97 protein-coding genes, 10 tRNA genes, 1 other RNA gene and 3 pseudogenes (1 of these 111 only partly in view) are annotated in these 114,723 nt (G+C 66.0%); 85 read left to right on the top strand and 26 right to left on the bottom strand.

The genetic code is table 11. The annotated features are described in order from the left end of the window. Positions 1–119, bottom strand: partial view of a TonB-dependent receptor gene (locus LL972_RS02480; RefSeq protein WP_228326261.1) — the 5' end (the start) only. 2,227 nt of this gene lie to the left of the window's left edge; only the first 119 of its 2,346 coding nucleotides appear in the window; it begins with the start codon at positions 117–119; its stop codon lies off the left edge, out of view. A gap of 194 nt (positions 120–313) precedes the next feature. Here LL972_RS02480 and LL972_RS02475 point away from each other — a divergent pair, with 194 nt between their 5' ends. The 11 genes and pseudogenes from LL972_RS02475 (at position 314) to LL972_RS02425 (ending at position 12,041) form a co-directional block, all read left to right on the top strand. Beyond that, positions 314–2,395 carry a phosphocholine-specific phospholipase C gene (locus tag LL972_RS02475; protein WP_228326260.1) on the top strand — a complete coding sequence of 694 codons (2,082 nt, stop codon included), beginning with the start codon at positions 314–316 and terminating at the stop codon, positions 2,393–2,395. A gap of 11 nt (positions 2,396–2,406) precedes the next feature. After that, positions 2,407–2,600, top strand: a pseudogene (locus LL972_RS02470) (S46 family peptidase); the annotation flags it as partial. Positions 2,601–2,691: 91 nt separating this feature from the next. Continuing rightward, positions 2,692–3,336 (top strand): histidine phosphatase family protein, encoded by a 645-nt coding sequence (locus LL972_RS02465; protein ID WP_228326259.1) that lies wholly within the window; start codon positions 2,692–2,694, stop codon positions 3,334–3,336. A gap of 17 nt (positions 3,337–3,353) precedes the next feature. Continuing rightward, positions 3,354–3,935 (top strand): hypothetical protein, encoded by a 582-nt coding sequence (locus LL972_RS02460; protein WP_228326258.1) that lies wholly within the window; start codon positions 3,354–3,356, stop codon positions 3,933–3,935. Between the two features lie 149 nt (positions 3,936–4,084). Continuing rightward, on the top strand, positions 4,085–5,377 hold the full coding sequence (gene folC, locus LL972_RS02455) for a bifunctional tetrahydrofolate synthase/dihydrofolate synthase (protein ID WP_228326257.1): 1,293 nt from the start codon (positions 4,085–4,087) through the stop codon (positions 5,375–5,377). A gap of 59 nt (positions 5,378–5,436) precedes the next feature. Continuing rightward, positions 5,437–6,495, top strand: a complete 1,059-nt coding sequence (locus tag LL972_RS02450; RefSeq protein WP_228326256.1) for an SPOR domain-containing protein — start codon at positions 5,437–5,439, stop codon at positions 6,493–6,495. 224 nt (positions 6,496–6,719) lie between these two features. After that, positions 6,720–7,466, top strand: a complete 747-nt coding sequence (locus tag LL972_RS02445) for a CvpA family protein (protein ID WP_016902227.1) — start codon at positions 6,720–6,722, stop codon at positions 7,464–7,466. 30 nt (positions 7,467–7,496) lie between these two features. Continuing rightward, positions 7,497–8,963, top strand: coding sequence for an amidophosphoribosyltransferase (gene purF, locus LL972_RS02440; RefSeq protein ID WP_228326255.1), 1,467 nt, complete (start codon positions 7,497–7,499; stop codon positions 8,961–8,963). A gap of 277 nt (positions 8,964–9,240) precedes the next feature. Beyond that, positions 9,241–10,044 carry a ferritin-like domain-containing protein gene (locus tag LL972_RS02435; RefSeq protein ID WP_429002105.1) on the top strand — a complete coding sequence of 268 codons (804 nt, stop codon included), beginning with the start codon at positions 9,241–9,243 and terminating at the stop codon, positions 10,042–10,044. Positions 10,045–10,232: 188 nt separating this feature from the next. Beyond that, the gene (locus LL972_RS02430) at positions 10,233–11,486 is read left to right on the top strand and encodes a zinc-dependent metalloprotease (protein ID WP_104582293.1); all 1,254 of its coding nucleotides are present in this window, start codon (positions 10,233–10,235) and stop codon (positions 11,484–11,486) included. A gap of 135 nt (positions 11,487–11,621) precedes the next feature. Further along, entirely contained in the window at positions 11,622–12,041 is a 420-nt protein-coding gene (locus tag LL972_RS02425; protein WP_228326253.1) for a hypothetical protein, read from the top strand. Positions 12,042–12,291: 250 nt separating this feature from the next. Here LL972_RS02425 and lpxH read toward each other — a convergent pair whose 3' ends face one another. From lpxH to LL972_RS02385, 8 genes are all read right to left on the bottom strand, one after another. After that, positions 12,292–13,035, bottom strand: coding sequence for a UDP-2,3-diacylglucosamine diphosphatase (gene lpxH, locus LL972_RS02420; RefSeq protein ID WP_104582295.1), 744 nt, complete (start codon positions 13,033–13,035; stop codon positions 12,292–12,294). Positions 13,036–13,209: 174 nt separating this feature from the next. Continuing rightward, positions 13,210–13,752: a phosphatase PAP2 family protein gene (locus LL972_RS02415; protein ID WP_228326252.1), complete on the bottom strand. Its 543-nt coding sequence runs from the start codon at positions 13,750–13,752 to the stop codon at positions 13,210–13,212. Further along, complete coding sequence (locus tag LL972_RS02410; protein WP_228326251.1) at positions 13,733–14,869, bottom strand: glycosyltransferase family 4 protein; 1,137 nt, start codon at positions 14,867–14,869, stop codon at positions 13,733–13,735. The genes LL972_RS02415 and LL972_RS02410 overlap by 20 nt, the downstream gene beginning before the upstream one ends. Before the next feature lie 251 nt (positions 14,870–15,120). Further along, complete coding sequence (ppx, locus tag LL972_RS02405; RefSeq protein ID WP_228326315.1) at positions 15,121–16,641, bottom strand: exopolyphosphatase; 1,521 nt, start codon at positions 16,639–16,641, stop codon at positions 15,121–15,123. Between the two features lie 63 nt (positions 16,642–16,704). Next, the gene (gene ppk1 / locus LL972_RS02400; protein ID WP_228326314.1) at positions 16,705–18,807 is read right to left on the bottom strand and encodes a polyphosphate kinase 1; all 2,103 of its coding nucleotides are present in this window, start codon (positions 18,805–18,807) and stop codon (positions 16,705–16,707) included. 121 nt (positions 18,808–18,928) lie between these two features. Further along, positions 18,929–20,257 carry a phosphate regulon sensor histidine kinase PhoR gene (gene phoR / locus LL972_RS02395; RefSeq protein ID WP_228326250.1) on the bottom strand — a complete coding sequence of 443 codons (1,329 nt, stop codon included), beginning with the start codon at positions 20,255–20,257 and terminating at the stop codon, positions 18,929–18,931. Between the two features lie 77 nt (positions 20,258–20,334). Continuing rightward, complete coding sequence (gene phoB, locus LL972_RS02390) at positions 20,335–21,024, bottom strand: phosphate regulon transcriptional regulator PhoB (RefSeq protein WP_104582300.1); 690 nt, start codon at positions 21,022–21,024, stop codon at positions 20,335–20,337. A gap of 172 nt (positions 21,025–21,196) precedes the next feature. Beyond that, positions 21,197–22,903 carry a M48 family metalloprotease gene (locus tag LL972_RS02385; RefSeq protein WP_228326249.1) on the bottom strand — a complete coding sequence of 569 codons (1,707 nt, stop codon included), beginning with the start codon at positions 22,901–22,903 and terminating at the stop codon, positions 21,197–21,199. Positions 22,904–22,991: 88 nt separating this feature from the next. On the opposite strand from LL972_RS02385, the gene grxC reads away from it, so the two are divergent. The 3 genes from grxC to LL972_RS02370 all read left to right on the top strand — a co-directional run bounded on the left by grxC (position 22,992) and on the right by LL972_RS02370 (position 25,070). After that, positions 22,992–23,300, top strand: a complete 309-nt coding sequence (gene grxC / locus LL972_RS02380; protein WP_104582301.1) for a glutaredoxin 3 — start codon at positions 22,992–22,994, stop codon at positions 23,298–23,300. Further along, positions 23,297–23,692: a carboxymuconolactone decarboxylase family protein gene (locus tag LL972_RS02375; protein ID WP_228326248.1), complete on the top strand. Its 396-nt coding sequence runs from the start codon at positions 23,297–23,299 to the stop codon at positions 23,690–23,692. Before grxC ends, LL972_RS02375 begins: the two co-directional genes overlap by 4 nt. A gap of 370 nt (positions 23,693–24,062) precedes the next feature. Continuing rightward, a complete protein-coding gene (locus LL972_RS02370) occupies positions 24,063–25,070 on the top strand; it encodes an isocitrate dehydrogenase (protein ID WP_104532882.1) in 1,008 nt (335 codons plus the stop codon). A 134-nt stretch (positions 25,071–25,204) separates the two neighbouring features. Here the strand turns inward: LL972_RS02370 and LL972_RS02365 are convergent, their stop codons facing one another. Continuing rightward, positions 25,205–25,966: a Bax inhibitor-1/YccA family protein gene (locus LL972_RS02365; protein WP_104582303.1), complete on the bottom strand. Its 762-nt coding sequence runs from the start codon at positions 25,964–25,966 to the stop codon at positions 25,205–25,207. Positions 25,967–26,118: 152 nt separating this feature from the next. Here LL972_RS02365 and LL972_RS02360 point away from each other — a divergent pair. The 5 genes from LL972_RS02360 to LL972_RS02340 all read left to right on the top strand — a co-directional run bounded on the left by LL972_RS02360 (position 26,119) and on the right by LL972_RS02340 (position 27,248). Then, positions 26,119–26,195: transfer RNA gene (locus LL972_RS02360), tRNA-Pro, on the top strand. Between the two features lie 42 nt (positions 26,196–26,237). Then, positions 26,238–26,314: transfer RNA gene (locus LL972_RS02355), tRNA-Arg, on the top strand. Between the two features lie 31 nt (positions 26,315–26,345). After that, positions 26,346–26,422 (top strand) — tRNA-His (locus tag LL972_RS02350). Between the two features lie 84 nt (positions 26,423–26,506). Then, a tRNA-Lys gene (locus tag LL972_RS02345) sits at positions 26,507–26,582 on the top strand. 216 nt (positions 26,583–26,798) lie between these two features. Further along, positions 26,799–27,248, top strand: a complete 450-nt coding sequence (locus tag LL972_RS02340) for a hypothetical protein (RefSeq protein WP_228326247.1) — start codon at positions 26,799–26,801, stop codon at positions 27,246–27,248. A 130-nt stretch (positions 27,249–27,378) separates the two neighbouring features. Here the strand turns inward: LL972_RS02340 and LL972_RS02335 are convergent, their stop codons facing one another. Continuing rightward, complete coding sequence (locus LL972_RS02335; protein WP_228326246.1) at positions 27,379–28,674, bottom strand: PAS domain-containing sensor histidine kinase; 1,296 nt, start codon at positions 28,672–28,674, stop codon at positions 27,379–27,381. 274 nt (positions 28,675–28,948) lie between these two features. On the opposite strand from LL972_RS02335, the gene LL972_RS02330 reads away from it, so the two are divergent. From LL972_RS02330 to LL972_RS02290, 9 genes are all read left to right on the top strand, one after another. Continuing rightward, positions 28,949–29,033: transfer RNA gene (locus LL972_RS02330), tRNA-Leu, on the top strand. Positions 29,034–29,234: 201 nt separating this feature from the next. Beyond that, positions 29,235–30,527, top strand: a complete 1,293-nt coding sequence (tig, locus tag LL972_RS02325) for a trigger factor (RefSeq protein ID WP_228326245.1) — start codon at positions 29,235–29,237, stop codon at positions 30,525–30,527. 98 nt (positions 30,528–30,625) lie between these two features. Beyond that, positions 30,626–31,252, top strand: a complete 627-nt coding sequence (clpP, locus tag LL972_RS02320) for an ATP-dependent Clp endopeptidase proteolytic subunit ClpP (protein ID WP_002806026.1) — start codon at positions 30,626–30,628, stop codon at positions 31,250–31,252. Between the two features lie 124 nt (positions 31,253–31,376). Beyond that, positions 31,377–32,663, top strand: coding sequence for an ATP-dependent Clp protease ATP-binding subunit ClpX (gene clpX, locus LL972_RS02315; protein ID WP_104582306.1), 1,287 nt, complete (start codon positions 31,377–31,379; stop codon positions 32,661–32,663). Positions 32,664–32,808: 145 nt separating this feature from the next. After that, complete coding sequence (gene lon / locus LL972_RS02310) at positions 32,809–35,280, top strand: endopeptidase La (protein ID WP_228326244.1); 2,472 nt, start codon at positions 32,809–32,811, stop codon at positions 35,278–35,280. A gap of 214 nt (positions 35,281–35,494) precedes the next feature. Then, positions 35,495–35,767, top strand: a complete 273-nt coding sequence (locus LL972_RS02305; protein WP_024938423.1) for an HU family DNA-binding protein — start codon at positions 35,495–35,497, stop codon at positions 35,765–35,767. 11 nt (positions 35,768–35,778) lie between these two features. Further along, positions 35,779–35,853: transfer RNA gene (locus LL972_RS02300), tRNA-Val, on the top strand. A gap of 28 nt (positions 35,854–35,881) precedes the next feature. After that, positions 35,882–35,958, top strand: a tRNA-Asp gene (locus LL972_RS02295). Between the two features lie 164 nt (positions 35,959–36,122). After that, positions 36,123–38,093 carry a peptidylprolyl isomerase gene (locus LL972_RS02290; RefSeq protein ID WP_228326243.1) on the top strand — a complete coding sequence of 657 codons (1,971 nt, stop codon included), beginning with the start codon at positions 36,123–36,125 and terminating at the stop codon, positions 38,091–38,093. Between the two features lie 350 nt (positions 38,094–38,443). Here the strand turns inward: LL972_RS02290 and LL972_RS02285 are convergent, their stop codons facing one another. Both LL972_RS02285 and gloB read right to left on the bottom strand, forming a co-directional pair. Next, positions 38,444–39,628, bottom strand: a complete 1,185-nt coding sequence (locus LL972_RS02285) for a lytic transglycosylase domain-containing protein (RefSeq protein WP_228326242.1) — start codon at positions 39,626–39,628, stop codon at positions 38,444–38,446. Further along, positions 39,625–40,392 carry a hydroxyacylglutathione hydrolase gene (gene gloB / locus LL972_RS02280; protein ID WP_228326241.1) on the bottom strand — a complete coding sequence of 256 codons (768 nt, stop codon included), beginning with the start codon at positions 40,390–40,392 and terminating at the stop codon, positions 39,625–39,627. Before gloB ends, LL972_RS02285 begins: the two co-directional genes overlap by 4 nt. Positions 40,393–40,404: 12 nt before the next feature. Between gloB and LL972_RS02275 the strand changes: the two genes are divergently transcribed. Genes LL972_RS02275 through dnaQ form a run of 3 tightly spaced genes read left to right on the top strand, consistent with a single transcriptional unit; the run spans position 40,405 to position 42,292 of the window. Further along, on the top strand, positions 40,405–41,061 hold the full coding sequence (locus LL972_RS02275; protein WP_228326240.1) for a hypothetical protein: 657 nt from the start codon (positions 40,405–40,407) through the stop codon (positions 41,059–41,061). Between the two features lie 31 nt (positions 41,062–41,092). Then, on the top strand, positions 41,093–41,545 hold the full coding sequence (gene rnhA, locus LL972_RS02270; RefSeq protein WP_228326239.1) for a ribonuclease HI: 453 nt from the start codon (positions 41,093–41,095) through the stop codon (positions 41,543–41,545). Between the two features lie 12 nt (positions 41,546–41,557). Further along, positions 41,558–42,292 (top strand): DNA polymerase III subunit epsilon, encoded by a 735-nt coding sequence (gene dnaQ / locus LL972_RS02265; RefSeq protein ID WP_228326238.1) that lies wholly within the window; start codon positions 41,558–41,560, stop codon positions 42,290–42,292. Positions 42,293–42,458: 166 nt separating this feature from the next. Here dnaQ and LL972_RS02260 read toward each other — a convergent pair whose 3' ends face one another. After that, entirely contained in the window at positions 42,459–43,163 is a 705-nt protein-coding gene (locus LL972_RS02260; protein WP_024938430.1) for a PP2C family protein-serine/threonine phosphatase, read from the bottom strand. 197 nt (positions 43,164–43,360) lie between these two features. On the opposite strand from LL972_RS02260, the gene LL972_RS02255 reads away from it, so the two are divergent. Beyond that, positions 43,361–43,451, top strand: a tRNA-Ser gene (locus LL972_RS02255). Positions 43,452–43,550: 99 nt separating this feature from the next. Continuing rightward, positions 43,551–43,955: a DUF6165 family protein gene (locus LL972_RS02250; protein ID WP_228326237.1), complete on the top strand. Its 405-nt coding sequence runs from the start codon at positions 43,551–43,553 to the stop codon at positions 43,953–43,955. A 234-nt stretch (positions 43,956–44,189) separates the two neighbouring features. Here the strand turns inward: LL972_RS02250 and LL972_RS02245 are convergent, their stop codons facing one another. Next, the gene (locus LL972_RS02245; RefSeq protein WP_228326236.1) at positions 44,190–45,239 is read right to left on the bottom strand and encodes a glycosyltransferase family 9 protein; all 1,050 of its coding nucleotides are present in this window, start codon (positions 45,237–45,239) and stop codon (positions 44,190–44,192) included. A gap of 20 nt (positions 45,240–45,259) precedes the next feature. On the opposite strand from LL972_RS02245, the gene LL972_RS02240 reads away from it, so the two are divergent. From LL972_RS02240 to LL972_RS02215, 6 genes are all read left to right on the top strand, one after another. Further along, positions 45,260–46,009: a 3-deoxy-D-manno-octulosonic acid kinase gene (locus tag LL972_RS02240; protein WP_115676281.1), complete on the top strand. Its 750-nt coding sequence runs from the start codon at positions 45,260–45,262 to the stop codon at positions 46,007–46,009. Continuing rightward, on the top strand, positions 46,009–46,758 hold the full coding sequence (locus LL972_RS02235) for an MBL fold metallo-hydrolase (RefSeq protein ID WP_228326235.1): 750 nt from the start codon (positions 46,009–46,011) through the stop codon (positions 46,756–46,758). The genes LL972_RS02240 and LL972_RS02235 overlap by 1 nt, the downstream gene beginning before the upstream one ends. Continuing rightward, a complete protein-coding gene (gene moaA, locus LL972_RS02230) occupies positions 46,758–47,789 on the top strand; it encodes a GTP 3',8-cyclase MoaA (protein ID WP_228326234.1) in 1,032 nt (343 codons plus the stop codon). Before LL972_RS02235 ends, moaA begins: the two co-directional genes overlap by 1 nt. A 75-nt stretch (positions 47,790–47,864) precedes the next feature. Continuing rightward, positions 47,865–48,362, top strand: a complete 498-nt coding sequence (moaC, locus tag LL972_RS02225; RefSeq protein WP_228326233.1) for a cyclic pyranopterin monophosphate synthase MoaC — start codon at positions 47,865–47,867, stop codon at positions 48,360–48,362. Beyond that, the gene (locus LL972_RS02220) at positions 48,359–48,604 is read left to right on the top strand and encodes a MoaD/ThiS family protein (protein ID WP_228326232.1); all 246 of its coding nucleotides are present in this window, start codon (positions 48,359–48,361) and stop codon (positions 48,602–48,604) included. Before moaC ends, LL972_RS02220 begins: the two co-directional genes overlap by 4 nt. Beyond that, positions 48,601–49,050, top strand: a complete 450-nt coding sequence (locus tag LL972_RS02215) for a molybdenum cofactor biosynthesis protein MoaE (protein WP_228326231.1) — start codon at positions 48,601–48,603, stop codon at positions 49,048–49,050. Before LL972_RS02220 ends, LL972_RS02215 begins: the two co-directional genes overlap by 4 nt. Positions 49,051–49,109: 59 nt before the next feature. Here the strand turns inward: LL972_RS02215 and ffs are convergent. Together ffs and LL972_RS02205 are read right to left on the bottom strand one after the other, a co-directional pair. Continuing rightward, positions 49,110–49,206: signal recognition particle sRNA small type (ffs, locus tag LL972_RS02210), an RNA gene on the bottom strand. 69 nt (positions 49,207–49,275) lie between these two features. Next, positions 49,276–49,368, bottom strand: a tRNA-Ser gene (locus LL972_RS02205). A 237-nt stretch (positions 49,369–49,605) separates the two neighbouring features. Between LL972_RS02205 and dnaX the strand changes: the two genes are divergently transcribed. The 4 genes from dnaX to LL972_RS02185 all read left to right on the top strand — a co-directional run bounded on the left by dnaX (position 49,606) and on the right by LL972_RS02185 (position 53,099). Next, entirely contained in the window at positions 49,606–51,633 is a 2,028-nt protein-coding gene (dnaX, locus tag LL972_RS02200) for a DNA polymerase III subunit gamma/tau (RefSeq protein ID WP_228326230.1), read from the top strand. 6 nt (positions 51,634–51,639) lie between these two features. Continuing rightward, positions 51,640–51,960 (top strand): YbaB/EbfC family nucleoid-associated protein, encoded by a 321-nt coding sequence (locus LL972_RS02195; protein WP_005913896.1) that lies wholly within the window; start codon positions 51,640–51,642, stop codon positions 51,958–51,960. Positions 51,961–52,057: 97 nt separating this feature from the next. Continuing rightward, complete coding sequence (recR, locus tag LL972_RS02190; protein ID WP_228326229.1) at positions 52,058–52,651, top strand: recombination mediator RecR; 594 nt, start codon at positions 52,058–52,060, stop codon at positions 52,649–52,651. Between the two features lie 97 nt (positions 52,652–52,748). Then, on the top strand, positions 52,749–53,099 hold the full coding sequence (locus LL972_RS02185; RefSeq protein WP_228326228.1) for a histidine triad nucleotide-binding protein: 351 nt from the start codon (positions 52,749–52,751) through the stop codon (positions 53,097–53,099). A gap of 111 nt (positions 53,100–53,210) precedes the next feature. Here the strand turns inward: LL972_RS02185 and LL972_RS02180 are convergent, their stop codons facing one another. The 4 genes from LL972_RS02180 to LL972_RS02165 are packed head-to-tail and all read right to left on the bottom strand — an operon-like array spanning position 53,211 to position 57,601. After that, complete coding sequence (locus tag LL972_RS02180) at positions 53,211–53,744, bottom strand: Slp family lipoprotein (RefSeq protein WP_228326227.1); 534 nt, start codon at positions 53,742–53,744, stop codon at positions 53,211–53,213. Then, positions 53,741–55,693, bottom strand: coding sequence for a transglutaminaseTgpA domain-containing protein (locus LL972_RS02175; RefSeq protein ID WP_228326226.1), 1,953 nt, complete (start codon positions 55,691–55,693; stop codon positions 53,741–53,743). Before LL972_RS02175 ends, LL972_RS02180 begins: the two co-directional genes overlap by 4 nt. Continuing rightward, on the bottom strand, positions 55,686–56,642 hold the full coding sequence (locus tag LL972_RS02170; protein ID WP_228326225.1) for a DUF58 domain-containing protein: 957 nt from the start codon (positions 56,640–56,642) through the stop codon (positions 55,686–55,688). The genes LL972_RS02175 and LL972_RS02170 overlap by 8 nt, the downstream gene beginning before the upstream one ends. Positions 56,643–56,647: 5 nt before the next feature. Further along, on the bottom strand, positions 56,648–57,601 hold the full coding sequence (locus LL972_RS02165) for an AAA family ATPase (protein WP_228326224.1): 954 nt from the start codon (positions 57,599–57,601) through the stop codon (positions 56,648–56,650). Between the two features lie 36 nt (positions 57,602–57,637). Here LL972_RS02165 and LL972_RS02160 point away from each other — a divergent pair, with 36 nt between their 5' ends. The 3 genes from LL972_RS02160 (at position 57,638) to LL972_RS02150 (ending at position 62,315) form a co-directional block, all read left to right on the top strand. Then, entirely contained in the window at positions 57,638–59,479 is a 1,842-nt protein-coding gene (locus LL972_RS02160) for a glycosyltransferase family 39 protein (protein WP_228326223.1), read from the top strand. Between the two features lie 20 nt (positions 59,480–59,499). Beyond that, positions 59,500–60,462 carry a glycosyltransferase gene (locus tag LL972_RS02155; RefSeq protein ID WP_429002104.1) on the top strand — a complete coding sequence of 321 codons (963 nt, stop codon included), beginning with the start codon at positions 59,500–59,502 and terminating at the stop codon, positions 60,460–60,462. 266 nt (positions 60,463–60,728) lie between these two features. Next, a complete protein-coding gene (locus tag LL972_RS02150; protein ID WP_228326313.1) occupies positions 60,729–62,315 on the top strand; it encodes a glycosyltransferase 87 family protein in 1,587 nt (528 codons plus the stop codon). Between the two features lie 14 nt (positions 62,316–62,329). Here the strand turns inward: LL972_RS02150 and LL972_RS02145 are convergent, their stop codons facing one another. Then, positions 62,330–62,905 carry a Maf family protein gene (locus LL972_RS02145; protein WP_228326221.1) on the bottom strand — a complete coding sequence of 192 codons (576 nt, stop codon included), beginning with the start codon at positions 62,903–62,905 and terminating at the stop codon, positions 62,330–62,332. A gap of 110 nt (positions 62,906–63,015) precedes the next feature. Between LL972_RS02145 and LL972_RS02140 the strand changes: the two genes are divergently transcribed. The 14 genes from LL972_RS02140 (at position 63,016) to LL972_RS02075 (ending at position 74,284) form a co-directional block, all read left to right on the top strand. Next, complete coding sequence (locus LL972_RS02140) at positions 63,016–63,525, top strand: YceD family protein (protein ID WP_228326220.1); 510 nt, start codon at positions 63,016–63,018, stop codon at positions 63,523–63,525. Between the two features lie 97 nt (positions 63,526–63,622). Next, positions 63,623–63,817, top strand: coding sequence for a 50S ribosomal protein L32 (rpmF, locus tag LL972_RS02135; protein ID WP_003483870.1), 195 nt, complete (start codon positions 63,623–63,625; stop codon positions 63,815–63,817). A gap of 90 nt (positions 63,818–63,907) precedes the next feature. Next, on the top strand, positions 63,908–64,885 hold the full coding sequence (locus LL972_RS02130) for a beta-ketoacyl-ACP synthase III (protein WP_047130405.1): 978 nt from the start codon (positions 63,908–63,910) through the stop codon (positions 64,883–64,885). 60 nt (positions 64,886–64,945) lie between these two features. After that, complete coding sequence (locus LL972_RS02125) at positions 64,946–65,728, top strand: serine/threonine protein phosphatase (RefSeq protein WP_228326219.1); 783 nt, start codon at positions 64,946–64,948, stop codon at positions 65,726–65,728. A gap of 104 nt (positions 65,729–65,832) precedes the next feature. Then, positions 65,833–66,777 carry an ACP S-malonyltransferase gene (gene fabD / locus LL972_RS02120; protein WP_228326218.1) on the top strand — a complete coding sequence of 315 codons (945 nt, stop codon included), beginning with the start codon at positions 65,833–65,835 and terminating at the stop codon, positions 66,775–66,777. Between the two features lie 82 nt (positions 66,778–66,859). Further along, positions 66,860–67,603 carry a 3-oxoacyl-ACP reductase FabG gene (fabG, locus tag LL972_RS02115; RefSeq protein ID WP_228326217.1) on the top strand — a complete coding sequence of 248 codons (744 nt, stop codon included), beginning with the start codon at positions 66,860–66,862 and terminating at the stop codon, positions 67,601–67,603. A 156-nt stretch (positions 67,604–67,759) separates the two neighbouring features. Beyond that, positions 67,760–67,999 carry an acyl carrier protein gene (gene acpP, locus LL972_RS02110; protein ID WP_002814322.1) on the top strand — a complete coding sequence of 80 codons (240 nt, stop codon included), beginning with the start codon at positions 67,760–67,762 and terminating at the stop codon, positions 67,997–67,999. Between the two features lie 141 nt (positions 68,000–68,140). Continuing rightward, positions 68,141–69,376, top strand: coding sequence for a beta-ketoacyl-ACP synthase II (fabF, locus tag LL972_RS02105; protein WP_228326216.1), 1,236 nt, complete (start codon positions 68,141–68,143; stop codon positions 69,374–69,376). A 181-nt stretch (positions 69,377–69,557) separates the two neighbouring features. Further along, a complete protein-coding gene (locus LL972_RS02100) occupies positions 69,558–70,913 on the top strand; it encodes an aminodeoxychorismate synthase component I (RefSeq protein ID WP_228326215.1) in 1,356 nt (451 codons plus the stop codon). A 60-nt stretch (positions 70,914–70,973) separates the two neighbouring features. Beyond that, the gene (mltG, locus tag LL972_RS02095) at positions 70,974–72,038 is read left to right on the top strand and encodes an endolytic transglycosylase MltG (protein WP_228326214.1); all 1,065 of its coding nucleotides are present in this window, start codon (positions 70,974–70,976) and stop codon (positions 72,036–72,038) included. Further along, positions 72,035–72,994, top strand: a complete 960-nt coding sequence (locus LL972_RS02090; RefSeq protein ID WP_228326213.1) for a DNA polymerase III subunit delta' — start codon at positions 72,035–72,037, stop codon at positions 72,992–72,994. Before mltG ends, LL972_RS02090 begins: the two co-directional genes overlap by 4 nt. After that, entirely contained in the window at positions 72,991–73,344 is a 354-nt protein-coding gene (locus tag LL972_RS02085; protein WP_026064467.1) for a PilZ domain-containing protein, read from the top strand. Before LL972_RS02090 ends, LL972_RS02085 begins: the two co-directional genes overlap by 4 nt. A gap of 227 nt (positions 73,345–73,571) precedes the next feature. After that, positions 73,572–73,646, top strand: a tRNA-Val gene (locus LL972_RS02080). A 311-nt stretch (positions 73,647–73,957) separates the two neighbouring features. Continuing rightward, the gene (locus LL972_RS02075; protein ID WP_228326312.1) at positions 73,958–74,284 is read left to right on the top strand and encodes a hypothetical protein; all 327 of its coding nucleotides are present in this window, start codon (positions 73,958–73,960) and stop codon (positions 74,282–74,284) included. A gap of 206 nt (positions 74,285–74,490) precedes the next feature. Here LL972_RS02075 and prpR read toward each other — a convergent pair whose 3' ends face one another. After that, positions 74,491–76,095 (bottom strand): propionate catabolism operon regulatory protein PrpR, encoded by a 1,605-nt coding sequence (prpR, locus tag LL972_RS02070; RefSeq protein WP_429002103.1) that lies wholly within the window; start codon positions 76,093–76,095, stop codon positions 74,491–74,493. A gap of 143 nt (positions 76,096–76,238) precedes the next feature. Between prpR and prpB the strand changes: the two genes are divergently transcribed. The 14 genes and pseudogenes from prpB to pbpC all read left to right on the top strand — a co-directional run bounded on the left by prpB (position 76,239) and on the right by pbpC (position 100,672). Then, positions 76,239–77,135, top strand: a complete 897-nt coding sequence (gene prpB / locus LL972_RS02065; protein WP_228326211.1) for a methylisocitrate lyase — start codon at positions 76,239–76,241, stop codon at positions 77,133–77,135. A 75-nt stretch (positions 77,136–77,210) separates the two neighbouring features. Further along, positions 77,211–78,365 carry a bifunctional 2-methylcitrate synthase/citrate synthase gene (gene prpC / locus LL972_RS02060; protein WP_228326210.1) on the top strand — a complete coding sequence of 385 codons (1,155 nt, stop codon included), beginning with the start codon at positions 77,211–77,213 and terminating at the stop codon, positions 78,363–78,365. Between the two features lie 249 nt (positions 78,366–78,614). Continuing rightward, positions 78,615–81,206, top strand: a complete 2,592-nt coding sequence (gene acnD / locus LL972_RS02055; RefSeq protein ID WP_228326209.1) for a Fe/S-dependent 2-methylisocitrate dehydratase AcnD — start codon at positions 78,615–78,617, stop codon at positions 81,204–81,206. Between the two features lie 91 nt (positions 81,207–81,297). After that, complete coding sequence (locus tag LL972_RS02050; protein ID WP_029220676.1) at positions 81,298–81,540, top strand: type II toxin-antitoxin system ParD family antitoxin; 243 nt, start codon at positions 81,298–81,300, stop codon at positions 81,538–81,540. Positions 81,541–81,560: 20 nt separating this feature from the next. Further along, entirely contained in the window at positions 81,561–81,854 is a 294-nt protein-coding gene (locus LL972_RS02045; RefSeq protein ID WP_202397434.1) for a type II toxin-antitoxin system RelE/ParE family toxin, read from the top strand. Positions 81,855–81,947: 93 nt separating this feature from the next. Beyond that, positions 81,948–83,147 carry a 2-methylaconitate cis-trans isomerase PrpF gene (prpF, locus tag LL972_RS02040; protein ID WP_228326208.1) on the top strand — a complete coding sequence of 400 codons (1,200 nt, stop codon included), beginning with the start codon at positions 81,948–81,950 and terminating at the stop codon, positions 83,145–83,147. Positions 83,148–83,335: 188 nt separating this feature from the next. Beyond that, on the top strand, positions 83,336–85,552 hold the full coding sequence (locus tag LL972_RS02035; RefSeq protein ID WP_228326207.1) for a TonB-dependent receptor: 2,217 nt from the start codon (positions 83,336–83,338) through the stop codon (positions 85,550–85,552). Positions 85,553–85,659: 107 nt separating this feature from the next. Continuing rightward, the gene (locus LL972_RS02030) at positions 85,660–86,631 is read left to right on the top strand and encodes a nucleoside hydrolase (protein WP_228326311.1); all 972 of its coding nucleotides are present in this window, start codon (positions 85,660–85,662) and stop codon (positions 86,629–86,631) included. Positions 86,632–87,305: 674 nt separating this feature from the next. Then, positions 87,306–92,207: an alpha-2-macroglobulin family protein gene (locus LL972_RS02025; RefSeq protein ID WP_228326206.1), complete on the top strand. Its 4,902-nt coding sequence runs from the start codon at positions 87,306–87,308 to the stop codon at positions 92,205–92,207. Between the two features lie 150 nt (positions 92,208–92,357). Next, positions 92,358–92,823 (top strand): annotated as a pseudogene (locus LL972_RS21670) (REP-associated tyrosine transposase). 586 nt (positions 92,824–93,409) lie between these two features. Next, a complete protein-coding gene (locus LL972_RS02015) occupies positions 93,410–96,103 on the top strand; it encodes a TonB-dependent receptor (RefSeq protein WP_429002106.1) in 2,694 nt (897 codons plus the stop codon). Between the two features lie 173 nt (positions 96,104–96,276). Further along, positions 96,277–97,224, top strand: a complete 948-nt coding sequence (locus LL972_RS02010) for a glycerophosphodiester phosphodiesterase family protein (protein WP_228326203.1) — start codon at positions 96,277–96,279, stop codon at positions 97,222–97,224. A gap of 136 nt (positions 97,225–97,360) precedes the next feature. Next, positions 97,361–98,137, top strand: coding sequence for a CPBP family glutamic-type intramembrane protease (locus LL972_RS02005; RefSeq protein WP_228326202.1), 777 nt, complete (start codon positions 97,361–97,363; stop codon positions 98,135–98,137). A gap of 181 nt (positions 98,138–98,318) precedes the next feature. Next, positions 98,319–100,672 (top strand): annotated as a pseudogene (gene pbpC, locus LL972_RS02000) (penicillin-binding protein 1C). A gap of 275 nt (positions 100,673–100,947) precedes the next feature. On the opposite strand, the gene LL972_RS01995 reads toward pbpC, so the two are convergent. Both LL972_RS01995 and LL972_RS01990 read right to left on the bottom strand, forming a co-directional pair. Next, entirely contained in the window at positions 100,948–101,505 is a 558-nt protein-coding gene (locus LL972_RS01995) for a ferritin-like domain-containing protein (RefSeq protein ID WP_228326201.1), read from the bottom strand. Positions 101,506–101,548: 43 nt separating this feature from the next. After that, positions 101,549–102,031 (bottom strand): peroxiredoxin, encoded by a 483-nt coding sequence (locus LL972_RS01990; RefSeq protein ID WP_228326200.1) that lies wholly within the window; start codon positions 102,029–102,031, stop codon positions 101,549–101,551. A gap of 161 nt (positions 102,032–102,192) precedes the next feature. On the opposite strand from LL972_RS01990, the gene LL972_RS01985 reads away from it, so the two are divergent. The 10 genes from LL972_RS01985 (at position 102,193) to LL972_RS01940 (ending at position 112,963) form a co-directional block, all read left to right on the top strand. Continuing rightward, positions 102,193–102,669 (top strand): Hsp20/alpha crystallin family protein, encoded by a 477-nt coding sequence (locus tag LL972_RS01985; RefSeq protein WP_228326199.1) that lies wholly within the window; start codon positions 102,193–102,195, stop codon positions 102,667–102,669. A gap of 140 nt (positions 102,670–102,809) precedes the next feature. Further along, positions 102,810–103,706, top strand: coding sequence for a DnaJ C-terminal domain-containing protein (locus LL972_RS01980; protein WP_228326198.1), 897 nt, complete (start codon positions 102,810–102,812; stop codon positions 103,704–103,706). A gap of 388 nt (positions 103,707–104,094) precedes the next feature. After that, complete coding sequence (gene pilH / locus LL972_RS01975) at positions 104,095–104,481, top strand: twitching motility response regulator PilH (RefSeq protein WP_115676308.1); 387 nt, start codon at positions 104,095–104,097, stop codon at positions 104,479–104,481. Positions 104,482–105,069: 588 nt separating this feature from the next. Further along, on the top strand, positions 105,070–106,209 hold the full coding sequence (gene hflK, locus LL972_RS01970; protein ID WP_228326197.1) for an FtsH protease activity modulator HflK: 1,140 nt from the start codon (positions 105,070–105,072) through the stop codon (positions 106,207–106,209). Continuing rightward, a complete protein-coding gene (gene hflC, locus LL972_RS01965) occupies positions 106,209–107,072 on the top strand; it encodes a protease modulator HflC (RefSeq protein WP_039523939.1) in 864 nt (287 codons plus the stop codon). The genes hflK and hflC overlap by 1 nt, the downstream gene beginning before the upstream one ends. 219 nt (positions 107,073–107,291) lie before the next feature. Next, complete coding sequence (locus LL972_RS01960; protein WP_228326196.1) at positions 107,292–107,477, top strand: DUF2065 domain-containing protein; 186 nt, start codon at positions 107,292–107,294, stop codon at positions 107,475–107,477. 438 nt (positions 107,478–107,915) lie between these two features. Further along, positions 107,916–109,208 (top strand): adenylosuccinate synthase, encoded by a 1,293-nt coding sequence (locus LL972_RS01955; protein WP_024938603.1) that lies wholly within the window; start codon positions 107,916–107,918, stop codon positions 109,206–109,208. Between the two features lie 174 nt (positions 109,209–109,382). Further along, complete coding sequence (locus tag LL972_RS01950; RefSeq protein WP_228326195.1) at positions 109,383–112,046, top strand: M1 family metallopeptidase; 2,664 nt, start codon at positions 109,383–109,385, stop codon at positions 112,044–112,046. Between the two features lie 334 nt (positions 112,047–112,380). After that, entirely contained in the window at positions 112,381–112,665 is a 285-nt protein-coding gene (locus LL972_RS01945) for a CopG family transcriptional regulator (RefSeq protein ID WP_104627855.1), read from the top strand. A 1-nt stretch (position 112,666) separates the two neighbouring features. Then, positions 112,667–112,963: a type II toxin-antitoxin system RelE/ParE family toxin gene (locus LL972_RS01940; RefSeq protein WP_104627845.1), complete on the top strand. Its 297-nt coding sequence runs from the start codon at positions 112,667–112,669 to the stop codon at positions 112,961–112,963. 46 nt (positions 112,964–113,009) lie between these two features. On the opposite strand, the gene bdcA is transcribed toward LL972_RS01940, so the two are convergent. Next, complete coding sequence (gene bdcA, locus LL972_RS01935; protein ID WP_228326194.1) at positions 113,010–113,723, bottom strand: SDR family oxidoreductase; 714 nt, start codon at positions 113,721–113,723, stop codon at positions 113,010–113,012. 70 nt (positions 113,724–113,793) lie between these two features. Here bdcA and LL972_RS01930 point away from each other — a divergent pair, with 70 nt between their 5' ends. Beyond that, a complete protein-coding gene (locus LL972_RS01930) occupies positions 113,794–114,384 on the top strand; it encodes a TetR/AcrR family transcriptional regulator (RefSeq protein WP_228326193.1) in 591 nt (196 codons plus the stop codon). The last annotated feature ends 339 nt before the right edge of the window (positions 114,385–114,723 follow it).

Genomic DNA, 114,723 nt, shown 5'->3' with positions numbered 1-114,723 from the left:
GGCGCATCTGCAAGGGAAACCGGACCGGCAACCGGTGTGGCAGCAGAGGCGATGACCGGAAGCAGCGCGGCCAGGGCAAGCGCCAGCGGAGTGACATGAAAACGGCGAGCGGAAGTCATGGGGGAATCCTGTTCGAGCACGGCTGAGGGCAACGCACGGTGCAAGACCGGCGTTTCGCGACGCAGGGTGTCAACGACATATGAAACATTGATGACGGTGGCTGTCGCAAAACTGTCGTGCTTGCCCGCTATACGTGTCGTACCCAGCCGCATTGCGCGGCGATGTACACGTATTTCTCGCAGGTCCCGTAGCCATGACGTCCTCCCCCTCGCGCCGTGATTTCCTCAAGCGCGTCGCCGCGCTGACCGCCGCCGGCGCCCTGCCGTCCTCGATCGGCCGCGCACTCGCGCTGCCGGCCAACTCGCGCACCGGCACACTGCGCGACATTGAGCACGTGGTGATCCTGATGCAGGAAAACCGCTCCTTCGATCATTACTTCGGCGCGCTGCGTGGCGTGCGTGGTTTTGGCGACCCGCGTCCGTTGCAGCTGCGCGACGGCCACCCGGTCTGGAGCCAGCCGGCCGCGGATGGGCGCCGCCTGCTGCCGTTCGCCTTCGATTCGCAAAACACCTCCGCGCCGTTGATCAAAAGCCTGGATCACTCGTGGAAAGCCGGCCACGGGCAGGACCCGGCGCGCTGGGCCGAGTACGACGCCTGGGTGCCGTACAAGGGCGAGTTGACGATGGGATATTTCCAGCGTCACGACATCCCGTACTACCACGCACTCGCCGACGCCTTCACCATCTGCGATGGCTATTTCTGTTCGTTGCACGGGCCGACCAATCCCAATCGCATGTACCTGTTCACCGGCACCAGCGGCACCAGCGTGGGCAATCTCGGTGCGCAGGCGGTGACCAACGCCGACGACGGCAACTGGACCGCCGACATGGCGCGCGACAAACCCGGCTACGCGGCGATGGACTGGACTACCTATGCGCAGCGCCTGCAGGCAGCAGGCGTGGATTGGCGCGTGTACCAGGAGTACGACAACTTCGGCTGCAACTCGCTGGCGTATTTTTCGCACTACCGCGATCTGCACCCTAGCGACGAACGCTATCGACGCGCACGCGCCTGCGTGCCCGGTTCCACCGCCGACAACGCCGCCACCACGCAGGCAGAGCATCTGATCGCCGCAATCGCCGCCGATGTGCAGGCCGACCGCTTGCCGCAGGTGTCCTGGATCGTGCCGCCCACCGCGTACTGCGAACATCCGGAAGCGCCGCCGGCCTACGGCGAATCGCTGGTGGCGCGCCTGATCGATGCGCTCACCGCCAATCCGCAGGTGTGGACCAAGACCGCGTTGATCATCAACTACGACGAGAACGACGGCTTCTTCGATCACGTGCCCGCAGCGCTGCCGGCGCTGGATGCGCGTATGGGGCGCAGCAATGTCGATACGCGCGGGGAGGTCTACGCGGGCGTGCCGATGGGCTTGGGCATCCGCGTGCCGATGCTGGTGATCTCGCCCTGGACGCGCGGTGGCTGGGTCAATTCGCAGGTGTTCGATCACACCTCGGTGCTGCGCCTGCTGGAACGCCGCTTCGGTGTGGCCGAACCCAACATCAGCCCGTGGCGTCGCGCGGTCAGTGGCGATCTGACCAGCGTATTCGATTTCCGCAAGCCGGACGATTCGGCAGTGAGCGCACTGCCAGCGGTCGACGACTACCGCGCGCGCACCGCCGCGGTGCGCAACAAGCCGCTACCGGTGCCGCCGACCAAGGCCAGCATGCCGCGGCAGGAGCCGGGACAACGTCCGGCACGCGCATTGCCGTACGCCTTGCAGGTGCATGCGCGCGTGCAGGGCGAAGGTGGCGTGCAACTGCAGTTCGTCAACAGCGGCGCTGCGGCGGCCGCGTTCAATGTCTACACCAGCGCTGCAAGCGGCGGCCCGTGGTACTACACCGTGTTGCCCGGCACCCAGCTGGACGATGTGCCGGTCGGTGCTGCGCACAATGGTGCCTATGCGCTGAGCGTGCATGGGCCCAATGGCTTCCTGCGCGAATTCGCCGGCGACCTCGCTGCGGCCGGGACGCAATCGGCAGCGCCATGGTTGGAGGCGCGGCAGGACGGCGACATGCTGGTGCTGGAGATCGGCAACGCCGGGCGCCAACCCTGCACGCTGCAGCTGCGCGCGCTGGACTATGCAGACCCGTCCGTGCGGTCGATGCACCTGGCCGCAGGTCAGCGCCAGACCGTGCGTCTGGCGCTCGCTGCCAGTGATCATTGGTACGACGTCGTGCTGGAACAGCCCGGATCCGCATTCCGCCGCCGTCTGGCCGGGCATCTGGAAACCGGCAGGCCCAGCCGCAGCGATCCGGCATTCGGGCGCGCCTGAGCCTGCGCCGGGGTTCGCCGATGCTGGAGGCGCAGGGCAGGCGGGTTGGCCCGGCCTTCGATGGCAACTGGGAGTCGGTGCGCAGCAGCTGGATCTTCGATCCGGCGATGACCCGCTGATCGCCGTGGATCGCCGGTAGTTACGCTGGGTCATGACGGAAGTCGCCCCGGTGCCGCCGCTGTTGCAGGAACCCGGCGTGTGCTGACGCGGGCGGCCGGCACCGCTGCGGGAGGGGTTATCATGCGCTCCCGTTTCGCTGCGGCGAGCCGGCCCCTTCCCCAAGGAATCTCTCGCGCATGCGCATCCTGCTTGCCCGTCACGGCGAGACGCCGTGGAACGCCGAAGGCCGTTACCAGGGCCAGATCGATATCCCGCTGTCGCCGGTCGGCGAAGGCCAGGCGGCCGCGCTCGGCGCGCGTCTGCAGTCGTTGGAGATCACCCGCGCGGTGGCATCGCCGCTGTCGCGTGCGCAGGCCACCGCCAGGCTGGCGCTGGGCAGCAACCGCGAAGGCCTGCTGCAGACCGATGCAGACCTGCAGGAAATCGCCCACGGCGAATGGGAAGGCCTGCTGGCCAGCGAGATCAACGACAAGGATCCGGCGCGTCTGCGCGCCTGGCGCGACGAGCCCGATACGGTGCTGATGCCCGGCGGCGAATCCCTGCGTCAGGTGCTGGACCGCAGCTGGCGCGGCCTGGCGCGCGCGGCCGATGGCCTGGGCGCGGACGACACCTTGCTGGTGGTCGCCCACGATGCGGTCAACCGCGTAATCCTGTGCAAGATTCTTGGCCTGCCGCTGTCCCGGCTGTGGACCTTCCGCCAGGCACCGACCACGCTCAACCTGCTCGAAGGCGAGGACGTGGATCACCTGGAAGTGGTGCGACTCAACGACTGCGCGCACCACACCCCGTTTTTTGGTGAAGCCAAGCATCGGGCGCTGTAAGGCAACGCCCGGCTAAAATGCCGGAGCACACTGTGGCGCGTCATACCGGCACAATCGCCAAGTGGCCCAAGGCGCTTCGGTACGCTGCTGTTGGCAGTGTGTCCGGCCTGTTGGCGCTGGGGGCGTTCTCCGACTTCATTCCCGCACCCTTCCTGTCCGGTCCGGCCTGGATAGCGCCGATGCTGGTTCTGGGAAGCGGATTGACGGTGCTGATCGTTACGCCGGCCTATCGCATCGGCGGATGGAAGGCGGTCGTCGGCAAGCACCTTGTCAATACCGTGCTGGCGATCTGCCTGGCGCCGCCGCTCTTGGGATTCCTTTGCTGGCTGGTGTTGGCCAGGGGTGGGCCCTGGATCTACACCCGCCTGGCCGGCGTCGATTTCGAAGAAACGCATGTCATGCAGACCGCATCCATGCCCAGCGCGCGGGCGTGCAAATACCGGTTGAGTGGTGGGCCGCTCGCGCATCGTTTCCCGGGCCATCTCTGCATCGACCAAGCACAGTATCTGCGTCATCCCGAACAACGCGTCTCGGTGCTGTTGCGCGGTCAACGCTCCGTATTGGGCATGCGCATCGCGGCCATTTCCGATGTCCCTTGACTGCGGGCAACAGCGGACCTCCCGTTGCTGGCTGAGTTGCGCGCATCCATGTCGACCCATGCGAAGGCGCAATTTTTCGGCATGCCTTGTGATGTGCGTTGCGCGCCGGCAAACGGCGATAATACGGTTCTTCTCGTGCAGCGCTGACCGTGAACGCAACCGACTCCCTCTCCGACTGGCTCGCCTATATCGAGCAACAGCATCCGCAGAACATCGCCATGGGCCTGGAGCGCGTGCGCGAGGTCGCGGCACGTCTGCAGCTTGCAGCGCCTGCCAGGCACGTCATCGTGGTCGGTGGCACCAACGGCAAAGGGTCTACCGTGGCCTTCATCGAGGCGATCGGGCAAGCCGCCGGCTGGAAAGTGGGCAGCTACACCTCGCCGCATCTGCTGCGCTACAACGAGCGTGTGCGCATCGATGGCGTTGATGCGAGCGATGCCGCGCTGGTCGAGGCATTTGCGGCGGTTGAGGCAGTGCGCGGCGACACCACGCTGACCTATTTCGAATACGGCACGCTGGCGGCGCTGTGGCTGCTGCAGCGCTCCGGGCTGGACCTGGCGGTGCTGGAAATCGGCCTGGGCGGGCGCCTGGACGCGGTCAACATCATCGATTCGGATGTCGCGGTGATCACGACCGTGGATATCGACCACACCGATTGGCTGGGCGAAGACCGCGAAGCGATCGGCACCGAGAAGGCCGGTATCATCCGCGCCTGGAAGCCGGTGGTGCTGGGCGAAATCGACCCGCCGTCGAGCGTGTTGCGGCGTGCCTACCAGCTGGGCGCCAATGCGATCCGCGCCGGCAGCGATTATTTCTTCGAGCCGATAGAGGCGCAGCAGTCGGACGTGCCGCAATGGCGCTGGCGTGATGTCGCGGTGACGCTGGAGCTGCCGATGCCGGCCCTGCGCGCGCCGGTGCAACTGGCCAACGCCGCCGCGGCCATCGCCGCGCTGCAGGCCTTGCCGGAAGCGCTGCCCGATGCCGCCTGGGCGCAGGGAATTTCCAACGCGCAGGTGGTCGGGCGATTGCAGCGCTTTGATGTCGATGGCGTGCAGGTGCTGCTGGATGTCGGCCACAACCCGCAGGCCGCGCGCGCGCTGGCCAATGCGCTGGGCGCGCCGGCGCACGCCGGCAGCACCCATGCGATCTACGCCGCACTGGCGGACAAGGATGTGCTGGGCGTGGTGGAGGCGGTGGCCGCGCAGATCGACCATTGGACGCTGGCCGGGCTGGGTGGCCCACGTGGGCAGTCGGCGCAGGCCTTGCAGGCCCGTCTGCAGGGCAGTGCGGCAGCGCAGGTGGCGTGTCATGACAATGTGGCGGGCGCATTGGGAGCGGTGCTGGCGCAGGCCACCCCCGGTGATCGGGTGCTGGTGTTCGGCTCGTTTCAGACCGTTGCCGACGCGCTAAACGCACTTCGTTCAGTCCACCCGGGTCGGTAGCCCGGCTGCGGCCTTATAATCGCCGCGGCACCCCGCCACGCCGCCTCTCGTCTCTTTACGTGGATACTGCTCTGAAACAGCGACTGATTGGCGCCATCGTTCTGGTGGCGCTTGCCGTGATCTTCCTGCCGATGCTGGTCAAGGGCCCTGCGCCGTCGAGCGGCGTGGCCGACGTACCGCTGGAGGCGCCTGCCGCACCGGCCAATGGCGAGTTCGAAACCCGCGAATTGCCGCTGGTCACCCCGGGCGATGCGCCGGCTGGTGGCGCGCTGGGCATGCGCGGTGCCGCCACGGCGCCGGCCGCGGTGCAGGACAACCCGGATGCGGCCGATCTGGCCAACCCGTCCAGTGCGCCATCGGCGCCTGACGTGGCGGCCGGCAACTACGCGGTCAATTTCGGCGCCTACGCCACCAGCGCCGATGCCGAGGCGGTACTGGCGCGGCTCAAGCAGGCGCAGCTGCCTGGCTTCAGCGAAAAGACCCAGATCAACGGCCGCCCTGCCTGGCGCGTGCGCGTGGGGCCGTATGTCGATCAGGCCCAGGCCGAATCGGCACGCCTGCAGGCGGTGAAGGTGCGCAGCGATGTCAACGCCCAGGTGGTGACGCTGGATGCCAACGCCGGCGCGCCGGCGCCGGCAGCCAGCACGCCGGCGCCCGCGACGGCCGCCAAGCCGAACAGCAGCGTGGCCGCCGCCAGCACCGCCGCGCCGACCAAGACCGAAAGCCTGCCGCCGGAGCCGGCCAAGCCGGTGGCCGCCGCGCCCAAGCCGGCCGAAGCGCCCAAGCCTGCCCCGGCCAAGCCGGAGGTGGCGAAAACGGAACCGGCCAAGCCCGAGCCCGCCAAGCCGGTCGTCGCGGCGCCGGCAGCGCCTGCGGCCAGTTCGGTCGGTTTTGCGGTGCAGCTGGGCGCCTTCGGTCGCGCCGAAGACGCCGACGCCTTGCGCGACCGCGTGCGCGCCGCCGGCTTCAGCGCCTTCGTCGAACAGGTGCGCACCGACAAGGGCGCGCTCAACCGCGTGCGTGTCGGCCCGGTGGCCAACCGCGGCGATGCCGAACAGCTGCGCGCGCAGGTGGCGGCCAAGGTCGGCATTTCCGGCATGGTGCGTCCGCATCCGTAAGCCACTGCGCCGCCATCGGGCGGGCGCGGTTGATGCGGGAGGTCGGCATGACGGCTGGTCCGCTGCGCGCGGTGCGGCTTGGCCGCAGCACGTCTGATCGCCGCTTGCGTGGTATCGCCAGCGGCGAGTGGATTTCCTGATCGCCTCACACCCATGGAGGGGAGCGCAATGAACACCGAGCCAGGTTGGACCAGCGGCGCACGCGCCGCGCGGAGAAGTGGGCAATGATCGACATGGTGCTGGGCGTCATCATCCTGGTGTCGGCCCTGTTGGGCTTGCTGCGCGGGTTTGTCGCCATCGTGGTCGGCACGCTGTCGTGGTTGCTGGCCGGCTGGGCAACGTTCCAGTTCGGCGGCCCGGCCGCGCGCTGGATCGCCGATGGCAAGCATCCCTCTGCCACCGAGTCGTTCGGCGGCTATGCGATGGTGTTCGTCGGCGTGCTGATCACCGTAGCAGTGATTGGCATGGTGATCCGCGCCGGGGTGGACGCGGTGCGCCTGGGCGGGATGGACCGCATGCTCGGCTTCGGACTGGGCCTGGTGCGCGGCGGCTTTCTGGCCAGTGTGCTGGTGCTGCTGATGAGCTTCACGCCGCTGCCGCGCGAGCCGTCCTGGCGCCAGTCGATGCTGATGCCGATGCTGTCGCCGGGCGCGAGCTGGATGCGGGCGCAACTGCCGGCCTGGCGGATGCCATCGATGGACATGCCATCGATGGAACTCGGCAACTTGCCAACGGAGTTGGGGAAGTTGCCCTCGGCAGGCGATAATACGGATCTGGGCAAGGCGCTGTCCGGGTCCGGTCTGAGCGACACCATCACGCGTGCGCTCGGGCAACCCGGTAAAGCCGCCAGCGACGGACGCGATCCGGCGCAGGCGATGCCGGCCAATATCGATCCGGCGCAGGTTCGCGGCGGAGAAAGCGACCCGGCTCGGGTCGAGTCCCAAGGCCAGGCACGGCCCCCTTCACAGTAACGGCGCAAGCCGTAGCGGAGAACGCGCACCATGTGTGGCATCGTCGGTATTGTCGGCAACCAGAACGTCGCCGGGCAGCTCTATGACGGCCTGACCGTCCTGCAGCATCGTGGGCAGGACGCCGCAGGCATCGCCACCGCAGACGGCACGCGCCTGCGCGTGCAAAAGGCCAACGGGCTGGTGCGCGATGTCTTCGACGAAAAGAAGATGGCCGTGCTGGAAGGCCGTGTCGGCATCGCGCATTGCCGCTATCCGACCGCAGGCTCGGAAGGCATGGACGAGGCGCAGCCGTTCTACGTCAACTCGCCCTACGGCATCGCGCTGGCGCACAACGGCAACCTGATCAACACCGAGGCCTTGCGCCAGCAGGTGTTCGAAGCCGACCGCCGCAACATCAACACCGATTCGGACAGCGAAGTGCTGCTGAACGTGTTCGCCTACGAGCTGGACGCGCAGCGCATGCTCACCCCCGAGGCGGCGATCCGCGCGGTGGCCGGCGTGCACCGCCGCTGCAAGGGCGGCTATGCGGTGGTCAGCGTGGTGCTGGGCCTGGGCCTGGTGGCCTTCCGCGACCCGCACGGCATCCGTCCGCTGGTGCTGGGCAAGCGCGAGCATGCCGAAGGCACCGAATACATCGTGTCCTCCGAATCGGCTGCCCTGGACATCCTCGGCTACCAGCGCGTGCGCGACGTGCGCCCCGGCGAGGCGATGGTGATCACCGCGCGTGGCGAGCTGTTTTCGGAGGTCTGCGCCGCGCCGACCGTCAACGCGCCGTGCATCTTCGAGTATGTGTACTTCGCGCGCCCGGATTCGATGATCGACAACATCTCGGTGCACAAGGCGCGCATGCGCATGGGTCTGAAGCTGGGCGAGAAAATCCTGCGGCTGCGCCCGGATCACGATATCGACACCATCATCCCGATTCCGGATACCTCGCGCGATGTGGCGCTGGAGATGTCCAACGTGCTCGGGGTGAAGTACCGCGAGGGCTTCGTCAAGAATCGCTACGTGGGCCGCACCTTCATCATGCCGGGGCAGGGCGAGCGGCAGAAATCGGTGCGCCGCAAGCTCAATCCGATCCACCTGGAATTCCGCAACCGCGTGGTGCTGCTGGTCGACGATTCGATCGTGCGCGGCACCACCAGCCGGCAGATCGTGCAGATGGCGCGCGACGCCGGTGCGCGCAAGGTGTATCTGGCCTCGGCCGCGCCGCCGGTGCGTTACCCCAATATCTACGGCATCGACATGCCGGCGGCCGAAGAGCTGATCGCGCATGGCCGCAGCGAGCTGGAAATCCGGGAGTTCCTGGGCTGCGACTGGCTGATCTACCAGGATCTGGACGACCTGGAAGTGGCGGTGCGCGAAGGCAATCCGGACATCCAGCAGTTCGATTCCTCGTGCTTCAACGGCGAGTACATCACCGGCATCGAGCCGGGCTATTTCGAACGCATCCAGCAGCTGCGCTCGGACGATGCCAAGAAGCGTCGCCGCGCGTAAGGGTCTGCGCTAGCGCTGCAGGCCGGCGCTCCCCAGGCATGGCATGGCGTCCCTGTGCCATGCGGACCAGCTGCGTGGTGATCGCGTCAGCTGGCTGCAGCCGGGCGCGACATGGCGTGCGCTGGGGTGGTTCGGCAGTGTCGCCGGCCGCTGTAGATGTGCGCAGACCGAACATGCGATGGCGGCGTCGGGGTAGCGATCGCCGCTGCAGCGTGACGCGTCCGCTGCCGGTGTTGTCGGCCCTGCGGTTTATCGCAACGACGGAGTGATGGACACGATGGATCTTCTGCAAGCCGCACATGCCTGCCTGCAAGCGGCCGATCCGCTGGAGAAGGTCGCATTGACGCAGCGACATGCGGCCGCGTTCCGTGCCGGCACGCTGTCGTTGCCGTCGCCGCAGGCCGCGCCACCAGAGCCGATCCGCATGCCCGGCCGACCTGCAAGGCCGGTGCTGGTGCATCCGCGGCAGGTGCCGCGGCGTGGGCTGGGCAACCCGGAAGGCCGCGCCGCCTTTATCCACGCCATCGCGCATATCGAGCTCAACGCCATCGATCTGGCCTGGGATGCGGTGTATCGCTTCCGTGGGTTGCCGGCGGCGTTCTACGCCGACTGGGTGGGCGTGGCCGATGACGAATCGCGCCACTTCATGCTGCTGCGCGCGCGATTGCATGCACACGACCACGACTACGGCGATTTTGCCGCGCACAACGGCCTGTGGGAAATGTGCGAGAAAACCGCGCACGACGGGCTGGCACGCATGGCGCTGGTGCCGCGCGTGCTGGAAGCGCGCGGGCTGGATGTGACACCGGCGATGATCGTCAAGCTGCGCTCGCTCGGCGATACCGCCACTGCCGAGGTGCTGGACACCATCCTGCGCGAAGAGGTGGCGCATGTGGCGGCCGGCTCGCGCTGGTACCGCTGGTATTGCGCGCAGGCCGGCATCGAGCCGCGCGCGCGCTTCAAGGCGCTGCTGCACGAGTACGCCGGCGGTTACCTGCATGGGCCGTTCAATCTGCAGGCGCGGCTGCTTGCCGGCTTCGATGAGGACGAACTGGCCGATCTGGTGGAGCAGGCTGGCTGAAAAAATGTGCGCGGGTTCCCTCTGCGCAGCCGTCGGAATCGCATGCATTCAAGGCGAGCATCACAGAACTGTAATTTTCCTTTGCAACTACTTGCAATGTGTACTGCCACTCCGGCCTTAATGGCGTCCCGGGGGCAGGGGCCCGGTGTTTCACATCTGTTACTTCCATGTCTAAGGAGAGAGAGACGATGAAGTCGAAGTCGATGTGCACCACGGTGGGTCTGATTGCCATGTGCCTAGCCGGTTCGGCCGCCGCTGCCGGCAAGCCGCTGTATCAATCGGGCCCGGCGTTGAGCCGCAGCGCGGCCGCCACCGCCACTGCCGAACCCTCGTTGCAGCGCCTGCTCAGCGCACCGTCCACTGCCAACGCGCAGGTGGTCCAGCTCGACGCCGGTGCGGTCACCGCCTCGGAAAAGCTGCTGGAGCTGCAGTTGGACGGCCAGACCATCACCGCCACCCAGGCCAAGGTCGATGCCCTGGAAGGCGGCGATAGCGTGTGGTACGGCAACCTCGGCCCGCGCGCCGGGACCCGCGCACGCACGCTGTCGGGGGTGGATCCGCTGAACTCGGCCATCCTGGTGCGCAGCGGCGATACCGTCACCGGTACCATCCGCTACGCCGGCAAGCTGTATCGGCTGCGCCCGCTCGCCGATGGCCGCCACGTCCTGGTGCAGGTGGAGGAAAGCCGCTTGCCGCAGGAGCACCCGGCCGAATACAGCCTGTTGCCGAAGATCGACATGCCCAGCGACGGGCGCGTCACCGCGGCCGCCGCATCGTCGGGCAGCCCGGCGACCATCCGCGTGCTGGTGGTGGCGACCAATCAGGCGGTGACCGCCTATGGCGGCAACATGCAGTCGCTGGTGCAACTGGCAGTGGCCGAGGCCAACCAGGGCTACATCAACAGCAATGTCGGCATCACCTTGCAACTGGCGCGTTACGAGACCACCAGCTACAGCGAAACCGGCAATTTCACCACCGACCTGCAGCGCTTCCGCGTGACCAATGACGGTTACATGGACAGCATCCACACCAGCCGCAACACCTACACCGCCGATGTGGGCGTGATCGTGTTGAACAACAGCAGTTACTGCGGCCTGGCATCGGGAATCGGTTCTACCGCCGCGACCGCGTTCGCCTCGGTGTACTGGGATTGCGCCACCGGCTATTACAGCTTCGCGCATGAAATCGGCCATCTGCAGAGCGCCCGTCATGACGCCACCAACGACCCGAGCACCTCGCCGTACGCCTACGGGCACGGTTATCGCTACGGCAACAGCTGGCGCACCATCATGGCCTACGACTGCAGCAGCGGCTGCCCGCGCCTGAACTACTGGTCCAACCCCAACATCAGCTACAACGGCGTGCCGATGGGCAATGCCAGCACCGCCGACAATCAGCGCGTGCTGGTCAATACCAAGGCCACCATCGCCGGCTTCCGCTGAGGACCACGCGTCTCGTACCGCTGTCGGCCCGGCACCGCAGGTGCCGGGCCCTTGCCGCTACACGCAGGCGCAGTGATCGCGCAGACTAGAGGCACTGCCGGTTGTCGCCGGCGTGTCCTGCGGAGCGGAGCACCAATGTCCAAGTCCCTGCGTTACGCGGCGCTGTGCCTGGCCGCGCTGGCAGTTGCCGGCTGCAAACAGCAACCTGCCGACCCGGCCCCTGCGCCACCCAAACCGGTCGTGTCAGCGCCGGCCGCGCCGACCGGCAACGATGCCCGCGCCCGTGCGCTGGATGTGCTGGAAACCCGGCTGCAGGCTGACCATTTCTATCCGGACAACTGCATCAGCATCGTCGACGAAGACGACGCTGAGCCCGCAGCGGATGCGTTCGACTTCGCAGTGCGCGAGCGGCACGGCAACGAGTGCCCCGGCGACCCGCAGACCAACCCGGTGCGCGATCGTTTCCGCGTGCAGGCCGATGGAACGGTGCTCTGGTACGACGTGGTCAACGCCGACTTCGTCGACTATGCCGAGCATGCGCGCAGCATGCAGTGATGCTTCTGGATACTGCATGACCGTGCGGTTACGTATCAGCAGGCTGTCGCGAGCAGGCGTGCCGACAGCGCGTCAAGCTGCATTCCAGCACGGGTGAGCAGCACGCCGAGGGTGCGCATGCCTGATCTCGAAGCAAGACGCTCGCCTGCAGACGGCGCGGCCTGTGCCCATCGCGGTCTGTCGCTTGCAAACGGGTTCCGGACGAGCGGCCTGCGTCGAGCTGGCCGCTCGCTAGCTGCTGACAGCCACGTTAAAGACTCAGCTGCTCCAGCGAAACGCCGTCGGCATCCACGTGCAGTACCGAGCCTTGTTCGTACCAGTCGCCCAGCACGATGCGGGTGCAGGTCTGGCCGCCGGCCTGCAGGGTGTGGATCGCAGGGCGATGGGTATGGCCATGGATCAGACGGTCCAGGCCATAGCGCACGAAGGTGGTTTCCACCTCGGCCGGGGTGACATCGGTGACGGTCTCGAAGCGCGACTGGTCGCCCTGCTTGAGTTCTGCATGACGCGCCTGGCTGGCAGCGCGTGCCTGCTGCGCGAAGGCGACCCGCGCGGCCAGCGGCTGCGCCAGGAACTGCGCCTGGAAGACCGGATCGCGCGTCTGTGCACGGAACGCCTGGTAGGCGGTGTCGTCGGTACACAGCAGGTCGCCATGCATCAGCAGGGTCGGGTGTCCGTACAAGTCGACTACCGTGGGATCGGGCAGGATGCGGAAGCCCGCGCGTTGCGCGTATGCCTCGCCCACCAGGAAGTCGCGATTGCCCGGCATGAAGAACACCGGCACGCCGCTATCGGCGACAGCGTGCAGCGCCACGGCCACCGCATCGGCAGCGGTCGATGGCGTGTCATCGCCGATCCAGGCTTCGAACAGATCGCCGAGGATGTAGAGCGCGTCGCTGCCGGGCACCTGCGTGCGCAGGAAGTCCAGAAACAGCTCGGTGATCGCCGGCCGGGCCGGATCCAGGTGCAGGTCGGAAATGAACAGGGTCGTCATTGCGCCATTGTACGGCGGGAGCGCGGGACGGGAATCGCGAATGGGGAATCGCGAATGGGGAATCGGGAATCGCTGGAGCGTTGCATCGCGGCGCGAGCGCCAGGTGAACGGCCGGCTGGGCGACGAGGGGCCTCGGCTTGGTCAGGCAAGCACGGCGATGGCAGATCTCACGCTTTAGCCGAGCAGCGCCGGCACTCCCCACAGCGACAGACTGGCCAGCACCACGCCGATCGCCGTGGCAGCCAGCACATCGCTGGGATAGTGCAGGCCCAGCACCACGCGCGACAGCGCCACGCCGGCCGAGAACGGCACCAGCAGGGGCGCCAGCCACGGGTAGTAGGCCAGTGCCACGATGCTGAAGGACACCGCATGCAAGGTGTGGCCGGACGGAAAACTGAACTCGTCCAGCGGTGCCACCCAGGCGCGGATGCGCACATCGGCCGCATACGGGCGCGGTCGCCGCGTCCAGCGTTTGAGTGACTTGTACAAGGTCAGCGCCAGCACACCGGTGGCGGCCATGTGCGCAGATGCGCGGACGCCGTCCATGCCGTCGGCCAGCACCAGCAAACCCATCAGGCTGTACCAGAACACGCCATCGCCGAGCCGGCTGATGGTGGCGAATGCGCGCCGCACCGGGTGGCGACGGCACCAGTGATTGGCGCGTCGGCACCAGCGCGCTTCGTGACCGCGCAGGAGCTCAAGCCGCGTTGCGGACATAACGCCCCCGTGTCGCGGTGATGCCCATCAGCAAGGCCTCGAAGTCGGACACCACATTGTCCGGATGCAGTTTCTTCATCGCCTGTGCGGCCGCAGCCCCCAGGCGCTGGCGCAGCGCGTCGTCGTCGGTGAGTGCGACGGCAGCCTGGATAAACGCCTCGTCGGTATCGACCGCCGCACCGCTGTGGCCGGTGCGCAGATACTCGCGCGCGGCGCCGTAGTCGAAGGCGACCGTGGCCACACCGCTGGCCATCGCTTCCAGGGTCACGTTGCCGAAGGTCTCGCTGCGGCTGGGGAACAGAAACAGATCGCCGCTGGCGAAGTGACGTGCCAGTGCCGCGCCGCGCTGGATGCCGCAGAAGATGAAGTCCGGATTCTCGTGCGCGATCTTTTCGCGTGCCGGGCCATCGCCTACCCAGACGAAGCGTGCCTTCGGACGGATCTGCTGCAACGTGCGGAAGGCGCGGATCGCCAACGGCAGATTCTTTTCGTTGGCGATGCGCCCGACATAGATCGCGGCGAAGCCTTCGCCTTCGATGCCCCATTCGGCACGCAGGGCCGGATCGCGTCGGGCCGGATCGAACTGCTGGCTGTCCACCGCGCGCGCCAGCAGTTGCACCCGCTCGAAGCCGCCGTCGTGCAGGAACTGCTGCAGCTCGCGCGTGGGCACCAGTGTGGCCTCGGCCTGATTATGGAAGCGGCGCATCCAGCGCAACGCGGTGCCCTGCAGCCAGGCGGCACCGTAGTCGGGCAAGTACTCGTCGAACCGCGTGTGGAAGCCGGTGGCGACCGGGATGCCCAGTCGGCGTGCCGCACGCATCGCCGACCAGCCCAAGGGGCCTTCCGTGGCCACATAGACCGCATCCGGTTGCGTGATCTGCCAATGACGCACGAGGCGTTGTGTTGCCGGTAGCCCGAATTTCAGCCCCGGATAGCGCGGCAGCGATGCACCGCGCACCAGCAGGGCCGTGGCCGCATCCGTATCGCCGCTCTGCCGTGGACGCACCACGTCCACCTGGTGTCCGCGTGCGCGCAGGCCGGTCTCCAGCCCGTGCACGGTCAGCGCAACACCGTTGACTTCAGGGGGATAGGTTTCGGTAACGATCGCGTAGCGCATGCCCGTTCTCCGGTTTTCGCTAGCTTCCGGGAGGGCGATGGCATGGATGTTGCGGCCACAAGTCGCGGCGGTGACAGTGGAGCCGGGAATGGGGAATGGGGAATGGGGAATGGGGAATGGGGAATGGGGAATCGCAAAAGCAGCGTGCTGCAGTCATTCAGCGCAATCGCCACCGGTCATAAACTTCTCAGAGCCCCGTGGTCGACTATTCCCGAATCCCCATTCCCTATTCCCGCCTGAAGCCGCAGGCCTCAGGTCACAAACGGTTTGAACGCGATCCCCAGCCCGGCCATGCTTTCGACTTCGCCGATCAGGTCGGCACGCAGCAGCGGGCGCGAGTCGATCCAGCTTTGCGACAGGATCAATGACAGGCGCGTGTCATCGGCGGTGAGTTCCAGGGTCGGAATCGGGTCGGATTCGTGTGCGCGGTGCAGCAGCACCGCCAGCCGCAGCAGTGCGGCCTTGCGTCGGGTCGGCAGCAACAAACGATCCGGCAGCGCCTCGAACGCGGTCTTGGGCACGTTGCGGCGGTGCGTGCGCACCAGCGACGCAAGCACCTGCTGTTCCTGCCGCGAGAAACCGGCGATATCCGAATGCTCCAGGATGTAGCTGCCGTGCACGTGATACTGGCTGTGCGCGATGATCAGCCCCAGCTCGTGCAGGCGCGCGGCACGGCGCAACACCTGCGCATCGTCGCCATCCAGTTGCCAGGATTCGCAGACCTGATCGAACAGGCGGCATGCGGTGGCTTCCACACGCTGGGCCTGCACTTCGTCGATCCCGTAGCGCTGCACCAACGAGGCCACCGAGCTGTCGCGCGGGTCGTTCTCGCCGCCGCGGCCGAGCATGTCGTAGAGGATGCCTTCGCGCATCGCCGCCTTGCTGACCATCAGCTTCTCCAGCCCCAGGGCCTGGAACGCCGCTTCCAGCACCAGAATGCCGCCGGCGATGATCGGCCGGCGTTCGGCAGCCAGGCCGGGCAACTGGATATCCTCGATGCGCTTGGCCTTGAGCAGTTCATCGCGCAGCGCCGGCAGCGCCTCGGCAGTGATCGCGCCCTTGGTGAGCTTCATCGCTGCACAGATCTCGCCGATGGCCTTGTGCGTGCCGGACGAGCCGATCGCCTCATGCCAGCCCAGCGCCTTGTACTGATTGGCGAACTGCTGGAACTCGGCGCCGATCTCGGTCAGCGCATCCTTCCATTTCTTCTTCGACAGTTTGCCGCCGGGAAAGAAGCGCCGCGTGCTGGCGATGCAGCCAGCCTGCAGGGACTCGCGTTCCAGGGTCTGGAACCCGCGGCCGATGATGAACTCGGTCGAGCCGCCGCCGATGTCGATCACCAGCCGGCGCTGATCGGGCTTGGGCGGCTGCGCATGTGCAACGCCCAGATAGATCAGGCGTGCTTCCTCGCGGCCGCTGACCACTTCGATCGCATGCCCGAGCGCGGTTTCGGCCGGCATCAGAAATGCCTGCGGCGAGCGCAGCTGACGCACCGTGTTGGTGGCCAGCGCGCGCACGCGCAACGACGGCACTTCGCGGATGCGCTGGCCGAAGCGCGCCAGACATTCGAGCGCGCGCTGGCGCGCTTCGTTGGAAATGCCACCTTTGCCATCCAGGCCGTCGGCCATGCGCACAGTTTCGCGCAGGCGATCGACCACACGCAGCTGACCCATCAGGTAGCGCGCAATGACCATGTGGAAACTGTTGGACCCTAAGTCAATGGCAGCGAGAAAATCGCCATCGCGCAGGGGCGGTATCGTGGGGGAGGGCATTGGCATGGGCGCATGGTAGCCGATGGGCCGTTGGCCCCGTGAGGGGCCGCGCCCGCGCCGCTTTCAGATCCGCTCGAGCAAGGTCATCTGCGCCGAATGTGCCGGCTCGCCAGGGCCTGGCATGCGCTTGTGGTAGACGCCTTCGGCATCCAGTTCCCAGGCGTTGACGTTGTCGTCCAGGTAATTCTGCAGCACTTCGCGATAGACGCGCTTGGCCAGATCCGGATCCAGGATCGGGAAGCAGGTCTCCACGCGGCGCAGCAGATTGCGTTCCAGCCAGTCGGCGCTGGCGCAGTACAGCTCTGCCGCGCCATCGTTGCCGAACCAGTACACGCGGCTGTGTTCCAGGAAGCGTCCCACGATCGAGCGCACGCGGATATTGTCGGAGACGCCGGGCACGCCCGGCCGCAGCGTGCAGGCACCGCGCACGATCAGATCGATCCGCACACCGGCCTGCGAGGCGGTATACAGCGCACGCACGACCTGCGGCTCATTGAGGGCATTCATCTTGGCGATGATGCGGCCCGGGCGGCCATTGCGGGCCAGCCGCGTTTCGCGCTCGATCCGCTTCAACACGCCGGCGTGCAGGGTGAAGGGCGACTGCAGCAACTGCTCCAGCTTCATGCGCGGGGCCAGCCCGGACAATTGCTGGAACAGCATGTGCACATCGTTGCCGATTTCCACATCCGCGGTGATCAGGCTGATGTCGGTATACAGTCGTGCGGTGCCGCTGTGGTAGTTGCCGGTGCCCAGGTGCACATAGCGTTTGAGCTTGCGTCCCTCGCGGCGCACGATCAGCAGCATCTTGGCGTGCGTCTTGAAGCCGACCACGCCGTACACCACCTGCACGCCGGCTTCCTGCAGCTTGTCGGCCAGGCCCAGGTTGGCCTCTTCGTCGAAGCGCGCGCGCAGCTCCACCACCACCGTGACGTCCTTGCCGTTGCGCGCGGCCAGGATCAGCGCATCGACAATCAACGAGTCCTTGCCGGTGCGGTACAGCGTCTGCTTGATCGCCAGCACGTTCGGGTCGACCGCGGCCTGGCGGATCACGTCCAGCACCGCGGTGAATGCATCGAAGGGGTGATGCAGCAACACATCGCCCTTGTTGACGATCTCGAAGATGCCGTCGTTGTCGCGCAAGGTGCGCGGATTGAACAACGGATACTTCAGTTCGGGGCGCTGCACCAGATCGTAGACCTGGGTGACGCGGCTCAGGTTGACCGGCCCGACGATGCGGTACACCGCGTTTTCGTTCAGGCCGAAGTTCTGCAGCAGGGTGCGCATGATCGGCGCCGGGCAGTCGTGCGCGATCTCCAGACGCACCGCCGGGCGATAGCCGCGCGTGACCAGCTCATCGCGCAAGGCCAGCGCCAGGTTCTCGACCTCTTCCTCGTCCACCACCAACTCGGAGTTGCGGGTGACGCGGAACTGATACGAGCCCTTGACCTGCATGCCCGGGAACAGCTCGTCGACGAACTCGGACAGCACCGAGGACAGGAACACGAAGCTCTGCGCGCCCTCCGGCGACAGGCTCGCCGGCAGCTGGATGATGCGTGGCAACGAGCGCGGCGCACGCACGATGGCCAGATGACCGGCGCGCCCGAAGGCATCCTGGCCCTCCAGCACCACCACGATGTTCAAGGTCTTGTTGAGGATCTTCGGAAACGGATGCGCCGGGTCCAGGCCCAGCGGCGACAGCACCGGCATGATCTCGTTGCGGAAATAGGCCCGCAGCCAGCGCTTCTGACGCGAATTCCAGGTCGAGCGCCCAAGTACCGCCACGCCGGCCGTCTCCATCGCCGGGCGCAGCACCTCGTTCCACACGTGGTACTGCTGCTCGACCAATTTGGCCGCGCGGTCGTGCACCGCGTTGAGGATGGCCGTCGGGCTTAATCCATCCGGTGCCGGCGGCAGGCCGAATTCCTGCGCATGCCGCACGGTGGCCGCGCGGATTTCGAAGAACTCATCCAGATTGGTGCAGGAAATGCAAAGGAAGCGCAGCCGTTCCAGCAGCGGCACCTGGTCGTCCATCGCCTGCGCCAGCACCCGGAAGTTGAAGTCCAGCTGCGACAGTTCCCGGTTGATGTACAGCGACGGATCGCGCAGCGGATCGGTGGCGACGTCTTCGGAAGGGGTGATGTCGTGCAAGTGTTTGGCGTGGCCCATGGAATCGGTCATCAAGACGGAGATGGTGTGCGGCGTGACAGCGCGCCGGTCGCAGCGCAGGCAATGCAGCGCGTCCGGCGCGCGGGCATCGCACCGCGTTGCGGCGCGCACCCCTTACATATCACGCCGAACGTGACAGTGGCAGGGACTGATCGCGCTGTACGACGCGCGCAGCGACAAAATGGCATGAGAATTCGCTGCCGCGTCCGACTTCGCTTTCGATTTCCAGGCGCGCCTGGTGCAGTCCCAGGATGTGCTTGACGATCGACAGCCCCAGCCCGGTGCCGCCGCTCTCGCGCGAGCGGCTGCTGGACACGCGATAGAAGCGCTCGGTGATGCGCGGCAGATGAGAGGCGGGAATGCCGTAGCCGGTGTCGCGTACCGCCAGGGCTGCGCCGTCGCCCTCGCGCACGAAGCGGATCGTCACCCTGCCGCCGCCGGGCGTGTAGCGCACCGCATTGGTGACCAGGTTGGAGAAGGCGCTGTGCAGTTCCTTGTTGGAGCCGAGCAGGTCCACGCCGGCCTCGTCGAACACTTCCACCGTATGGCGGCCCTGGCTGTGCGCTTCGGCCTCGCGACGCAGGGTCGACAGCATCGGCGCCATCGCCACGTGTTCCTCGCCGAGTTCTTCCTGCGATTCCAGCCGCGACAGCGTCAGCAGATCCTCGACCAGCTGCGCCATGCGCTGCGATTGCTTGCGCATCTCGGCCAGCATCGGGCCCGAATCGGGAAAGTCTTCCGGGTCGAGCATGTCCAGGTAGCCATGCACCACCGTCAATGGCGTGCGCAGTTCGTGCGAGACGTTGGCCACGAAGTCGCGGCGCACCTGCTCCAGCCGCAGCAGCTTGCTGACATCGCGCGCCACCAGCAGCCAGTAATCGTCGGAGTAGGGGATCAGGCGCAGGTTCAGGCGCAGATCCGGATCCACCGGCGAGGCGGCGTCGAGCATGGGTTCGGCATTGCGGCCGGCCGCCAGCCAGTGCGCCAACGGCAACGGCTGCAACCGCTCCACCACCGACACGCCCATGTCGCCCGGATGATGCAGGCCCAGCAGGCCACCCGCGGCCCGGTTGAACCACTGCACGCGCTGGCTGTTGCGATCCACCACCACCACCGCATCCGGCAACGCCTGTGCGGCGGCGCGGTAGGTCCGCAGCATTTCGATCAGGCGACGCTTGCGCCCGCGCATCTCGGCCTGGCTGCGATACAGCAGGCGGTCCAGTTCGTTCCATGCACCGATCCCGGCGGCGGGTTCGGCGCGCTGCCGGGCGGTCAGGCGGCGCAGCACCTGGCGCAGCCGCCAGTAATGCCAGGCCAGCACGCCCAGGGCAGTCAGCGTCAATGCCATCCACACATGCTCGATCAGCACGCCGACCAGCACGGCAGCACCCAACAGCAGCGCGAGGGTGCCGAGCGTCTTGAGCCAGGCGGAACGGATATGTTGAGGCATGGAAGGCGTTACCACGGAGCGTCAGATGGGCGTGCGAGCAGGCCGGCCTGTGCGGCCGACCGGCTGTGCGGCAACCACTAGGTTGCCGAAGAGAAACGGTAGCCCGAGCCACGCACGGTCTGCACCATGTTTTCCAGGCCGAACGGTTCCAGCGTCTTGCGCAGGCGGCGGATATGCACGTCGATGGTGCGCTCTTCCACGTATACGCTGCCGCCCCAGACATGATCCAGCAGCTGGGTGCGCGTGTACACGCGCTCGGGATGTGTCATGAAAAAGTGCAGCAGGCGGTATTCGGTCGGGCCGATCGGCACCGGCGCGTCGCCGGCGAACACCCGGTGCGCGGCGCCGTCGATGCGCAGGCGGCCCACCGACACGCTGCCGTCTTCGTCGTCCTCGCGGGTGCGGCGCATCACCGCACGGATGCGCGCCAGCAACTCGCGCGCCGAGAACGGCTTGACCACGTAATCGTCGACCCCGGCTTCCAGGCCACCGACGCGGTCGTTCTCTTCGCCGCGCGCGGTCAGCATGATGATCGGAATCTCGCGGGTCAGCTGTTCCTTGCGCCAGCGCCGTGCCAGATCCAGCCCGCTGGTGCCTGGCAACATCCAGTCCAGCAGGATCAGGTCCGGCACGCGGTCGGCGATGGCGGTCTGCGCCTCGCGGGCATCGCCGGCATGGATGGGTTCGAACTCGCCTTTGCGCAGCGCGAACGCCACCATGTCGCGAATCGCGGGTTCGTCATCGACGATCAGAATGCGTTTTTGCACGCGGGGCTTACCGTCTGGCTTTGGTGATCGCCAGTAGACTACGGTTTTGTGACTTTAATGTGACATGCCCGGTGACTGCGCCCTTGACAACAGCGGCCTGCACCGGTGGCGGGCGCAGTGCGGGACGCCTCGGCGCACGCCGGTATGACCGTTGCGCCCATTGTCACAACCGCTAGCGGGTCGACAGATCCGGGTCGCGAATCCCTTGCCGGCGCAGCTCCAGCACGGTTGGCGTGATCGCCGCGATGCGTGCATCCACCCGTGCGCGTGTCACATAGTCGAGATCTTTCTTCTTCAGCGCTTCCAGCTGGATCAGGGCCTGTTCCGCGCGTCCATTCAAATACGCGGATTCGGCATAGGCCTCGCTGGCGCGCAGATGGTCGCCGGACAGCTCGCAGGCGCGTGCGTAGGTCTGTTGCAACAAGGGATCGTCGCTACTGCGATGCAGCAGCGGTTCCAGCACCTGACGCGCGCGCTGGCCGGACTCCTTGCTGGCCTGCTCGTTGAGCGCGCCGGCATAGGTCAGCGCCACCGCGCGGTTGTTCGGCAGTTGCTTGAGCAGCGCGTCGAAGCGCGCATTGGCCACCTCGCGCTGGCCCACCCGCGCCTGCGCTTCGCTCAGGCCCAGCGTCAGCCACAAATTATCCGGATGCGCCTCCAGCAGGCTGGTCAGTTCGGCCACCGGCTCGCTCGGCCGGCCGCCGCTGTTGCGCAGGCGCGCCAATGCCAGTCCGTAGCGCTGGGCATCGGTCAGGCCGTGCTTGGCGCTGCGGCGCAGGGTCTCGTATTCGCGGATGGCCGCATCCGGCGTGGTCGCACTGAGCACGCGCAGGCGCTCCTTGGCCCAGTCGAAGTTCTGCTGGTCGCCGCCGCGGCTCAGTGCATCCACCGGCAGCCGCAGCGCATACGGCAGCAGTGCGTTGCCGTTGCGGCTCAGCGGTTCGGACAGCGACGGGTCGGCCGGGTCCACCCGTTCCTGGCGCGTTCCGCCCGGCACCGAGGTGGTCAGCACCACGGTGTTCTTCTTCATCTGCTCGGCGCGGGCCTTGGCCTCGCTGATGCGCGTGACCGTGACCGGGTGGGTCTGCAGGAAATCCGGTGCGCTGTAGCCGCCCTCGTTGGCGCGCATCGCCACCGACATGCGTTCGAAGAAGCCGGCCATCGCATCCACGTCGTAGCCGCTGCGCACCAGCGTGCGGATGCCCAGCCGGTCGGCCTCCGATTCGTTGGAGCGGGTGTAGTCGATCTGGCGCTGCTGCATCAGCCCCATCGCGCTGGTGATGCCGGCCATGGTGGCATCGCCCTTGGAATTGCCGCCGGCCTGTTGCGCGGCGACCACTGCTGCCAGCATGCCCAGCAGGATCGGGATCTGGTCGCGCTGCGCCCGCTCCACCCCACGCAGCACGTGCTGCTGGGTGACGTGGGCGATTTCGTGCGACAGCACCGCGGCCACTTCGTCCTCGCGCTCGGCGGTCAACACCAGCCCCGCATTGACCGCGATATAGCCGCCCAGCGTGGCAAAGGCGTTGATCTGGCGGTCGCGCAGCATGAAGAACGTAAACGGCTGTTGCGGCTGGTCGCTGTTGGCGCCGAGCCGGGTCCCCATGGTCTGCAGCCAGTCGGTGATCAGCGGGTCGTCCAGCACGTAGTCGTAGTTGCGCAACTCGGCCAGCATCATCTTGCCGTACTCGGCCTGGCGCGCCGGGGTCAGCAGCTCGCCGGCGGACGATCCGATGTCGGGCAGGCGGTTTTCCTGCGCGGGTGCTACGCCCATGACAACGGCCAGCGTGAGGGCAGTGGCGAGCGGTAGCAGGCGCAAGTGGAACTCCCAGGTAATGCGCGGAGCATGCGGGCAGCACGGCGCGATGGCGTGAATCATCGGTTAATCCACAGTGTTGCGGTGACGACATGGAAATTCCAGTCGCCCGGTACCATTGTCAGACCTCAGACCAACCGCGGAGTTTCCCGTGAGCCAAGACCCCAATGTGCAGGATGCGGCCGCCGGCCCGCAGATCACCCTGTATTCCTCTGCGATCTGCCCGTACTGCGTGGCGGCCAAGAACTTCCTCAAGAGCAAGGGCCGGACCTGGACCGAGGTGCGCATCGACCTGGACCCGGCCGAGCGCAACAAGATGGTCGCGCTGGCCAAGCGCACTAGCGTGCCGCAGATCTTCGTCGGCGACGTCCATGTGGGCGGCTACGACGACATGATGGCCATGCACCGGGCCGGCAAGCTCGAACCGTTGCTGGCCGGCACTGCAGGCGGCCAGGCATGAGTGAGCATGAGGCCAGCAGCGACGACCGTCTGCGCGAGTTCACCGAATTTCGCCAGCGTATGAACCAGCGCATCCTGGCCGAGCCGAACCAGGTGGTGCGCCGGTTCTTCGCGCTGGACACCCAGACCTACCAGGCCGGCGCGCTGGACGTGAAAACCAAGGAACTGCTCGGCCTGGTCGCCTCGATGGTACTGCGCTGCGACGACTGCATCAGCTACCACGTCGCCCAGTGCAAGGAGGCCGGCGTGACCCGCGAAGAGTTCTTCGAGACCTTCTCGGTCGGCCTGGTGGTCGGCGGCTCCATCGTCATCCCGCATCTGCGCCGGGCGGTGGATTTCCTCGACCAGCTCGAGGGCGGCGCCCAGGCACCGGCGCAGCATGCGCACGATTGATGTGTCGAGCGGGAGTCGGGAGTGGTGATTCGGGATTCGTAAAAGCGGGCGCGCGCGTGCTGCCCTAGTCGGCGGCACAGACTTTGTGCGCTCTGGTTGTCCGGTGCCGGCCGTAGGCTAGGGCGGTGCGTCCAGAGCGCCTCCACACGCTGGGTCCTGGTGCGCCTGGAGGCTGCGGGCGCGCACTGCGGTTGTCTGATGCCACTGACTGCACCGGGTTTCCGCAGCAGTCATCCGGGCCGCTCTTAGACCAAGGTCGGTTTGGGCGCCTTCACCGGCATCGGGCATAATTGCCTGTGAAACCTCCTTGCGCCGCTCTGCCGGGTATTGCGGCTGGCGCTCCCCCCTTCAAGTTCGGAAACCCAACGTTATGACGCAGACAATCACGGTCATCCGCGGCGACGGTATTGGCCCGGAGATCATGGATGCCACGCTGTTCGTGCTCGACGCGCTGCAGGCTGGCCTGACCTACGAGTACGCCGACGCTGGCCTGGTCGCGCTGGAAAAGCACGGCGATCTGCTGCCTGAGTCCACCCTGGCCTCGATCACCAAGAACAAGGTGGCACTGAAGAGCCCGCTGACCACGCCGGTCGGCGAGGGCTTCAGCTCGATCAACGTGGCCATGCGTCGCAAGTTCGACCTGTATGCCAACGTGCGTCCGGCCAAGTCGTTCCCCAACACCAAGTCGCGTTTCGCCGATGGCGTGGACCTGATCACGGTGCGCGAAAACACCGAGGGTGCCTACCTGAGCGAAGGCCAGACCGTGTCCGAGGATGGCGAGACCGCGTTCTCCGGCGCCCGCGTCACCCGCAAGGGCTCCGAGCGCATCGTGCGCTACGCCTTTGACCTGGCGCGCGCCACCGGCCGCAAGAAGGTCACCGCGGTGCACAAGGCCAACATCATCAAGTCGACCTCGGGCCTGTTCCTGAAGGTGGCACGCGACGTGGCCGCGCAGTACCCGGAAATCGAGTTCCAGGAAATGATCGTCGACAACACCTGCATGCAGCTGGTGATGCGTCCGGAACAGTTCGACATCATCGTGACCACCAACCTGTTCGGCGACATCATCTCCGACCTCTGTGCCGGCCTGGTCGGCGGCCTGGGCCTGGCCCCGGGCGCCAACATCGGTGTGGACGCGGCGATCTTCGAAGCCGTGCACGGCTCGGCGCCGGACATCGCAGGGCAGGGCAAGGCCAACCCGTGCGCATTGCTGCTGGGTGCCGCGCAGATGCTGGACCACATCGGTCAGCCGCAGAACGCCGAGCGCCTGCGCGAAGCGATCGTGGCCACCCTGGAAGCTAAGGATGCGCTGACCCCCGACCTGGGCGGCACCGGCAACACCATGGGCTTCGCCAAGGCCATCGCCAGCCGCCTCTGAGCGCGCCGGTAGGTCGCACAAGAGAAAGGGCGCCGACGGCGCCCTTTCTTTGTTGGAAGCGGGTTGCTTGAAGCCAGTGTCACGCCATCAGGCGAAGGGGTCGCTGTTGCGATTCCCCACTCCCGATTCTCCACTCAGTTTCGCGACTGCAGCTTCGACAGCAAGCGCAGGAACTCGATGTACAGCCACACCAGCGTCACCATCAGGCCGAACGCGCCATACCACTCCATGTGCTTGGGAGCGCCGTGCTCGACGCCGCTTTCGATGAAGTCGAAGTCCAGCACCAGGTTCAGCGCGGCCACCACGACCACGAACAGGCTGAAGCCGATCCCGATCAGGCCAGAGTCGTGGATGAAGGGAATGCGCACGCCGAAAAAGCCCAGCACGATGGTCGCCAGATACACCAGCGCAATGCCGCCGGTGGCCGCCACCACGCCCAGCTTGAAGTTCTCGGTGGCCTTGATCATGCCGCTGCGATAGGCAAACAGCAGCGCGAACATGGTGCCGAAGGTCAGCAACACCGCCTGGAACACGATGCCGTTGAAACGCGCCTCGTACACCGCCGAGATCGAACCCAGGAAGAAGCCTTCCACCAGCGCATACAGCGGCGCGGTGACCGGGGCCCAGGTCGGCTTGAAGCTGGTCGCCAGTGCGAACACCAGCCCGCCGATCGCGCCGGCGATCATGTACAGGCGTGCTGCCGGTAGCGGCATGCCATCGGCGCCGATCGATTGCGACCAGGCGAAGGCGGCAGTGAGTACCGCCATCAGCAACAGCAGGCCGGTCTTGTTGACGGTACCGTTGAGGGTCATCGCCTGACCGTCGCGCGTGACCACCGCGCCGGAGCCCAGGTCGAGGAAGGTGGATTCCCGAAGGGCGGGATTGCCGCTACGCATGCGTGTTCTCCATGAAATGTAGGTGCCTGCCGACTTGGCGAGCGATGGTGCGAGGATACCGGATCGTCCAATTTACACAGAGTGATTGACAGCAAGGCCAATCATTCCCAAAATAGCCGACCTTTCCAGCCTTCGGGATTGAAAGGTCCCGCCGGGGTATAGCGCAGTCTGGTAGCGCGCCTGCTTTGGGAGCAGGATGTCGGGGGTTCGAATCCCTCTACCCCGACCATTCCCAGCTCTTGACGGCGTGGGAATGCGAAGTTCGGTCCGGGCGCCCGTAGCTCAACCGGATAGAGCACCGGCCTTCTAAGCCGGCGGTTACAGGTTCGAGTCCTGTCGGGCGCGCCATCGGCGGTGCGGTAGGAAGTAGGTTTCAGTGGTGGCTGTAGCTCAGCTGGTTAGAGTACTGGATTGTGATTCCAGATGTCGGGGGTTCGAGTCCCCTCAGCCACCCCACTGATTGCTGGAAAAGTTGGACCCGATGCATCGCGGGGTGTTGCAACGAAGCAAAAACGCACATACAATGTGCGACCAGTTTCAGGGCCGTTAGCTCAGTTGGTAGAGCAGTTGACTCTTAATCAATAGGTCCAAGGTTCGAATCCTTGACGGCCCACCAAACAAAAGCACTTAGGCAGCAGCCTAGGTGCTTTTCTTTTTGTGCTGAGGAAAGAGATGGCGCAGGGAATTGGCTGCCGCGTTGTTGTCGTCTCGGTCGGCGGCCGCACGAGCGCGGTGTGCATCTCGGCCCGGTGTGATGCCTTGCCTGCGGCGTCAGGTGCGCCATCGCACTGGCCGCCCACGCGCGGACGAGCGAACGCGAATGAGGGCTGATGTGTCTGGAGTAGTGCGGCATTCGGTCCTGGGCCAGGTCGGCGTCTTCGCGATCGTCGGTCCTCCGCTGGGTGGGCTGCTGGGCCTGGTGCGGTGGAGCCGGCTCGATCTCCAGGCTGTGTTGTCGATCGTCGTCTGGTCGTATGGCCTGGTGTTGCCGGTGATTGCCTGCGCTGCCGCGGGATGGCTATGTGCGCGCACCTGCGCCTGGCTGTATCGCGGGCGCCGGCCCAACCTGCTGGCCCACGTTGGCATCGGTGCGTTGAGCGGTCTGCTTTCGGGCGGGGTGATGGTGCTGCTGCTGGCGATCATCGGTGGCTGGTCGATGATGTCCGATCGTGCGGTGATGCTGACGCTGCTGCAGTGCGGGCTGGCGGCGGGCAGTGCCTGCGCCGTGCTTGTCTGGCTGATGTGGTCGCGCCTGACAGTGTCGCCCCAGGCCGCGGGATAGGCCGCCGGGCAGCATCCATCAGTATGCGCAGGACGACGTTCCCTGTTGCGTCGGACGGCGCTTTCGATACCCCTGCTGGTGATGCGATGCAATGCGCAAAGCGGCTGCAGGCGTGGCAGCCGTGGTCGCCTTACGGCGATGCAGCGGGCGTGGGCGCCTGGCTCTGCTGCATGCGCGGAAATGCCAGCGTAAAACACGCGCCCTGGCCGGGTGCCGAGGTCACTTCGACAAAGCCGCCCGCCTGACAGACCGCGCTGTACACCTGCGCCAGTCCCAGGCCCGCGCCTTTGTCGGCATCCTTGGTGGTGAAATACGCTTCGAACAGATGCGCCTGCACGTGTGCATCCATGCCATGGCCGTTGTCGGCCACGGCAATGGTGACGTAGCGCCCGGCCGGCCTGGCCAGGTTGGCCTGTTCTTCAGCGACCACGGTGTCGCCCGTCTCCACGCGGATGACGTCGCCACGTTGGCAGGCATCGCGGGAGTTGATCACCAGGTTCAAGATGGCACGTTCCACCGTGTGGCGATCGACCATGGCGCAGCATCCACCTTCGGCGGTGCGCACCTGCAACTGCAGATCGGCACCGACCACCTGTTCAAGCAATGGGCCGAGCTGTTGGGTCAAGGCAGCCAGGTCCACCGATTCGGGGCTGTACGGATACTGCCGCGAAAACCCGACCAGGCGCTGTGCCATGACCGAGCCATGTTGAAGTGCCGCGTCGGCCACGCTCAACAGCTTGGTGTCGTGCGCATCGATCCTGGCGCGCTGTACCACCAGCTCGATGGCCGAGGTTGCTGCCTGTAGCACGTTGTTCAAATCGTGCACCACGCCGGCCAGCAGTTGTCCCACCGCCTCGCCTTTTTGCGCCTGCTCGGAAATCTTTTCGGCAGCGCTCTGCGCGGCGCGCGCAATGTCCAGATCGCCTTCGATGCGCTCTTGCAGGTCGCGCAGGCTGTGCAGTTCGCTCGATAGCGAATGTTCGCGCGCGCGCGCCAGTCGCAGCACGCCGCTGGAAAATGCGCGCTCTGCGGTCAGGGTTGAATCCAGTGTGCGAAAGGCGGTCTCCAGCGCCCGGCGGTCGGAGATGTTCCTGCTCACCGCCAGGATCGCTTCGACCTTGCCAAGCGCATCGAACAGCGGGCTGGTGACGACCTGCCAGATCTGGCGCACGCCGGCGAAGTTCACGCTGGCGGCCTCGAATTCCTGGATCGAACCGGCGCGGGAGCCGGCGATGGCCGCATCTACCAGCTCGGCTGCCTCCGGCGGCCACAGGTCGCGCCAGGGCCGCGCGATCAGCTGATCCTGGTGGCTGGCGCGCAGTTCGGTCAGGCCATTGATGTTGATGGCCGTAATCCGCCCGTCGAGGTCGATCTCCTTGATGCAGTCGCGGGACAGCGCCACGATCTGCCGATAGCGATCTCTCATCGCGATGACTGCCTCTCACTGGTGTTAACGGAATTTTAGCGAATGCCAGCTTTACCCAGCGCTAGCGGGCGGAAGCAAGGTACGCCAGTGCGCGCCGAGTTGCATGATGAATGTGTTTATCGTCGGCGCGTCGGATTCAGGGTCAACCGCGCTCGCGCTGTCCGTCCAGGCGCGCAGGATGCAAGCCGTGGGCGATATTCAGCGGCGTCGTTGCTCCCGCGATGCTTTTTCTTTCCCGGCATCCCTGCAACAATGGCCGGGCAGGAGCAGCATCGCGAAAGTGGCGGAATTGGTAGACGCACCAGATTTAGGTTCTGACGCCGCAAGGCGTGGGGGTTCGAGTCCCCCCTTTCGCACCAATGCAGTGCGGCCGTGCGTGTTCCGGCCGCTTCCCGCCGCAGGCCTGGGGTCTTTCCATTGCGCGGCGCGGTGACGCGTATTCCGCTGGCAGCGGCCGCCGTTATCGGCGAAACTACAAGGCTCGGCGGCTTTCTCGCCATCCGTCAACCCGCATCTTCCATCTCGTGCCGACGCTTGTGCAGTCGGTGGCAGGAGTCAACATGCAAGCATCGATCGAATCCACCGGCAATCTGGAACGCCGCCTGACCTTCACCCTGCCGCAGGAGCGCCTGGAGACGCATGTCGGTGGCCGCCTGCGCGAACTTGCGCGCACCACGCGCATCAAGGGTTTCCGTCCTGGCAAGGTGCCCACCAAGGTCATCGAGCAGCGCTTCGGTCAGCAGGTGCGTGCCGAGGCGATGGAAGGCCTGCTGCGTGAGACCTTCGACTCGGCAGTGCGCGAGCATTCGCTGCGTCTGGCCGGCAATCCGCGCATCGATCAGGGCGAGAGCGATTTCGACTTCGTCGCCACCTTCGAAGTGGTGCCGGATTTCGGCGATATCGACGTGGCCAAGCTGTCGGTGGTGCGCCATACCGCCGACGTGACCGATGCCGACATCGATCAGATGATCGAGAACCTGCGTCTGCAGCGCCGCACCTGGAACCCGGTCGAGCGCGGCGCGCAGGTCGGTGACCTGGTGGCGCTGGAGACCTGGTCGCAGGCCGGCGACGAGCGTCTGCCTGCCGAGGGCGTGGAGACCGGCAGCAGCGTGCTGGGCTCGGGCGTGATGTTCGACCAGATCGAAAAGGGCCTGGAAGGTCTGGCCAAGGGCGAAGACAAGACCCTGACCATCGATTTCCCGGCCGAGTGGCGCGTGCCGCAGTTGGCCGGCAAGACCGTGCAGGTACACGTCAAGGCGGTCGAGGTCTCCGAGCCGGTGTTGCCGGTGGTGGACAAGGAGTTCATCAAGAGCTTCGGCGTGAAGAGTGGCGATGCCGAGCAGTTCCGCGCCGACATCCGCACCAACCTGGAGCGCGAGCTCAAGGGTGCGCTGATGAACCGTCTGCGTCGCGAAGTGGGCGAGCAGCTGATCGCCGCCTATGCGCACGTGGAAATGCCGCCGCGTCTGGTCGAGAACGAGGCCCGTTCGATGCTGGCACAGCAGGTCGAGCAGGTCCGCCGCAGTGGCCGCAACCCGGGCGAGATCCCGGCCGATGCCCACCAGGGTTTCATGGATGCGGCCGCCAAGCGCGTACTGGTCGGTCTGCTGGTGGGCGAGGTGGCCCGTCGCAACGAACTGCGTCTGGAATCCAAGCGTGTCAGCGAAACGCTGCGTCTGATCGCCTCGACCTACGAAGAGCCGGAACAGGTCATTGAGATGTACCGCAACGACCCCCAACTGATGAGTGGACTGCAGAGCCGTGTCATGGAAGAGCAGGTGATCGACTGGATCGCCGAGCGCGCCCAGCACACCGAGCAGCCGCTGTCGTTCCAGGACGCCATTCGGGTCTAAGGTAAACGACCGCGTGACACCAACCCGCATCCCGATGGCTGGGATGCGGATGTCAAACCCGGGCATCGGCGCAAGCCGCTGCCACTACAGGAAGACTGATGAGCATTGTGACCAAAGCCCTGAACCTGGTGCCGATGGTGGTCGAACAGACCAGCCGCGGCGAGCGTGCGTATGACATCTACTCGCGTCTGCTGAAGGAGCGTCTGATCTTCCTGGTCGGTCCGATCGACGACCACATGGCCAACGTGATCGTGGCCCAGTTGCTGTTCCTGGAAGCGGACAACCCGGAAAAGGACATCAGCATCTACATCAATTCGCCAGGCGGCGTGGTCACTGCCGGCATGGCGATCTACGACACCATGCAGTACATCAAGCCGGACGTGAGCACCATCTGCGTCGGCCAGGCCGCCTCGATGGGCGCGCTGCTGCTGGCATCGGGTGCGGCCGGCAAGCGCTATGCGCTGCCGAATTCGCGCGTGATGATCCACCAGCCGCTGGGCGGCTTCCAGGGCCAGGCCACCGATATCGACATCCATGCGCGCGAGATCCTGACCTTGCGTTCGCGCTTGAACGAGATTCTGGCCAAGCACACCGGTCAATCCCTGGAGACCATTGCGCGCGACACCGAGCGCGACAACTTCAAGAGCGCGGTCGATGCGCAGGCCTATGGCTTGGTCGACCAGGTGCTGGAACGCCGTCCGGAAGAGTCGATTCAGCCGTCTTGATCGCCAGATTGCTGAAATTGCAGGAAAAACGGCAGGGTCGGGCTGGGCGGATGTCCTCCCGACCCTGTGCTATTCTCGAAATCGAACCCCCGTGCATCGGGTGGGGTAACTGGGTAACAGAAGCATGAGCGAAGACCGCCAAGGTCGTTCCGGCGACAGCAACAAGATTCTCTACTGCTCGTTCTGCGGTAAGAGTCAGCATGAAGTCCGCAAGCTGATTGCCGGTCCCAGCGTATTCATCTGCGATGAGTGCGTTGAGCTGTGCAACGACATCATCCGCGAGGAACTCGAAGAGAAGGCGCAGTCGGCACGCTCCAGCCTGCCCAAGCCGCGCGAAATCCTCGAGGTGCTGGATCAGTACGTGATCGGGCAGTTGCGCGCCAAGCGCACGCTCGCCGTGGCGGTGTACAACCACTACAAGCGTATCGAGAGCCGCAGCCGGAACGATGACGTCGAGCTGGCGAAGTCCAACATCCTGCTGGTCGGCCCGACCGGTTCGGGCAAGACGCTGCTGGCCGAAACGCTGGCGCGGCTGCTCAATGTGCCGTTCACGATCGCCGATGCCACCACGTTGACCGAAGCCGGCTATGTCGGCGAGGACGTGGAAAACATCATCCAGAAGCTGCTGCAGAAGTGCGACTACGACGTCGAGAAGGCCCAACAGGGCATCGTCTACATCGATGAAATCGACAAGATCTCGCGCAAGAGCGAGAACCCGTCGATCACCCGCGACGTGTCCGGCGAAGGCGTGCAGCAGGCGCTGTTGAAGCTGATCGAAGGCACGGTGGCCTCGGTGCCGCCGCAGGGCGGTCGCAAGCATCCGCAGCAGGAATTCCTGCAGGTCGACACCAAGAACATCCTGTTCATCTGCGGCGGCGCATTCGCCGGCCTGGACAAGGTGATTCAGCAGCGCTCCAACGATGCCGGCGGCATTGGCTTCGGTGCCAAGGTCAAGAGCAGCGAGCGCAAGCAGGAAGTCGGCAAGATCCTGGCTGAGGTCGAGCCGGAAGATCTGATCAAGTTCGGCCTGATTCCCGAGTTCGTCGGCCGCCTGCCGGTGGTCGCCACGCTTGAGGAACTGGACGAGCCGGCACTCATCAAGATCCTGACCGAGCCCAAGAACGCCATCACCAAGCAGTTCAAGAAGCTGTTCGACATGGAAGGTGTGGAGCTGGAGTTCCGCCCGGACGCCCTGTCTGCAATCGCCAAGAAGGCGCTCAAGCGCAAGACCGGCGCGCGTGGTCTGCGCACCATCGTCGAATCGGTGCTGCTGGACACGATGTACGAGCTTCCCTCGCAGGAAAATGTCAGCAAGGTGGTGGTGGACGAGTCGGTGATCGAGCACAAGTCCGAGCCGTACCTGATCTACCAGGCGCAACCGGCTCCGGCCAAGGCCGCATCCGGCGATTGAGTCCCTGAGGCTGCTTCGCCGGGCCCCGGCCTCGCTCGCGGATAAAGGGTTTCCGAACGCTACTTGCAACACCTCGCCGATGGCCCCATAACGGGGCCATCGGCTTTTTTTACGCCCCAAAACCCCCATTCCTGCGGAGCGCCCCATGGCCCAGTCCCAACCAGAAGTTCTCGATCTGCCGGTGTTGCCGCTGCGCGACGTGGTGGTGTTTCCGCACATGGTGATTCCGCTGTTCGTCGGCCGTGACAAGTCGATGCGCGCGCTGGAAAAAGCCATGGAAGCGGACAAGCGCATCCTGCTGGTCGCGCAGAAGTCGGCCGAAACCGACGACCCGACCGCCAGCGACCTCTATACCGTCGGCACGCTCGCGCAGGTGCTGCAGTTGCTCAAGCTGCCCGACGGCACCATCAAGGTGCTGGTCGAAGGTCTGTCGCGGGTCACTGTCGACAAGGTCGTCGAGCTGGATGGCGCACTGCAGGGTCAGGGCATCGAGATCGAAGCCAGCGATGCGCGTGAGCCGCGCGAGGTGGAGGCCATCGCGCGTTCGCTGATGTCGCTGTTCGAGCAATACGTCAAGACCAATCGCAAGCTGCCGCCGGAGTTGCTGCAGACCCTGGCCGGCATCGACGAGCCGGGCCGTCTGGCCGATACCATCGCCGCGCACATCGGCGTGCGCCTGGCCGACAAGCAACGCCTGCTGGAAATCACCGAGATCGGCGAGCGGCTGGAGCTGCTGGTCGGGCTGGTGGACGGCGAGATCGATGTGCAGCAGCTGGAAAAGCGCATCCGCGGCCGCGTCAAGTCGCAGATGGAAAAGAGCCAGCGCGAGTACTACCTCAACGAGCAGATGAAGGCGATCCAGAAGGAGCTGGGCGATCTGGATGATGCGCCGGGCGAGATGGAAGAACTTGCGCGCAAGATCGCCGAGGCGGGCATGCCCAAGCCGGTCGAGACCAAGGCCAAGGCCGAGCTCAACAAACTCAAGCAGATGTCGCCGATGTCCGCGGAAGCCGCAGTAGTGCGCAACTATCTGGACTGGCTGCTGGGCGTGCCATGGAAGAAGCGCACCAAGGTCCGCAAGGACCTGAAGGTCGCAGAGGACACGCTGGATGCCGACCACTATGGCCTGGACAAGGTCAAGGAGCGCATCCTCGAGTACTTGGCCGTGCAGTCGCGCGTGAAGCAGATGAAGGGGCCGATCCTGTGCCTGGTCGGGCCGCCGGGCGTGGGCAAGACCTCGCTCGGCCAGTCGATCGCCAAGGCGACCAACCGCAAGTTCGTGCGCATGAGCCTGGGCGGTATCCGCGACGAGGCCGAGATCCGTGGCCATCGCCGGACCTACGTCGGTTCGATGCCCGGCCGCCTGGTGCAGAACCTCAACAAGGTCGGCAGCAAGAACCCGCTGTTCCTGCTGGACGAGATCGACAAGATGTCGATGGACTTCCGCGGCGACCCGTCGTCGGCGTTGTTGGAGGTGCTCGATCCGGAGCAGAACAACTCCTTCAACGACCATTACCTGGAAGTAGATCTGGACCTGTCGGAGGTGATGTTCGTCGCCACCTCCAACTCGCTCAATATTCCGGGGCCGTTGCTGGACCGCATGGAAGTGATCCGCATCCCCGGTTACACCGAGGATGAGAAGCTCAACATCGCCATGCGCTACCTGGTGCCCAAGCAGATCAAGGCCAACGGCTTGAAGCCGGAAGAGATCGAGATCGGCGCCGATGCGATCCAGGACATCGTGCGTTACTACACGCGCGAATCCGGCGTGCGTAACCTTGAGCGCGAAGTCGCCAAGATCTGCCGCAAGGTGGTCAAGGAAATCGCGCTCGCCGGTCCGCAGCCAGCCGCCAAGAAGGTGCCTGCCAAGAAGGGCAAGCCCAAGGCGCTGGTCACGGTCAACTCGAAGAACCTCGACAAGTACCTGGGTGTGCGTCGCTTCGATTTCGGCCGTGCCGAAGAGGAGAACGAAATTGGCCTGGTGACCGGCCTGGCCTGGACCGAGGTGGGCGGCGAGCTGCTGCAGGTCGAGTCCACACTGGTGCCGGGCAAGGGCAATTTGATCCTGACCGGCCAGCTTGGCAACGTCATGAAGGAATCGGCATCGGCCGCGTTGTCGGTGGTGCGTTCGCGCGCCGAGCGACTCGGCATCGATGTGGATTTCCTGCAGAAGCAGGACGTGCACGTGCACGTGCCCGACGGCGCAACACCGAAGGATGGCCCGAGTGCCGGTATCGCGATGGTGACCTCGCTGGTGTCGGTGTTGACCAAGGTGCCGATCCGCGCCGATGTGGCGATGACCGGCGAGATCACCTTGCGCGGTCGCGTGTCGGCCATTGGCGGCTTGAAGGAGAAGTTGCTGGCCGCATTGCGTGGCGGCATCCGCACCGTGCTGATCCCTGACGAAAATCGCAAGGATCTTGCCGACATCCCGGCCAACGTCACGCGCGATCTGGAGATCGTGCCGGTCAAGTGGATCGACGAAGTGCTGGACCTTGCATTGGAACGTCCGCTGGCACCGAAGAAGGCGGGCAAGGAAAAGGCCCGCAAGACCGCCTCGCGGGTTGCGGTTCGCGGTAAGTCACGCACTACTCCGGGTACCCGCGTCAAGCATTAAAACCGCTTGTCTAAACCCAGGCAAAACAAGCCAAAACCCGCGTCGTTATTGGGTTTTGGCTTGCGTGCGGTTGGGGGCGCTGGTATAAATGCACGACTCGTGGGCGCGGCAAATTGTGATGCGTCACGCGATACCACTTGTGTCGGGTTCTTCGCTAACGGCAAGAGCGCCGATTGTCGATTCCGCGGCATCTGCCGCAAAGGGAGTTCCAAGAATGAATAAAACCGAATTGATCGATGGCGTTGCCGCTGCCGCTGACATCTCCAAGGCTGAGGCCGGCCGTGCTGTTGACGCGGTTGTGAGCGAAATCACCAAGGCGCTGAAGAAGGGCGATGCCGTCACCCTAGTTGGCTTTGGCACCTTCCAGGTCCGCGCGCGCGCTGAGCGTACCGGCCGTAATCCGAAGACCGGCGACAGCATCAAGATCGCTGCTTCGAAGAATCCTGCGTTCAAGGCTGGCAAAGCCCTGAAGGATGCAGTAAACTAATCGACTCGCTAGGGTGCTTAGCTCAGCGGTAGAGCGTCTCCCTTACACGGAGAGGGTCGGGGGTTCGAAACCCTCAGCACCCACCATTAAGCACCAGGCAAATGTTTCAAGCGCGGAGCGGTAGTTCAGCTGGTTAGAATGCTGGCCTGTCACGCCGGAGGTCGCGGGTTCGAGTCCCGTCCGCTCCGCCAGTTATACAAAGCCCTCGGCCCAGTGCCGGGGGCTTTTTTTTGCGGCCATAGCGGTCATTGCGCGCCGAAAGTCTTACCGAACCGGCTGCGTTGCGGGATTGGGCTGGGTGCCCGGCGTCAGGCGCGTTACACTGCGCGGCTCGCCCACAGGCCGTGATTTGCCAATGCTGCAGAAACTTCGCGACAAGACGTCAGGCTGGATCGCTACCGCCATCCTGGGGTTGCTGATGATTCCGTTCCTGTTCGTCATCGACAACAGCTACCTCGGCGGCATTGGCGCCAATAACGTGGCCAAGGTACAGGCGCCACCGACGTGGTGGAAATCGGCACCGTCCTGGTGGCCGGTCTCGCTGCTGTTGCAACACCATGAAATCAGTACGCAGGATTTCCGTGCACGCTTCGAGCAGGCGCGCATGCAGGAGCGGCAGCGCCAGGGCGAGAATTTCGATCCGCGCACGTTCGAATCCCGCGAAAACAAATTGCAGGTGCTCGACCAACTGGTCGACGAGCAAGTCGTGCGTCTGGGTGCCGAAGACGCCGGCATCGTGATCGGCGATGCGACAGTGCGCGATTACATCACCGGTATTCAGGCGTTCCAGGTCGATGGCAAATTCAGCCCTGACCAGTACCGCGCGGCCCTTGCGCAAGGCACGCCGCCGCGCACGCCGGCGCAGTTCGATGCGTTGGTGCGCGACAGCTTGCAGCAGTCGGTGATTCCGCAGGCGATTGCCGAGTCGGGCTTTGCGACCAAGGCCGAGTTCGAGCGCTTGCTCAAGCTGATGGGCGAAACGCGCGACGTGGAGCTGGCAATGCTGCCGCCACCGGCTGCCGATACCGCACCGGTCAGCGATGTGCAGATCAAGCAATGGTATGACGGGCATACGCAGGATTTCCGTCAGCCGGAGACGGTGACGATCGAGTATGTCGAACTCGATGCCGCCAAGTTGCCGCCGGCAACTGCCGCTGACGAAGCGACGCTGCGCAAGCGTTATGACGAAGAGAAGGCGCGCTTTGTCGAGCCGGATCAGCGCCTGGCATCGCACATCCTGATCAGCGCCGGCAGCGATCCCGCCGCACAGAAGGCCGCTGAGGAAAAGGCCGCCAAATTGGCTGCACAAGCCAAGCAGCCGGGCGCCGATTTCGCCGCGTTGGCCAAGGCCAATTCGCAGGATCCCGGTTCCAAGGGTGCCGGTGGTGATCTGGGCTGGGTCGAGAAGGGCACGATGGTCAAGCCATTCGAAGACGCCTTGTTCGCGATGAAGGCTGGCGAGGTGGTCGGCCCGATCAAGAGCGAGTTCGGCTATCACGTGATCCAGCTGCGCGAGGTCAAGGGCGGCCAGGGCAAGTCGTTCGAGCAGGTGCGCGATCAGCTCGCCGCCGAGCAGCTCAAGGCCGATGCCGACAAGGCGTTTGCGGATGTGAGCGGCAAGCTGGTGGATCAGGTCTACAAGAATCCCACCGCGCTGGAGCCGGCAGCCAAGCAGGTCGGTCTGCCGGTGCAGACGCTGGGCCCGTTCTCGCGCGCCAATGCCAGCGGTATCGCAGCCAATCCGGCGGTGCTGCGTTCGGCGTTCTCCGAGACGCTGGTACAGGACGGCACGGTGAGCGATCCGATCACCATCGGGCCGAACCACAGCGTGGTGTTGCGCGTGACCAATCACACCGCCGAGGCGGCCCTGCCGCTGGACAAGGTGCGCGACAAGGTGATCGCGGCGGTCCACGCAGACCGCACCGAGAAGGCGGCAGCGGCGGCTGCCGACGCCTTGCTGGCACGTGTGCAGAAAGGCGAGACCTTGAAGGCGCTGGCCGTCAGCGAGAAGTTGCAGGTGCAGCCGATCCCGGGCTTGCCGCGTACCGCGCCGATTCCGACTCCGGCGGCAAATCGCGCCATCTTCAGTGCGCCGCGTCCGACCGACGGCAAGCCATCGGTGGGCAAGGTGGAGCTGGATGGCGGGCGCTTTGCGGTGTTCGTCATCAGCAAGGCGACCCCGGGCGACCTGAAGCAGATGCCAGCCGAGCAGCAGGCCATGCTGCGCGAGCAGCTGAGCCAGATCGACGGCAACAATGCAGCGCAGGCCTACGTCAAGGAAATGCGCAAGCGCTACAAGATCCAGATCGAAGAGGCGCAGCTGTAACAGCTGTTTTCGACTGGTGGAGAGAGAGCCCGGGTAACCGGGCTTTTTCTTTGGCCGGGGCTGCGGGCAGGTGCAGCTTTCCGTTTGGGGGATCCGGCCGTTCGGCCGCTGGCGTGGCGGCTGCCGCTAGGGTGCCTGCTCCCGATCCCGATTGCGCTCAGTTCTCGATCCACGCGGCGTGGCTGCAGCCACGCAAGCAACGGGCGAATGTCAGACACTCCCTTCGCATGCGACCCGGCCTGCGCAGCGCGGCATGCGGCTTCCTTGTGCGCAGTGTCGAGCGCGACGGAGCGTCGCTGGAGGGGGGGTGTCAGTGGCGCCGGAGCGACGCCTGAGGCGGGCGGCTTACGTCAGCGTGCGTCGTCGAACGACAACACCATGCCGGGCTTCAGCACGGCGCGCTTGTCCAGGCCATTGCTGGTGAGCAGGGTCGTGACGGTGACGCCGTAGCGACGCGCAATGGCCCAGGCGGATTCGCCATTGCGCACCGTATGCGTGGTGCGCGCCTGCGGCTTGGACGCCTTGGTCGCTGCGGCGGCAATGATTGCGGGAGCGGCAGCGTTGTTGTCGGCACTGCTGTCGGTTTCGGCGGATGCGACCATCGCGCCTGTCGCGCCAGGCTGCGCGGGTGCGATCGGGGCGAGCACGTGCACGCCCTGCGGTGCGGCGCGCGCGCTGGCCAGCGCCGGATTCAGGCGGGCCAGTAGTTGCGGCTCGATGGCGCGTTGTCCTGCAAAGGCGTTGAGGCTGGTGCCGGCCGGCAATGCATGTTCGGTGAGTACCGGCACCGGGCGGTCGAGCGAGCTCAGCAGATTGCCTTGCTGCTGTGCATGGTCCAGCACACAGGCGAGCGCGTGCAGCTTTTCCACGTACTCATAGGTGACCTTTGACATGCCGGGCAATTCGGACGGGCGGGCATTCTGCGCGTTCACGCCGGCACTGCGCATGGCCTGCAGCACGCGATACTCGCCGGCGTTGTAGGCCATCAGGGCAAGGCGCCAATCGCCACCGAACATGCCATACAGCGTCTTGAGATAGCGCACCGCCGCCGTGGTGGAATCCACCGCCGAGAGACGACCGTCGTACTGCGCGCCAACCGGCACATGGTGGTTGCGGGCGGTGGTGGCGATGAACTGCCATAGGCCGGCCGGGCCGCTGCCGTTACGGGCGCCCGGGCGGTAACCGCTTTCGACGAACGGAATCAGCGCAAATTCGGTCGGCATGTCGGCTTCGCGCAATTCATCGACCACGTAGCCGAACAATGGCAACACATCCTGCGCATCGTCGGCCAGGCGAGCCGGTGCGCGCGAGAAATGTTGTTCCCAGCGCGTATCGCTATGGTCGCTGTCACAGCCAGGGTCGGCACGGCCGTCCAGAAACGACGAAAAGATCTCCCGTCCGTTGCGCACTTCGGGTGCGGCGGCCTGGGTGATCGAACTCTCTGTGGCTTTGGTGCGGCTTGCGTCGTTGGACGATGCGGCTGCGGGTGCAGTGACCGCCAATGCGGTCAGCACTGCCAGAAGCAAGCGCCTCATGCGCGAAATTCGTCTTTCCAGCGCCGAAGTTCGGCGAAAACGTCAACTTCGGAGGAAAGTACGCCGGCTGCACGCGATGCTACTGCGGCGCGGATTTCAGGACTGCTGGTGCGTAGGAACGGATTGGTGGCCAGTTCACTCTTGAGCGAAATCGGCAGGGTAGGACGGGCTGCTTGACGCATGGCCTGGGCTTCCTGTTGACGGCGCTGCAAGGCAGCGTTGGTGGGATCGACGTGCAGCGCAAAGGTCGCGTTGGCCAACGTGTATTCGTGGCCACAACACACAAGCGTTTCGCCGGGCAGAGAGGCCAGGCGCTGCAACGCGTCGAACATCTGAGGAGCGGTACCTTCGAACATCCGCCCACAGCCTAGGCTGAACAGGGTATCACCGCTGAACAGATGGCGGTCGGTGACGAAGGCGATATGGCTGCGGGTATGGCCCGGCACGTCCAGCACATCGAAATGGGTGCCAAGCAGGCTCAAGCGCTCACCCTGGCCCACGCGGCGTGCCTCTGCGGGGATGCGTTCGTCGGCCGGTCCGTACAGCGTCAGGTCCGGCCAACGCTGCTGCAGCGCTGCCACGCCGCCGATGTGGTCGGCATGATGGTGGGTCAACAGGACAGCGCTGGGACGGAAGCCTTCGCGCTCTGCGGCGGCGAACACCGGCTCGGCCTGGCCGGGATCGACGATGACCGCGCGGCCATCGGTGGCGACCAGCGCCCAGATGTAGTTGTCGTCGAATGCGGGCAGGGCGGTCAGTCGCATAGAATTGGGACCATGCCTGTCACGCCATTCTCCCGTCAAGCTGGCGTCTCATCCTGGTTTGAAACAGGTGCAGGGCGCAGCCTGCTCCTGCTGGAGCGCAAATTGGCGCTTGCGGCGTTGCAGACGCGTCCCTCGCAGCCCTGGCTGTGGCTGACGCCGACGCCCGAGTTGCCGCCGCGCGAGCTGCTGCAGGGGCGCGGGCTGCGGCTGTCTCGCAGCGCTGGCCGCTTTGCGGGCGACGCGCGCTGCGCCATGCCGTTTCCGTTGCCGACCGAAAGCCTGCAGGCCATCGTGGTGCAGCATGCGGTGGTGGGCGGCGCGGCGGACTTCCTGGCCGAATGCGAGCGGTTGCTGATGCCGGGCGGCCGGCTATGGCTGTTCACGCTCAATCCGCTGAGCCCGTACCGCTTTCGCTGGGCGCAGCGTGGTCCGGTGGCATTGCGGCCGGATCGCTGGCGGCTGCTGGCGCAGCGTGCGGGCTTGCAATGCGTGCAGACCGAGCGCTATCTGGGACCGATCTGGCGCACCGGGCGTGGCGCCGCCGATATCGATGGCGCACCCTGGCGCGCGGTCTACCTGCTGGAGGTGGAGAAGCGTGCCGTGGCGTCGATCGGGCCGACCCCGATCGCGATGCCTTCGCGCTGGCCGCAGCCCGTGGCCACGATCTGACGACCGACCACTTTCCAAACACCAGAAACTGATGAAATCCATTGAAGTGCATACCGACGGCTCCTGCCTCGGCAATCCCGGGCCGGGCGGTTGGGCGGCCTTGTTGCGGTACAACGGCCGCGAGAAGGAATTGTCCGGCGGCGAAGCCACCTCCACCAACAACCGCATGGAATTGATGGCGGCGATCATGGCGCTGGAAACGCTCACCGAGCCGTGCCAGATCGTGCTGCATACCGACTCGCAATACGTACGCCAGGGCATTACCGAGTGGATGTCCGGCTGGGTGCGGCGCGGCTGGAAGACTGCCGGCGGCGACCCGGTCAAGAACCGTGAACTGTGGGAGCGGCTGCATGCGGCCACGCAACGTCACCGCATCGATTGGCGCTGGGTGAAAGGCCACAATGGCGACCCGGACAACGAGCGCGTCGACGTGCTCGCCCGCAATCAGGCCATCGCCCAGCTCGGTGGCAGCGCAACTGCGTAAGCAAGAGGATTCATGCGTCAGATCATTCTCGATACCGAAACCACCGGCCTGGAATGGCGCAAGGGCAACCGCGTCGTCGAAATCGGTGCGGTGGAACTGCTGGAGCGGCGCCCGAGCGGCAACAACTTCCATCGTTACCTGAAGCCCGATTGCGATTTCGAACCCGGTGCGCAGGAAGTGACCGGGTTGACCCTGGAGTTCCTGGCCGACAAGCCGCTGTTTGCCGATGTGGTCGAGGAGTTCCTGGCCTACATCGACGGCGCGGAGCTGATCATCCACAACGCCGCGTTCGATCTGGGATTCCTGGACAACGAGCTGTCGCTGCTGGGCGACAACTACGGCCGTATCGTCGATCGCGCCACCGTGGTGGATACCTTGATGATGGCGCGCGAGCGCTATCCGGGGCAGCGCAACTCACTGGATGCCTTGTGCAAGCGCCTGGGCGTGGACAACTCGCATCGCCAGTTGCATGGCGCCTTGCTCGATGCGCAGATCCTGGCCGATGTGTATATCGCGCTGACCTCCGGCCAGGAAGAAATCGGCTTTGCCAGCGCCGATACCGGCCAGCGCAGCGAGCATGGCGAGGGCATGATCACCTTCGATCCGGTGCTGCTGTTGCCGCGCGCACGGGTGGTGGTGACCGCCTCCGAGTCGCAGGCGCACGAGGCGCGCCTGGCGTACTTGCGCAAGAAGGCCGGACGCGCGTTGTGGGATGCACCGGTCGAAGAGGCGGCTGCCGCCGGGTAACGCGGTCGGCAACGTCTACCCAGCTGTCACGCGGCACGTCCCGCAGGCGGTGAGGACGCCGCGCCCTCGACCGACCAGGCGTTTTTCTGCATCAGCAAAATGCGGGCAATAAAACCTGCGCTCACCGCCCCGCCAGCCGGGGCTTGCTGGGTTTCGTCGGCCGCGTTTAGTAGCTGCGCACCAGGATCGCGGTGATGTTGTCCGAGCCGCCGCCATCGAGCGCGGCGGCGACCAGGCACTCGACACATTCCTGGGCGCTGCAATCGGCCTGCGACAGGGTTGCGGCGATCGCGGCATCGTCGACTTCCTCGGTGAGGCCGTCGCTGCACAGCAGCAGCTGCATGCCGGATTTGAGTTCGCCCTGCATGGTGGCGACATTGAGGTGGACCGGATCGGTGACACCCAGCGCCTGGGTCACCACGTTGCGATGCGGATGCGCACGCGCCTGCTCGCTGGTCAGGGTGCCCTGGGCGATGAGTTCCTGCACATAGCTATGGTCCTGGCTCAGCTGCGCCAGCCGGCCGTCGCGCCACAGGTAGGCGCGGCTGTCGCCGACCCAGGCCACTTCGAAGCGCTGGCCCAGCACGCGCGCAGCGACGACGGTGGTGCCCATCGGCAAGGTGTCGTTGCAGCGGCGCGAGGTCTTGATGATCTCTTCGTCGGCGATGCGTACCGCCTGGGCCAGCGGGGTGCCGGCGCGCACCTCGCGCACGATGGTTTCGCGCGCCAGGGCGCTGGCCACTTCGCCGCAGGCGTGCCCGCCCATGCCGTCGGCCACCAGCCAGAGCCCCAGCTCGCTGTCGCCGTAGTACGTGTCCTCATTGAGGTCACGGCGCAGGCCGACATGGGTAAGGTGTCCGAATTCGAGCATGGGGGCGTGTCGCCAAAGGGAGGAGGTGCGTGACCATCATCGCGGGGCGGCCGGCCAGCAGCAACACGCCGATCGCCGATGCCGCAGGGCGGGTTCACGCCGGAGCGTTGATCGTGCCGGCGATGCCGGCCCGGGCCGCTTGTGGCTTGGCGCCCGTGCCCGTATGATGCACGGCCCCAGGACACTGGGGACCATCTGGAGAGGTGGCAGAGCGGTTGAATGTACCTGACTCGAAATCAGGCAGGCGTTTATAGCGCCTCGGGGGTTCGAATCCCCCCCTCTCCGCCAGATTCGCATCAGCCCCCGCAAGGGGGCTTTTGTTTATGTGTTGCCGCCGCCCGCTGCTGCGATGGCTACAATCCGCCCGATATCCGTTGGAGGTCTGTCATGTCCGAGATCCTGGTGCCCGTGTCCTTTGGTGAGCTGCTCGACAAGATCGCGATCCTGCAGATCAAGTCCGAGCGCATGGGCGACCCCGCCAAGCTGGCCAATGTGCGCAGCGAGCTGTCCGCGCTGGAGACCAGCTGGATGGCGCATCCGGCCGCCGGCCACGACATCGTGCGTCTGCGTGCTGCGCTCAAGGCCGTCAACGAGCGGCTGTGGGTGATCGAGGACGATATCCGGCTCAAGGAGCAGGCGCAGAGCTTCGACGACAGCTTTGTGCAGCTGGCGCGCAGCGTCTATATCGAAAACGACGAGCGCGCGCGCATCAAGAAAGAGATCAACCTGGCGCTGGGTTCGTCGTACGTGGAAGAGAAGTCGTATCAGGACTATCGCGCTACCGGTGCCTGAAGCCCGCTGATCGCAGGTCTGCGTGACCGGAGGCATGACGGCGGCCGGTCCGCGAGCGGCGCACCCTGGCGTGTCGCCAGGGTATACGTCATCGGATACCGCAGTGGTGGGTTGCCGCGCGTGCCGGGTCGGGACTTCGCCGTTGTTTCCCGGCTGTTCTGGGCAAACGGGCCGCGGCGCGGACCGTCCGGCAGCGATTGGCTAGCCGTTACAGCGGCGATCCGTCGCCTGTGCTCAGCGCGGATGATCGCTGCGATAGCGTTCGAATGCGGCAATCGCATCATCCACGGTGATCAGCGCCATCACCTCGTCGAACTCGATTTTGGTGCCCCATTTCAGCTGGTCGGCCGGCTTGCCCAGGTATTTGCGGGCGGCCGTGTCGTACCGGTCCACGCAATAGCGCACGTCCGAATACGGGCCGCTGCGCAGTGGATTGCTGGCCGCATGCAGGCCGAGCACCTTGGTGCCCATCGCATTGGCGATGTGCATCGGCCCGGAATCGGGGGTGACCACCAGATCGGCGCGGGCGAGCAGGGCAGGGAGTTGCTTGAGCGTGTCCTTGCCGACCAGGTCCAGCACCGGCGTGCGTGCGGCCGCGACGATGGCATCGGCGGTGCTGCGTTCCAGCTCACTGCGGCCACCGCACAGTACGACCCGCCAGCCCTGAGCGGCTGCATGGTCGGCCAGCGCCCCATGGCGGTCGGGATACCAGTTGCGGCGTGCGTGGCTGGAGCACGGCGAAATCATCAGTACCGGGCGGCCATCGTCGTCCCATTGTGCGCGTGCCCAGTGATGGGCCTCGTCGGGGACCGGCAGGTCCCAGCGCACCTGGCGCTGGGTCAGGCCGAGCGGCTGGGCGAAGCTGCCGATGGCGTCGAGCACGTGGATGCCGGGGCGGTCGGCGATGCGTTCGTTGACGAACAGGCCGTGCAGGTCCTTGGAACGGCTGCGGTCATAGCCGATCCGCCGCCGCGCCGGCACGAAGGCCGACAGCACATTGGCGCGCAAGGCCACCTGCATCTGCAGCAGCGCATCGAAGCGGCCCAGTGGCGCCAGCGACTGGCGTAGCGCGCGCATGCCGGCCACGCCGGTGCGCTTGTCGTAAGCGTGGAACTGCACGCCGGGCAGGCCGTCGAGCAATTTCAAGCCGGCCTTGTCGATGATCCAATGCAGCTGGCTTGCCGGAAATCCCGCCTGCAAGGTGCGCACCAGCGGCACCACATGGGTGACGTCACCCAGGGCGGACAGGCGCAGCAGGCATAACGAAGCGGGCGTAGAAGCCATGGTGTTGTTAGACTCGATGGATGGTTGCTTTCGACGCCACTGAAGCGCTGACGCCGTACCGCGAAGGCCGCGGCTATGGCGCCATTCTGTTCGACCGCGAACGGCTGCGGCAAGCCGATGCGGGGCTGTTTTCGCCGCAACGCTGGGGCGACAGGGCACGGCCGGTCGACGAAGGCGGGCGGGGTGGGGCCTGGTTCGTGGATGCGCCGTTCGGGCGTAGCGTGTTGCGGCAGTACCTGCGCGGCGGCATGGCCGCGCGCGTGAGTCGCGATCACTATCTGTGGAAGGGAGCGGGACGCACGCGCAGCTTTGCCGAGTTCCGGCTGATGCGCGAACTGGTCCAGCGCAAATTGCCGGTGCCGCGTCCGTTGGCGGCCTGCTACCTGCGCGAAGGGCTGAGCTATCGCGCTGCCTTGTTGATGGAACGCCTGGAGAACGTGCGCTCGCTCGCCGACCATGCGCAGGTCGCCGGGCGCGGTGCGCCGTGGGAAGAGACCGGGCGGCTGATTGCGCGCTTTCATCGCGCCGGCCTGGATCATGCCGACCTCAACGCGCACAACATCCTGTTCGATGCCGGCGGGCATGGCTGGTTGATCGATTTCGACCGCGGCGTGTTGCGCATTCCGGCCACGCGCTGGCGCGAACGCAATCTCAAGCGCCTGCACCGCTCGCTGCTAAAGTTGCGCGGCAACCGCAGCCGCGAAGAGGTCGACAAGGATTACGAGCGCCTGCATCGCGCTTACGAACTGGCCTGGGGCCGGGGCTACTGATGAACTGGGCGTTGCGTGTGCAGGGAGTCGGCAATGCGTCGGCGGTCGCGCTTGGTTCGCCGATGGCCACCATCGAGCGCGCCGGCGCGCCGTGGCTGACCATCGACTGCGGCAGCGAAGGGCTGACCGCTTATCAGGCCCATTACGGTCATCTGCCGCAGGCAGTGTTCATCACCCACGTGCATCTGGACCACGTGGGCGGGCTGGAACGGCTGTTCGTGGACAGCTATTTCTCCGAACGCCGCGGGCGCACACGCCTGTACGTGCCGGCGCCGGTGGTGCCGTTGCTGCAGCGGCGCATCGCCGACTACCCGAACGTGCTGGCCGAGGGCGGCGCGAATTTCTGGGACGCGTTCCAGCTGGTGCCGGTCGGCGAGGCGTTCTGGCACGACGGAGTGCGGCTGGAAGTGTTCCCGGCGCGCCACCACTGGCCGGAGACCGCCTACGGGCTGCGGCTGCAGGGGGCTCTGGTCTGGAGCGGCGACACCCGGCCGATCCCGGAGATCCTGGCCCGCTACGCCGATGACAGCGAGCTCATCGCGCATGACTGCGGCGTTCACGGCAACCCGTCGCATACTGGGGTGGACGATTTGGAGCGGGAGTACCCGCAGGACCTGTTGAGCCGCATGCTGCTGTACCACTACGCCAGCGACGCCGACGGCGACGTGCTCCGCGCACGTGGCCATCGCGTGGCCATGCCTGGCCAACATCTGCCGCTGGCGGAGCCGACTGCCGCCATGGTGCCCTGATGAGCGCCTTGCTGTTGCCGAATCTGACCGCCGCACCAATGCAGGACCGCTACGGCCGGCCGCTGCGCGACCTGCGCCTGTCGGTCATCGAGGCGTGTAACTTCCGTTGCGGTTACTGCATGCCAGCCGACCGTGTCCCCGACGATTACGGCTTCGATGCGCAGCAGCGCCTGAGCTTCGATCAGCTGGAAACGCTGGTGCGTGCCTTCGTCGCGGTCGGTGTCACCAAGGTACGCCTGACCGGTGGCGAGCCGCTGTTGCGTCGCGATCTGCCGAGCCTGATTGCGCGCCTGACCGCGATCGAGGGCATCGAGGATCTGGCGCTGACCACCAACGGCACATTGCTCGCGCGTCAGGCCGTTGCCCTGCGTCAGGCCGGGTTGCGCCGCATCACCGTGAGCATGGATGCGCTGGAGCCGGAGCTTTTCAAGCGCATGAGCGGCGACCGCGGCGAGATCGCGCAGGTGCTGGCCGGCATCGCCGCCGCCGAGCAGGCCGGCTTCCAGCGCCTGAAGATCAACTGCGTGGTGCAGCGCGGCGTCAACGAAGATCAGGTGCTGCCCCTAGTGGAGCATTTCCGCGGCACTGGCCATGTGTTGCGCTTCATCGAATTTATGGATGTGGGTAGCTGCAATGGCTGGACGGCCGATGCGGTGGTGACCTCTGCGCAACTGCACGCGCGCATCCACGCGCGCTGGCCATTGATGCCGCTGGATGCCAATTACACCGGCGAAGTGGCGCAGCGGCATGCATTTGCCGATGGCGCCGGCGAGGTGGGCTTTGTCAGTTCGGTCAGCGTGCCGTTCTGCGGCGATTGCCAGCGCGCACGCGTGTCGGCCGACGGGCAGTTGTATACCTGCCTGTTCGCCAGCCAGGGACATGACCTCAAGCCGGCCTTGGCCGAGGGCGAGCATGGATTGTCCGAGCATCTGCGCGCGCGCTGGAGCGTACGTGGCGATCGCTACAGCGAAGTGCGCGCATCGACGCCACGGCGCGGCAAGCCGGTCGAGATGTTTTTGATCGGCGGGTAGGGAATGCGGTTCCATCGAGGCGCCGCGTTCACCGAGAATGCCGCATCCTGAGCGCCTATCGTCGTGTCGTTTCCCATGCCCGCAAACTCCCGTTCCGCACGCCTGACCCACCTGGACGCTTCCGGACTGCCCACGATGGTGGATGTCTCGGACAAGGCGGTCACTGCACGCAGTGCCACCGCTCAAAGCCGGGTGCGTTTTCCGGCCGCTGTCGCTGCGCAATTGCGCGCCAATGGCTTGCGCAGCGCCAAGGGCGGCATCGTGGAAACGGCAGTGATCGCCGGCACCATGGCGGTCAAGCGCACCCACGAGTTGATTCCGTTCTGCCATCCATTGCCGATCGATGCGTGCCGCTTCGAGATCGACTGGGCGGGCGAGCAGGTACTGGACATCTGTTGCACGGTGCGCTGCGTGCATCGCACCGGCGTGGAAATGGAAGCGCTCACCGGCGCCAGCGTGGCGGCCTTGACGGTCTATGACATGTGCAAGGCGCTGTCGCACAGCATGAGCATCGGCCCGACCAGGTTGGTATCCAAGCGCGGCGGCAAGCGCGATATCGGAGCAAGACAATGAGCGCCACAGTGACGGTGCTGTATTTCGCCAGCCTGCGTGAGGCGGCGGGCATTGCCAGCGAGCAGGTGCAATCGGCAGCGAAGGACCTGCGCGCGCTGTATGCCGAACTCGAGACGCGTCACGGCCTGCGCTGGACGCCGGCGCAGCTGCGCGTGGCGGTGGATGGTGCGTTCGCGCGTTGGGAGGATGGTGTGCGTGATGGCAGTGAAATCGTGTTTATTCCGCCGGTGTCGGGAGGTTGAGCATGAGCGAGCAGACAACCGCCCTCTTTGCGCTGTCCGACGTGCCATTGCCGGTCGACAGCTTGCGCGCTGCGCTGGAGCATCCGCACGCCGGCGCGTTCGCCAGTTTCGAAGGCTGGGTACGCAATCACAACGAAGGCCGCAGCGTAGCCGGGCTGCGCTACGAAGCCTACGCTGCACTTGCCCAGGCCGAAGGCCAGCGCGTGCTCGACGAGGCGATGAGCCGGTTTGCCATCGTCAACGCCTACTGCGTGCACCGCGTGGGCGAGCTGCGCATCGGCGACATGGCGGTGTGGGTCGGGGTCAGCGCGGCGCATCGCGGCGCCGCATTCGATGCCTGCCGCTTCATCATCGACGAGGTCAAGGCACGCGTGCCGATCTGGAAGCACGAGCATTACCTGGAAGGCGACGCGGGCTGGCTGCATCCGGAATCGCAGGCGCAGTAGACGCTCGCGACTCACTCGCGACTCAAGCGCTTCAGGGACATCAATGGGTTAGGGTGGTGTCCCCGCCGGTTGACCTCGGCGCCCGCATCAATCGATACCGTTGCTGCCTTCCGGCCCTGGCGGGATTTTCGATCTAGCGTCGCGAGGGACCGACGGGGCCACCATAAGACGTGGGTCACTGGCGCGACCCTGGATCCATGCAATCGTGTTGCTGGATCATGAAACTGGCGGAGAGAGGGGGATTCGAACCCCCGAAGCGCGGTTTAGACGCTTACACACTTTCCAGGCGTGCTCCTTCAACCACTCGGACACCTCTCCGTACCTGCCGTGCGACCGGGTCGTCGGCAGGAGCGGGATTCTAGCCGCCGCGGGCGCCATTAACAAGGTAAGTGATCCGCCGGGCCGGCATGACGGTGCCAGCGCGGCTGTCTGGCCGGTCACCAACGCCGCTGCGGCGGTCCCCCGGGCCCTGGCGACGCCTGGGCACCACGGCCGCTGAACGATCAACTTGACGCGCCATGGCACAATATCGGTTCAGAGGAAGCTGGTTGCCCGATGTCTTATCTTGTTCTCGCCCGCAAGTGGCGCCCGAAGCGTTTTGCCGAACTCGTAGGCCAGGAACACGTGGTCCGCGCGCTCAGTAACGCGCTCGACAGTGGGCGTGTGCACCACGCATTTCTGTTCACCGGCACCCGCGGCGTGGGCAAGACCACGATTGCGCGCATTTTCGCCAAATCGCTGAACTGCGAGACCGGCACCAGTGCCGATCCGTGCGGCCAGTGCCCGGCCTGCCTGGATATCGACGCCGGCCGCTATATCGACCTGCTGGAAATCGACGCCGCGTCCAACACCGGCGTGGACGATGTGCGCGAGGTGATCGAGAACGCGCAGTACATGCCCTCGCGCGGCAAGTTCAAGGTCTATCTGATCGACGAAGTGCACATGCTCTCCAAGGCCGCGTTCAATGCGCTGCTGAAGACGCTGGAAGAGCCGCCGGAGCACGTGAAGTTCCTGCTGGCCACCACCGATCCGCAGAAGTTGCCGGTGACCGTGCTGTCGCGCTGCCTGCAGTTCAACCTCAAGCGGCTGGACGAGGACCAGATCCAGGGCCAGATGACCCGGATCCTGGCCGCCGAGCAGATCGAGTCGGATCCATCGGCGATCGTGCAGCTGTCCAAGGCCGCCGACGGCTCGCTGCGCGACGGTCTGTCGCTGCTCGACCAGGCCATTGCCTATGCCGGCGGCGCGCTGCGCGAGGACGTGGTGCGCACCATGCTCGGCACGGTCGATCGCACCCAGGTCGGCGCGATGCTGCAGTCGCTGGCCGACGGCGATGGCGCGCGCCTGATGCAGGTGGTTGCGGCGCTGGCCGAGTTCTCGCCCGACTGGAGCGGCGTGCTGGAGGCGCTGGCCGAGGCCTTGCACCGCATCCAGGTGCAGCAGTTGGTGCCGTCGGTGGCCTTTGTCGGCGATGGCATCGACCCGACCACCTATGCCGCGCAGCTGCGTCCGGAAGTGGTGCAGCTGTGGTACCAGATGGCGCTCAATGGCCGCCGCGATCTGTATTTGGCGCCGAGTCCGCGCGCCGGGTTCGAGATGGCGGTGCTGCGCATGCTGGCCTTCCGCCCTGCGGCGGCAGTGCCGGCCGGCGGCAGTGACGATGGACGTGGGGCCAATGCCGGCGGTCACGCGCGTTCTGCGGCAACTGGCGTGCAGGCCGCCGCACCGGTGGCAGCAGCGCCTACGCCTGCAGCCGTGGGACAGCCGGCAGGGTTGAAGGAAGCCGTACCTGCTGCCGTGGCTGTGGTCGTCGCACCGGCACCGGCCACTGCTGCGCCAGCCCCCGTCGCGGTATTGCCCGCTGCGGATGCATCGACCGATAGCCGCCCAGCGACAGCGTCAGCGCGCAGCGACGACACGCCGCCTTGGGCGATGGACGATGCGCCGGTGCGCGCCAACGCTGCCCCCGTCCCCGCAGCGACGCGTGCGCCCGCGCCGGAAGCGGCAATGGCGCCACCCGCGGCAGCCGATACGGCATTGCCCGCTGCGGTCGCGCCCGACGCTGCCGTGGCAGTTCTTGCCGCCGCCGTGGCTCCCGCACCTGCAGCGCCGGTGCTGCAGATGCCACCAGAGGCCGCGCCCTCCGTGCCGGCGCCGGCAACCGAGCCGTCGGTCCTGCTCGACAGCGGCCATATCGCCGATGCCGAGCAATGGCTGGAGCTGGTCACCCGCAGCGGCTTGAACGGCCCCTCGCGACAGCTCGCCGCCAATGCCGCCTTCATCGGCCATCGCGACGGCGTGCTGCGCCTGGCGCTGGCGCCGGGCTTCGAATACCTCAATTCCGAACGGTCCATCGCCAACCTTGCGCAGGCACTCGCGCCCGAGTTGGGAAACACGCCGCGCATCGTCATCGAAACCGGTAATGCCGATGTCGAGACCTTGCACGAGCGGGCCAATCGCCAGAGAGGCGAGCGCCAGAGCGCGGCCGAAACAGCGTTCATGAACGACCCGAATGTGCAGCAGCTGATCCAGCAGCAAGGCGCGCGGGTCGTCCCCGATTCCATCCGCCCTTACGACGAGTAACGACACATGCGTGGGAACATTGCCCAATTGATGCAGCAGGCGCAGAAGATGCAGGAAAACCTGCAGCGCGCCCAGGAAGAACTGGCCAAGCTGGAAGTCACCGGCACCGCCGGCGGCGGCATGGTCAGCGTGACCCTGACCGGCGCCAAGGAGTGCCGCAAGGTCCGCATCGACCCGAGCATCCTCTCCGACCAGGAAATGGCCGAGGACCTGATCGCCGCCGCCTTCAACGACGCCTCCAACAAGATCGATGCCGAATCCAAGGACCGCATGGGCTCGGCCACCGCTGGCATGCAGCTGCCGCCGGGCATGAAGTTGCCGTTCTGAGAGGCGGGGAATCGGGAATGGGGAATCGGGAATCGTAAGAGCGAGATTATCTTTCGCTTTTGCGATTCCCCAATCCCGATTCCCGATTCCCAATTCGATGTCCTCTCTTCTCGAACAACTGATCGAGGCCTTCCGGGTGTTGCCGGGTGTGGGCCAGAAATCGGCGCAGCGCATGGCCTACCACGTGCTCGAACGCGAGCGCGAGGGTGGGCGTCGCCTGGCTGCCGCGTTGGCCAATGCGGTGGAGAAGGTTGGCCATTGTGTGCAATGCCGCGACTTCACCGAGTCGGAGATCTGCGCGATCTGTGCCAGCAGCAGCCGCGACCGGCAGCAGCTGTGCGTGGTGGAATCGCCGGCCGATCGCCTGGCGATCGAACACGCCACCGGCTACCGCGGGCTGTACTTCATCCTGCAGGGCCGGCTGTCGCCGCTGGACGGCATCGGCCCGCGCGAGCTGGGCCTGGACCGGCTCGGCGAGCGTCTGGCCACCGGTGAGGTCACCGAAATGATCATCGCCACCAATGCCACCGTGGAAGGCGAGGCAACCGCGCATTACCTGGCGCAGCTGGCCCGCCAGCATGCGGTGCGCCCTAGCCGGCTCGCGCAAGGCATGCCGCTGGGCGGCGAGCTGGAATACGTCGATCGCGGCACCTTGTCGCACGCCTTTGGCACCCGGGGTGAGGTGCTTTGAGCGCCGGGAATCGGGAGAGGGGAATCGGGAATCGGAGAAGCGAAAAGCAGTGGCGCGCGCGGTAAGCTCTTGAGATTCCCCACTCCCCATTCCCACCATGTCCGACACCATCTTCGGCAAGATCATTCGTCGCGAAATTCCGGCCAGCATCGTCTATGAAGACGACGAAGTGCTGGGCTTTCAAGACATCGCCCCGCAGGCACCGGTGCATGTGCTGTTCATTCCCAAGCAGCATGCGATTCCCACGCTGGACGATGTGCCGCCCGAGCAGGCGCTGTTGGTGGGCAAGCTCGCACTCGCTGCAGCATCGTATGCACGCGAGCAGGGGCTGGCGAAAGACGGCTATCGCATCGTGATGAACTGTCGCGAGCATGCCGGCCAGACCGTGTTCCATATCCATCTGCATCTGCTGGCCGGTGCGCCGCTGGGACGGTTCGGCACGCCCTGACCTGGTTGCTTGATCGAGCGCATCAGCGCCTGTTCCAGCAGCCGTATCGCACAAACAAAAACGCCGCTCCCTGCGAGCGGCGTTCTTGCGTGTCACTGACTCAGCGGTCCATTACCACCAGCCGCGGCCCCAGCCCCAGCCGCCGCCCCAGCGCGGACCCCACGGGTCGCCCCACGGGCCGTACGGGTAGGCCGGCACCACATCCACCTCGCGCACGACCGGCCACAGGTAGACCACGTCGGCATTCACCTTGGGCAGCTTGTAGTCGTACTCGCCGATCTTGGTGGTTTCGTAGCCTTCGATCTTGCCGATGAAGGTCACTTCGCGGCCGGGCTCGAACACGGCCGGATCGTAGAAGCCCGAGCGGCAGGCCAGGAAGCGGCCATCGCTGGCGTCCACGGCGTTGCGGTCCGGACGGCCGCTGGCATTGAGCGGACGCGAGATCAGCTCGAAGCAGGTCTGGCCCTGGCCGGGTTTGGTCTGGATGATCTTGCCGCCCCAGCGCACCGACGTGCCGACCTGGGCGCTGGCGGTGGAATCGCTCGGACTGACCGTAGGGAACTGCCCCTGCAGCGGCTTGGGCGCGGTGGCACAGGCGGCGAGCCCGAGCACGGCGGCAATGGGAAGGAGAAAGCGGGTACTCATGAGGAAGCTCCGGTTCGCGGGCGATGCTGCTGCAGATCTTTGAGGAGTGAGGCGCTGTCCGAATCAGCGCCAGCGTAGCGCGCGGCAGCGAAACGTTGGCTGAGCGCCAACAATGCCGGATTCGGGTGTGAACGGGCGATACGCTGCGCCCAGGCAATGGCCGGTTCGTGAGGTTCGCGGGCCAGGCCGAGCTTGCCGTAGCGGCGGCCCAGGCGATGCCAGGCCCGCAGCAGCGGGTCGCGCTCACGCTCGCCGCGCGCCAGCAGCCAGCCCATCCATGCAAGCGCGCTGACCGCGAAGATGCCGAAGATGGCGGCCAGTTGCGAGGTGTCCAGGCGATCGATGCCGAACGGCTGCAACAGCCGTTGCTGGCGGTCGGCATCGAAGGACAGCACCAGGTCGTTCCAGCCACGGCGCAGCAGGTCGCTGACCTGGCCCAGGCTGGCCCACATGCCGAGCTGGGCGAAATTGTTACCCGCACCGACCTGCACGCGGTCTTCCAGCGTGTCGTAGATGCGTTCCGGCGCCACCGCCGCGGTGGGGTCCACCCGCACCCAGCCGCGCCCAGCCAGCCAGACTTCGGTCCAGGCATGTGCATCCATGCGCCGCACCACCCAGTAATTGCCGAAGCCGTTGTAGGTGCCGCCGGCATAGCCGGTGACCACGCGCGCCGGGATGCCGGCCGCGCGCATCAGCACCACGAACGAGGAGCTGAAGTGCTCGCAGAAACCGGCCTTCTGCTGGAACAGGAATTCATCCACGCTGTTGCGGCCGAGCAGCGGCGTATCCAGCGTGTAGGCGAACTCGCGGGTGATCCATTGCAGTGCGCGCTGCACTACCGCATCGTCATTGCTGCCGGCTTCCGCGCGCCACTGCCGCGCCAGCGTGAGCGTGCGTGGATTGAAACCCGGCGGCAGCGCGAGGGCGCGCTTGCGCAACTGGTCGGGCAGATCGGTGTCGAAGCGGGCCGGTGGTGCCGACTGCAGCTCCCAGCGGGTCAGCGCACTCAATGGCCGCCGTGCGAACAGTTCGTAGTCGGGCGACAGCTCGGCATTGGCCACCGCTTGCGTGGGCAGGTCCAGCGACACCAGTTGGCGACGGTCGGTGGGCTCGTAGTCCAGGCGATAGCGATAGCGCTGCGGCCCGGCAGTGACCGATGCCGGTTGGCTGCGACCGGTCCAGCGCGCGCGCTGCCAGGTGCGGCCGTCGAAGTCCCACATCACCGGCCCGCGCCAGTAGCGTTGTTGCGGCGGTGGCGCCGTGCCGGTGAACTGCACGCGCAGCGCCGGGCTGTCGTCGGCCATCAGGTCGATCCATTCGCCCGGCGACATGTCGTCCGACAGGCCCGGCCGCGACAGCGCGCGCTCGGGCACGCCCCACAGCGGGGAACTCAGGCGCGGCAGCAGCCAGAACGTGGCCAGGGCCAACGGCACGCCGATGGCGACCAGCTTGCCGATGCCGCGCAATTGCATCCGCAGCGCAGGCGTGCCGGTGCGGTGCTCCTCGTCGGCCAGCCGCTGCATGCTCAGCAGTGCGCTCACCACCGCCAGCAGTGCCAAGCCCATCGTCGCCGGCCCCTGGTCGAGCAGAAACGCCGCGAACGGGGCGAACAATGCAAAGCCGAGCAGGCTGCGTGCATCGCGCAAGGTGCGCAGCTCGGAGGCCTTGATCGCCAGCATCGACGCCAGCACCGCGCAGCCGGTGTCGCGGCCGAAGCGCATGCCGATCTGCCAGTACACCGCGCCCAGCATCGCCACCACCAGCAACAACCGCACCGGTGCCATCAAGGTGCCGCGCCAGCTCAGCACCCCGACCAGCACGGCGGCCACGGCAATGGTGCCGGCGAGCAGGCCGGGCAGCTGCAGCAGCAATGGCGCCAGTGCCAGCCAGCTGGTGGCCAGCACCCAGCCGCGGCTGGCCTGGGTGATCGGGACGGACGGTTCAGTCATGGGGAAGCAGGGCCAGGGCGCGCAGACACAGGTGATGGTGCGAGGTGCCTTGCGCAGGACCCAGCGGCGGCTGGCCCGGCAGCAGCAGGCGGTAGCGCCGCCCGTCGCGTTCGGCCAGGTTGACCCAGCGGGCAAGCCGCGCGATGCGGCGTTCGTATGGCAGCGCGTTGAGCGTGCGCCAGTCCAGCGTGACTTCGATGCCCAGCGGCTGCTCGTATTCGCGCACCAGCAGGCTGTCGCGGCGTGCCGAGTGCTTCCAGGAAATCGTGCGTGGCGCATCGCCGGCGCGATACGGGCGCAGCTGGTGCAACTCCTCGCCTTGCGGGTGCAGCCGGGTCTGGTTGGGCGAACCGGCGCCCTCGGGCAATGCCGGCCCCTGTTCTTCGGGCTTGGGATAGGCCAGTAGCGGTGTTTCCGGCCAGACCCACGACCAGGCGCGCACCAGCCCCAGCGGCTGGGTGCTGGACAGGCGGATGCGTTCGATGTCCTGCCAGCCACGCCGTTCGGTGGGCACCAGCAGGTCCACCTCGGCCATGTCGTGCGCGAGCAACGCACAGAAGCCGCTGCTGTCGAGGTGATCCAGGCGCAGCCCACGCCGTGCACGGCTGTCGCGACGTGCCAGCGACACCCGCATGCGCAATGGCTCGCCGGCGACCACCGGTTCGGCCGAGACCGCCTCGATGCGCAGCGCCGACAGCTGCAGGTGCGCCATGATGCTGCTGGCAATCCCGGCGGTGGCCAGCAACAGGGCCAGCAGCAGGGCCGGGTTGTTGTTGTAGTTCAATGCGCCGAGCAGCATCGCCAGCAGCAAGGCGGTGACGAACAGCCCGAAGCGCGTCGGCAGCACATAGATGCGCCGCCGATCCAGCACGATCGGCAAGGCCTCCGCGCCCCGCGGACGCGCCAGCAGGCTGAGTCGGCGGCCGATGCCGCGCACGTGCGCACGCACCTGAGTCAGTCCACCGGCACGCTGTGCAGCAGCGCCTTGGCCAGCGCCGGCCCGGACGAGGATTCGGCTTCCGGCACCAGCCGGTGCCCGGCCACGGCCACGAACAGCGCCTGCACGTCTTCCGGCAGCACGTGCTCGCGCCCCAGCAGCAGCGCATAGGCCTTGGCCGCACGCAGCAGCGCGATGCCGGCGCGCGGCGACAGCCCGACGCGTACCCCGGCATGCTGGCGGCTGCGCAGCAGCAAGGCCTGCACATAGCCGATCAGCGCATCGCTGGTATGGATCTGGCCCACCACCGTGCGCAGCGCCACCACGTCGCTATCGCTGAGTTGCGGTACCGCCTGGGCGATCAGTTCGCGCCGGTCCACGCCCGACAGCAGCGCGCGCTCGGCATCGGCGCTGGGATAGCCCAGGCTGAGCCGCAGCAGGAAGCGATCCAGTTGCGAATCCGGCAGCGGGAAGGTGCCGGACAGATCGACCGGGTTCTGCGTGGCGATCACGAAGAACGGCTCCGGCAACGCATGGGTGACGCCGTCGAGCGTGACCTGCTGTTCGGCCATGGCCTCCAGCAGCGAGCTTTGCGTACGCGGCGGCGCGCGATTGATTTCGTCGGCCAGCAGCACGTTGGTGAACACCGGGCCGGGATGGAACTGGAACTGGCGCGAGGCGGCGTCGTAGACCGACACGCCCAGCACGTCTGCCGGCAGCAGGTCGGAGGTGAACTGCACGCGCTGGAAGCCCAGCCCCAGGCTGGAGGCCATCGCGTGGGCGAGGGTGGTCTTGCCCAGGCCGGGCAGATCCTCGATCAGCAGATGGCCGCCGGACAGCAGTGCCACGAACGCCAGGCGCACTTCCTGCGCCTTGCCCAGCAGCAGCGAATTGACCTGGTCTTGTGCGCGCCGCAGCGATTGGCGCAGCGCATCGGTTAGCATTTCCGTGGAACGCAGCGGTGTCGACATCACAATTCCGTAGGTGGAAGAAGAGTGCACAGGGCAATGCAAGGGGACCAACGCGCACATCGCACCTTCGTGATCCTGTGGACACTGGCGACGGCCGTCAAGCTGTTGATCGCCGCGCGGCTGCCGCTGTTCGTCGACGAGGCGTTCTACTGGCAGGAAGGCCAGCATCTGGCCGCCGCGTATTCGGATCTGCCGGGCATGACCGCCTGGCTGGCGCGGCTGGGCGTGGAACTGGGCGGGCATCATCTGCTGGCCCTGCGCCTGCCGTTTCTGGCCATTGCCGCGCTGATTCCCTGGTTGATCGCGCATATCGCCACGCGCTGGTTCGGCTCCACGCTGGGCTGGCAGGCCGGCAGCCTGACCCTGCTGATGCCGCTGTCGGCCACGCTCGGCATCCTGGCGGTGCCGGACGTGCCGATGGCGCTGGCGGCAGTACTGTGCATGGATGCCGGCGCGCGGCTGCTGCGCGAGGTCGATGCCACCAGCGCGCTCGAGCTCGCCATCGGCCTGGTGATCGGCGCGCTCAGTCACTACCGTTTTGCCGGCGTGATCGGGGTGGGCTGCATCGCGCTGCTGTGCATTCCGCAGGGGCGCGCGGTCATGCGCGACCCGCGCATCTGGATGGCGTTGACGGTGGGCGCGGTGAGCTGGCTGCCGCTGCTGTTCTGGAACACCGAGCATGACGAGGCCGGGCTGCGCTTCCAGCTGGTCGACCGGCATCCGTGGCGTTTTCAGGTCACCGGACTGTGGTTCTTGCTGATACAGGCGGTGCTGGTCACCCCGCTGCTGGCCTGGGCGATGCTCAAGGTCGGTCTGGCCGGTACGCGCGCCGGTGGCGGTTCGCGGGCGCAATGGCGGTATTTCGGCCTGCTGGGCGGGATTTCGACGGTGGCGATCTTCGTGCTCGGCTTCTTCAGCGATGCCGAGCGGATCAGTTTCCACTGGCCGCTGCCGGGCTACCTGGCATTGCTGGTGGCGGTGCCGGTGATCCTGATGCGTTGGCCGCATACGCTGCGTCGCGCAGTCTGGGTGATCGCGCTGCTCGGCACCCTGGGGGCGTATGGCTACTACCTGGCGGTGTCGGTGCCGTCGATTCGCGCGCATGCGGCCGGTGAAAAATACTATCCGCGCAACTTTGCCGGGTGGAAAGATCTGGCGCGCGCGGTCAAGACCCAGCTGGCGCAGATGCCGCCGGGTACGCGCGTGCTGGCGGAAAATTTCAAGGTCGGTGCCGAGCTGGGCTTTCAACTGCACGATGCCAACGTGGAAGTGCTGCGCGCGGAGTTGAACGACAAGCACGGGCGCAGCGCGCAGTTGTTGCAATGGGGGCTGCTCAGTGACGGCACGCGCAACGGGCCGCGGCTGCTGGTGCTCTCGCCCAGCGATCAGCGTTACCGCGACCTGTTGAAGCGCTATCACGACATCTGCGAGATGGTCGGGCCGCTGCCGCCGCCCACGGTGGTGTCCACCGATCACGGCTACCAGCGCTTCCTGCTGTTCGCGCTGCCGGCGCAACGCCAGCCCGGGCCGTGCATCGCCCCGGCGATGGCCTGGATCGATACGCCGCTGCCGGACGTGCGCGTGGCCGGGCAGGTGCAGGTGCGCGGCTGGGCATTCAAGGACGGCGTCGGACTGTCGCAGGTGGAGCTGCTGCTGGACGGGCGCCCGGTCGCGCAGGCCGAGTACGGCACGCCGCTGGATGTGCGCCCGTACTGGAAGATTTCCACCGACCCGCAGCACCCCAACGTCGGTTTCAACGCCACCTTTGATACGCATGCGCTGCCGCCGGGCACGCATTGGCTGGGACTGCGCCTGCATGGCCACGACGGCAGCGTCGAGGACTGGTGGGAACAGCCCATCACCGTTTCCGCACCTTAAATCACGCAATGACCGATGCCATGACTGTTGTCCCTCCCGTGCCTGTGCCCGGGATCCGAATCGCCGTGCTGGTGCCCTGCCATAACGAGGCGGCGACAGTCGCGTCGGTGGTCGGCGCGTTTGCGGTGGCCTTGCCGGGCGCGGCGATCCATGTGCTGGACAATAATTCCAGCGATGCCACTGCGGCGGTCGCGGCGGCGGCCGGTGCGCAGGTGTGCCGCGTGGCGCTGCAGGGCAAGGGCAATGTGGTGCGGCGTGGATTTGCCGATGTGGACGCCGACATCTATGTGCTGGTCGATGGCGATGCCACTTACGACGCGGCCGCCGCACCGGCGCTGGTGCGCAAGCTGATCGACGAGCGCCTGGACATGGTGGTCGGCGCGCGCCGCGATCAGCAGCAGGCCGCGTATCGGCCCGGTCATCGCGTCGGCAACGTATTGCTGACGCGGTGCGCGGGGCTGCTGTTCGGCCGCAGTTTCGACGACATGCTGTCCGGCTATCGGGTGTTCTCGCGGCGCTACGTCAAATCCTTCGCTGCGCATGCGCAGGGATTCGAAACCGAAACCGAACTGGCCGTGCACGCATTGCAGCTGCGCATGCCGGTGGCCGAGGTCGAAACCGCCTATGGCGTGCGCCCGGAAGGCTCGCAAAGCAAGTTGAATACCTGGCGCGATGGCTGGCGCATCCTCACCACCATCGCCAAGCTGTTCAAGGCCGAGCGGCCGTTGTTGTTCTTCTCGGTAGGCTTTATTGCCTGTGCCCTGGCTTCGGTGGGGTTGGCGATCCCCTTGTTTGAAACCTACGCCCAGACTGGCCTGGTTCCGCGCTTTCCCACCGCCATCCTGTGCGTGGCGCTGATGCTGCTGGGGTTCTTGCTGCTGGCCTGCGGGTTGATCTTGGATACCGTCACCCGTGGACGCATCGAGGCCAAGCATCTGGCCTATCTTGCCGAGCCCTTGCTGGGGCCGGAGGGGCGTCGATGAGTGCCCTGCTCGCGCGCGTCTACGCTGGTGCTGCGGCCTCCGAACCGGGGCGCGGGATCGCCCGCTTGTTGAATTGGGCCGATCACCGCTTCGCGTTTCGGCGTCCAGCCAACGTGGTCGCGGCGGTGACCGTCGTTGCGCTGCTAGGTGGCCTGGTGGCGTTGTGTCTTGGACAGGATGCGAACTGGGACCTGCGCAATTACCATGTCTATAACGGCTATGCGTGGTGGCACGGCCGTCTGACCCAGGATCTGGCCCCGGCGCAGTTGCAGAGCTACTTCAATCCGGCGCTGGATATCGTCCAGTATGGGCTGCTGACACGCTGGCCCGGGCCGTTGGCCGGCGCGTTGATGGGCGTGCTGCATGCAATGGTGTTCGTGCCGGTGGCGGCAATTGCCTGGTATGTGCTGGACGCAGATTCCCAGCGCGCCCGCCTGGCCCCGCTGTTGGCGCTGGCTGGCCTGTGCAGCGCGGCATTCCTTTCCGAATTTGCCAACACCATGGGCGATGCGAGTACCGCGCTCCCGTTGCTGGCGGCGCTGGCACTGGTGATGCGCGCGCAGCGCCGACAACAGGCCGGTAGCGCGCTGGCCGCCCGTCATTGGCTGCTCGCCGGGCTTTTGCTTGGTCTCGCCGTGGCGTGCAAGTTGACCAATGCGCCCTATGCAGTGGCGTTGGCCTGTGCGGGGCTCTGCGCCGGTGGGCGCCCGCGCGCACGGGCGCTTGGTGTGGTGAGCATGGCGCTGGCGGCGTTGCTGGTCTTTGCCCTGATTGCCGCACCCTGGTATCTACGGGTCTGGGAGCAGTTCGGCAATCCCTTGTTTCCGCAGTTCAATGGCGTGTTTCGCGCGCCGCTCGCGCAACCTGTCTCGCTGGGTGATACCCGTTGGCTGCCGCGTGGTGTGGGCGAATGGTTGGCGTGGCCGCTGGTACTGACCTTCAACCCCTGGCGGGTCAGTGAAATTGCGCTGTTTCAATGCATCTGGGCGCTGCTTTATCTGGCCGTGCTGGGAATCGTGGGGCGTGCGCTATGGCGCAGGTCTTTGCCCGTTCCTGGCTGGAATGCACAGGCCACGACGCTGCTGGTGTTTGTCGGCGTGGGTTATCTGCTCTGGCAGGGCATGTTTTCGATTCATCGCTACCTTGCGGCGCTGGAACTGCTGGCGCCGTTGGCGCTCTGGCTCTGCTGCCAGCGGTTGTTCGCCGCCGCCCGAGCCCGCACGGTGGCGGCCTGCCTGGTGCTCTTCAGTGCGCTGATCGCGCTCGGAGGCTGGAACGACTGGGGCCATGAATCCTGGGCACGGCACAGCATCCAGGTACAGCCGCCACCGATCGATGCGCCAGCGTCCAGTACCGTGTTGCTGGTCGGAAACCAGCCGCAGGCATGGCGGATTGCGTTGCTTGCGCCAGCGGCGCGTTATGTCGGTGTAGCCAGCAACCTCGCCGAATCGGATGCCTATCGCGCCCGCGTGCGCGCGCTGGTGGCCGAGCGGCCGCAGCTGTATGCGTTATGGGATGCTACGCAGGACAAGCAAAGTCCGCGCGTGGAACGGATGAATCGGTGGGCGCGGCGTCTGGGATGGAGCACTCGACCGGAATGCCCCCAATTGCGCTGGCTGATGGCGCATGGCTTACGCGCCGAACTCGATGCATCCCGGCCCGGACTGTGTCAGTTGCGCGTTCCCGAACGCAAGGCGATGGAGCTGGTCGCTGCCGATCGCCGTCTACTCGAGCAGGCGCAACAACAGCTGCTTGCCTATGGGGTGACGCTGGATCCGGCCAGCTGCCGCAGGCTTTCCTCGCGAATCGGGCAGGGGGAGTATCCCTACCAGTTCTGCAGGCTCGATCGATGAGACCCGATGACAGCTCAGGGCAGTTGAAACCCCGCCTGCCGCAGTAATCGCGCCAGCGCGATCAGCGGCAGACCGATCAATGCGGTGGGGTCTTGCGAGCGAATGGCGTCGAAAAGGCTGATGCCGAAGCCCTCGCACTTGAAGCTGCCGGCGCAATCCAGTGCGGGCTCGGCGGCCAGGTAGCGATCGATTTCGGCGCGCGTCAGCGGGCGCAACTGCACTTCGGTCAGGTCCAGCGCGTGCGCGGTGCGGCCAGGGCCGACCAGGCTCACCGCCGTATGGAAGCGCACCACGCGGCCGGACATCGCCGTCAGCTGCGCATGCGCCCGCTCCAGCGTGCCTGGTTTGCCCAGGGCCCGGCCGTCCAGGTCGGCGACCTGGTCCGAACCGATCACCCAGGCGTCGGGCGCGTGCGCAGCCACCGCCGCCGCCTTTTCGGCAGCCAGCCGGCTGGCCAGCGCGTCTGGGGCCTCCCCAGGCTGCGCCTGCTCATCGACCTCCGGCCTGACGGTGCTGAAGTCCAGTTGCAACCGGTCGAGCAGCTCGCGCCGATAGACGGAAGTGGAGGCAAGAATCAGGCGTGGCATCATGGGGCGCTGCGTCGGACGGGTAGGGGAGTCTGCCAGCCTTGGCGCCGTGCCAGGTGCGTGAATAGGGGTATTTGACAGGGCGTCGGCGGATCTTTAACATTCTGCGGCTTATGTCCGCGAACGTACCCGAAATGCTGGATGCTTGGCGGATGGTCGCAGCGCGCAGGCGCTTCGATGGCCGCATCCCGCTGTCTGCGATGACCCGCCTGCAAGGCAGTCTGGTCGATACCGAGGGCGAGTGCGTTTACTCGCTCCAATTCGATCAGGACGACCTGCTGAAGGTCGCTTATGTCGAACTCAGTGTCGATGTCGAGCTTCCGCTGGCCTGCCAGCGCAGCCTGCAACGTTTTCTGTATCCGGTGCAAATCAGACAGCGTCTTGGTTTGATCCGTGACGAAGCCGACGAAGCGGCGTTGCCGGCCGAGTACGAGGCCTTGCTGGTGCCGGAAGATGGCATGCTGCGGGCCGTCGACCTGGTCGAGGACGAACTGGTCCTGTCGATCCCGGTGGTGCCGATGGCGCCGGGCAGCGAGGCCGTCGAGGCCGAGTGGGTTCCGACCCAGGAAGAGCAAGACAAAGCCAGTCCGTTCGCGGCGCTGGCAGCGTTCAAAAAACAGTAACCGCCGCTGTGAAGGGCGGAAAGACAGGTCGGCGCGGGCGTCAAGCGTCCTGTTCGACTCGACAGACAAGTTATCGAACTTAAGTTGGAGCAATCCCATGGCTGTGCAGAAATCCCGAGTTACCCCGTCGCGTCGCGGCCAGCGTCGTTCGCACGATGCCCTGACCGCCAAGCAGCTGTCGACCGATCCGACCAGCGGCGAGATCCATCTGCGCCACCACATCACCGCTGACGGTTACTACCGCGGCAAGAAGGTGATTGCGACCAAGTCGTCGGCCGTCCAAGAAGATTGATTCGTGGCACCCGGCGCGTTCGACGCCGCCGGGTGACCCTCGCTTCTTCCGGAGCCGCCGATCACCGCGGCTCTTGCAACAGGGAACAGTATGAGCAAGCGGATCTATTCCAGAATCGCGGGCACGGGTAGCTATTTGCCCGAAAAGGTGTTGACCAACGACGACATGTCCAAGATCGTCGACACCAGCGATGAATGGATCTTCTCGCGCACTGGTATCCGTGAACGTCACATCGTCGCCGACGACCAGACCACCAGCGATCTGGCGTATTTCGCCTCGCTGAAGGCGATGGAAGCGGCCGGCGTGACCGCCGACGAGATCGACTTGATCGTTGTCGGCACCACCACCCCAGACCTGATTTTCCCGTCCACTGCCTGCCTGCTGCAGGCGCGGCTGGGCAATGTCGGCTGTGGTGCCTTCGACGTCAACGCGGCGTGCTCGGGCTTTGTCTATGCGCTCAGCGTGGCCGACAAGTTCGTGCGCAGTGGCGATGCCAAGACTGTGCTGGTGGTGGGCGCAGAAACCCTGACCCGCATCGTCGACTGGACCGACCGCACCACCTGCGTGCTGTTCGGCGACGGCGCTGGCGCGGTCGTGCTCAAGGCCGACGAAGAAACCGGCATCCTCAGCACCCATCTGCATGCCGACGGCAGCAAGAAAGAACTGCTGTGGGATCCGGTTGGCGTGTCGGTGGGCTTCGGCGAAGGCAAGAACGGCGGCGGCGCGTTGCTGATGAAGGGCAACGACGTGTTCAAGTACGCAGTCAAGGCCCTGGATTCGGTGGTCGACGAGGCCCTGGCCGCCAATGGCTACGACAAGCACGACCTGGACTGGCTGATCCCGCACCAGGCCAACCTGCGCATCATCGAGGCCACCGCCAAGCGGCTGGATCTGCCGATGGAGCAGGTGGTCGTCACCGTGGACCGACACGGCAATACCTCCTCGGCCTCGGTGCCGCTGGCGCTGGACGAAGCGGTTCGCTCCGGTCGCGTGCAGCGTGGTCAATTGCTGCTGCTGGAAGCATTCGGCGGCGGATTTACCTGGGGCTCGGCGCTGCTGCGCTACTGAGTCCGGCAGGCAGCGCCGCGTCCGCCGGCGCTGCCTGACAGCGTCAGGGACGGGCCCGTCATGGCAGAACCCATCGTCATCGCCGGACAGCGCGTCTGGCTGAAGCAGTATCGCCGCCACAGCCGCGCGGTCTCGCTCGGAGCACTTAACTTCGTCGCCCGCCGCTGGGGCCTGGACGCCTTGCGTCCACCGCCGCACCGTGGCGGCGATGCTGCGCGCGATCTGGAAGCGCGCCGGCTCGGCGAACTGCAGGCGCAAGCGGTCAATGTGCCGCGCGTGGTCGGTTGCGGACAGGCGGCCCTGGTGCTCAGCGACAACGGCCGTTCCTTTGCCAGCTGCCTGCGCGAGGCCAATGCGCCCGAGCGCGACCGGCTGATTGCGCTGGCGGTGGCGGCCATTGCCGATGCCCATCGCGATGGCGCCTATTTCGGCCAACCGCTTCCGCGCAACATGACCTTCGACGGGCAGGCGGTCGGCTTCATCGATTTCGAAGAAGACCCGCTGGAAGTGATGGACCTGGCGCAGGCACAGGCTCGCGACTGGCTGGTGTTCGGCTACGGGGTGGCCAAGTACTACCGCGGCCGCCGCGCGGTGCTGCAGCGGTTGATGACGTGTGCCTTCGATGCGGCCGGCCCGGCGGTGGCGGCGCATGCGCATGTGGTGACCGGGCGATTGCAGTGGTTTGCGCAGCTCACCGGTCGCCTGGGCCGCTCTGCCGGGGCGCTGGCGCGCGCCATCCTGGCCATCCACGCGGCGACCTCGCTCGGCGTCTTGCTGGTACTGGTGATATGCGTGGACTGGCTGGCCGATGGCGACATGGACCTGCTCAACGCCTTGCTGTAAGTGTGCCGGCGGTCGCGCCGGACGGGCCTTGCATACGCGGCAGTACAGACGCCGGGGCGATTTCGCACGTATCATCCCGGCTCGATTTTTGTAGGCAGCAACGCGTGACCGAATCCACTCTCGCCTTCGTGTTTCCCGGCCAGGGCTCGCAGTCCATAGGGATGCTGGCCGAACTGTCCGAACTGCACCCGCAGATCCGCGAAACCTTCGCCGAAGCCTCCGAAGGCGCCGGCGTCGACCTGTGGGCCCTGTCCCAGGGCGGCCCGGAAGAGCTGCTCAACCGCACCGAATACACCCAGCCGGCCTTGCTAGCCGCGGGCGTGGCGGTGTGGCGGCTGTGGAATGCGCAGCGCGGGCAGCGCCCGGCGGTCCTGGCCGGGCACAGCCTGGGCGAATACACCGCGCTGGTCGCTGCCGGCGCCCTGTCGCTGCACGACGGCGCGCACCTGGTCCGGCTGCGCGGCCAGTTCATGCAGGCCGCCGCGCCGGCCGGTGTTGGCGCGATGGCGGCGGTGCTGGGCGCCGAGGATGCGCTGGTGCAGGAGGTCTGTGCCGAGGCAGCAGGCAGCCAGGTGGTGGTGCCGGCCAATTTCAATTCGCCCGGTCAGATCGTGATCGGTGGCGATGCGGAGGCGGTGGATCGCGCGCTGGCCTTGCTGGCCGAGCGCGGTGTGCGCAAGGCGGTCAAGCTGGCGGTGAGCGTTCCTTCGCACACCCCGTTGATGCGCGATGCGGCCAACCAGCTCGCCGAAGCGATGGCCGGTCTGAGCTGGCACGCCCCACAGATTCCGGTGGTGCAGAACGTCGATGCGCGCGTGCACACCGGCAGCGAGGCGATTCTCCAGGCGCTGGCCGAGCAGCTGTATCTGCCGGTGCAGTGGACCGGCTGCGTGCAGGCGCTGGCCGCCCAGGGCATCACCAGGATCGCCGAATGCGGCCCCGGCAAGGTGCTGAGCGGGCTGATCAAGCGCATCGACAAGCGCCTGGACGCCCTTCCGCTGGCCACGCCGGCCGATTATGCCGGCGCGCTCGAAGCCTGGACGCACTGATTCGACGCACCTGCCGGCCCCGCCGGCAGCCCTCACTGTTCGCGGCTGCGGTCGCGCGCTCCCCACTCGAGGAACAGCATTCATGAGCAAGCCTCTGCAGGGCGAGATCGCCCTCGTCACCGGTGCCAGTCGCGGGATCGGCGCGGCCATCGCCGCTACGCTGGCCGCCCAGGGCGCCACCGTGATCGGCACCGCGACCTCGGCCTCCGGCGCTGCGGCGATCGGCGCGCGCCTGGCCGCCGACGGCGGCCACGGCCGTGAGCTCAACGTCACCGACGCTGCGGCGGTCGATGGCCTGATCGATGCGATCGGCAAGGAGTTCGGCGCGATCTCGATCCTGGTCAACAACGCCGGCATCACCCGCGACAACCTGTTGATGCGGATGAAGGACGACGACTGGCAGGCGATCATCGACACCAATCTGACCAGCGTGTTCCGCACCTCCAAGGCGGTGATGCGCGGCATGATGAAGGCGCGCAAGGGCCGCATCGTCAACATCGCCTCGGTGGTGGGCGTAACCGGCAATCCCGGCCAGACCAACTACGCTGCGGCCAAGGCCGGCATCATCGCGTTCTCCAAGTCGCTGGCCAAGGAAATCGGCTCGCGCGGGGTCACCGTGAATGTGGTGGCGCCAGGCTTCATCGATACCGACATGACCAAGGCGCTGCCGGACGAGGCCAGGACCGCCTTGCTGCAGCAGATCGCGCTGGGCCACCTGGGCCAGCCGGACGACATCGCCAACGCGGTGGCGTTCCTGGCCGGCCCGAGCGCCCGTTACATCACCGGTGAGACCCTGCACGTCAACGGCGGCATGTACATGCCGTGAGCGTGCGGCGCCGGGAGGCGCTAAGTGGCTGATTGGCCGGGACTTGTGATGCAATGCAAGGCTCGGGCGCTTCCACTACACTATCCAACGCGGCCATCGCAGCGGCGATGGCGTTTTTTTCGTACCACCACTACTCCATCTGGAGCGATATCCCCAATGAGCACCATCGAAGAACGCGTCAAGAAAATCGTCGTCGAACAACTCGGCGTCAAGGAAGAGGAAGTCACCACCAGCGCATCGTTCGTCGATGACCTGGGTGCCGACTCGCTGGACACCGTCGAGCTGGTGATGGCGCTGGAAGAAGAGTTCGAGTGCGAGATCCCGGACGAAGAGGCTGAGAAGATCACCTCGGTCCAGCAGGCGATCGACTACGTCAAGGCTCACGTCAAGAGCTGATGCGTTGTTCCTGACGGCGGCGGCGTGCATCAAGCCGTTGCTGCGTCAGACATTCCATGGGGCCGCTGATGCGGCCCTGTGTTTTTCAAGCGTCATCCGCAAACCGTAAGCACCGTCCGTTCCGTGGTGAGGAGATCTGCAATGAGTCGTCGTGTTGTCGTTACCGGCATGGGCATGGTGTCGCCGCTGGGCAATGATCTGGCCACCAGCTGGGATGGAATCATCCACGGGCGCTCAGGCATTGGCCCGATCACGCAGATCGATGCCTCGCAGTTCACCACCAAGATTGCCGGCGAGATCAAGAATTTCGACCCCACGCTTTTTGTGTCCGCCAAGGACGTCAAGAAGATGGATTCGTTCATCCATTACGGTGTCGGCGCCTCGTTCATGGCGCTGGACGATTCCGGCCTGGAAATCGACGAAAGCAATGCCGAACGCGTTGGCGCCATTCTCGGCTCCGGCATCGGCGGGCTGCTCGGTATCGAAGAGCAGACCATCAAATTCCACGAGGGCGGCGCGCGCAAGATTTCGCCGTTCTATGTGCCCAGCACCATCATCAACATGCTGCCGGGCCAGGTGAGCCTGATCAAGGGCCTGAAAGGCCCGACCTTCTCGGCGGTGTCGGCCTGCGCCACCTCCAACCATTCGATCGGCACCGCGATGCGCATGATCCAGCACGGCGACGCAGACGTGATGCTGGCCGGCGGCGCCGAGCGCGGCTCCTCGCCGAGTTCGGTGGGCGGCTTTTGCGCAATGAAGGCGATGTCCACCCGCAACGATGACCCGACCGGCGCCTCGCGTCCGTGGGACAAGCAGCGCGATGGCTTCGTGCTGGGCGACGGTGCCGGCGTGCTGGTGCTGGAAGAGTACGAACACGCCAAGGCGCGTGGCGCGCGCATCTATGCAGAGCTGGTCGGCTTCGGCGCCAGCTCCGATGCCTTCCACATGACCGCGCCCAGCGAAGACGGCGAGGGCGCGGCGCGCAGCATGGCCGCGGCGATGCGCGATGCCAAGCTCAATCCCGAGCAGATCGGCTACCTCAATGCGCACGGCACCTCCACGCCGCTGGGCGATTTGGCCGAAACGCTGGCGATGAAGCGCGCGCTGGGCGAGCACGCCTACAAGACCATGGTCAGCTCGACCAAGTCGATGACCGGTCACCTGCTCGGCGCGGCCGGCGGCGTGGAAGCGATCTTCTCGGTGATGGCGCTGCATACCGGCATCATTCCGCCGACCATCAATCTGGAAGAGCCCAGCGAAGGCTGCGACCTGGATTACGTGCCGAACGTGGCACGCGAAGTCCAGGTGGATGCAGTGATGTCCAACGGCTTCGGCTTCGGCGGCACCAACGGCACGCTGGTGTTCAAGCGCGTCTGACGTCACTGCGCTGATGTACCGCGAGCAATGTCTCGCGGTACACGACGCACACTGATTCGGGCCCCGCGCCGCCGCGCATGACGCTGCCGAACGTCGCTGCGCGACCTGATCCATCTCATCATGCGTACCCTGCCTCCATTGCAGGGTGGCGCGTCTTAGCACCCCACGCCACACCAGGCCGATGACGCTCACCAGACCCCTGCACGCGGACATCGACCTGCTGGCGCTGCATCGGCTGGCGCCGCAGCGCTATCCTGCACTGCTCGAATCCACTGCCTCCGGCACCGCCCACGGCCGCTGGGATGTGTTGTTGCTGGCAGACGGCGCAAGCCTGCGGCTGGACGCCGATGGGCGCACGCGCGACGGTGATGGACGGGTGCTGGACGGTGGATTTCTGCAGGCACTGGATGCGGCCTGGCAGGCCGAGCGCGTGCCGCACGCTGCGACCAGCCCGTGGCCATTTCGCGGCGGCTGGGCGGTGCTGCTGGATTACGAGCTGGCCGCGCAGGTCGAACCGATTCTGCAACTGCCCACGCGCAGCGATGGCTTGCCGAGCGCACTGGCCTTGCGCGCACCGGCCGCGGTGCTGCGCGACCGGGTGCAAGGCCGCTGCATCGCGCTGGCCGAGCCGGGCCGTGCCGATCTGCTGGCCCGCATCGTCGAGGACATCGCCGCCTGCGCCGCATTGCCGCCATTGCCTGCGTGGGTCGGGCCGGTGGCTGTCGAAGAAGATGCGCCGGAGCGCTTTACCGCTGCCGTGGAGCGCGTGCTCGCTTATCTGCGTGCCGGCGATGTGTTCCAGGCCAATATCTCGCGCGCCTGGCATGCCGCGTTCGCTGCTGCGGTCGATCCGGCGGCGTTGCATGCGCGCCTGCGCGCGGCCAATCCCGCCCCGTTTGCCGGCCTGTTCGTCGCGGCAGGGCGCGCGGTGGTGAGTTCCTCGCCGGAGCGGCTGGTGTCGGTGCAAGGCGATGTGGTGCAGACGCGCCCGATCGCCGGCACCCGCGCGCGCTTTGCCGGCGACGACGATGCTGCACGCATCCGCGAGCTGGTCGGCCATCCGAAGGAGCGCGCCGAGCACGTCATGCTGATCGACCTGGAACGCAACGACCTGGGACGCATCTGCGCGCCGGGCACGGTCGAGGTGGACGAGCTGATGGGCGTGGAAAGCTACGCGCATGTGCACCACATCGTCAGCAACGTGCGCGGCCGTCTGCGTGCCGACGTCACTCCGGGCGAGGTGGTTGCTGCGGTATTTCCCGGCGGCACCATCACCGGTTGCCCGAAGGTGCGCTGCATGCAGATCATCGCCGAGCTCGAATGCACCGCGCGTGGCGCCTATACCGGCGCATTCGGCTGGCTCAATCGCGACGGCGACATGGATCTGAACATCCTGATCCGCACCGCCGAGGTGGCCGGGGAGCAGGTGCATTTCCGCACCGGCGCCGGGATCGTGGTGGATTCGGACCCGCAGCGCGAACTGGACGAAACCCGCGCCAAGGCGCGCGGCGTGCTGCGCGCCTTCGACCAGGCATGAGCGCTTCAACGGGACATCACCGGCGCGCGGTATCCTGCGCGGCGCTGGGGCAATGACGAGGTGCGTGTGGCGGTGACTGGCAAACGTGGATGTCTGGCCGTGCTCGGCATGGCCCTGCTGCTTGCAGCGCTGCTGGCGATTGCGGCCGTGGTGGCGTGGCGGCATTACCTGCACTTTGCCGAGACGCCGATGAGCGCGAGTGCGCCCAGCGTGGTGATCGCGCCCGGCGATTCACTCAAGGCCACATTGCGCAAATTGCGCGCCGCCGGCGTGGCACAGGGCACCGATCTGGAATGGCAACTGCTCGCGCGCCAGGTCGATGCGGCCGGCAAGCTCAAGGTGGGCGAATACGCGCTGGCGCCGGCGCTGTCGCCGCGCGAGCTGCTCGAACGCATGCGCCAGGGCCGGGTGATCCAGTACCGCTTCACCATCGTGGAAGGCTGGAACTTCCGCCAGCTGCGCGCCGCGATCGCCACCGCCACGCCGCTGCAGCAATCCATCGCTGCGCTGGACGATGCGGCGTTGATGGCGCGTCTGGGTTTCGCCAACCAGCACCCGGAAGGACGCTTCCTGCCGGAAACCTATCTCTACCAGCGCGGCGACAGCGACCTGGACGTGCTCAAGCGCGCCCACCTGGCCATGGACAAGGCGCTGGCGCAGGCCTGGGAGCAGCGCGCGCCCGACCTGCCGCTCGGCTCGCCGGAACAGGCGTTGATCCTGGCCTCCATCATCGAAAAGGAAACCGCGCTGGGCGCCGAGCGCCCGCTGATTGCCGGCGTGTTCCTGCGCCGCCTGCAGCTGGGCATGAAGCTGCAGACCGACCCCACCGTGATCTACGGCATCGGCAGCAGCTACGACGGCAATATCCGCCGCCGCGACCTGACCACCGATACGCCGTACAACACCTACACGCGTACCGGCCTGACCCCGACCCCGATTGCCATGCCCGGCCGTGAGGCCCTGCTGGCGGCGGTGCGTCCGGCGCCGGGGAATGCCCTGTATTTCGTGGCGGTCGGCGATGGCACCGGCGCGCATGCGTTCTCGGCCACCCTGGCCGAACACAATGCGGCGGTGGCGCGTTACCTGCAGCGCCGTCGTCTGCCGCAACCGGAGTCCACTCCATGACCACTGCGTTTTCACCCTGGCAGCAGCGCGCCTACGACCAGACGCTGGCGGCACTGGACGCCGGCCGGCTCGGGCACGGCCTGCTGATCTGCGGGCCGGATGGCCTGGGCAAGCGTGCGGTGGCCCTGGCGCTGGCTGAGCACGTGCTGGCCAGCGCGCCGGACCCGGCGCTGGCGCAGCGCAGCCGGCAGCTGATCGCCGCCGGAACCCACCCGGACCTGCAGCTGATCTCGTTCATTCCCAACCGCACCGGCGACAAGCTGCGCACCGAGATCGTAATCGAGCAGGTACGCGAGATTTCGCAAAAACTCTCGTTGACCCCGCAGTACGGCATCGCCCAGATCGTGATCGTCGACCCGGCCGATGCGATCAATCGCGCTGCCTGCAACGCCTTGCTCAAGACGCTGGAAGAACCCTCGCCGGGGCGCTACCTGTGGTTGATCAGCGCGCAGCCGGCGCGCCTGCCGGCGACCATCCGCAGCCGCTGCCAGCGTCTGGAATTCAAGCTGCCGCCCGCACACGAGGCGCTGGCCTGGCTGCTGTCGCAAGGTGTCGACGAGCGGGCTGCACAGGAAGCGCTGGATGCCGCACGCGGTCATCCGGGGCTTGCGGCGCAGTGGCTGCGCGAGGATGGCCTGGCGGTGCGCCGCGCGTTGGCGCAGGACCTGGAGCAGATCGCCGCCGGGCGCGCCGGCGCAGTGGAGGTTGCGCAGCGCTGGACCAACGACGGCCAGGCCGACCAACGGCTGCGCCACGCGGCGGACCTTGCGCTGGCACAGGCATCGGCCGGCTTGACCGATCCATCGCGGTTGCACAAGCTGGCGACCTGGTTCGACGCCGCCAATCGCACCCGCGACCTGCTGCGCACCACCGTCCGCGCCGATCTGGCGGTGACGGAATTGTTGCTGGCCTGGCGCGAGGGAGAGCGTCCGGCACGTTCTAGGGGAACTCGATGAGTGCAATGAATGCACGCCAGGGCATTTTGTCGCTGGCGTTGAAGGACAAGCCGGCGCTCTACAGCGCGTACATGCCGTTCGTGAAAGGCGGCGGCATCTTCGTGCCCACGCCCAAGCGCTACATGCTCGGCGACGAAGTCTTCCTGTTGCTGACCCTGCCCGATTCCAGCGAACGCCTGCCGGTCGCCGGCAAGGTCATCTGGACCACCCCGGCCGGTGCGCAGGGCAACCGCGCCGCCGGCATCGGCGTGCAGTTCCCGGACGGCCAGGAAGGCGAGAGCGTGCGCAACAAGATCGAGACGCTGCTGGCGGGTCTGACGACCTCGGACAAGCCGACGCACACGATGTGATGCGGCGCGCCGCGGCCGCGCGCCTGATCGCCGTTGTCTGGCGCGGGGCATCGACGGGCGTATCGGGCATCTGACGGCGCCGAATCGATTGCCACAGCGTCGCGCCAGGGAGTCATGGCGCCACGCCCAGCCACCGGAACGGGGCGTTTTCGTGCGCATTGCCGCCGTCGCCGATGAACCTGTTGACGATCGCCGCAGCTGCCCTATAATGTGCGGCTCGCGTCACCGGGCGGTTAGCTCAGCGGTAGAGCATTGCCTTCACACGGCAAGGGTCACAAGTTCGAACCTTGTACCGCCCACCATCGAAATCCGGCAGCAGCAAGGGTTTCAACGCGAGAAGAAAAAAAAGCCGGCCATGCGCCGGCTTTTTTGTTGTCCTGAAGGCGCTCCCGCAACGCCTTGGGCGTCTGGCTCGGTTGAGTGGTGTGGACCACAGCCGATGCCGTCAAATCGCAGGTGTCGCCGCTATCCGTGCGGGTGAAATGCAGAGCCTGTTGATCCCAACGACTCGTTCAAGTCGCTGACAGCCATGTTCACCCGCTTGTGCCTGCTTGTTGCAGGCGCGGGAACGAATCGCCATCCTGCAATCCCCCGCGTTGAAGAAGGAGTGGCGATGAAGGCGCTGCTTGGAAGTGCTCTGGTTGCAATGATGTTGCTGGCGGGCTGTGCCCGTGACGTGGGCGAGCAGTACGTGGGCAAGTGGGTCAACATGAAGTCGGAGAAGAACGTGCTCAGCATCGAGCACAATGGTGAGAGTTTCATCATTCGCGACACCACGCCGGCGCTGCTCGGCGGCGGCGTCAGGACGAAGAATCATCCGGCGATCTTGAACAAGGGCGTGCTGCAGGTGTCCAGCGCCGATGGCACCGTCAACTATGCGATCGACCAGGCGACCGGTCACTTGAGCACGGGCGACACCGAATACACGCGGGTCAAGTGATCGTTGCGTGCTCGCTCAATGGGCGAGTGCTGAGTGGCGTGCTGCATCTGCGGCGGGATCGCATCACCAACGTCGCGCCTACCCTGTCGTGTGATCGCATCGCATGCCCGGTCGCCGCTGACCACCAGTCTTGCGTGCCAAAGACTCGCCGACCAACGTCTGCGCTTGCGGCCCGAGCAGGCGAAGCCAAAGCCCGGACCTGCATCTCAAACAGGCGATGCCGACGCGTGCGTCTGCATCCAGCGCCACAAGGTGGTGCGCGAGACACCGAGTGCCTGTGCGGCAAGGGCGCGATTGCCGTTTGCCCGATCGAGCGCGGCGCGGACTGCCGCTGCAGTGAGTTGCATGCGCGAAGTTGCAAGATCAGTGTGCCCGGGTGCTGCTGCGCCATCGCCAATGCGCACATCAAACAGCTCAGGTGCCCAGCGTTCCAATTGATCCAGGTCCAGGCTGTCGTGCGGTTGGGCCTTCCAGTGGATGCACAGGCGTTCGACCAAGTTGCGTAGTTCGCGCACGTTGCCTGGCCAGGTGTGCTGTTGCAGCCGCTGCAGCGCTGGTGGAGACAAAGGCGACGGCAGCGCGCCGAGTTGCTGGAAGTAATGCGTCAGCAACAAGGCGATCTCGTGGGGGCGATGACGCAGCGGCGGCAGAGCGATGCGTAGCGCTGCCAGGCGATAAAACAGATCACGGCGGAAGCGCCCTTGCTCGACCAATGCCTGCAGCGGTTGCAGGCTGGCGGCGATCACGCGCACGTCGACGGCGACCGGCAGGGTGGCGCCCACCCGTAGCACTTCGCGCTCTTCCAGGACGCGTAGCAGGCGTGTCTGCAGCGGCATCGGCAGTTCGCCGATTTCGTCGAGAAACAGCGTGCCGTCCTGCGCGGCTTCGATCAGGCCGACATGGCCGCCGCGGCGTGCGCCGGTAAAGGCGCCGTCGCTGTAGCCGAACAATTCCGCCTCCAGCAACGACTCGCTGATGGCACCGCAGTTGATGGCGACGAAACGGCCGCGCCGTCGGCTGCCGGCATGCAACTGGCGCGCGACCAGTTCCTTGCCGGTGCCGGTCTCGCCGCTGATCAACACGGTGCCCGGATGCGGGGCGTATAGCTGCACCAGCTCGCGCACATGCGCGATTGCCGCGTCTTGGCCAAGCAATGCGTCGGTGCGCCGCACCCGGCGCGTGCCGGTGCGGCTGCCGCCGCGCTCGTTGCCGGGTGCGGTACCCAGCGCGATGGCGTGTTCGAGCGCCAGGCGGACCGAATCTGCCGAATACAGCAGCACGCCGGGCAGGCCGGCCTGTTCGGCGAAATCGATCGCCATGCCGGTGCCGACGATGACCTGGATGCCGCTTGCACGCAGGTCGGCAATGCAGTCGCGCGCGTCTTCGGCGGTGACAAAGCGGCGGTGTTCGATGTCGAGGTCAAAGCTGTCCTGAAACGCGCGGAACGAGGGCACGTCGGTGGCATGGGTGACCACGCCGATGCGCGGTGCGATGCGGCGTGCGCGCGCCAGCGCTTCCATCAGATCGAATCCGGTGGCCTGGATCGGCGCCAGTGGCAGTGAGAGCCGGCTGCGCAGATAGGCGGCATTGGAGCCGCCGGCGACCAGCACGTCGCAGCGCTCGCGGCGCAGGCGCTGGCCGATGACCTCCACGGCCTCGGCAAAGCCGAGGTTGATCTGCTCGACACGCGCGCGCTGGTCGAACTCGGGGATGACGTCGGCCAGCAGGCCGGTCAGGCGAGAGACGCTGACGGTCCAGATGACCGGTGGAGAGGTCTCCGTCGGCTCGGTAAATCTGGGGCTGGGCATCATTGGTGCCGCGTTGCAAAGATGTTGCATGCTGCGCGTTGCGTTGCGGTTTTGCAACATTTGTTCCGTTCCGGCCGAATCGAATCAATGACTTGGCGTTGGCATGCCATTTGCGCCTAATCCCGCATCTCAACCCTGGAATCGCCATGACGTCCTCACCCACCGCTTCCGCCGGCACGCGCTTCCGCGCTGCGCTGGCTGCCGAATCGCCGCTGCAGGTGATCGGCGCGATCAATGCCAACCACGCGCTGCTGGCGCAGCGTGCCGGCTACCAGGCCATCTACCTGTCTGGCGGTGGTGTGGCGGCTGGTTCGCTGGGGTTGCCGGACCTGGGCATCAATACGCTGGAAGACGTGCTGATCGACGTGCGCCGCATCACCGATGTCTGCGAGCTGCCGCTGCTGGTGGATGTGGACACCGGCTTCGGGCCGAGCGCGTTCAATATCGAGCGCACCATCAAGTCACTGATCAAGGCGGGCGCGGCCGGCTGCCATATCGAGGACCAGGTCGGCGCCAAGCGTTGCGGGCATCGGCCGGGCAAGGAGATCGTCAGCCAGGCCGAGATGGTCGACCGGGTCAAGGCGGCGGCCGATGCCAAGACCGATGCGGCGTTCTTCCTGATTGCGCGCACCGATGCGATCCAGATGGAAGGCGTGGATGCGGCGATCGAACGTGCGCTCGCCTGCGTGGAAGCCGGTGCCGACGGCATCTTTGCCGAAGCCGCGTACGACCTGGATACCTACAAGCGTTTTGTCGATGCGGTGCGTGTGCCGGTGCTGGCCAATATCACCGAATTCGGCAAGACGCCGCTGTTCACGCGCGACCAGCTGGCGCAGGCGGGTGTGGCGATCCAGCTGTTTCCGCTGTCGGCATTTCGCGCGGCCAACAAGGCGGCCGAGGCGGTCTATACCGCGATTCGGCGCGATGGTCATCAGCAGGCCGTGCTGGACACCATGCAGACGCGCGAAGAGCTGTACGAGCGCATCGGCTACCACGGCTATGAGCAGCGCCTGGACGCGTTGTTTGCACGCAAAGGCGCATGATCGCGCCTTGCCGCGTGCAGGTTTGGCTACTTCATCCGTGACACCGCAACACGACACCGTTTGGGAGCGCATCGCATGAACGACACCGTCAATCCCGGCTTCAAGCCGAAGAAATCCGTCGCACTGTCCGGCACTGCTGCAGGCAACACCGCGCTGTGCACGGTGGGCCGCAGCGGCAACGATCTGCATTACCGCGGCTACGACATCCTGGATCTGGCCACCAGCAGCGAGTTTGAGGAAATCGCCTATCTGCTGGTGCACGGCAAGCTGCCCAACAACGGCGAACTGCGCGGTTACAAGGCCAAGCTGCGCTCGCTGCGCGGCGTGCCGGCGGCAGTGAAAACCGCACTGGAGCAGCTGCCGCCGTCGGCGCATCCGATGGACGTGATGCGCACTGGGGTGTCGGTGCTGGGTTGCCTCCAGCCGGAGAAGGACGATCACAATCATCCCGGCGCACGCGATATCGCCGACAAGCTGATGGCCTCGCTGGGATCGATGCTGCTGTACTGGTACCACTACAGCCACAACGGCAAGCGCATCGAGGTGGAAACCGACGACGACTCGATCGGCGGGCACTTCCTGCATCTGCTGCACGGGTTTGCGCCGAAGGACGCGTGGGTGCGTGCGATGCACACCAGCCTGATCCTGTACGCCGAGCACGAGTTCAACGCGTCCACGTTTGCAAGCCGCGTCATTGCCGGCACCGGCAGCGACATGTACAGCGCCATCGCCGGCGGCATCGGCGCATTGCGCGGGCCCAAGCACGGCGGCGCCAACGAAGTGGCCTTTGAGGTGCAGAAGCGCTACGACACCCCGGACGAGGCCGAGGCCGACATCAAGGCGCGTGTGGAACGCAAGGAAGTGGTGATCGGCTTCGGGCATCCGGTCTATACCGTGTCCGACCCGCGCAACAAGGTGATCAAGGAGGTGGCGCGCGAGCTTTCCGAGGCGCAGGGCAGCCGCAAGATGTACGACATTGCCGAGCGCCTGGAGAGCGTGATGTGGGACATCAAGAAGATGTTCCCAAATCTGGACTGGTTCAGTGCGGTCAGTTACCACATGATGGGCGTGCCGACGGCGATGTTTACGCCGCTGTTCGTATTGGCGCGTACGGCTGGCTGGAGCGCGCACGTCATCGAGCAACGCATGGACGGCAAGATCATTCGTCCCTCGGCCAATTACACTGGCCCGGAGGATCAGGTCTTCGTACCGTTGGATCAGCGTCCCTGAGCACGCGCGAGTGGTTGGGTTGGTCGACCGCGATCGCCTTCGTTCAATGAAGGCGATCGCGCTCACGCAAGTGCAATGAGAGATGGCAAAAATCCAAAAGCGCCTGAAACTCTGACCCGATTCCTGATTCCTGATTCCTGATTCCTGATTCCTGATTCCTGATTCCTGATTCCCGATTCCCGATTCCCGATTCCCGATTCCCGATTCCCGATTCCCGCAATGCCCCCGCCCGCTTCGATATCGCCAGCCATGAACAGCCAGTACCGCAAGCCCTTGCCGGGCACCTCGTTGGAGTATTTCGATGCACGCGCCGCCGTGGATGCGCTGCAGCCCGGCGCCTATGCAACGCTGCCGTACACCGCACGTGTGCATGCGGAGAATCTGGTGCGGCGCGCCGAACCGCAGATGCTGGAGGCCTACCTGCGCCAGCTGATCGAGCGCAGGCGCGACCTGGATTTTCCATGGTTTCCGGCGCGTGTGGTCTGTCACGACATCCTGGGGCAGACCGCGCTGGTCGACCTGGCCGGGCTGCGCGATGCGATCGCCGATCAGGGTGGCGACCCGGCGCAGGTCAACCCGGTGGTGCCGGTGCAGTTGATCGTCGATCACTCGCTGGCGGTGGAATACGCCGGTTTCGACAAGCAGGCCTTCGCCAAGAATCGCAGCGTGGAAGATCGGCGCAACGCCGACCGCTTCCACTTCATCGAATGGACCAAGCGCGCATTCGAAAACATGGAAGTGATTCCGCCGGGCAACGGGATCATGCATCAGATCAATCTGGAGAAAATGTCGCCGGTGATCTACACGCTCGATGGCGTGGCGTTCCCGGATACCTGCGTAGGCACCGACAGCCACACCCCGCATGTGGATGCGCTGGGTGTGATCGCAGTGGGCGTGGGCGGGCTGGAAGCGGAAAACGTGATGCTGGGGCGCGCGTCGTGGATGCGCCTGCCCGACATCATCGGTGTGGAACTGCTGGGCCGGCCGGCGCCCGGCATCACCGCCACCGACATCGTGCTGGCCCTGACCGAGTTCCTGCGCCAGCAACGTGTGGTCGGTGCCTATCTGGAGTTCTACGGGGCCGGCGCCAGCGCACTGACCATCGGCGATCGCGCGACCATTTCCAATATGACGCCGGAGTTCGGTGCCACTGCGGCGATGTTCTATATCGACCAGCAGACGCTCGACTACCTGCGTCTGACCGGGCGCGAAGAGACGCAGATTGCGTTGGTGGACACCTACGCGCGCCAGACCGGCTTGTGGGCGGACGACCTGGTGACCGCGCAGTACGAGCGCGTGCTGCGGTTCGACCTGTCGAGCGTGGTGCGCAACATGGCTGGGCCGTCCAATCCGCACAAGCGCGTGGCCACCAGCGCGCTGGCCGAGCGCGGTATTGCCGGCGCCTGGGAGGAGGTGCCGGGCCAGATGCCCGATGGTGCGGTGATCATTGCCGCGATCACCTCGTGTACCAACACCTCCAACCCGCGCAATGTCATTGCCGCCGGCTTGCTGGCACGCAACGCGAATGCAAGGGGGTTGACGCGCAAACCCTGGGTGAAAAGTTCGCTGGCGCCGGGCTCCAAGGCGGTGCAGTTGTATCTGGAAGAGGCCGGCCTGTTGGGCGAGCTGGAACAACTGGGCTTCGGCATCGTCGCGTTTGCCTGCACCACCTGTAATGGCATGAGTGGTGCGCTGGATCCGGTGATCCAGCAGGAAATCATCGACCGCGATCTCTATGCGACAGCGGTCTTGTCGGGCAACCGCAATTTCGACGGGCGCATCCATCCATATGCGAAGCAGGCGTTTCTGGCATCGCCGCCATTGGTGATCGCCTATGCCATCGCCGGGACGGTGCGCTTCGATATCGAAAAGGACGTGCTCGGCGTCGATGCCGATGGCGTGGCGGTGACGCTCAAGGATCTGTGGCCAAGCGATGCGGAGATCGATGCGGTGGTGGCGCGCAGCGTCAAGCCGGAACACTTTCGCAGCGTCTATGACCCGATGTTCAAGCGCAGCGTGGGGCAGGGCATCCGCGTCAGTCCGTTGTACGACTGGCGGCCCACCAGCACCTACATCCGTCGCCCGCCGTATTGGGAAGGCGCACTCGCCGGTGCACGCAGCTTGCATGGCCTGCGCCCATTGGCGGTGCTGGGCGACAACATCACCACCGATCATCTGTCGCCGTCGAATGCAATCCTGGCCGGCAGCGCGGCCGGCGAATATCTGGCGCAGATGGGCGTGCCGGAGGAAGACTTCAATTCCTACGCCACCCATCGCGGCGACCACCTCACCGCGCAGCGCGCCACCTTCGCCAATCCCAAGCTGGTCAACGAAATGGCGGTGGTCGATGGACAGGTCACCGCTGGTTCGCTGGCGCGGCTGGAACCGGAAGGGCAGGTGCTGCGCATGTGGGAGGCGATCGAAACCTACATGACGCGCAAACAGCCGCTGATCATCATTGCCGGTGCCGATTACGGCCAGGGCTCCTCGCGCGATTGGGCCGCCAAGGGCGTGCGTCTGGCGGGGGTGGAGGTGATCGTGGCCGAGGGCTTCGAACGCATTCACCGCACTAACCTGATCGGCATGGGTGTGTTGCCGCTGGAGTTCAAGCCGGGCAGCGATCGCAAGACGCTGGGCATCGACGGCAGCGAAACCTTCGATGTGGTCGGCGAGCGCACGCCGGGTGCCACGCTGACGCTGTCGATCCATCGCCGTAATGGCGAGCAGTTGCAGGTGCCGGTCACCTGCCGCCTGGACACAGCCGAGAAAGTGTCCATCTACGAGGCGGGCGGCGTGCTGCAACGGTTTGCGCAGGATTTTCTTGAGGCCTCGGCAGCCTGATGGCTTCGACGCCCGAGGACGCCAGGTCGCCCGCTTGCACCCACCCGTGCAGGCGCGCACACTTTGGCAATCTTTGCCATCAGGAGGTCGCATGGCCACGATGAATATCTCTTTGCCCGACGAGCTCAAGCAGTTCGTCGATCAGCAAGTCCAGGAGCATGCCTACGGTTCCAGCAGCGAGTACCTGCGCGAACTGATCCGCAAGCAACGCGATGTGGAACAGCTGCGTGGGTTGCTGCTGGATGGGGCCAACTCCGGGCCGGCCGTGGCAACGGAGCCTGATTTCTTCGACAAGATGCGTGAGCGCGCGCAGGCACGCGCTGCCAGCAAGTGAAGCCGGCGCGCTGGCGCCCGTTGGCGCTGCGCGACGTTGACGAAGCCGCTGCGTGGTATGGCGAACAAGCCGGGCTAGCGCTGGAACTGGCGTTTGCCGACGCGCTGGAGTCGGCGGTCAAGATGCTGATGCAACACCCGGGTGTCGGTTCCAGCCGACATGCGGTGCTGTTGAAGCTGCAGGACCTGCGGGTATGGCCACTCAAGGGATTTCCCTATTTGATTTTCTACATCGAACGCGACACGGACATCGTCATCTGGCGTGTGCTGCAGATGCAGCGCGACATTCCTGCGTGGATGAGCGGCGACGCCTGAGCGGTTCGACGCGAGTTTTGCCTCAACTCTCCGGCAGCGCCGCAGTCGGTGCGTCTTCGCTGTGATCACGATCAACTGAGATAGACCAAGCCCATGACCCATCTCCCCCAACTCCGCATCCCGGCCACCTACATGCGTGGCGGCACCAGCAAGGGCGTGTTCTTTCGCCTGCAGGATCTGCCCGCTGCCGCGCAGCAGCCCGGACCTGCGCGCGATGCGTTGTTGCTGCGGGTGATCGGCAGCCCCGATCCGTATGGCAAGCAGATCGATGGCATGGGCGGGGCGACCTCCAGCACCAGCAAGAGCGTGATCGTGTCGGCCAGCACGCGTGCCGGGCACGATGTGGACTATCTGTTCGGGCAGGTGTCCATCGACAGCGCGTTCGTGGACTGGAGCGGCAACTGCGGCAACCTGTCGGCGGCGGTGGGGCCGTTTGCGATCGCCAATGGCCTGGTTGATGCCGCGCGTGTGCCGCGCGATGGCGTGGCGACGGTGCGGATCTGGCAGGCCAATATCGGCAAGACCATCGTGGCGCATGTGCCGATGACCGGTGGCCAGGTCCAGGAAACCGGCGACTTCGAACTGGATGGGGTGACCTTTCCTGCCGCCGAAGTGCAGCTGGAATTTCTCGACCCGGCCGACGATGCCGAAGGCGAGGGCGGTGCGATGTTCCCCACCGGCCAGCTGATCGATCATCTGGAGATTCCCGGCCTGGGCACGATCGCCGCGACGCTGATCAATGCCGGCATCCCGACCATCTTCGTCAACGCGCGCGACCTGGGCTATACCGGCACCGAGCTGCAGGAGGCGATCAATGGCGACCCGCGTGCATTGACGATGTTCGAGACCCTGCGTGCGCACGGCGCGGTACGGATGGGCTTGATTGCGAAGGTGGAAGACGCAGCGACGCGGCAGCACACGCCGAAAGTGGCGTTCGTGGCGCCGCCGGCCGATTACACCGCGTCCAGCGGCAAACCGGTGCACGCTGCCGAACTCGATCTGCTGGTGCGCGCGCTGTCGATGGGCAAGTTGCATCACGCCATGATGGGCACCGCGGCCGTTGCCATCGGGACAGCGGCGGCCGTGCCCGGCACCTTGGTCAATCTGGCCGCAGGCGGAGTGACGCGCACGGCGGTGCGCTTCGGACATCCCTCCGGAACCCTGCGCGTCGGCGCCGAGGCGCAGCTGGTGGACGGCCAGTGGCAGGTGACCAAGGCGCTGATGAGCCGTAGCGCGCGGGTGCTGATGGAAGGCTGGGTGCGGGTGCCGGTCGACTCCGCCGACGCCGGCTGACCGCGCACTGAGACGGGCTAAGCCCCGACGCACAATTTGCATGCACGTGTTGCATTAATTCGAACACCTTTTCGAATTCGGAAAACTTTTTCGCACGCGCTCTGCCAAATTTGTGTAAATCGTGTTAATTCTGTTGCAACGCGGCATGCAGATCAGGCCGCTCCGCCAACCGAATTCGGAGTCTTCCCATGTCCGCCAGCCGGTCGCTCAAGATCAGCGCGCTCGCCGTTGCCGTTGCTTCCATTCTCCCGCTCCATGCCGCTGCCCAGCAGGCGCCCGGCGACGACGGTGTCGTGCGCCTGGACGCAGTCAAGGTCACGGTCGAGCGCCGCTCGGAAGATTCCAAGGACGTGCCGGTCTCGGCATCGGTGCTGCGTCCGGAATTCCTGGATGCCATCTCCACCAGCGGCTCGGATATCCGCGTGCTCGCGGGCAAGGCGCCCAGCCTCAACATCGAATCGTCCAACGGCCGCGTGTTCCCGCGCGTGTACATCCGCGGCTACGGCAACACCGACTTCAACACCTACGCCTCGCAGCCGGTGTCGCTGATCTATGACGACGTGGTGCAGGAAAACGCGTTCCTGAAGGGCTTCCCGATCTTCGATCTGGAAGGCCTGGAAGTGCTGCGCGGCCCGCAGGGCACGCTGTTCGGCCGCAATACGCCGGCCGGCGTGGTCAAGTTCAACTCGGTCAAGCCGACCATTGGCGCCAACGACGGCTACGCCAGCCTGTCCTACGGCACCTACGGCACCATGACGCTGGAAAGCGGCCTGAGCATCGCCATGGGCGAGCATTGGGCGGCGCGTCTGTCCACGCTGGGCCAGCGCCGCGACGACTGGGTGGAAAACCGCGACGGCCGCGACCTGGAAGGCTATACCGATTCGGCCGTGCGCCTGCAGCTGCTGTACCAGGCCAGCGACGATTTCAGTGCGCTGTTCAACGCGCATGCGCGTCACCTGGACGGCACCGCGCGGCTGTTCCGCGCCAACGTCATCCAGCCCGGCACCAACCAGCTGGTGGACGGCTTCGACGAAGAGAAGTCCTTCATCGACGGCGCCAACAACCAGGAACTGCAGACCTACGGCGGTAGCGCCAACCTGACCTGGGATCTGGGCGACATCGCGCTGCACTCGATCACCGCCTACGAAGGCATCGGCAAGTACTACAGCCGCGGCGACATCGACGGCGGCTTCGGCGCGGTGTTCGCACCGCCGTCCGGCCCGGGCGTGATTCCGTTCCCGGTGGAAACCGCCGGCGGCATCAAGAGCCTGGACCAGTACAGCCAGGAACTGCGCGCCGAATCGCAGTACGAGGGCCCGCTCAACTGGCAGGCCGGCCTGTACTACTTCCACGACGATGTGGAAGGCGAAAACTACACCTACAACACCTTCAGCGGTGGCGATCTGGCCAGCTACCAGCTGACCCGCCAGCGCAATACTTCGTGGGCGGCATTCGGCTCGTTGAACTATGCGGCCACCGATCGCCTGAACCTGCGCGCCGGCATCCGCTACACCTACGACAAGAAGACCTTCGACGTACTGGCGCTGGATCGCGTCACGCTGGTCGAGCCGTCCAGCGGCGAGACCGACAACTCCAAGGTCACCGGCGATCTGGCGGCCACCTTCGCTATCAACGACGACGTCAACGTATACGCCCGTGCGGCACGCGGCTTCCGTGGCGCCAGCTTCGGCGTGCCCTCGGGCACCGCGCCGCTGACCGTGGCCGAGCCGGAGACGGTGGATTCGTTCGAGATCGGCATCAAGTCGGATCTGTTCGACAACCGCGCGCGCCTGAGCTTCGACATCTACGATTTCCGCGTCAAGAACCAGCAGCTCACCGCGGTGGGAGGCGTCTCCAACGACGTGCGCCTGCTCAACGCCGACAAGACCAAGGCGCGCGGCGCCGAGTTCGACTTCGAAGCGCTGCTCACCCAGAACCTGCGCGTCACCGCCGGCGGCGCCTACAACTGGACCCGCATCGACGACCCGGCGCTGTCGGTGGGCGTGTGCCGCACCTGCACCGTGACCGACCCGCTCAACGCGGCCGGCAACGCCATCATCGACGGCAACGATCTGCCGCAGGCTGCCAAGTGGATGGCCAACGCCACCCTGCGTTACGGCATCCCGATGGGCAACGACGGCGAGCTGTTCTTCTACACCGACTGGTCCTACCGCAGCGAAGTGAACTTCTTCCTGTATGACTCCAAGGAGTTCACCGGCCAGCCGCTGGTCGAAGGCGGCGCCAAGATCGGCTACAACTGGGGCGCTGGCGCGTACGAGGTGTCGGTGTTCTGCCGCAACTGCACCAACCAGATCCGCGTGACCGGTGCGATCGACTTCAACAACCTCACCGGCTTCATCAACGACCCGCGCATCGTCGGTGCGCAGTTCCGCGCCAACTTCTGATCGGCGTGGTGGTGTAGCCTGATTGAGCCGCCGGCCGACACGCCGGCGGTTTTTTTTATGGTCGCAGGAGCAGGGACATGCAGCAGAGATGGCGAAACGCGTGGTGGATGCTGGGGCTGTGGTGCGCATCGGCAGTGGCATCGGCGCAGACGCCGCCCGCGACTGCAGCGCAAGCGGTGCCAACACCCACGTCCTCCGAGTTGCTGGTGGTCTCCACCGATATCGGCGACGACATCGACGATGCGTTTGCGCTCGGGCTGCTGTTGCGTAGCCCGCAGCTGCATGTGCTGGGCATCGCATCGGCCTGGGGCGACACCAGCTTGCGTGCGCAGTTGCTGAAGCGTCTGTTGCAGCAGGCCGGGCGCAGCGAGATTCCGTTGGCGGTGGGCGCACGCACCACCAGCGCGATCCCCTTCAGCCAGGCGCGCTGGGCCGCCAGGGGAGAGTTGCCAGGCAAGCTGCCGGATGCGGCGGCGATGATCCTGCAACAGGCGCGCCTGCATCCTGGCCAGGTGACGTTGCTGGTGTTGGGGCCGATGACCGACGCCGCGTTGGCGCAGCAGCGCGACCCGGACGGCTTTGCCAGGCTCAAGCGCATCGTGGCGATGGGCGGCTCGGTCCGCGTTGGCTATGGCAAGTCGGCGTATCGGCCGGCCAGTGCGCCGGTGCCGGAGTACAACATCCTCTCCGATGTGCCGGCGGCGCAGCGAGTGTTCGCGGCCGGCGTGCCGATCGTGTTGCTGCCCCTGGACGCCACCCAGGTTCCGCTGGAAGAGCCCGAGCGCGTCGCGCTGTTTGCACACGGCGACGGGCTCACCGATGCGCTCACCCAGCTGTATTACCAGTGGCGCAATACCGACCAGCCCTGGGCCAGCGCCACGCCGACCTTGTTCGACGCGGTGCCGGTGGCCTGGCTGCTGCGCCCCGACCTGTGCCCGACCACGTCGCTGCATCTGGACGTCGATGCGCAGGGATACACCCGCGAAGGCGCAGGTACGCCGAACGTGCAGGCCTGCCTGCGCGCGGACAAGCCGGCGTTGATCGAGATGTACATGCGCACGGTGTTGCAGTTGCGCTAGGAGCGCAGAACGAAACGGCTTTACAGCGATAGTGCTTCAACTTCGCTGCAGGGCCCTTGCCCGCCCACCGTCGCGGGACACGCCGCAAGTACGTCCTTGTAGGCTCCGGCGCGGCATCCATGCCGCTCAGGGTCCCGTGACGGTGAGCGGGCAAGGACCAGTCGAGATGATCGGTGTGCATGGCAAGAGCAGTGCTGGATGCGTCTTGTTCGATCATGAAGCGTCGGCTCCACGTCCGATGCGCGCCGCACGACAGACAGCTTTCAGATGAGTACCGACCAACTCTCTGGTGCGGTGTCCTCGCCGGTTGCGGGACAGTGTGGCGGCATGGATGCCGCCACCGAGCCTCCAGGGACGGATTCACGGCGTGTCCCGCGAGCGGTGAGGGCGCCGCGCCCTCGACCCACCGATGCTTTTAACTTAAGCATCGGATCGCGCCTAAACGCTGCCACGGTTCTAAATCTCAATGGCTTTAGGTGTTTTGTCTCAATAGACAGGGACAGTGCGGCTGGTCGGCCCGCAGGTGCCATCGCAGCGCTGGCCCGGTGGCGCGTCATCGCCGCCCATCGGCAAGTCCCCGCGTCGCCTCATGCCGCCATCGGTGACGTGAACGGCATCGCTATACTTACGTCCTCAGTCATCGGGTAGTGCGAATGGACAGCAGGGAATCAGGGATGAGGTGGTCGGGCACGCGGCGGATGTTGCTGTGGGTGGTATTGCTGTGCGTGGCGATCGGCGCGGTGGCGTGCAAGCGCAACGAAAGCGGCCAGTTGCCTGCCGCCAGTGGCGAGGCGATCAAGGCCGACAAGCAGGCGATCACCGGCTTTGCGCTGGCGCGCGCCTATCCCGACCAGACCAGCGACGGGCTGTCGCTGGCGCTGGAATTCTCGCGGCCGCTGGTCGGCACCCAGGACTTCGATGCGCTGGTGCGCTTCGAGGAAAAGGTCGGCACCGGCGACAGCAGCTGGACGCTGTCCGACGATGGCAAGACATTGCGCTACCCGTACGTGGAAGCGGCCAAGGACTACACGGTCTTGATCGATGCCAACCTGCTGGCCGCCGACGGCAGCCGCCTGGGCAAGCCGCTCAAGCAGAAGGTCTACACTGGCGCGCTCAAGCCGGTGGCCGGGTTCGCCTCGCAAGGCAGCGTGCTGCCGGCACGCGAGAGCCGCGGCCTGCCGGTGGTGTCGGTCAACGTGCCGGAAGTGGACGTGGAGTTCCTGCGCGTGCGCGAGAAATCGCTGCCGGCGTTTTTTCAGCAGTTCCAGCGCGGCGGTCGTCGCGGCAGCTGGGAGCTGGAGAGCGAATACAACGACAAACAACCGCTGTCCAGGCTGGCCGAGCCGGTGTACGTCAATCGTTTCATCCTGGGCGGCAAGCAGAATGAGCGCGTGCTGACCTACCTGCCCACGCAGGACATCAAGGAGCTGCAGGAGCCGGGCCTGTACTTTGCGGTGATGAAGCGCGCCGGCAGCTTCGAGAACGAACAGGAGACGGCGTTCTTCACCGTCAGCGACATCGGCCTGCACACGCGCGCCTACAAGGACAAGCTGTTCGTGCACACCGCCTCGCTGCAGAGCGGCGAGCCGATCAAGAACGTGGAAGTGCGCATCCTCGATGCCAAGGGCGAGCTGTTCCTCAAGGGCGCCACCGATGGTAACGGCAATGCGTTGCTCAACTACACGCTCGATGCCGGCCATGTGCTGACGGCGCGCAGCAAGACCGATATCTCGGTGCTTCCGTTCAATCAGCCGGCGCTGGATCTGAGCGAATTTGCGGTGGCCGGGCGCCAGAGTGCCTGGTTCGATGTGTTCGCCTGGGCCGGCCGCGACCTGTATCGCCCCGGCGAGACCATGCGCGTGTCGGCGATTCTGCGCGACAACGACGGCAAGCCCACCAAACCCCAACCGGTGTTCCTGCGACTCAAGCAGCCGGACGGCAAGACCTTCCGCGAGACCAAGCTGCAGCCCGGCGAGCAGGGCTATTTCGAGTTCACCCAGCAGATTCCCGCCGATGCGCCGACCGGTCGCTGGCAGGTGGAATTCCGCACCGATCCGGCCAGCAAGGACGCCGTGCAGGGCATGACCGTGCGCGTGGAAGAGTTCCTGCCTGAGCGCATGAAGCTGGATCTGGATGCCGCGCAAAAGACCTTGAGTGCCGGCCAGCCCTTCAAGCTGGTCGCCAATGCCGCGTATCTGTATGGCGCGCCGGCCGACGGCAACCGCTTCACCGCAAAGCTTGCGGTCAGCGTCGAACAGCATCCGCTCGAGTCCTTGCCGGGCTGGTTCTTCGGCGACCCCACGCTGGAGCTGCCACGCGAAGCCAAGGACGTGATTGATACCACGTTCGGCAGCGATGGCGTGTTGCGCGAAGACATCGCGCTGCCGGCCGAAGCCAGGCCGGTCAGCACGATCGCGGCGGTGGTCTCGGGCAGCGTGTACGAGACCGGCGGGCGCACCGTCACCCGCACCGTCAAGCGCGTGCTGTGGCCGGCCAAGGCGCTGGTCGGCGTGCGCCCCTTGTTCGACGACAAGGACGGCACCGATGCCAATGGCACCGCACGCTTCGAACTCACCCGCGTGGACGCCGATGGCAAACCGCAACCGGCCAAGGGCCTGAAGGCCACGCTGGTGCGCGAGCTGCGCGATTACCACTGGAACTACACCGACGACCATTGGGATTACGACTTCACCCGCCGCTTCGAGAACAAGGACACGCGCACGCTCGACATCGCCGGCGGCAACGCCAAGCTCGAGTTTCCGGTGGAGTGGGGCGAGTACCGCCTGGACGTGTTCGACCCGGCCACCGGGCTGACCACGCGCTACCCGTTCCGCGCCGGCTGGAGCTGGAACGACGAAAATCGCGGCCTGGACGCGCGCCCGGACAAGGTCAAGCTGGCGCTGGACAAGACCGGCTACCGCGCCGGCGACACGCTCACCGTCACGCTGACCCCGCCGCATGCCGGCAAGGGCGTGTTGCTGGTGGAAAGCGACAAGCTGCTGTACGTGCAGGACATCGACGTCAAGCCGGGTAGCACGTTCGACATTCCGGTCACCGAGGCCTGGGAACGCCACGATGTGTACGTCACCGCGTTGGTGTTCCGCGGCGGCAGTGCGCCGAGCAAGATCACCCCGGCGCGCGCGGTGGGCGTGGCGTATGTGCCGATGGACCGCAAGGCGCGGCGTGTGGCGGTGGGCCTGGCTGCACCGAAGCAGATGCGCCCGGAGCAGGCGTTGCCGGTGACGGTGAGCGTGCCGGAGCTGGCCGGCAAGGCGGCGCACGTGACCATCTCGGCGGTGGACGTGGGCATCCTCAACATCACCCGTTTCCCGGTGCCCGATGCCAATGCGCAGTTCTTCGCGCAGCGTCGCCTCGGCACCGATGCCTACGATATCTACGGACGGGTGATCGAAAGTTTCGAAGGCGCCAGCGGCAAGCTCAAGTTCGGTGGCGACATGGCGCTGGAAGCCTTGCCGCAAGCCAAGCGCCCGACCGCGCGCGTGCAGACCGTGGACCTGTTCTCCGGCTCGGTGAAACTCGATGCCCGTGGCAATGCGCGCGTGCAACTGCCGGTGCCGGATTTCAATGGCACCTTGCGGGTCTCGGCACTGGTGTATTCGGAGACGCGGTTCGGCAATCAGTCCATGGAAACCGTGGTGCGCGCGCCAATCCTGGCCGAGGCCAGCATGCCGCGCGTGATGGCGCCGGGCGACCGCAGCACGGTGACGCTGGACGTGCAGAACTTCACCGGCAAGCCGGGCGAGTTCAACGTGCGCGTGGACGGGATCGGCCCACTGGCCATTGCCGAGGCCGCGCGCAGCGTCAAGCTCGGTGTGGATGCCAAGCAGACGCTGAGCTTTCCGCTGAGCGCCACCGAAGGCTATAGCGTGGCCAAGGTGCGCGTGCGTGTGGACGGCAACGGCTTCAAGGCCGACCGCAGCTACGACCTGCCGGTACGTGCCGGCTGGCCGCAGGTGTTGCGTGCGCAGACGCGCGTGCTCGATCCGCTGGCGCCGATCACCCTGGACAGCGGCTTTGCCGATGGCCTGATGGCCGGCTCGGTAACCGCGCGCATGGTGGTCAGCCCGCTGCCGCCGATTCCGTTCGCCAGCGCCCTGCAGGGTGCGTTGGACTATCCGTATGGCTGCGCCGAGCAGACCACCAGCAAGGGCTACGCCGCGCTCTTGCTCGACGATGCCACCGCCAGGGCGCTGGGCACCAAGGGGCTGGAGGCGGCCAAGCGCCGCGAGCGCATGGAAGGCGCGTTCGGTCGCCTGGCCTCGATGCAGATCGCCAGCGGGCATTTTTCGATGTGGGGCGACGACGGCTACGTCAATCCGGGCCTGACCCCGTACATCGCCGAGTTCCTGCTCGATGCCAAGGACGCCGGCTTTGCGGTGCCCGACAACGTGCTGCAGAAGGCGCTCAATCGGCTCAGCGAGGACCTGCTGTCCGGTGGCAACGAGTTCTACGGGCAGGACCGCCGCGATAGCCTGAAGTTCGCCAACCAGGCCTGGTCCGGCTATGTGCTGGCACGCGTCAACCGCGCCCCGCTGGGTACGCTGCGCGCGTTGTACGACAACCAGCGCGACAAGGCGCTGACCGGTCTGTCGCTGGTGCATCTGGGCGCGGCATTGTCGCTGCAGGGCGACACCAAGCGTGGGCAGGCGGCGATCAAGGCCGGTTTTGCCAAGGACAGCAGCGAGCGCCCGTCGTACTTCGCCGATTACGGCAGCGCGATCCGCGACGATGCCTTGATGATGGCGCTGCTGCACGAGCGTGGCCTGTCCAGGCCCGAGTACGACACCCGCGCTGTCGCGCTGGGCCGTGCGCTGGATGCACGTCGCGCCACCGGCTGGCTGCGGCTGAGCACGCAGGAGCAGGTGGCATTGGCGCGCTTGGGCAAGGCCTTGATGGTCGGGCAGGGCAAGCAGGTCTCCGGCACCTTGAGCGTTGGCGGCGAGGCGCAGGAGATCGCGCCGGCGCGCCTGTTCGGGCGCAGTTTCGACAGCGCCGCCCTGGCGCGCGGCGTGCAGTTCGCGCCGCAGGGCGAGGCACCGATGTACGCCAGCCTGGAAGTGGCCGGCATCCCGCGCAGCGCGCCGGAGCCGGACACGCGCACCCTCAGCGTGGAGCGCAGCTGGTACACCACCGACGGCAAACCGTGGACGCCGCGTGCATTGAAGGAAGGCGAGGCGTTGATCGTGCGCGTGGCCATCACCGCCAACAGCGACATGCCCGACGCACTGCTGACCGACCTGTTGCCGGCCGGGCTGGAGATCGAGAACTTCAATCTCGGCGATGCCAAACAGTGGGCCGACGTGGTGGTGGACGGCATCGGCATCAGCGAGCGTTCCAGCGCTGCCGACGTCAAGCACGAAGAGTTCCGCGACGACCGTTATGTGGCCGCGCTGGCGCTCTCTTCGGGCAGCAAGGCGCAGCTGTATTACCTGGTGCGCGCAGTCACCCCGGGCACGTATACGGTGCCGCCATCGCTGGTGGAAGACATGTACCGCCCCGAACTGCGCGGCGTGGGGCGCAGCACGCCAGCGACAATGACGGTGGTGCAGCCGTAGGGCGACAAGGTAGGAGCGCGCTCGCGCGCGATGGGGCGTACCGGTAACGCCCCATCGCGCGCGAGCGCGCTCCTACGTTCGGGGTTTCCTCACCGAAGCGAACGTTTCACTCCGATGCAAGCGTTTGCGTGGCTGGGCCAGCATGCATCGATGATCAACTCTATTTTCGCAGGACATCGCGCGCTTCGTCGTGGCCGGCGCTCGCTGGCAGTTGCTGCTATCTCCTCACCGTTACAACCTGCCAGCGGCGACGTGTGTTCGACGATTTCAGCTGGCCGCGTCAGCGTGCCGCGCGTTCATCGCCGCGCTGCCAGAAGATGCCACGTTGCTTGCCTGGGTGCTGATGCCGGACCATGTCCACTGGCTGGTGCAGTTAGGCGATGTCACTCCGCTGGCGCGGATGGTGTCATGCATGAAGTCGGCAAGCACGCGTGCAGTCAACCAGCAACGCTGGGTGCCCGCCGCGGTCTCGGCGCGGGCCTACCACGACCGCGGCCTGCGCAAGGACGACGATCCGCGCATCGTGGCTCGCTACCTGATCGCCAATCCGCTACGTGCCGGACTGGTCGAGCGGGTCGGCGATTATCCATTCTTGGATGCAATCTGGCTGCCTTAGGAGCGCGCTTGCGCGCGATGGGGCATCACCGGGAACGCCTCATCGCGCGCACGCGCGCTCCTACGCCAGCGCTGCTTCGCCTACGGCGACATCACTGCGCACTGTCTTCTCGATGCGATGCCAGCGACACGCAAGGGTCATTTTTACGGGCTACGGTAGCGTGCTTTCTCACTGGCGCGGCGTCTTTGCTGCGCGACCTCGGGATTCCATGCAGCGCTCCGATTCGTACCGTTTGCACCTGTCCGTTCTCGCCGTGGCCATTGCGGCCTGTTCGCCAGCCTCGCAGGCATGCGCCAACGAGCGTGCGGCCATTCCAATCGACGCTTCAGCTCAAACGTCTGCTGCGGCCATGACCACGACCGCGGGCGCATCAGCGAGCGCAGCTACAGCTACAGCTAATACTGACGAGGCAACCACGCCCGAGGCTGACGGTGCGGCTGCAAAGCAACGCTCTGCGTTGTCAGCAGAGGCATCTGCAGATTCCACAGACCCTGCATCGCCTGCATCGCCTGCATCGGCACAAGGCGAAGCATCTACTAGCGACGCACCGGCTACCAGCAAAGCCGGTGTGCAAACCCTCGACGCCATGCAGGTCACCGGTGTGCGTCGTGCCAATGCCGCCGCGGTGGAAAGCAAGCGCGCGGCGACCAACATCACCGACGTGATCAGCGCCACCGATGTGCGCGCCTTGCCCGACAGCACCATTGTCGAAGCGCTGCGCCGCGTGCCCGGCCTGTCGGTATTGCCGGCCACCGATAACGAGCATCCGCGCGACGAAGCGGCCACACCGGTGTTGCGCGGCCTGGGCCCGTCCTACAACAACGTCACCATCGACGGGCTGACCATCGCCTCGCCCGGCACGCCGAATGGCACGCTCGGCTCGATTACCCGCGGCGTGCGTCTGGATCTGCTGCCGGCGTCGATGGTCAGCGAGTTGCAGGTGGTCAAGACGTTCACGCCCGACCTGGATCCCAATGCGACCGGCGGTGCGATCAACCTCAAGACACGCAGCGCCTTCGAAAACGGCGGCAAGCCATTCTTCAGCGCCGAAGCCGCACTCGGCCACGCCAACGATGTCGGCAAGCCGCGCGATCAGGACGACCCGGGCTATCGCGTGAACGCCACCGGCAGCCGCACCTTCGGCAGCGAGCAGCAGTACGGTTTTACGCTGTCGGCCAACTACCAGACGCTGAGCAGCTACACCGAAACCCACATGACCACCGACACGGTGCATTACGGGTTCTACGACAACAACGGCGTGCTGCAGACCGGCGCCAACCTCGGCAATGGCTGGGCGGTGCCGCAGCAGGACAAGTACTGGTACGTGCAGAACCAGCGCGACCGCTATGGCGTCACCGGCAAGTTCGAGGTGCATCCCAGTGCCGCGCTCGAGGCCTATGCCATGGCGGGCTACTACTATTTCAAGGACAACATGGAGCGCAACGAGGTCCTGATCGACCCGCGCAACCGTGGCCAGGTGTCCAACCAGACCGCCACCTCCGGCAGCTATCCCGGTGGCGATATCGAGGTGGGGTATTCCAACCAGATCGTCACCACGCGCACCAAGGTTGCGCAGTTGGGCACGATCTGGCGGCCCACCGACCGGCAGCAGTTCTCCGCACGCGGGGCGTGGTCGGATGCGACCTACGACGAGCCGATCCGCATGATCAAGTACGCCACCGGTATCACCCGCGCCGCGCCGGTACCGGTGGGCCAGACCGGCAGCGGTGTGACCATCAACGCCACGCCCACTTACGCATTCAACTACGACACCTCCGGCTTCGATCAGCGCTTCGGGGTGTCGCCGCAGGCCTACAACGATCTGAGCAACTATAGCCTGTCGTACTGGCGCCCGGACTACAAACGCACTGCGGCCGATCGCATCCTCACCGGCCGGCTCGATTACGGCTTCAACCAGGGCGAGAGTGATCAGGGCATCGGCTTTGCCGCAGGCGTGTCGTACACCACCGACAAACCGTCCTACGACATCTATCGCGTCGAGTATCAGCCCAATACCAGTGCGCCGGCGTTCGGCCTGGCCGATGTCGCGGGCACCGGCAGGGCGCCGATGCGCTATGCCGGCCTGAACCTGATCACCATCGATCCTGACAAGGCCAATCGCGCGCTCGCTGCAACGCCGCTGAGCGCGTTCAACAGTACCGACCAGCAGGCCTTCAGCAATCAGGACAACTTCACCCATACCGAAAAGACCTTCGGCAGCTATGGCCTGGTCAGCTATCGCAGCGAGCGTTTCAACGTGCAGGGTGGCCTGCATTTCGACAGCACCAGGCTCGATACGGTCGGTCGCCAGCGGCAGCTGGATGCCGCGACCAATCGCTATGTGTATGTCGATAACCCGACTACTGCGGATTACCACTATCTGCTGCCCTCGTCCATCATGACCTACCACCTGACCGATGCACTGGACCTGCGTGCCGGCGCAAGCCGCACGCTCGGTCGCCCGCCGTACGATGCGTATGCGGCACGCACATCGATCGGCTTCGTCAACACCGCCGATGCCGGCAACCCGAATGCGCAAGGTGTCACCGTCACCATCGGCAACCCCGACATCAAGCCGCGCGTGTCCAATAACCTGGATCTGTCGCTGGAATGGCGCCTGCCCGGCGATTTCGATGCGTTCGCGTCCGCGGCCGTGTTCGACAAGCGCATCCAGGACGAGATCTTTACGCTTTCGCGCACCGACAGCTTCACGTTCGACGGCACCACCTATGCCAACGCGCTGATCAGCACGCCGGCCAATGCCGCCAAGGCGCGTATCCGCGGGGTGGAGTTCAACGGCATCGTCAACACCCTGGCGCCGATCGCGCCGTGGTTGAGCGGGGTCGGTTTCAGTGCGAACTTCGCCGTGCTCGATGGCACTCTGTATGTGCCCTACAGCGTCGGCAGCGGTAGCAACGTGAGCCAGCGCGAGCGCAAGCTCGGCAACCTGGTCGGCCAGCCCGATTACACCGCCAATGCCACGCTGTTCTACAACACCGGCGGGCTGGAGCTGCGTGCGGCCTACAATCGCCAGGGCAAGGCCTTGCGCGCCATCGTCAGTAATATCGACTGGCAGGATCTGTACTGGTCGCCGCGTTCGCAGCTGGATTTCACCGCCACCTATGCGATCAGCAAGCAGCTCAGCCTGATCGGCCAGGTCAGCAACCTCACCCACAGCCGCATCACCAGCGTCACCGGTCCCGGGCAGAACCTGCTCAAGGACAGTTATTCGGTACCCACGACCTATTGGTTCGGCCTGCGCTTTACGCCGACGCTCTGAGCGCGGCGAATGACGCGTCGCCAGCGGTCGTCAGGCGCGTGCGGGCGGCTCGGAAAAAAGTGGAGTGTGCAGGTGGGTGGATGACGCACCGAGCACGGAGCACCGCGCATCGGCCGCGCTCGCTCGACGCACGCGCAGTCGTTCTGTTTATTCTTTTCAAGCGGAGTCGTTCGATGACCTTACGTTCTGTCGCCACCTTTGCGGCCATGCTGTGCGTGGCGTTTGCCACCACTGCGAGCGCAGCGCCCACCGGCGTCGCCGCAATCCAGGCCCGGCTGACCAATCCAGGCGGCGGCATCGTGGTGGTGGCCCATCGCGGTTGCCATGCACCGGCACCGGAGCATGGTTTCAAGGACAGCGCACCGGAGAATTCGCTGGCCGCGCTGGAGCGCTGCATCGCCATCGGTGCCGACGTGATGGAGACCGACGTGCGCCGCGCCGCCGATGGCACCCTGGTGATGCTGCACGACGCCACTGTGGACCGCACCACCGACGGCACCGGCAAGCTGTCCGAGCTGACCCTGGCCGACCTGCAAAAATTGCGCCTGCGCAGCGACGAAGGTGGCGCGCAGGCGCCGCTGACCGACCAACGCGTGGTCACGCTGGAGCAGATGCTGGCCGCCTCCAAGGGCCACATCCTGCTCAACCTGGACGTCAAGGATGCGATCTACGTGCAGGTGGTCGATGCGGTTGCACGTCTCGGCATGCAGCACCAGGTGATCGTCAAGGCCGAAGCCGGCATCGCCACGCCGCCACTGGCCGCGATGCTGCCGTTCGACACCGTGTATTTCTTCCCGATCCTGATCAACGCACATGGCACTGCCGATCTGGCCGCGATCGCCACTGCGCAGACACGCAACGCGCATCCGGTCGCGTTCGAGCTGCCCAAGATGACAGCAGCGCAATTGCCGGCGTTGGTTGCGGTGAGCAAGACGCACAAGGTGCGGCTGATGGTCAACTCGCTGTGGGAAGGCTTCATCGCCGGTTACGGTGGCGACGCCGATGCCGAGCGCGACCCGGACAAGGTCTGGGGCCGCCTGTACCGCGATGGCGTGTCGATCATCCAGACCGACGCGCCGGAAGCCTTGCTGCGGTATCGCGCCGCGCTGGAGCAGCAGTAGGCGGCGCATTGCATTGCGGCAGGCAGCTGACGCGCGATGCGAACCGAATCTGGTCGCGCCACATCAACCCCGGACGCTGCGCTGATGTCGCTGCCAGCGGTATAGTCACCCGCTGTTTGCACGCACGGACGTCTGCATGCCGCTCGATACACCCCCGCGCCGCGTCGGTCGGCATGTGGTCTGGTTGGTAGTGCTGCTGGTCGCGCTGCAGGTGCGCGATGTGGCCAAGGCCCTTGGTGTTCCAATCCCGAAAATTCCGGTGCCCTACGGCGGCGGGATTCTCGACAATCTGCTCAGCGTGGTGGTCGTGCTGGTCGCAGCGGCATTGCTGCGTCCTGGCATGCCAGGCGAGCTCGCGGCGCGTCTGGGGCTGCGCTGGAACGGCATACGCGGCCCGGCGCTGACGTTGCTGGCCACACTGCCGTGCTGGCTTGGGCTGTGGACCCAGTCCAGCTCGGTCGGTACCGACGATCTGCTCGGCCTGCTGTGGCTGGCACTGCTGTTTCCGCTGGCCGAAGAAATCGTCTTTCGCGGTTTCGGTTTCGTCTTTGCCTGCCGTGCGCTGGCCTGGCGCCCGGCGATCGCCGCGCTGGTGCAGGCGCTTGTATTCGGCGGCGTGCATTGGCTCGGCGCAGACGGCGCAGGCGGCGAGGCATTGTTGATCTTCGCCATTACCGGTGTCGGTGCGCTGCTGTTTGCCATTGTGGACGCCCAGGATGGCTACACGATCTGGAGCGGCTGGGTGTTGCATGTCTCGCTCAACGCGGCCTGGACGGTCTTTGCCGTCTCCGATTCGGCCGCCAGCGGCTGGCTCGGCATGGCGTTGCGCCTGTCTGCGGTGTTCCTGGCAATGGGGTTGCTGCGGCTGTTCGTAAGGCCGCGTCGCTCGCCGCGTGCGGAGATCGTGGGTTAGGGCGCTTGTCGTCGCGCAGGGCAGTAGCGCGCAGTTACATTGATCACTCAACGCCGCAACGTGCCGCGCGCAACAGTGGCCGAAATGCATTTCACCCTGCATCCTTGGCAGGATGGATGAGCAGCAGCACGTGCAGGCAAGGACCGACCGGACGCAGGAACGCGCCGCTGGCGATGATGGTGTGGCCCGGCATGGCCGCCGCTGGTTGACAGGTCTACGTTGGAGCGCTGCAGCACTGTTGTCTGCCGTGTTGCTCCTGGACCTGGCCTTTCCACTGCCACTGCCCAAATCCCGCGACACCTCCACGCTGGTGGTGGCACGCGATGGCACGCCGTTGCGCGCGTTCGCCGATCGCAATGGCGTGTGGCGTTATCCGGCCAGCCCGCAGGGCGTGTCGCCGCTGTACCTGCAGGCGCTGTTGAATTACGAAGACCGCTGGTTCTGGCGCCATCCAGGGGTCAATCCGTGGGGGCTGCTGCGTGCCGGCGGGCAGTGGATCGGGCAGGGGCGCATCGTCTCCGGCGGTTCGACGCTGACCATGCAGGTGGCGCGCATCCTGGACCCGCATACGCGCACACCGTGGGGCAAGGCCAAGCAGCTGCTGCGTGCGCTGCAGCTGGAAGCGCACCTGAGCAAGCGCGAGATTCTGACGCTGTATCTGGAGCGCGCGCCCTACGGTGGCACCATCGAAGGCGTGGAAGCGGCCAGCTGGGCGTATCTGGGCAAACCGGCCAAGGCTCTGTCGCAGGCCGAAGCCGCACTGCTGGCGGTATTGCCGCAATCGCCCAGCCGCCTGCGCCCGGATCGCCATCCCGAGGCCGCGCAACGCGCGCGCGACAAGGTGCTCGATCGCATGGTGGAGCTGGGAGTGTGGTCGCGCGCGCAGGTGGATGACGCGCGGATCGAGCCGGTGGTGACGCGCTCGCTCACTCCGCCGTTGCATGCGGCGCTGCTCGCGCAGCGGCTGCACGGCGCGCAACCGCGCGCGGCACGCATCGTGACCACGCTAGATGTGGAATTGCAGCGCACCTTGGAAGAGCGCGTGGCCACCTATTTCTCGCAGCTGCCCGAGCGCACCTCGGCCGCCTTGCTGGTGGTGGACAACGCCAGCATGGAAGCGCGCGCGTATGTGGGTTCGGCCAGCTTCGGTGATCGCAAGCGACTGGGGCATGTGGACATGGTGCAGGCCTGGCGCTCGCCCGGGTCCACCCTCAAGCCGTTTCTGTATGGCATGGCCCTGGACGATGGGTTGATCCACTCCGAAAGCCTGTTGGTGGATGCGCCGCAGAGCTTTGGCAGCTACCGGCCCGGCAATTTCGATGCGGCCTTCAATGGGCCGGTGAGCGCGGCGACGGCGTTGCGGTTGTCGTTGAACGTGCCGGCGGTGGACCTGCTCGACCGGATCGGCCCGGCGCGGTTTGCCGCCCGGCTGTCCAATGCCGGCATCGGCCTGCGTTTCGCACATGGCAGCACGCCGTCGCTTGCATTGATATTGGGCGGCACCGGTGCGCAGCTGCAGGAGTTGGTCGGTGCCTTTGCGGCGCTCAATCGCGGCGGCATCGCCGGGCGCGTGCGCTACACGCCGGCCGATCCGCGCATCGAGCGCCGGCTGATGTCGCCGGGCGCGGCCTGGATCGTGCGCGAGATCCTGCAAAGCAACCCGCGTCCCGGGGGTATGGCGGCGGGACCTTCGACACCGCCACGCGCCCGGGCGTGGCCTGGAAGACCGGCACCAGCTACGGCTATCGCGATGCCTGGGCGATCGGCGGCACGCGCCGCTATACGGTCGGGGTGTGGGTGGGGCGGCCGGACGGCACGCCGCTGCCCGGCCAGTACGGCGCCGTCACAGCGTTGCCGTTGATGTTCGAAGTCATCGACGCCTTGCCCCGCAGCGCCGGCGATAGCGCGCCGGTGCCGATGCCGCCCACTGTGCAGGCGCTGGCCATCTGCTGGCCGCTCGGCGGCGCGGCCGATCAGACACCACCGGCGCAATGCGCACGCCGCGCCGACGCCTACGTGCTCGATGGCGCCGTACCGCCCACCTTTGCCGAACGCGATGCGCGGTTATGGCACAGCGGGCAGCTGCATTTCGACGTGGATGCGCGCAGCGGGCAGCGGTTGTCGCAGGAGTGCAGCCAGCCGCATCAGCGCGTGCCGCAGGCCGTAGCACGCTGGCCGGCGTTGGTGTCGCCCTGGCTCAGCGCGGCCGAGCGCAATGCCGCGCAACTGCCGCCACTGGCCGCGGACTGTCTGCCGGATGGACGCATGACAGGTGGCGGCGTGCTGCGGATCGACGGGCTGAGCGATCGCGCCACGCTGGCGCGTGCCAACGCCGCATCGCGCCCGGTGCGCCTGCACCTGCGTGCCCTGGGCAGCGACGCGCGCATCGACTGGCTGCTGGACGGCCGCTGGATCGCACAGACCAACGGACGCCAGGGATTTCAGCGCGAATTCGCCGAGGTCGGCACGCATACGCTCACCGCAATGGCCAGCGACGGTGCCTGGACACAGCTGCGCTTTCGCGTATTGCGCTGACGGTGCACGTGCTGCGCCCGGCCAGCGTGCACACACCCGTAGGAGCGCACCCGGGCGCGACAGGGCATTCCCGGTAACGCCCCGTCGCGCCCGGGTGCGCTCCTACGCGGCGCTTGGGCGGCACGAAAACAGACAGGGCGCTCTAGGCGCCCTGTCTGTTGCTTCATCGAGTCGACGTCAACTTCGACTTATCTTCGTTGCCGTTGCCGTTGCCGATGCGACGCCATCATCGATGGCAATGCATCGCTACATTGCAATCACGCGGCTTGCTCAACTCACTCGCCGATCCAGCCTTCCAGCATGTCCGCAAACTCGTCGGCATGCTCTTCTTCCTGGGCCAGGATGCTTTCCAGGATGCGCTTGGTGGTGGTGTCCTTGTCGCCGATGAAATCGATCATCTCGCGATAGCTGTCGATGGCGATGCGTTCGGCGATCAGGTTCTCCCTGACCATGTCGCGCAGGTCGGTGCCTTCCTTGTATTCGGCATGCGAGCGCTTGGTCAGCGTGTCCGGGTTGAGGTCCGGTTCGCCGCCCAGTTGCACGATGCGCTCGGCAAGCTTGTGCGCGTGTTCCTGTTCCTGCTGCGCATGCTCCAGGAATTCGCCCTTGACCGCGTCGGCAAGCATGCCCTTGGCCATGAAGTAGTGGCGGTAGTAGCGCAGGGTGCACACGTATTCGGTGGCCAGTGCGGTGTTGAGCAGGTCGATCACCGCCTCGCGGTCGGCGTGGTAGCTCTCGGTGATGGCACCGTCTTCGATGCTCTGGCGTGCGCGGCTGCGCAAGGTGGCGGTATCGGTAATGCCGGGGAGTTGCTTGGCTGGCTGGGTAGACATGGCTGGCCGGTTTCCTTCTGAGTGGACGGGGGGAATCAATGCATCAATCGGGCAGGTGCTGCAGGACGTAATCGGCGGCAGACACCTTGAATTTGCCGGGCTCTTCGACAAACAAGGCCTTGACCACGGCGTCGTCGGCATACAGCGCGTAGCGACGCGAGCGCAGGCCCATGCCCGAGCCGCTGGCGTCGATCTCCAGACCCAGCGCGCGGGCCAGTTCGGCGTTGCCGTCGGGCAGCAGGTGCAGGCCGTCGGGAATCAGCTGGCTGCGGCCCCAGGCCTGCATCACGAACGGGTCGTTGACCGCGGTGCACAGCACTTCGATGCCGCGTTTACGGAATTCATCGAAGTGCTCCACATAGCCCGGCAGGTGCTTGGCCGAGCAGGTCGGGGTGAAGGCGCCCGGTACCGCGAACAGCAGCACCTTGCGCCCCGCGAACAGGCTGTGGGTGTCGACCGCCTCGATGCCCTCGCGCAGGCGCTTGAGCACGACTTCGGGAATGCGGTCACCAACGTGGATGGTCATGGGGCGGGCTCCTGTGGCTGAACGAATTCTAGAAAGGGGCAGGGGAAAAGCGCGTCAACGCGCTTGAAATCTGTAGCCGCACGCCTATCTGACGCACATGGCCGGCGCAACGGCGCACGCCGCGGCAGCCGGCCCTTCACCCAACCTTTTGGAGGCTCGCAATGAACATCGTTCGTTATCCCCAGTGGCCCACCCATGCGCTGCAAAACGAGATCAAGCACGTGTTCGACCGTTTCTTCGAGCACAACGGCGACACCGACGAATCGGCAGTGGTGACCGCGCAGTGGGTGCCACGCGTGGACATCAAGGAAGAGCCCAACCACTTCGTGCTGTACGCCGACCTGCCGGGCATTGACCCCAGCCAGATCGAGGTGCAGATGGACAAGGGCATCCTGTCGATCAAGGGCGAGCGCAACAGCGAGTCCAGCACAGAGACCGAGCGTTTCTCGCGCATCGAGCGCCGCTACGGCAGCTTCCACCGCCGTTTCGCGCTGCCCGACAGTGCCGACCCCGACGGCATCACCGCGGCCGGCCACAACGGCGTGCTGGAAATCCGCATCCCCAAGCGCCCGGCGGCCACCCCGCGCCGCATCCAGGTCGGCAACGGCCAGGACACCAGCGGCAGCACCGTGCAGTAAGGCCGCAAAACCTGGAGCGAAGCGGCCTGCTTCGCTTCCCGGCGGCAACCGCACCGTAGAATAGGTGCGGTTGCACGCCCGGCTGCGATATGACTGGCTCGTGGCCTCGGCTGCGGGCCGTTTTTTTCAGAGGTGATTAGATGGAATTCAAGGATTACTACGCAACGCTGGGCGTGGAGCCCAGCGCAGGCGATGCGGAGATCAAGACCGCCTACCGCCGGCTCGCGCGCAAGTACCACCCCGACGTCAGCAAGGAAGCCGGCGCCGAAGACAAGTTCAAGGCCATCAACGAAGCCTACGAGGCGCTGCGCGACCCGGCCAAGCGCAAGGCCTACGACCAGCTCAAGGCACAGGGCTTCCGCCCGGGCGACGAGTTCCAGGCCCCGCCCAACTATGGCGGTGGGCAGGGCTACGACTACGAGGAAGTGTTCGGCAACGGCGGCGCCGGTGGCGGCTTCAGCGATTTCTTCGAAAGCCTGTTCGCCGGCCAGCGCGGCGGCCGGCCGCGTGGCCCGGGCGCCGGACCTGGCGCAGGCGCGGGTCCGCAGGCGCGCGGCGATACCCGCGCCAAGCTGGCGGTGCCGTTGGAAGCGGTGTATGCGGGCGACAGCGTGCGCATCACCATCAACGGCAAGCAGCTGGATGTGCGCGTGCCCAAGGGCGTGCAGCCTGGCCAGGTGATCCGCCTGAGCGGGCAGGGCAATGGCGGCGGCAACCTGCTGCTGGAGATCGAATACGCCGCGCATCCGCAGTTCGAGGTGGACGGGCGCAACATCCTGTACACCTTGCAGGTCATGCCCTGGCAGGCGGCACTGGGCACCACCATCAGCGTGCCGACCCTGGGCGGGGCAGTGGAATTGAAGGTGCCGGCCGACTCCGACGCCGGCCGCAAGCTGCGCCTGCGCGGCCGCGGCCTGCCGGGCGCCACCCCGGGCGACCAGATCGTGGAGCTGGAAATCCTGGCCCCGGCCCCCACCGACGATGCGCAGAAAAAGGCCTACCGCAACCTGGCCAAGGCGTTTGGCGAAGCGGTGTAAGCAGCGTGGGGTGACGCCCTGGATGGGGTGAGGGTTCGGCAGGCGAGCGGTGCGCTTGTCATCGTCGATCTGTGACGTTGAATCGCCGCCGTCCCCTCATCCGGCGCTGTGCGCCCTCTTCTCCCGATGGGAGAAGGGACCAGTCGTCCCCCTCGTATCGATGAGGGATTGAGGGCAGGGCAGCATGCACGCGATGCGTGGGCGAGCGACCTGCTGCGACCTTGTTGCATCCAGCTGCGCCCTGTCCAACGTAGTACGCGTTGGACAGGGCAACGGCACCGCGTCACCGGATCACAGCTCGCAACAGCATCGCCCGGCGCACCGCCTGGCCCAGCTACCGCAAGCGCGGCCGGCGCACTACACTCGCCGCGCACACTAGGGGAAACACATGGCACGCATTCTGATCGTCGACGACTCGCCGTCGCAGCTGCTCGGCATTCAGCGCATCGTCGAGAAGCTGGGGCACGAGACCATCACTGCAACCGATGGTGCCGCCGGCGTTGAAGCGGCCAAGTCTTCGCTGCCGGATCTGGTGCTGATGGATGTGGTGATGCCCAACCTCAACGGCTTCCAGGCCACGCGCACACTCAAGCGCGAGCCGACCACCCAGCACATCCCGGTGATCCTGGTGACCACCAAGGACCAGGACACCGATCGCATGTGGGGCATGCGCCAGGGTGCACGCGCCTACATCACCAAGCCGTTCTCCGAAGACGAGTTGCTGGAAGTGATGGAGCGCGTGTTCAACCAGAAAGACGAACCGCCGATGGCGTGAGTGCGCCGGCGAGGGAGGGAGCAGGGTTGGCGGACGCGTTCCGGACTGCGTTGTGCCAGCGCAGCATCGCCCCAGCCGCATCCCCTCAGCGCTGATGCCAACGTCAGCCGCGCCGCCAGTGCCGTTTGGACTCCGATGCTCGCCTGCCATCGGCGGCATCCTGCGCCGCAACCCGGGGTCGGCAAAGCGCAGCGGCTGCTTGGCCTGACCACGACCCTGGGCCATCCAGCCAGGCCGAACGCCGGATCGGTCGACAGACACTGGCCACGCGTCAGCGAGCAGCACGATGTCGTCGGCGTCATCGTGCAGCGCATCGCAGGCAGGGTCCGCGTCCAGTCTCGGCGTGATCACCATTGGCCAACTCCAGAACGCACGTGCCCGGTGCTTGCCCCAAAGCGCGCTGACACCGTGTCCTTCCCCGTCTGCGAACCCGGCCATCGGCTCGATCCACCCCAGCGGCTAAACCGGGATGCACCAATTGGGGCCTTTCAAAACGGTCGGTCTGCCCCATCTAGTAGAATCATCGAATCACACAACACGGCGGCACTGCGGGACTGGCCCGCACAGCCCCTCGATCATGGAGCGTGCATGGCCTGGAACACACCCGGCAACAAGGGCGGAGACGGCCCGGACCCCAACCGTCGCAGGTCCTGGGGCCCGCGCGGTGGTGGCAACGGTGGTGGCTGGGGCAATCTGCCCGCCCCGTTGAAAGAGCTGTTCGATGGCGGCGTGGGGCGCTGGATCCTGGTCGCGGTGGTGCTGATGGTGCTGTTCTCCAGCTTCCAGCTCATCGGCGAGCAGCAGCGTGGCGTGGTGCTGCGCTTCGGCCAGTTCTCGCGCATCCTGCAGCCCGGCCCGAACTTCAAGCTGCCCTGGCCGGTCGAGTCGGTGCGCAAGGTCAACGCTACCGAGATCAAGACCTTCAGCAACCAGGTGCCGGTGCTGACCCGCGACGAGAACATCGTCAACGTCTCGCTCAACGTGCAGTACCAGATCAGCGACCCGCGCAAATACCTGTTCGGTTCGCGCAATGCCGACCTGGTGCTGGAGCAGGCCGCGCAAAGCGCCGTGCGTGAGCAGGTCGGCCGTTCCGACCTCAATACCGTGCTCAACAACCGCGGCCCGTTGGCCATTGCCTCCAAGGATCGCCTGCAGGCGGCACTGGACGCCTACAACACCGGCCTGGCCGTCACCGGCGTGACCCTGCCGGACGCGCGTCCGCCGGAAGAAGTGAAGCCGGCCTTCGACGAGGTCAACGGTGCCCAGCAGGTGCGCGAGCGCCTGATCAACGAAGCCCAGGCCTACGCCGCCAAGGTGGTGCCCGAGGCACGCGGCCAGGGTGCGCGTACCCGGACCGGCGCCGAAGGCTACAAGCAGGCGCTGATCTCCAAGGCCGAGGGCGACGCCGATCGCTTCACGTTGTTGCAGGAGCAGTACGCCAACGCCCCCGAGGTCACGCGCAAGCGCCTGTGGCTGGAAACCGTGCAGAAGGTGCTGTCGGAGAACCGCAAGGTGATCGGCAGCGATGGCAGCCAGGTCATCTATGTGCCGCTGCCGGCCGACACCGGCAAGTCCGCCAGCAACAACGCCACTGCAGGCAACGGCGGCATGCCGTCGATGGTGCCGCAGGATGTGCTGTTGAATCCGCCGCAAACCAGTGGCGGCAGCGAGGGCATCCGCAATCCGGAGCGCGGTCCGCGCCCGACCGGCCGTGAGGGAACCGAATAATGAAGAATTCGCTAGTCATCGGCCTGATCGTCGCCGTGTTGCTGACCCTGATGGGCTCGGTGTTCGTGGTGCGCGAGGACCAGACCGCCATGGTGCTCAACCTGGGCCGTGTGGTGCGCGCCGACCTCAAGCCCGGGTTGCACTTCAAGATCCCGGTGGTGGAATCGGTGCGCGTGTTCGACCGCCGCTTCCAGGTGCTGGACACCGCCCCGGCGCGCTACTTCACCGCCGAGCAGAAAGACGTGAGCGTGGACTTCTTCGCCATCGGCTACATCTCCGACGTGCGGGCGTTCTACCGCGCCACCGGTGGTGAGGAGTCGGTCGCCAATTCGCGCCTGGCCCCGATCATCACCGACTCGCTGCGCAACCAGATCAACTCGCGCACCCTGCAGCAGCTGGTCTCCGGCGACCGCAGCGAGTTGATCGCCAACCAGCTCAAGGGCATCAACGGCGCCATCAAGGGCCTGGGGATGCAGATCACCGACCTGCGCATCAAGCAGATCGACCTGCCGACCGACAGCCAGGTGATCACCGACGTCTACGAGCGCATGCGCGCCCAGCGCAAGCAGGAAGCCAGCAAGCTGCGTGCCGAAGGCGAAGAGCAGGCCCTGACCATCCGCGCCCAGGCCGACCGCGAGTCCACCGTGATCGTGGCCGACGCCGAGCGCGATGCGCAGAAGCTGCGCGGCGAAGGCGATGCCGACGCCGCCCGCATCTACGGCCAGGCCGGTGCCAAGGATCCGTCGTTCTACGCGTTCTATCGCAGCCTGGAGGCGTACCGCGGCTCCATGACCGACGGCAACGGCGTGGTGGTGCTGGACAAGAACGACCCGTTCCTGCAGTACCTCAAGAGTGATCGTTGATCGCTCTGCGCTGAATCGAAAACGCCCGCGTGATGCGGGCGTTTTCGTATGTGCCTGTCACTGCCGCGCAGGCATGCGCGCGCCACACCGTAGGAGCGCACACGGGCGCGACCGGTTTTACCGGGAATGCCCGTCGCGCCCAGGTGCGCTCCTACGCGGGGCGCGTGGAGGCTGTGGACGCGGCACGCTGCAGTTCCCCACGTTGTCCTGGTGTTGCTGATGCACGAATTTCTGTCCGCGTTATGCCTGATCGCCGTCATCGAAGGCCTGCTGCTGTTCGCCGCGCCCACCGCCTGGAAGCGGATGGTCGAGCAACTGTTCAGCCTGCCCACGGCCCAACTGCGTGCTATCGGCGGTGTGACTCTGGTGCTGGGCGCGCTCGCGCTGTGGATCGTGCGTCACTGAGTGGTTGGTCCATTCCGACCGCAACGGGCAGCGTAGGAGCGCACCGGGGCGCGACTGCTTCACCGGTCATGCCTGTCGCGCCCGGGTGCGCTCCTACGACCCACGATGGGCGCTTGGGATTGTCGCCATGGTGATGCTCCCAGGCTAGGGACCGGCAGCGCCCGGAGCACCGCGCAACCGATGGCCAGCCGCAACCCGACCAGCCCCCGATCCGCCGTTCGCCGGGGGTAGTGCACGTCACCGGAAACCCGGATAATGCACAAAAGCCGGCCGGGCACGCTCACACAGGGCACCTCGTTCGGCTTTTTCCGTGTCAGGGCTTCACGCGCCGCTGCAACGCTCCCCGATGGAGCCGCGCGCCAGGCGGCGCCGCCAGCCGTGAACCGGTCCCATCCCGCGGCCCCGATGGCCGCAGCAAAACTCAGGAGTTCACCCGTCATGGGTCAGTCAGTTGTCGTGCTCGGTGCCCAGTGGGGCGATGAAGGCAAAGGCAAGATCGTCGATCTGCTTACCGAAGAGATCGGTGCGGTGGTCCGCTTCCAGGGTGGCCACAATGCCGGCCACACGCTCGTCATCAACGGCAAGAAGACCGTCTTGCATCTGATTCCGTCCGGCATCCTGCGCGACGACGCGCTGTGCCTGATCGGCAATGGCGTGGTGATCTCCCCGGCCGCGCTGATCAAGGAAATCAGCGAGCTGGAAGGTGCCGGCGTGGAAGTGCGCTCGCGCCTGAAGATCTCCCCGGCTGCGCCGCTGATCATGCCGTACCACATCGCGCTGGATCAGGCGCGCGAGAAGGCCGCCGGCGGCAAGGCCATCGGCACCACCGGCCGCGGTATCGGCCCGGCGTACGAAGACAAGGTCGCCCGCCGCGGTATCCGCATCGCCGACCTGCATTACCCGCCGCAGCTGGAAGAATTGCTGCGCACCGCGCTGGACTACCACAACTTCGTGCTGACCAAGTACCTGGGCGTGGAAGCGGTGGACTTCCAGAAGACCTTCGACGAAGCGCTGGCCTTCGGCGACTACGTGCAGCCGATGAAGTCGGACGTGGCCGGCATCCTGCACGACCTGCGCAAGCAGGGTAAGCGCGTGCTGTTCGAAGGCGCGCAGGGCGCGCTGCTGGACATCGACCACGGTACCTATCCGTACGTCACCAGCTCCAACACCACGGTCGGCGGCGCACTGGCCGGTACCGGCGTGGGCGCTGACGCCATCGACTACGTGCTGGGCATCGCCAAGGCCTATGCCACGCGCGTGGGCGGCGGCCCGTTCCCGACCGAGCTGGACGACGAAGTGGGCCAGGGCATCCGCGACCGCGGTGCCGAGTACGGCGCCTCCACCGGCCGCCCGCGCCGCTGCGGCTGGATGGACATCGTTGCGCTCAAGCGTGCGGTGGCCATCAACGGCATCTCCGGCCTGTGCATCACCAAGCTCGACGTGCTCGACGGCATGGAAAAGCTCAAGGTCTGCATTGCCTACGAATACCGCGGCAAGCGTACCGAATACGCCCCGCTGGACGCGCAGGGCTGGGAAGAGTGCACCCCGGTGTACCTGGAGTTCCCGGGCTGGACCGAGAACACCCACGGCATCACCGAGTGGGACAAGCTGCCGGTGGCCGCACGCGCTTACCTGCGCGCGCTGGAAGAACTGGCCGGCTGCCCGATCAGCATCGTCTCCACCGGCCCGGATCGGGACCACACGATGGTGCTGCAGGATCCGTTCGCCTGATCGGCTGACGCCAGACGCGGCATCGTCCAACAGCCCGGCTTGTCCGGGCCGTTGGCATTTGAGGATTACTGAGATTTGGCATGACTTTTGGCGGTGCCTGCGTGCACTGTTCCGGCGGATCATCCGCGGCCTGACGCCACCGCGTGCCCACTTCGCCCACATCGAGAATTTCCCATGCGTCTTCCCCTGGTGACCGCCATCGCACTGGCTCTGGTCGGTACAAGTCCGGCTGCCTCCGTCTTCGCAGCTGCGCCCGTGCCGCAGAGCGCCGACGCCGCGTCCATCACCACCCAGTTGCCGCGCACGGCCAAGCCCACGCATTACGCAGTGGAGATCACTCCGCATGCCGACAAGATGAGCTTCGACGGCAAGGTCGCCATCGACATCAGCGTGCTGGAACCCACCGACCGCATAGTGTTGCAGGCGGCCAACCTGACTTTTGCGCGCGGCACGCTCACGCAAAAAGGCGGCAAGCCGCACACGGCCAAGGTCAGCACCGATGCCGAGGCGCAGACCGCCACGTTCGCGTTCGGCAAGCCGCTGGCAGCGGGTGAGTACGTGCTGTCCATCGATTACAGCGGCGTGATCAACACGCAGGCCAACGGCTTGTTCGCGCTGGATTACACCACCGCGCAAGGTGCGCGCCGCGCGTTGTTCACCCAGTTCGAAAACTCCGATGCGCGCCGCTTCATTCCTTCCTGGGACGAGCCCAACTTCAAGGCCACTTTCGACCTGGCGATCAATGCGCCGGCCGGGCAGATGGCGGTAAGCAACATGCCGGTCGCCTCCTCCAAGCCGGGCGCAAACGGGCGCACCCGCATCGCGTTCCAGACCTCGCCCAAGATGTCCACGTACCTGTTGTTCGTCAGCGTGGGCGATTTCGAACGTGCCACCGTCACCGCCGACAATGGCACCGAGATCGGTGTCATCGCGCAGAAGGGCAAGGTGGACCAGGCGCAATTCGCGCTGGAATCCGGCCGCGATGTCTTGCACGAGTACAACGACTACTTCGGCGTTCCGTACCCGCTGCCCAAGCTGGACAACATCGCCGCGCCCGGACGCAGCCAGTTCTTCAGCGCCATGGAGAACTGGGGGGCGATCTTCACCTTCGAGTACTCGCTGTTGCTGGATCCGGCGGTGTCCAACATCGATACAAAGCAAGGCGTGTTCACCGTCGCCGCGCACGAGATCGCGCACCAGTGGTTCGGCAATCTGGTAACCATGGCGTGGTGGGACGACCTGTGGCTCAACGAAGGTTTCGCCAACTGGATGGAAGCGCGCACCACGGCAAAACTGCATCCGGAATGGGACATCGACAAGACCGGCCCGGCCAAGAAGAGCCGCTTGGCCATGCGGCGCGATGCGTATGTGACCACCCACCCGGTGGTGCAGCACGTGGCCACCGTGGAGCAGGCCAGCCAGGCCTTCGACGCCATCACCTACGCCAAGGGCGAGGCGGTGATCGCCATGCTGGAAGACTACGTCGGCTCGGATCACTGGCGCGACGGCGTGCGCAGTTACATCAAGCAGCATCAGTACGGCAATGCGGTGACCGACCAGTTGTGGCAGCAGATCGACGCAGTGGCCCCGGGCAAGCAATTCACCCAGGTGGCACATGACTTCACCCTGCAGCCGGGCGTGCCGTTGATCAAGGCCAGCACCCGCTGCGTCGGTGGCCAGACCGCGGTGACGCTGGAGCAGGGCGAGTTCACGCTGGACCGCCCAGACAAGCAGCCGTTGCGCTGGCACGTGCCGGTGGTCGTGCGCAGCGGCGATGGCGCGCCGGTGCGCGTGCTGGTGGACGGCACTGCGCAGGTGCAGGTGCCGGGCTGCGACGCACCGGTGGTGGTCAACGCCGGGCAAAAGGGCTACTTCCGCACCTTGTATGCGCCCGCACAGTTCAAGGCGCTGACCAGCAGGTTTGGCGCGCTACCGGTGGTGGACCAGTTGGGCGTGTTGAACGACGCCGACGCACTGGCCGACGCGGGCGTGCAGACACAGGCCGATGTCTTGGATCTCACCGCACAGGTGGCAGTCGGCGCATCGCCCGACGTCTGGGACATGGTGGCCAGCATCTACGATGGTGTGGATGGCAGCTTCGAGCATGACCCGGCTGGGCGCGCCGCGTGGCGTGCCTATGCCGTGCCGCGCCTATCGGCCGAATTCGCAACGCTGGGCTGGGACAACCGCGATGGCGACTCGGCGCAGATCCAGCAGTTGCGTACCCGCCTGATTTCCAGCCTCAGCGACATGGGGGATGCTGCAGTGATCGCCGAGGCGCGCCGGCGCTTTGCCGCCTTCCAGGCCACTCCCGCGTCGCTGTCGCCGGAGTTGCGTGACAGCGTGCTGGGCGCGGTTGCGCGCAATGCCGACACCGCCACCTGGGACGCCTTGCATGCCTTGGCCAAGCATGAAACCTCGTCAATGGTGCGCGACACCTATTACGATTTCCTCTCCATGCCCATCGACGAGGCGCTGGCCAAGCGCGCGCTGGCACTGGCGTTGACACCTGAACCGGGCGCCACGACCGGTGCGAGCATGATCGACCGGGTCGCCTCCCAGCATCCGGAGCTTGCCTTCGATTTTGCCGTGGCGCATCGCATGCAGGTGGACACCCTGGTGGACTCCACCTCGCGTGCCCGCTACTACCCCAGCCTGGGCATGGACTCGGCAGAGCTTGCCACCGCCGACAGGATCAAGGCCTATGCCGACCAATACATCGCGCCGACCTCGCGGCAGGCTGCGGACAACGCCATCAACACGATCCAGACGCGGGTGAAGCTGCGGGCGGCGTCATTGCCGCAGATCAAGGCGTGGTTGAAGGCGCGCAAGCGCTAAGCATTGCAGTCATCGCAGCACAGGAAACAGCCCGGCCTTGCCGGGCTTTTCCTTGCCGGGCCGGCAGTCACCGGGAGGTGGGGAGCGAGGCGTGCTTGCAAAAGCAGAAGGGGGTGAGCAGACCCTGACTCGCACGCCTGGTTGCAGTGCTTTAGGTGCTCCACGCTGTCAATGCAGTGCCTCGGTCCGCTCTGGGGGAGGCGCGTAGGCACCCCCCCCCCCGGACGCGGTCGCTTTCGAGCGGGCCGGCAACCGGCATGCGGTGTAGATGCAAGGTGTTGTGACACAGCTGTGCTACATTCGCGCGTACGAAATGCACAAGCTCGAGGATTTCATGAGCACCACAACCATCCGTCTTCCAGACGAACTCAAGATGCGCGTTGCTGCAGCAGCGAAGCGGGGCGGCACGACGGCACATAGTTTCATCCTGGAAGCGATCGCCGAAAAGGCGGAATCGGTCGAGCGTCGTGCCGATTTCGATGCGGTTGCCGAGCAGCGTTATGCCGGCATTGTCGCGTCCGGGAAAACCATCGCCTGGGACGACATGCGTGGCTATCTGGAAAAGCGCATGGCCGGCGAGCCGGCAAAGCGTCCCACGGCCCGCAAACTAGCCCGGTAGCATGGCGCGTATCGAACTGGCACCGGAGGTTGCACAGGATCTTGAGCGGATCTTCGACCACCTCCAGCGCCATGAGGCCGCACATGTCGCAGCACGCCTGCACGAGATCATTGCGGCAATCGATGTGCTGCAAACCAATCCGCTGATCGGCCGGCCGGCTGGCGGCGACAAGCGCGAACTGGTGATCGGTCGCGGAGCGCACGGCTATCTGGCGCTGTACTGCCATGTCGCGCAGATCGACACGGTGTTTGTGCTGGCCGTTCGCTCGCAACGTGAGGCGGGCTTTGCGGGGCCGTGATGTCCGCAGTTCCCTCATCGCCTTAGCCAATGCAGACGCCGCCGCGTCACGCCCCAAACGCACCATCGATCGTATGCATCGCCCCGGTGACAAAGCCTGCTTCCGGGCCAGCCAGCCAGGCCACCATGCCGGCCACTTCGTCGGCGCGGCCGTGGCGCTTGATCGCCATGAAGCTGTGCATCAGGTCTTTCATCGGCCCGTTTTCCGGGTTGGCGTCGGTATCGATCGGGCCTGGTTGCACCACGTTGATGGTGATGCCACGCGGCCCGAAGTCGCGGGCCAGCCCGCGCGCCAGCCGTTGCAGCGCGGATTTGCTCAGCGCGTAGGACGCCATGCCGGGCAGCGGCATGCGGTCGCCGTTGACCGAGCCAATCACGATGATGCGGCCGCCGGGCGGCATCTGCCGCGCGGCCTCCACGGCGGCGTGGTAGGGCGCGTGCACGTTGATGCGGAACAGCCGGTCCACCGCATCCGGATCCTGCTCCAGCGCATCGCCGAACAAGGCGATGCCGGAGTTGACCACCAGCACATCCAGTGGCCCGTTGCGGCGCACCGTGTCGATGACCGCATCGCGGTTGGCGCTGTCGGCCAGCACCGCGGTGCTGCCGGTGTCGCTGGCCAGGCGCTGCGCCGCCTCCGCAGAGCCGGCGTAGGTAAACGTCACCTGCGCGCCCTCGGCCATAAAGCGCCGCACGATGGCGGCCCCAATCCCCCGGCTGCCACCGAGCACCAACACCGACTTATTTTTGAACGCTGACATGCATCACCTCGCTATTAATGTAGCGAGTAATACATAATAGATTTCGTCTGCCGTCAAGGATTTTGTAACAATGACTACAGAAACCTCCCGGGCCCGCGGGCGGCCGCGTGCATTCGACCCGGACCAAGCGGTCGCCACTGCGCAGCAGCTGTTCCATGCGCGCGGCTACGACGCACTGAGCGTGGCCGACCTCACCCAGGCGCTGGGCATCAACCCGCCCAGTTTCTACGCCGCCTTCGGCAGCAAGGCCGGCCTGTATGCGCGCATCCTCGACCGTTACGCGCAGACCGGGGCCATCCCGCTGCCGCAGATTCTGGACACCAACCGCCCGCTGGCCGACGCACTGGCCGACGTACTGGAGCAGGCCGCGCGCTGCTACGCCGCAGACCCCGCCGCCACCGGCTGCCTGGTGCTGGAAGGCACGCGCAGCAACGACGCGCAGGCGCGCGAGGCCGCCTGCGGCTTCCATGTCGCCGCCCAGGAGTTGATCCGCTCCCACATCGCCAAACACTGCCCGCACGACGCAGACCGGCTGGCGGATTTCGTCAGCACCACCATGGCCGGGCTGTCCGCCAGCGCCCGGCATGGGCAGAGCCTGGAGCGTCTGCTGGCGAGTGCGCGGTTGGCAGGGGAGGCAATTAAGGCGGCGCTGCGCGGCTAGACAAGGCGCGCATGGTTGCAGGGGCAGGGGCGTTCCATGGTGGACCACTTGCGTGCCAGCATGCCAACTGACTTGGTAGTCAGGCGCCGGTGGAGCAGTCGCTGGCAAAGCTGCAATAGCTCGACTTTTGCACATCGGCGAAGACGCAAAGCAGCCATGCGCAGGAGAAATTGTTGTTGCAGGAAGCGGCATTGAAGCCGCTGACCATTGGACGAGCGTGTCTGGCTTCCGCCGTTGAGCGGCAGACCCTCATTTAGTCAGAGGGTAATCCCCCCGCCCATTAGCTGACGCCAGAAGTGGAATTTTCTCGTCCCCTTTCCCGAGGAGGTTCCATGAAGA

This window comes from Xanthomonas campestris pv. asclepiadis (assembly GCF_020784175.1).
Taxonomy (GTDB): domain Bacteria; phylum Pseudomonadota; class Gammaproteobacteria; order Xanthomonadales; family Xanthomonadaceae; genus Xanthomonas; species Xanthomonas campestris_D.
Note: the sequence above shows the minus strand (reverse complement) of the source record. Positions and strands in the feature narration are given on the sequence as shown.

What these genes read in the sequence shown, in the direction of transcription:
- LL972_RS02145 (WP_228326221.1), bottom strand. Translation starts at nt 62,905, where the DNA reads ATGATGCCACGCCTGATTCTTGCCTCCACTTCCGTCTATCGGCGCGAG.
- LL972_RS02465 (WP_228326259.1), top strand. Translation starts at nt 2,692, where the DNA reads ATGCGCATCCTGCTTGCCCGTCACGGCGAGACGCCGTGGAACGCCGAA.
- LL972_RS01945 (WP_104627855.1), top strand. Translation starts at nt 112,381, where the DNA reads ATGAGCACCACAACCATCCGTCTTCCAGACGAACTCAAGATGCGCGTT.
- LL972_RS02335 (WP_228326246.1), bottom strand. Translation starts at nt 28,674, where the DNA reads ATGAGAGATCGCTATCGGCAGATCGTGGCGCTGTCCCGCGACTGCATC.
- LL972_RS01985 (WP_228326199.1), top strand. Translation starts at nt 102,193, where the DNA reads ATGAACATCGTTCGTTATCCCCAGTGGCCCACCCATGCGCTGCAAAAC.
- LL972_RS02165 (WP_228326224.1), bottom strand. Translation starts at nt 57,601, where the DNA reads ATGTCGACACCGCTGCGTTCCACGGAAATGCTAACCGATGCGCTGCGC.
- LL972_RS02185 (WP_228326228.1), top strand. Translation starts at nt 52,749, where the DNA reads ATGTCCGACACCATCTTCGGCAAGATCATTCGTCGCGAAATTCCGGCC.
- clpX (WP_104582306.1), top strand. Translation starts at nt 31,377, where the DNA reads ATGAGCGAAGACCGCCAAGGTCGTTCCGGCGACAGCAACAAGATTCTC.
- LL972_RS02085 (WP_026064467.1), top strand. Translation starts at nt 72,991, where the DNA reads ATGAGTGCAATGAATGCACGCCAGGGCATTTTGTCGCTGGCGTTGAAG.
- lon (WP_228326244.1), top strand. Translation starts at nt 32,809, where the DNA reads ATGGCCCAGTCCCAACCAGAAGTTCTCGATCTGCCGGTGTTGCCGCTG.
- LL972_RS02365 (WP_104582303.1), bottom strand. Translation starts at nt 25,966, where the DNA reads ATGCGTAGCGGCAATCCCGCCCTTCGGGAATCCACCTTCCTCGACCTG.
- LL972_RS01990 (WP_228326200.1), bottom strand. Translation starts at nt 102,031, where the DNA reads ATGACCATCCACGTTGGTGACCGCATTCCCGAAGTCGTGCTCAAGCGC.
- LL972_RS02445 (WP_016902227.1), top strand. Translation starts at nt 6,720, where the DNA reads ATGATCGACATGGTGCTGGGCGTCATCATCCTGGTGTCGGCCCTGTTG.
- LL972_RS02275 (WP_228326240.1), top strand. Translation starts at nt 40,405, where the DNA reads ATGCCTGTCACGCCATTCTCCCGTCAAGCTGGCGTCTCATCCTGGTTT.
- LL972_RS02235 (WP_228326235.1), top strand. Translation starts at nt 46,009, where the DNA reads ATGAACTGGGCGTTGCGTGTGCAGGGAGTCGGCAATGCGTCGGCGGTC.
- hflK (WP_228326197.1), top strand. Translation starts at nt 105,070, where the DNA reads ATGGCCTGGAACACACCCGGCAACAAGGGCGGAGACGGCCCGGACCCC.
- LL972_RS02015 (WP_429002106.1), top strand. Translation starts at nt 93,410, where the DNA reads ATGCAGGTCACCGGTGTGCGTCGTGCCAATGCCGCCGCGGTGGAAAGC.
- LL972_RS01950 (WP_228326195.1), top strand. Translation starts at nt 109,383, where the DNA reads ATGCGTCTTCCCCTGGTGACCGCCATCGCACTGGCTCTGGTCGGTACA.
- moaA (WP_228326234.1), top strand. Translation starts at nt 46,758, where the DNA reads ATGAGCGCCTTGCTGTTGCCGAATCTGACCGCCGCACCAATGCAGGAC.
- purF (WP_228326255.1), top strand. Translation starts at nt 7,497, where the DNA reads ATGTGTGGCATCGTCGGTATTGTCGGCAACCAGAACGTCGCCGGGCAG.
- LL972_RS02125 (WP_228326219.1), top strand. Translation starts at nt 64,946, where the DNA reads ATGGCAGAACCCATCGTCATCGCCGGACAGCGCGTCTGGCTGAAGCAG.
- LL972_RS01955 (WP_024938603.1), top strand. Translation starts at nt 107,916, where the DNA reads ATGGGTCAGTCAGTTGTCGTGCTCGGTGCCCAGTGGGGCGATGAAGGC.
- LL972_RS02410 (WP_228326251.1), bottom strand. Translation starts at nt 14,869, where the DNA reads ATGCGCTACGCGATCGTTACCGAAACCTATCCCCCTGAAGTCAACGGT.
- dnaX (WP_228326230.1), top strand. Translation starts at nt 49,606, where the DNA reads ATGTCTTATCTTGTTCTCGCCCGCAAGTGGCGCCCGAAGCGTTTTGCC.
- fabF (WP_228326216.1), top strand. Translation starts at nt 68,141, where the DNA reads ATGAGTCGTCGTGTTGTCGTTACCGGCATGGGCATGGTGTCGCCGCTG.
- LL972_RS01960 (WP_228326196.1), top strand. Translation starts at nt 107,292, where the DNA reads ATGCACGAATTTCTGTCCGCGTTATGCCTGATCGCCGTCATCGAAGGC.
- LL972_RS02220 (WP_228326232.1), top strand. Translation starts at nt 48,359, where the DNA reads ATGAGCGCCACAGTGACGGTGCTGTATTTCGCCAGCCTGCGTGAGGCG.
- hflC (WP_039523939.1), top strand. Translation starts at nt 106,209, where the DNA reads ATGAAGAATTCGCTAGTCATCGGCCTGATCGTCGCCGTGTTGCTGACC.
- LL972_RS01995 (WP_228326201.1), bottom strand. Translation starts at nt 101,505, where the DNA reads ATGTCTACCCAGCCAGCCAAGCAACTCCCCGGCATTACCGATACCGCC.
- LL972_RS02435 (WP_429002105.1), top strand. Translation starts at nt 9,241, where the DNA reads ATGGATCTTCTGCAAGCCGCACATGCCTGCCTGCAAGCGGCCGATCCG.
- LL972_RS02430 (WP_104582293.1), top strand. Translation starts at nt 10,233, where the DNA reads ATGAAGTCGAAGTCGATGTGCACCACGGTGGGTCTGATTGCCATGTGC.
- LL972_RS02035 (WP_228326207.1), top strand. Translation starts at nt 83,336, where the DNA reads ATGTCCGCCAGCCGGTCGCTCAAGATCAGCGCGCTCGCCGTTGCCGTT.
- rpmF (WP_003483870.1), top strand. Translation starts at nt 63,623, where the DNA reads ATGGCTGTGCAGAAATCCCGAGTTACCCCGTCGCGTCGCGGCCAGCGT.
- rnhA (WP_228326239.1), top strand. Translation starts at nt 41,093, where the DNA reads ATGAAATCCATTGAAGTGCATACCGACGGCTCCTGCCTCGGCAATCCC.
- acpP (WP_002814322.1), top strand. Translation starts at nt 67,760, where the DNA reads ATGAGCACCATCGAAGAACGCGTCAAGAAAATCGTCGTCGAACAACTC.
- LL972_RS02245 (WP_228326236.1), bottom strand. Translation starts at nt 45,239, where the DNA reads ATGGCTTCTACGCCCGCTTCGTTATGCCTGCTGCGCCTGTCCGCCCTG.
- LL972_RS02385 (WP_228326249.1), bottom strand. Translation starts at nt 22,903, where the DNA reads ATGATTCACGCCATCGCGCCGTGCTGCCCGCATGCTCCGCGCATTACC.
- LL972_RS02030 (WP_228326311.1), top strand. Translation starts at nt 85,660, where the DNA reads ATGCTGGGGCTGTGGTGCGCATCGGCAGTGGCATCGGCGCAGACGCCG.
- fabG (WP_228326217.1), top strand. Translation starts at nt 66,860, where the DNA reads ATGAGCAAGCCTCTGCAGGGCGAGATCGCCCTCGTCACCGGTGCCAGT.
- gloB (WP_228326241.1), bottom strand. Translation starts at nt 40,392, where the DNA reads ATGCGACTGACCGCCCTGCCCGCATTCGACGACAACTACATCTGGGCG.
- LL972_RS02195 (WP_005913896.1), top strand. Translation starts at nt 51,640, where the DNA reads ATGCGTGGGAACATTGCCCAATTGATGCAGCAGGCGCAGAAGATGCAG.
- LL972_RS02005 (WP_228326202.1), top strand. Translation starts at nt 97,361, where the DNA reads ATGCCGCTCGATACACCCCCGCGCCGCGTCGGTCGGCATGTGGTCTGG.
- LL972_RS02075 (WP_228326312.1), top strand. Translation starts at nt 73,958, where the DNA reads ATGAAGGCGCTGCTTGGAAGTGCTCTGGTTGCAATGATGTTGCTGGCG.
- acnD (WP_228326209.1), top strand. Translation starts at nt 78,615, where the DNA reads ATGAACAGCCAGTACCGCAAGCCCTTGCCGGGCACCTCGTTGGAGTAT.
- ppx (WP_228326315.1), bottom strand. Translation starts at nt 16,641, where the DNA reads ATGCCCTCCCCCACGATACCGCCCCTGCGCGATGGCGATTTTCTCGCT.
- LL972_RS02370 (WP_104532882.1), top strand. Translation starts at nt 24,063, where the DNA reads ATGACGCAGACAATCACGGTCATCCGCGGCGACGGTATTGGCCCGGAG.
- ppk1 (WP_228326314.1), bottom strand. Translation starts at nt 18,807, where the DNA reads ATGGGCCACGCCAAACACTTGCACGACATCACCCCTTCCGAAGACGTC.
- LL972_RS02425 (WP_228326253.1), top strand. Translation starts at nt 11,622, where the DNA reads ATGTCCAAGTCCCTGCGTTACGCGGCGCTGTGCCTGGCCGCGCTGGCA.
- LL972_RS02100 (WP_228326215.1), top strand. Translation starts at nt 69,558, where the DNA reads ATGACGCTCACCAGACCCCTGCACGCGGACATCGACCTGCTGGCGCTG.
- LL972_RS02305 (WP_024938423.1), top strand. Translation starts at nt 35,495, where the DNA reads ATGAATAAAACCGAATTGATCGATGGCGTTGCCGCTGCCGCTGACATC.
- dnaQ (WP_228326238.1), top strand. Translation starts at nt 41,558, where the DNA reads ATGCGTCAGATCATTCTCGATACCGAAACCACCGGCCTGGAATGGCGC.
- LL972_RS01930 (WP_228326193.1), top strand. Translation starts at nt 113,794, where the DNA reads ATGACTACAGAAACCTCCCGGGCCCGCGGGCGGCCGCGTGCATTCGAC.
- LL972_RS02050 (WP_029220676.1), top strand. Translation starts at nt 81,298, where the DNA reads ATGGCCACGATGAATATCTCTTTGCCCGACGAGCTCAAGCAGTTCGTC.
- prpR (WP_429002103.1), bottom strand. Translation starts at nt 76,095, where the DNA reads ATGATGCCCAGCCCCAGATTTACCGAGCCGACGGAGACCTCTCCACCG.
- LL972_RS01940 (WP_104627845.1), top strand. Translation starts at nt 112,667, where the DNA reads ATGGCGCGTATCGAACTGGCACCGGAGGTTGCACAGGATCTTGAGCGG.
- LL972_RS01980 (WP_228326198.1), top strand. Translation starts at nt 102,810, where the DNA reads ATGGAATTCAAGGATTACTACGCAACGCTGGGCGTGGAGCCCAGCGCA.
- LL972_RS02460 (WP_228326258.1), top strand. Translation starts at nt 3,354, where the DNA reads ATGCCGGAGCACACTGTGGCGCGTCATACCGGCACAATCGCCAAGTGG.
- moaC (WP_228326233.1), top strand. Translation starts at nt 47,865, where the DNA reads ATGCCCGCAAACTCCCGTTCCGCACGCCTGACCCACCTGGACGCTTCC.
- LL972_RS02375 (WP_228326248.1), top strand. Translation starts at nt 23,297, where the DNA reads ATGAGTGAGCATGAGGCCAGCAGCGACGACCGTCTGCGCGAGTTCACC.
- recR (WP_228326229.1), top strand. Translation starts at nt 52,058, where the DNA reads ATGTCCTCTCTTCTCGAACAACTGATCGAGGCCTTCCGGGTGTTGCCG.
- LL972_RS02475 (WP_228326260.1), top strand. Translation starts at nt 314, where the DNA reads ATGACGTCCTCCCCCTCGCGCCGTGATTTCCTCAAGCGCGTCGCCGCG.
- LL972_RS02285 (WP_228326242.1), bottom strand. Translation starts at nt 39,628, where the DNA reads ATGAGGCGCTTGCTTCTGGCAGTGCTGACCGCATTGGCGGTCACTGCA.
- LL972_RS02140 (WP_228326220.1), top strand. Translation starts at nt 63,016, where the DNA reads ATGTCCGCGAACGTACCCGAAATGCTGGATGCTTGGCGGATGGTCGCA.
- LL972_RS02260 (WP_024938430.1), bottom strand. Translation starts at nt 43,163, where the DNA reads ATGCTCGAATTCGGACACCTTACCCATGTCGGCCTGCGCCGTGACCTC.
- prpC (WP_228326210.1), top strand. Translation starts at nt 77,211, where the DNA reads ATGAACGACACCGTCAATCCCGGCTTCAAGCCGAAGAAATCCGTCGCA.
- LL972_RS02250 (WP_228326237.1), top strand. Translation starts at nt 43,551, where the DNA reads ATGTCCGAGATCCTGGTGCCCGTGTCCTTTGGTGAGCTGCTCGACAAG.
- tig (WP_228326245.1), top strand. Translation starts at nt 29,235, where the DNA reads ATGCAAGCATCGATCGAATCCACCGGCAATCTGGAACGCCGCCTGACC.
- lpxH (WP_104582295.1), bottom strand. Translation starts at nt 13,035, where the DNA reads ATGACGACCCTGTTCATTTCCGACCTGCACCTGGATCCGGCCCGGCCG.
- phoR (WP_228326250.1), bottom strand. Translation starts at nt 20,257, where the DNA reads ATGCCTCAACATATCCGTTCCGCCTGGCTCAAGACGCTCGGCACCCTC.
- prpF (WP_228326208.1), top strand. Translation starts at nt 81,948, where the DNA reads ATGACCCATCTCCCCCAACTCCGCATCCCGGCCACCTACATGCGTGGC.
- LL972_RS02010 (WP_228326203.1), top strand. Translation starts at nt 96,277, where the DNA reads ATGACCTTACGTTCTGTCGCCACCTTTGCGGCCATGCTGTGCGTGGCG.
- LL972_RS02180 (WP_228326227.1), bottom strand. Translation starts at nt 53,744, where the DNA reads ATGAGTACCCGCTTTCTCCTTCCCATTGCCGCCGTGCTCGGGCTCGCC.
- LL972_RS02240 (WP_115676281.1), top strand. Translation starts at nt 45,260, where the DNA reads ATGGTTGCTTTCGACGCCACTGAAGCGCTGACGCCGTACCGCGAAGGC.
- LL972_RS02025 (WP_228326206.1), top strand. Translation starts at nt 87,306, where the DNA reads ATGAGGTGGTCGGGCACGCGGCGGATGTTGCTGTGGGTGGTATTGCTG.
- LL972_RS02290 (WP_228326243.1), top strand. Translation starts at nt 36,123, where the DNA reads ATGCTGCAGAAACTTCGCGACAAGACGTCAGGCTGGATCGCTACCGCC.
- LL972_RS02155 (WP_429002104.1), top strand. Translation starts at nt 59,500, where the DNA reads ATGACTGTTGTCCCTCCCGTGCCTGTGCCCGGGATCCGAATCGCCGTG.
- prpB (WP_228326211.1), top strand. Translation starts at nt 76,239, where the DNA reads ATGACGTCCTCACCCACCGCTTCCGCCGGCACGCGCTTCCGCGCTGCG.
- LL972_RS02090 (WP_228326213.1), top strand. Translation starts at nt 72,035, where the DNA reads ATGACCACTGCGTTTTCACCCTGGCAGCAGCGCGCCTACGACCAGACG.
- clpP (WP_002806026.1), top strand. Translation starts at nt 30,626, where the DNA reads ATGAGCATTGTGACCAAAGCCCTGAACCTGGTGCCGATGGTGGTCGAA.
- LL972_RS02160 (WP_228326223.1), top strand. Translation starts at nt 57,638, where the DNA reads ATGCAAGGGGACCAACGCGCACATCGCACCTTCGTGATCCTGTGGACA.
- LL972_RS02130 (WP_047130405.1), top strand. Translation starts at nt 63,908, where the DNA reads ATGAGCAAGCGGATCTATTCCAGAATCGCGGGCACGGGTAGCTATTTG.
- LL972_RS02175 (WP_228326226.1), bottom strand. Translation starts at nt 55,693, where the DNA reads ATGACTGAACCGTCCGTCCCGATCACCCAGGCCAGCCGCGGCTGGGTG.
- pilH (WP_115676308.1), top strand. Translation starts at nt 104,095, where the DNA reads ATGGCACGCATTCTGATCGTCGACGACTCGCCGTCGCAGCTGCTCGGC.
- bdcA (WP_228326194.1), bottom strand. Translation starts at nt 113,723, where the DNA reads ATGTCAGCGTTCAAAAATAAGTCGGTGTTGGTGCTCGGTGGCAGCCGG.
- LL972_RS02415 (WP_228326252.1), bottom strand. Translation starts at nt 13,752, where the DNA reads ATGTCCGCAACGCGGCTTGAGCTCCTGCGCGGTCACGAAGCGCGCTGG.